Origin of the sequence: Rhodopirellula baltica SH 1 (assembly GCF_000196115.1) — a bacterium.
GTDB classification, from domain to species: Bacteria; Planctomycetota; Planctomycetia; order Pirellulales; family Pirellulaceae; genus Rhodopirellula; species Rhodopirellula baltica.
In genome coordinates this window covers 230,687-346,029 of sequence record NC_005027.1, presented here as the reverse complement: position 1 = coordinate 346,029, position 115,343 = coordinate 230,687, and the positions used below count along the sequence as shown (strand labels likewise).

The 115,343-nt window shown below is 55.2% G+C and carries 70 protein-coding genes, 1 tRNA gene and 1 pseudogene (2 of these 72 running past the window's edge); 23 read left to right on the top strand and 49 right to left on the bottom strand.

What is annotated here, in order from left to right; genetic code table 11:
* Positions 1-247, bottom strand: the 5' end (the start) of a protein-coding gene (locus tag RB_RS01310; RefSeq protein ID WP_164921328.1) for a sigma-70 family RNA polymerase sigma factor. 401 nt of this gene lie to the left of the window's left edge; 247 of the gene's 648 nt are visible here — the first part of the coding sequence; the start codon lies at positions 245-247; the stop codon falls past the left edge of the window.
* A 193-nt stretch (positions 248-440) separates the two neighbouring features.
* Here RB_RS01310 and RB_RS01300 point away from each other — a divergent pair, with 193 nt between their 5' ends.
* On the top strand, positions 441-2,873 hold the full coding sequence (locus RB_RS01300) for a peroxidase family protein (protein WP_164921326.1): 2,433 nt from the start codon (positions 441-443) through the stop codon (positions 2,871-2,873).
* A 10-nt stretch (positions 2,874-2,883) separates the two neighbouring features.
* Here the strand turns inward: RB_RS01300 and RB_RS01295 are convergent, their stop codons facing one another.
* From RB_RS01295 to RB_RS01280, 3 genes are all read right to left on the bottom strand, one after another.
* The gene (locus tag RB_RS01295) at positions 2,884-5,223 is read right to left on the bottom strand and encodes a serine/threonine protein kinase (protein WP_011118002.1); all 2,340 of its coding nucleotides are present in this window, start codon (positions 5,221-5,223) and stop codon (positions 2,884-2,886) included.
* A gap of 177 nt (positions 5,224-5,400) precedes the next feature.
* Positions 5,401-5,673, bottom strand: coding sequence for a hypothetical protein (locus RB_RS01285; RefSeq protein WP_164921324.1), 273 nt, complete (start codon positions 5,671-5,673; stop codon positions 5,401-5,403).
* Complete coding sequence (locus tag RB_RS01280; RefSeq protein ID WP_231846101.1) at positions 5,673-6,236, bottom strand: EF-hand domain-containing protein; 564 nt, start codon at positions 6,234-6,236, stop codon at positions 5,673-5,675. Before RB_RS01280 ends, RB_RS01285 begins: the two co-directional genes overlap by 1 nt.
* Before the next feature lie 400 nt (positions 6,237-6,636).
* Here RB_RS01280 and RB_RS01275 point away from each other — a divergent pair, with 400 nt between their 5' ends.
* Positions 6,637-7,251 carry a hypothetical protein gene (locus RB_RS01275; protein ID WP_164921323.1) on the top strand — a complete coding sequence of 205 codons (615 nt, stop codon included), beginning with the start codon at positions 6,637-6,639 and terminating at the stop codon, positions 7,249-7,251.
* A gap of 61 nt (positions 7,252-7,312) precedes the next feature.
* The gene (locus RB_RS01270) at positions 7,313-7,876 is read left to right on the top strand and encodes an ECF-type sigma factor (protein WP_007336412.1); all 564 of its coding nucleotides are present in this window, start codon (positions 7,313-7,315) and stop codon (positions 7,874-7,876) included.
* Positions 7,877-7,888: 12 nt separating this feature from the next.
* On the opposite strand, the gene RB_RS01265 is transcribed toward RB_RS01270, so the two are convergent.
* On the bottom strand, positions 7,889-10,834 hold the full coding sequence (locus RB_RS01265) for an SHD1 domain-containing protein (RefSeq protein WP_011117996.1): 2,946 nt from the start codon (positions 10,832-10,834) through the stop codon (positions 7,889-7,891).
* A gap of 321 nt (positions 10,835-11,155) precedes the next feature.
* Positions 11,156-12,487 (bottom strand): PQQ-binding-like beta-propeller repeat protein, encoded by a 1,332-nt coding sequence (locus RB_RS01260; protein ID WP_164922655.1) that lies wholly within the window; start codon positions 12,485-12,487, stop codon positions 11,156-11,158.
* Between the two features lie 160 nt (positions 12,488-12,647).
* Between RB_RS01260 and RB_RS01255 the strand changes: the two genes are divergently transcribed.
* Entirely contained in the window at positions 12,648-14,798 is a 2,151-nt protein-coding gene (locus RB_RS01255) for an alpha/beta hydrolase family protein (RefSeq protein WP_164921322.1), read from the top strand.
* 38 nt (positions 14,799-14,836) lie between these two features.
* Here the strand turns inward: RB_RS01255 and RB_RS01250 are convergent, their stop codons facing one another.
* The 6 genes from RB_RS01250 to RB_RS01225 all read right to left on the bottom strand — a co-directional run bounded on the left by RB_RS01250 (position 14,837) and on the right by RB_RS01225 (position 25,464).
* Positions 14,837-16,633: an arylsulfatase gene (locus RB_RS01250; protein WP_011117992.1), complete on the bottom strand. Its 1,797-nt coding sequence runs from the start codon at positions 16,631-16,633 to the stop codon at positions 14,837-14,839.
* A 55-nt stretch (positions 16,634-16,688) separates the two neighbouring features.
* Positions 16,689-18,128, bottom strand: coding sequence for a sulfatase-like hydrolase/transferase (locus RB_RS01245; protein ID WP_011117991.1), 1,440 nt, complete (start codon positions 18,126-18,128; stop codon positions 16,689-16,691).
* Between the two features lie 124 nt (positions 18,129-18,252).
* Positions 18,253-19,731 carry an ankyrin repeat domain-containing protein gene (locus tag RB_RS01240; RefSeq protein ID WP_164921321.1) on the bottom strand — a complete coding sequence of 493 codons (1,479 nt, stop codon included), beginning with the start codon at positions 19,729-19,731 and terminating at the stop codon, positions 18,253-18,255.
* Between the two features lie 8 nt (positions 19,732-19,739).
* On the bottom strand, positions 19,740-21,080 hold the full coding sequence (locus RB_RS01235) for a DUF1552 domain-containing protein (protein ID WP_011117989.1): 1,341 nt from the start codon (positions 21,078-21,080) through the stop codon (positions 19,740-19,742).
* Between the two features lie 35 nt (positions 21,081-21,115).
* Positions 21,116-24,823 (bottom strand): DUF1592 domain-containing protein, encoded by a 3,708-nt coding sequence (locus tag RB_RS01230; RefSeq protein WP_164921320.1) that lies wholly within the window; start codon positions 24,821-24,823, stop codon positions 21,116-21,118.
* Between the two features lie 419 nt (positions 24,824-25,242).
* A complete protein-coding gene (locus tag RB_RS01225) occupies positions 25,243-25,464 on the bottom strand; it encodes a hypothetical protein (protein WP_011117987.1) in 222 nt (73 codons plus the stop codon).
* A gap of 571 nt (positions 25,465-26,035) precedes the next feature.
* Between RB_RS01225 and RB_RS01220 the strand changes: the two genes are divergently transcribed.
* Positions 26,036-28,069 (top strand): right-handed parallel beta-helix repeat-containing protein, encoded by a 2,034-nt coding sequence (locus RB_RS01220; RefSeq protein WP_231846098.1) that lies wholly within the window; start codon positions 26,036-26,038, stop codon positions 28,067-28,069.
* A 440-nt stretch (positions 28,070-28,509) separates the two neighbouring features.
* On the opposite strand, the gene RB_RS01210 is transcribed toward RB_RS01220, so the two are convergent.
* The 3 genes from RB_RS01210 to RB_RS01200 form a co-directional block, all read right to left on the bottom strand.
* On the bottom strand, positions 28,510-32,664 hold the full coding sequence (locus RB_RS01210; protein ID WP_231846097.1) for a DUF3857 domain-containing protein: 4,155 nt from the start codon (positions 32,662-32,664) through the stop codon (positions 28,510-28,512).
* A 262-nt stretch (positions 32,665-32,926) separates the two neighbouring features.
* Positions 32,927-33,637, bottom strand: a complete 711-nt coding sequence (locus RB_RS01205) for a 3-keto-disaccharide hydrolase (protein ID WP_164921317.1) — start codon at positions 33,635-33,637, stop codon at positions 32,927-32,929.
* 255 nt (positions 33,638-33,892) lie between these two features.
* Positions 33,893-34,060, bottom strand: coding sequence for a hypothetical protein (locus tag RB_RS01200; protein ID WP_164921246.1), 168 nt, complete (start codon positions 34,058-34,060; stop codon positions 33,893-33,895).
* Positions 34,061-34,313: 253 nt separating this feature from the next.
* Between RB_RS01200 and RB_RS01195 the strand changes: the two genes are divergently transcribed.
* The 4 genes from RB_RS01195 (at position 34,314) to RB_RS01180 (ending at position 37,488) form a co-directional block, all read left to right on the top strand.
* On the top strand, positions 34,314-34,907 hold the full coding sequence (locus RB_RS01195; protein WP_164921316.1) for an exopolysaccharide biosynthesis protein: 594 nt from the start codon (positions 34,314-34,316) through the stop codon (positions 34,905-34,907).
* 256 nt (positions 34,908-35,163) lie between these two features.
* A complete protein-coding gene (locus tag RB_RS01190) occupies positions 35,164-36,042 on the top strand; it encodes a YciI family protein (RefSeq protein WP_011117977.1) in 879 nt (292 codons plus the stop codon).
* 119 nt (positions 36,043-36,161) lie between these two features.
* Entirely contained in the window at positions 36,162-36,635 is a 474-nt protein-coding gene (locus RB_RS01185) for a DUF1579 domain-containing protein (protein WP_007328990.1), read from the top strand.
* A gap of 91 nt (positions 36,636-36,726) precedes the next feature.
* Positions 36,727-37,488 carry a YciI family protein gene (locus RB_RS01180; protein WP_173401895.1) on the top strand — a complete coding sequence of 254 codons (762 nt, stop codon included), beginning with the start codon at positions 36,727-36,729 and terminating at the stop codon, positions 37,486-37,488.
* Positions 37,489-37,803: 315 nt separating this feature from the next.
* Here RB_RS01180 and RB_RS01175 read toward each other — a convergent pair whose 3' ends face one another.
* Together RB_RS01175 and RB_RS01165 are read right to left on the bottom strand one after the other, a co-directional pair.
* On the bottom strand, positions 37,804-39,063 hold the full coding sequence (locus RB_RS01175) for an RNA polymerase sigma factor (protein WP_011117973.1): 1,260 nt from the start codon (positions 39,061-39,063) through the stop codon (positions 37,804-37,806).
* A 250-nt stretch (positions 39,064-39,313) separates the two neighbouring features.
* Entirely contained in the window at positions 39,314-39,556 is a 243-nt protein-coding gene (locus RB_RS01165) for a hypothetical protein (RefSeq protein WP_164921314.1), read from the bottom strand.
* Positions 39,557-39,811: 255 nt separating this feature from the next.
* Here RB_RS01165 and RB_RS01155 point away from each other — a divergent pair, with 255 nt between their 5' ends.
* Positions 39,812-41,701: an alpha-amylase family glycosyl hydrolase gene (locus tag RB_RS01155; protein ID WP_164921313.1), complete on the top strand. Its 1,890-nt coding sequence runs from the start codon at positions 39,812-39,814 to the stop codon at positions 41,699-41,701.
* Positions 41,702-41,738: 37 nt separating this feature from the next.
* Here the strand turns inward: RB_RS01155 and RB_RS01150 are convergent, their stop codons facing one another.
* The 4 genes from RB_RS01150 to RB_RS01135 all read right to left on the bottom strand — a co-directional run bounded on the left by RB_RS01150 (position 41,739) and on the right by RB_RS01135 (position 47,914).
* Positions 41,739-43,196, bottom strand: a complete 1,458-nt coding sequence (locus RB_RS01150; RefSeq protein WP_007334705.1) for a DUF1501 domain-containing protein — start codon at positions 43,194-43,196, stop codon at positions 41,739-41,741.
* Positions 43,197-43,223: 27 nt separating this feature from the next.
* The gene (locus tag RB_RS01145; protein WP_011117969.1) at positions 43,224-45,971 is read right to left on the bottom strand and encodes a PSD1 and planctomycete cytochrome C domain-containing protein; all 2,748 of its coding nucleotides are present in this window, start codon (positions 45,969-45,971) and stop codon (positions 43,224-43,226) included.
* A gap of 187 nt (positions 45,972-46,158) precedes the next feature.
* A complete protein-coding gene (locus tag RB_RS01140) occupies positions 46,159-46,635 on the bottom strand; it encodes a hypothetical protein (protein ID WP_007334707.1) in 477 nt (158 codons plus the stop codon).
* A 4-nt stretch (positions 46,636-46,639) separates the two neighbouring features.
* Positions 46,640-47,914 (bottom strand): competence/damage-inducible protein A, encoded by a 1,275-nt coding sequence (locus RB_RS01135; protein ID WP_164921312.1) that lies wholly within the window; start codon positions 47,912-47,914, stop codon positions 46,640-46,642.
* A gap of 194 nt (positions 47,915-48,108) precedes the next feature.
* Here RB_RS01135 and eboE point away from each other — a divergent pair, with 194 nt between their 5' ends.
* Together eboE and RB_RS01125 are read left to right on the top strand one after the other, a co-directional pair.
* Complete coding sequence (eboE, locus tag RB_RS01130; protein ID WP_007328980.1) at positions 48,109-49,521, top strand: metabolite traffic protein EboE; 1,413 nt, start codon at positions 48,109-48,111, stop codon at positions 49,519-49,521.
* Positions 49,522-49,789: 268 nt separating this feature from the next.
* The gene (locus RB_RS01125) at positions 49,790-50,530 is read left to right on the top strand and encodes a pyridoxine 5'-phosphate synthase (RefSeq protein ID WP_164922652.1); all 741 of its coding nucleotides are present in this window, start codon (positions 49,790-49,792) and stop codon (positions 50,528-50,530) included.
* A 258-nt stretch (positions 50,531-50,788) separates the two neighbouring features.
* Here RB_RS01125 and RB_RS01120 read toward each other — a convergent pair whose 3' ends face one another.
* A complete protein-coding gene (locus RB_RS01120) occupies positions 50,789-52,279 on the bottom strand; it encodes a hypothetical protein (protein WP_011117961.1) in 1,491 nt (496 codons plus the stop codon).
* On the opposite strand from RB_RS01120, the gene RB_RS01115 reads away from it, so the two are divergent.
* Both RB_RS01115 and RB_RS01110 read left to right on the top strand, forming a co-directional pair.
* Positions 52,273-53,331 (top strand): extracellular solute-binding protein, encoded by a 1,059-nt coding sequence (locus RB_RS01115; RefSeq protein WP_011117960.1) that lies wholly within the window; start codon positions 52,273-52,275, stop codon positions 53,329-53,331. The genes RB_RS01120 and RB_RS01115 overlap by 7 nt on opposite strands.
* A gap of 389 nt (positions 53,332-53,720) precedes the next feature.
* The gene (locus tag RB_RS01110) at positions 53,721-58,217 is read left to right on the top strand and encodes a PVC-type heme-binding CxxCH protein (RefSeq protein ID WP_164921311.1); all 4,497 of its coding nucleotides are present in this window, start codon (positions 53,721-53,723) and stop codon (positions 58,215-58,217) included.
* Between the two features lie 262 nt (positions 58,218-58,479).
* Here the strand turns inward: RB_RS01110 and RB_RS01105 are convergent, their stop codons facing one another.
* The gene (locus RB_RS01105; protein WP_007324978.1) at positions 58,480-59,637 is read right to left on the bottom strand and encodes an AraC family transcriptional regulator; all 1,158 of its coding nucleotides are present in this window, start codon (positions 59,635-59,637) and stop codon (positions 58,480-58,482) included.
* Between the two features lie 276 nt (positions 59,638-59,913).
* Positions 59,914-61,014: a baeRF3 domain-containing protein gene (locus RB_RS01100; RefSeq protein ID WP_231846095.1), complete on the bottom strand. Its 1,101-nt coding sequence runs from the start codon at positions 61,012-61,014 to the stop codon at positions 59,914-59,916.
* Positions 61,015-61,592: 578 nt separating this feature from the next.
* Here RB_RS01100 and RB_RS01095 point away from each other — a divergent pair.
* A complete protein-coding gene (locus RB_RS01095) occupies positions 61,593-62,969 on the top strand; it encodes a hypothetical protein (protein ID WP_231846094.1) in 1,377 nt (458 codons plus the stop codon).
* Positions 62,970-63,033: 64 nt separating this feature from the next.
* Here the strand turns inward: RB_RS01095 and RB_RS01090 are convergent, their stop codons facing one another.
* The 10 genes from RB_RS01090 to RB_RS01045 form a co-directional block, all read right to left on the bottom strand.
* Positions 63,034-64,284: a prenyltransferase/squalene oxidase repeat-containing protein gene (locus RB_RS01090; RefSeq protein WP_011117950.1), complete on the bottom strand. Its 1,251-nt coding sequence runs from the start codon at positions 64,282-64,284 to the stop codon at positions 63,034-63,036.
* 8 nt (positions 64,285-64,292) lie between these two features.
* Positions 64,293-68,972, bottom strand: coding sequence for a hypothetical protein (locus tag RB_RS01085; RefSeq protein ID WP_164922651.1), 4,680 nt, complete (start codon positions 68,970-68,972; stop codon positions 64,293-64,295).
* A 92-nt stretch (positions 68,973-69,064) separates the two neighbouring features.
* Positions 69,065-71,923 (bottom strand): hypothetical protein, encoded by a 2,859-nt coding sequence (locus RB_RS01080; protein WP_011117948.1) that lies wholly within the window; start codon positions 71,921-71,923, stop codon positions 69,065-69,067.
* Entirely contained in the window at positions 71,920-74,316 is a 2,397-nt protein-coding gene (locus RB_RS01075) for a BatA domain-containing protein (protein WP_011117947.1), read from the bottom strand. The genes RB_RS01080 and RB_RS01075 overlap by 4 nt, the downstream gene beginning before the upstream one ends.
* Complete coding sequence (locus tag RB_RS01070; protein WP_164921310.1) at positions 74,313-75,302, bottom strand: DUF58 domain-containing protein; 990 nt, start codon at positions 75,300-75,302, stop codon at positions 74,313-74,315. Before RB_RS01070 ends, RB_RS01075 begins: the two co-directional genes overlap by 4 nt.
* A 178-nt stretch (positions 75,303-75,480) precedes the next feature.
* Complete coding sequence (locus RB_RS01065) at positions 75,481-76,587, bottom strand: AAA family ATPase (RefSeq protein WP_011117945.1); 1,107 nt, start codon at positions 76,585-76,587, stop codon at positions 75,481-75,483.
* A gap of 58 nt (positions 76,588-76,645) precedes the next feature.
* Positions 76,646-78,397 (bottom strand): EF-hand domain-containing protein, encoded by a 1,752-nt coding sequence (locus RB_RS01060; protein WP_011117944.1) that lies wholly within the window; start codon positions 78,395-78,397, stop codon positions 76,646-76,648.
* Positions 78,394-79,737: a DUF1501 domain-containing protein gene (locus RB_RS01055; RefSeq protein ID WP_011117943.1), complete on the bottom strand. Its 1,344-nt coding sequence runs from the start codon at positions 79,735-79,737 to the stop codon at positions 78,394-78,396. Before RB_RS01055 ends, RB_RS01060 begins: the two co-directional genes overlap by 4 nt.
* Positions 79,738-79,749: 12 nt before the next feature.
* Positions 79,750-82,365: a DUF1549 and DUF1553 domain-containing protein gene (locus tag RB_RS01050; protein ID WP_164921309.1), complete on the bottom strand. Its 2,616-nt coding sequence runs from the start codon at positions 82,363-82,365 to the stop codon at positions 79,750-79,752.
* A gap of 31 nt (positions 82,366-82,396) precedes the next feature.
* Complete coding sequence (locus tag RB_RS01045; RefSeq protein WP_007335091.1) at positions 82,397-83,065, bottom strand: RNA polymerase sigma factor; 669 nt, start codon at positions 83,063-83,065, stop codon at positions 82,397-82,399.
* Between the two features lie 414 nt (positions 83,066-83,479).
* Here RB_RS01045 and RB_RS01040 point away from each other — a divergent pair, with 414 nt between their 5' ends.
* The 4 genes from RB_RS01040 to RB_RS28455 all read left to right on the top strand — a co-directional run bounded on the left by RB_RS01040 (position 83,480) and on the right by RB_RS28455 (position 93,574).
* Positions 83,480-86,848 (top strand): DUF1583 domain-containing protein, encoded by a 3,369-nt coding sequence (locus RB_RS01040; protein ID WP_231846091.1) that lies wholly within the window; start codon positions 83,480-83,482, stop codon positions 86,846-86,848.
* Between the two features lie 7 nt (positions 86,849-86,855).
* Positions 86,856-90,161 (top strand): DUF1583 domain-containing protein, encoded by a 3,306-nt coding sequence (locus tag RB_RS01035; protein ID WP_011117936.1) that lies wholly within the window; start codon positions 86,856-86,858, stop codon positions 90,159-90,161.
* Between the two features lie 52 nt (positions 90,162-90,213).
* On the top strand, positions 90,214-92,355 hold the full coding sequence (locus tag RB_RS01030) for a DUF1583 domain-containing protein (protein WP_231846090.1): 2,142 nt from the start codon (positions 90,214-90,216) through the stop codon (positions 92,353-92,355).
* A gap of 964 nt (positions 92,356-93,319) precedes the next feature.
* A complete protein-coding gene (locus tag RB_RS28455) occupies positions 93,320-93,574 on the top strand; it encodes a DDE-type integrase/transposase/recombinase (protein WP_164921308.1) in 255 nt (84 codons plus the stop codon).
* A gap of 1,113 nt (positions 93,575-94,687) precedes the next feature.
* Here RB_RS28455 and RB_RS01020 read toward each other — a convergent pair.
* The 9 genes from RB_RS01020 to RB_RS00980 form a co-directional block, all read right to left on the bottom strand.
* Positions 94,688-95,227, bottom strand: a complete 540-nt coding sequence (locus tag RB_RS01020) for a hypothetical protein (protein ID WP_011117926.1) — start codon at positions 95,225-95,227, stop codon at positions 94,688-94,690.
* A 51-nt stretch (positions 95,228-95,278) separates the two neighbouring features.
* Positions 95,279-96,229 carry an ATP-binding protein gene (locus tag RB_RS01015; protein ID WP_011117925.1) on the bottom strand — a complete coding sequence of 317 codons (951 nt, stop codon included), beginning with the start codon at positions 96,227-96,229 and terminating at the stop codon, positions 95,279-95,281.
* A gap of 12 nt (positions 96,230-96,241) precedes the next feature.
* Positions 96,242-98,947 carry a phospholipase D-like domain-containing anti-phage protein gene (locus RB_RS01010; RefSeq protein WP_011117924.1) on the bottom strand — a complete coding sequence of 902 codons (2,706 nt, stop codon included), beginning with the start codon at positions 98,945-98,947 and terminating at the stop codon, positions 96,242-96,244.
* Between the two features lie 5 nt (positions 98,948-98,952).
* On the bottom strand, positions 98,953-99,627 hold the full coding sequence (locus tag RB_RS01005) for a DUF4276 family protein (protein WP_011117923.1): 675 nt from the start codon (positions 99,625-99,627) through the stop codon (positions 98,953-98,955).
* Positions 99,624-100,802 carry an AAA family ATPase gene (locus tag RB_RS01000; protein ID WP_011117922.1) on the bottom strand — a complete coding sequence of 393 codons (1,179 nt, stop codon included), beginning with the start codon at positions 100,800-100,802 and terminating at the stop codon, positions 99,624-99,626. The genes RB_RS01005 and RB_RS01000 overlap by 4 nt, the downstream gene beginning before the upstream one ends.
* Before the next feature lie 107 nt (positions 100,803-100,909).
* Positions 100,910-103,921, bottom strand: coding sequence for an anti-phage-associated DUF1156 domain-containing protein (locus RB_RS28375; protein WP_011117921.1), 3,012 nt, complete (start codon positions 103,919-103,921; stop codon positions 100,910-100,912).
* Positions 103,918-104,487, bottom strand: coding sequence for an anti-phage-associated DUF3780 domain-containing protein (locus tag RB_RS00990; RefSeq protein ID WP_011117920.1), 570 nt, complete (start codon positions 104,485-104,487; stop codon positions 103,918-103,920). Before RB_RS00990 ends, RB_RS28375 begins: the two co-directional genes overlap by 4 nt.
* On the bottom strand, positions 104,484-107,579 hold the full coding sequence (locus RB_RS00985) for an anti-phage-associated DUF499 domain-containing protein (protein WP_011117919.1): 3,096 nt from the start codon (positions 107,577-107,579) through the stop codon (positions 104,484-104,486). Before RB_RS00985 ends, RB_RS00990 begins: the two co-directional genes overlap by 4 nt.
* Before the next feature lie 60 nt (positions 107,580-107,639).
* Positions 107,640-107,810 (bottom strand): MerR family transcriptional regulator, encoded by a 171-nt coding sequence (locus RB_RS00980; protein ID WP_231846528.1) that lies wholly within the window; start codon positions 107,808-107,810, stop codon positions 107,640-107,642.
* 228 nt (positions 107,811-108,038) lie between these two features.
* Between RB_RS00980 and RB_RS28450 the strand changes: the two are divergent.
* From RB_RS28450 to RB_RS00970, 3 genes and pseudogenes are all read left to right on the top strand, one after another.
* Positions 108,039-108,254, top strand: a pseudogene (locus RB_RS28450) (hypothetical protein); the annotation flags it as partial.
* Positions 108,255-108,442: 188 nt separating this feature from the next.
* Positions 108,443-108,655 (top strand): metallophosphoesterase, encoded by a 213-nt coding sequence (locus RB_RS00975; RefSeq protein ID WP_011117915.1) that lies wholly within the window; start codon positions 108,443-108,445, stop codon positions 108,653-108,655.
* 54 nt (positions 108,656-108,709) lie between these two features.
* Complete coding sequence (locus RB_RS00970; protein WP_011117914.1) at positions 108,710-109,102, top strand: metallophosphoesterase family protein; 393 nt, start codon at positions 108,710-108,712, stop codon at positions 109,100-109,102.
* 122 nt (positions 109,103-109,224) lie between these two features.
* Here the strand turns inward: RB_RS00970 and RB_RS00965 are convergent, their stop codons facing one another.
* The 5 genes from RB_RS00965 to RB_RS00945 all read right to left on the bottom strand — a co-directional run bounded on the left by RB_RS00965 (position 109,225) and on the right by RB_RS00945 (position 114,051).
* A complete protein-coding gene (locus tag RB_RS00965; protein ID WP_164921306.1) occupies positions 109,225-110,769 on the bottom strand; it encodes an ATP-binding protein in 1,545 nt (514 codons plus the stop codon).
* Positions 110,769-111,140 carry a DUF1580 domain-containing protein gene (locus RB_RS00960; RefSeq protein WP_164921305.1) on the bottom strand — a complete coding sequence of 124 codons (372 nt, stop codon included), beginning with the start codon at positions 111,138-111,140 and terminating at the stop codon, positions 110,769-110,771. The genes RB_RS00965 and RB_RS00960 overlap by 1 nt, the downstream gene beginning before the upstream one ends.
* Before the next feature lie 133 nt (positions 111,141-111,273).
* Positions 111,274-112,296, bottom strand: a complete 1,023-nt coding sequence (locus tag RB_RS00955; protein ID WP_164921304.1) for a hypothetical protein — start codon at positions 112,294-112,296, stop codon at positions 111,274-111,276.
* Positions 112,297-112,621: 325 nt separating this feature from the next.
* Positions 112,622-113,860 carry a tyrosine-type recombinase/integrase gene (locus RB_RS00950; protein WP_164921303.1) on the bottom strand — a complete coding sequence of 413 codons (1,239 nt, stop codon included), beginning with the start codon at positions 113,858-113,860 and terminating at the stop codon, positions 112,622-112,624.
* Positions 113,861-113,977: 117 nt separating this feature from the next.
* Positions 113,978-114,051: transfer RNA gene (locus tag RB_RS00945), tRNA-Asp, on the bottom strand.
* A gap of 332 nt (positions 114,052-114,383) precedes the next feature.
* On the opposite strand from RB_RS00945, the gene RB_RS27660 reads away from it, so the two are divergent.
* Positions 114,384-114,551 (top strand): hypothetical protein, encoded by a 168-nt coding sequence (locus RB_RS27660; RefSeq protein WP_007324958.1) that lies wholly within the window; start codon positions 114,384-114,386, stop codon positions 114,549-114,551.
* Between the two features lie 101 nt (positions 114,552-114,652).
* Here the strand turns inward: RB_RS27660 and RB_RS00935 are convergent, their stop codons facing one another.
* A protein-coding gene (locus tag RB_RS00935; protein ID WP_164921302.1) for a DUF1501 domain-containing protein crosses the window boundary here: on the bottom strand, positions 114,653-115,343 show its 3' end. 827 nt of this gene lie beyond the right edge of the window; the window shows 691 of its 1,518 coding nt (coding positions 828-1,518); the start codon falls outside the window, past its right edge; the stop codon is at positions 114,653-114,655.

The window sequence follows — 115,343 nt, the reverse complement described above, 5'->3', positions numbered from 1 at the left end:
CTTCGGTTTTGCCTCGGAATTGATCGAAGTCGCGGTGTGCGGCCAACATCGCTTCTTGCACCAAATCGGAACTGCTCATTCGTCGACGAAGTCGGCCGTCAATTTGTGCCTGCGACAGAAGGCTGAGATAGCTCTGGTACATCTGCAGCAAGTCCCCCAGCGACTGACGATTTCCTTGTCGAACTTCGTCAATGCGCCGCTCGACGGAGCCATCCGTGGAAGACGGATCAAGTGTATGAATGGACATGGGGCGGCTCGGGGGTGGATCGACTTCAGATTGTTCTGAAACCCAATGCGTCGTCGGTGGGGCGACCGGGCCAAGGAATGGAGGACGATTTTGAAAAGTTTTTGCAACAAAAAAATGTCCATCGACATTTGTGGGGATTTTCTCGTCCGAAGTGTTGCGCATTGTGTCGCGAATCGTACCTGTAAGCAGAGGCGTGTCGCTTTCGGCTGACGCGGCTTGCCCTTCTCTCTTCTCTTCTGAAAACCGCACGGGTATCGCGATGACAAAGTTCTGGAATCGTTGGATCGGAGGCCACCAATCATCTCGTTCAAAGAATCGGCGGCGAAGTTCGCAGCGGCGTCGATTGCGGACCGAGACGCTGGAAACGAGGAAATTGCTGGCCGCCAATTTGTTCCACAATGAAGCTTTTCCAGAAGACGTCAACGAAGACGGTCAGGTGTCTGCGATCGACGCGTTGGCGATCATTAACCAGATGAACAGTGACGGGGTGAGCGGATTCAGTTCCCAATTGCAGGGAGCCGATGGCGCGGGTTCGGAAGGTCAACGCGTCAATCAATCACGTCCTTCCCGTGGCCGGATGACGGATGTCAACAACGATGGTCGTGATACGGCGCTCGATGCATTGATGGTGATCAATCGACTCAACCGCGATCGCGACTTCCACGGTGGTCATGATCAGCCGCAGGATCGTCCTGACAATCCTGATGAAACGGATACCGTTGCCGACGAAGTCCGATCGATCGATGGAACAGGCAACAACGTGGAGAATCCTGAGCTTGGATCGACTGATACGGAGCTACTGCGGGTCGCTGAGAATGACTATGCCGACGGTATCTCAGAACCCAGTGGTGAAGACCGACCAAGTGCACGTGAGATCAGCAACGCGTTGGCCGCGGCGGACCCCGATGGAACCACAAACAATCGCGATCTGAGCTCATTCGTTTTCGCGTGGGGCCAATTCATCGATCATGACATCGACTTGTCTTTGTCACCTGACGTCGATGGGGAATCGTTTGACATTGATGTACCCGCAGGTGACGCCTACTTCGACCCATTCAACACGGGCGAAGCCACGATTGGTTTGACACGCTCCGATTTCGCGGAAGGAACAGGAACTTCCGTCGACAATCCGGCTGAACAAGTCAACGCGATCACGGCTTGGATTGATGGTTCGCAAGTTTATGGCAGCGATCAAGAAACCGCCGATGCACTGCGTGAGTTCGTCGGTGGGCGTTTGCTGATTACGGACGACGGATTGTTGCCAACGGATGAAAACGACGGACTGCTGGCGGGTGACATTCGTGCGGCCGAGAACGTTGTGCTGACATCCATGCACGCGTTGTTCTTGCGAGAACACAACCGATTGGCGGATGAAATCTCTGCGGAAGATCCTTCGCTCAGTGATGAGGAGATCTACCAACAAGCTCGGGCAACCGTCATCGCGCAGATGCAGTCGATCACGTTGAACGAATATTTGCCCGCATTGTTGGGTGAAAACGCGATCGCGGAATACACCGGGTACGACTCAACCGTCGACCCATCGATTGCTAATGAATTCTCGACTGCCGCGTTCCGGTTTGGTCACACGACGCTCAATGAAGAATTCCGATTCGTTGACGACGATGGCAACGAGACGGCCGAGTCGATTGCCCTCGCCAATGCCTTTTTTCAACCGGGTTTATTAGAAGACACCGGAATCGACCCACTGTTGAAATATGCCGCGTCGACCTTGTCACAAGAAGTGGATTTGGAGGTGGTCGATAGCCTGCGGAACTTCTTGTTCGGGCCTCCCGGAGCCGGCGGATTTGATCTGGTATCGCTCAACATTCAGCGTGGTCGCGATCACGGATTGGCTGATTTCAACTCGACGCGAGAAGCGTATGGATTGGAAGCAGTCGATTCATTCGATCAAATCACCAGTGATGCCGACGTAGCTGCCAATTTGGAAGCCTTGTACGGAGATGTGAACAACATCGATCTGTGGGTTGGCTTGTTGGCGGAAGACCATACCGAGGATGGATCGTTGGGCGAAACCGCGACAGCCATCATCGCGGATCAATTCGAAAGGCTTCGTGATGGCGATCGGTTCTGGTACGAAAACACCATGACTGATCGCGAAGTCCGCGACATTGAAAACACTTCGTTGGGTGACATCATCGCTCGAAACACCAACGTTGATTCATTGCAGGAAAACGTGTTTTTCTTCTCACCAACGATTACCGGTTCGGTGGTTGCTCAGCAGCCGTTGACGCCACAAAACAACAACCGTGGGCAGCTTCTTCGAGACGGGGACGCCGGGATCGTGCCGGATTCGGATGTGGATCTGTTGGCTCGCGATCAGTCCAGCAACCGGCCTGGCCAGCGCGATCGTCGGGATGACAGCAGCGCCGAACCGATGGTTGGCGTGATGGTGGAACTGCTTGACAGCAACGGCGAAGTGGTCGATACCGCGATCACTGACGAACGTGGGAACTACCGCTTCAATGACTTTGCTGAGTCCGGATCGTACACCATCCAGATGGCGACATCAGAAGAGTACACCGTGCTTGGTAGTGGTTCGCTCAGCGTGCAAGTCAGCAACGGTGAAGAGTCTCTTCGCGGGATGGACTTTGCCGTGTTGGTGTAAGCGGGAACGTTCAGCCTTGCTCGATCAGCTTCAACGATGCTTGCCGAAGTTGATCGAGTTGGGGACGTAGCGTCGACTGCGTGCCGGTAATGGTCCGGCACGCCTCTTCATGTAGCAACAGTGCTTCGATCAGATCAAACCAAGGTGATGAACGTGCCATTTGACTTGGGCGTTGTAGTTTCTCGAGTTGCTTTTTCAAGTTTTGCGAGGCACGATCCAGGGTTTGTCGGGCCAGTTCAGAGTTGCCCTGGTGGTGATAGGCAAGGGCCAGTGGCGAATCGACAATGTAGTTTGCCGGCCAACGATGATCGGACGCAGCATCTAGAAGCAGTTCAGCGGCGGATTCGTACTCGCCAGTTCGAAGTTCAGCCAAGCCGGTGCTGTATTGACAAACGCTCAATGGAGAATCCTCGGTCGGTGGGAGTCGTCCGAGGTAATCTCTCTTTCGAGGATCATCCGATGACCGAGATCGATTCTCACGCCGGGGCGGTTCAAATTCGCGTTGCCATAACCAAACGTGGGCCAAATCCGAAATCGCTTTGCGATCGATCGACGATTCAGTCGTGTCGCTGGCCGCCAACCCACGGATGAGCAACCAATGAGGCCGCTCCGGTTCGTTCAGCAGTTGCGTTTGATATTGCTCTGCCAATTGACGGTATTCCTGGGTGTATCCCTGATAAAGAAACAACGCCGGGACGCCCCACCATTGTGGCTGGAAGGTTCTCGCTCCGGTGTCGAGTGCGATCGCGTAGTCTTGAGCGGCTTCTGGCCAAAGACGCAATCGAGAAAACAGCTGAGCTCGTTGGACCCGTGGCAAGTCGTAGCTGGGTTGGATTTCAACCGCGGCGTCAAAATCTCGAGCGGCTTCTTTCCATTGTCCTGAGTTGGCGTGCGTTTGGCCGCTGGCGACCAATTCGTTGGCAACCGTCAAACCTTCCGCGAATCTTTCGACCTTCTGTTTCGCGGCGATCGCCTCTGTTTTCGCGATCATCGCATCACGGAGTGCTTCGTCTTTCGCGTTGCGTTCGTGAATGGCCTCCGACATTTGCCAAAGACTCGCAGCAGTGCCCAGTACCAACGTGCAGCCGACCAAGGTGGCGGTACCGATGACCACGCGATTGCGGCGAGCGAACTTTTGAAACTGATAGAATTTGCTGGGCGGTCTGGCGGTGACCGGTTCACCGTTGAGGTAGTGGCGAATGTCATTGGCCAACGACGCAGCGGAATCGTATCGACGCGTCCGGTCTTTTTCCAATGCCTTCATCACGATCCAATCCAGGTCACCCCGCAGATCGGAACTCAGACTTCGTGATTGCGAGGCGCCCGCACCGTGGTTCTGAAGACCCAAGCTGCGAATGCGTTCTGCGGTCAAAGTCGACAACCGGGTGCTTGGACGCGGCGGCTCTTCTTCGCGAATGATTCGCCGCATTTCGTCTAAGCCGGCCGAATCCAAACGGCCGCGATCAAACGGCGTGGCGCCGACCAGCAACTCATACATCAAAACGCCGAGCGAGTAGATGTCGCTTCGGGTGTCGACGTCCAGGCTGCTCATCTCGGCTTGTTCGGGACTCATGTAAAGCGGTGTCCCGATCATTGAAAAGAACCGCGTGTAAACCGTCTTGTCCGTCAGTTTTTGATCCAGCGCTTTTGCCACACCGAAGTCGATCACCTTCGCGACCGCCCGATCGTCATGCAGTGTCACCATGACGTTGGATGGTTTGATGTCTCGGTGGATAACGCCTTTTTGATGAGCATGATGGACGGCGGAACACACATCGATCATCAGATTCAAACGTTCGCGAACGTCCATCTGTTTTTCGTCACAGAATTCGGTGATGGGGAGTCCCCGCACTAATTCCATGACGAAGTAAGGCCGATAATCGGCGGTCACTCCCGCGTCGAAAACTTGGGCAATATTGGGATGATTCATCAAAGCGACCGCTTGTCGTTCAGCCTCGAACCTCGCGATCACTTCTTTGGATCCCACACCCGGTTTGACAATCTTCAACGCGACGCGTCTGCGGACCGGACTTTCTTGTTCCGCGACAAAGACCAGCCCAAACCCACCTTCGCCAATTTGTTCACGGAGTGTGTAAGTGCCGATTTGCATGCCGATGTGATCGACGAGTTCCGCCGGGGCGGGGGCCGCGAATGATGGGAGGCTGCGGTTGGCTCCGATTGGATGATCCAGCAAAGCAGCAGGCTGATCATGAGCGGCGATCAATTCCTCCATTGTCTTCCGGAGCGCAGCGTCACTTCCGCAGGCTGAGTCCAAGTAAGCCTGCCGCTCGTCAGGGTTATCTTCCTCGATCGCTTGCAGGAAAATCGCTCGTTCAGTCGGATTGGTCATGGAACAATCGTAGCCGCAAATCGTTTCCTAGCGGGCTGTTAATTTAATGAGCCGCACCGCGCTAGCGCCGGTTAGTCAGGCGCCAACCGGGGCTAACGCCCATCGGCTAATTGTTGTCACTCGGTATACGACTAAATCAACAGGCTGCTAGGAACGGTAAGAAACCAACTCGTCGGCTCACGGTTCAAACGGCACACTCTCGGTTGCCACGCATGGCCCGCCACGCATTGGGGCGATGTCGTGCAATCGCGTTGGTGAAGGTGGTTGAGCCATCACCAGTGCGACAAAACCGAGCAAGAACAAGATGGGAGTCGCCAGCAACAGCCGGTTCTTTACGACGGCGAGTTCGAGCAGCGATATAGGAGCGGTCGGCGAGGGCGGGTTGCCAGCCATCAACGCAAACGTCGCTCGAATGCTATCGCTCGAGCGTCCGATGTTGTCGCAGTTCATCACTGAGGGCGTTGTGGTCGTTGATTGGGACGAGCATCGTCGCCTGCTTCCATTGGGGCGTGGCCTTGGGGCGGACGTGCCGTGCGAAGTTGGGTCAGTTGCTCGTCCGTCAGAATCGCGGCAAGTCGTCGATCGACATCGGCTTGCAACGCGGCAAGCTGACGAGATTGACGGTCGTTCAAGTTCAATGATAGCGCGACCGGTTCGGGCAATATCTGACCGGGTTCGGGTGGCGGTCCATGCTGGCCACCGCGTCCGCCTTGCGGTGGTTGATCCCCACCGGGATTACCCGGTCGAAGGTCACCGTTCATTGGTGGAGGTCCACCGCGACCAAGTTGATTGCCGCGACTTTGGTTTTGCATCACCGCCATCAATTCCGCCTTGGTGACGCTGCCGTCGTTGTTGGCATCCGCGGTGGTGAATAGTTGATAGATCATTTCAGGTGGTGGGCCACCCCGTCCATTCATTCCACCTTGTCCCCCGCGTCCAGGAGGCTGAGCAGCAAGAAGATTGGGAATGAAGATCATTCCCGCCACGACGAAGCATTGCAGTGTTCGATTCACGATTGGACCTTGGAAGAGAAGAGAGAGAAGGGCACGAGCGAATGAGGACGCAACGCAAGAAAACGGCCGCTGCACGATCGACAAGCCCCATTGGGAGAAGGGAACTTTGACCTCCTCATTCGCACGGAAAAGAGCAGATCAGGCATCGAAATAACATTTGCCGAAGACCTAATAACATTTGCCGAAGACCTAATGCGTCATCGGACGCTGCAAGGGGACACGCTTTCAAACCTTTTTTGGGGAATTGTGGCAATGCCGGAAAACATCGGGAAATCGTTGGCCTTTCGGCAAAAATAGGCCAAGAGTTCACTGCTGCCGCACCGACATCGGTGTTGCCGACCTGATGAAAACGCGAAGTGTTTGCGTGATATCAAGGCTCTCCATTGAAGGATCCCATCCGATGAATCTTTCCGGTCTCACCTCCTCCGTTAGCACTCAAGCCCTCTCAGCTCAGAGCTCCTCCACTCAGGCTCGCCGGCAAGGTCCACCGCCGCCGAGCGAAGAACAGTTGGCGAGTGCGTTGCAGAGCGTCGGGGTGGACGACACAACCGCCAATAAAGTGTTGGCCCAAATTGACGATGCCATTTCCGAGTTGCAATCGGAGTCGTCCGATGGCAACCAAAGCCAAGCGTTTCGGTCGGCGGTGGAAGAAGTCTTGGATGCCAATGGAATCGACTCGGCCGAAGTCGAACAAGCACTCCGGGCCAACGGACCATCCGGTCGCGGACGCCCTCAAGGACCACCGCCACCCAAAGACGACAGTTCAGCAAGCTCCATCGAATCAGCGTTGCTCTCGGCGGGTGTCGAGGAAGCGTCGGCCGATGAGTTGGTGAGTCAAATCATTGACTCGTTGGAACAGCTTGCCGCGGATTCAGATGGCAACGTGACCTCCGAAGAGATTCGATCGGCGTTGAACAGTGTGTTGGAAGAAAATAGCGTCGACACCGAAGCCTTCGCGCAGTCGTTGGCTGGTGACATCGATGAAGGTGGTTTTGTCATTGATCGCTATGTTTGATCGTTCGAAGTGCGAATCGGGCAAGGATTGCAAACCGGATTGATCGGCTATGATGAGGCCGATGAATCGAGATATCACGCGAATATTGACGGCCATCGACGAAGGCGATCCCAATGCGGCGGGGGATCTGCTGCCGTTGGTCTATGATGAATTGCGACGACTGGCCTCGAGCCGGATGAACCATGAGAAGCCGGGGCACACGTTGCAACCGACTGCACTGGTTCATGAAGCATTCCTGCGATTGGTCGGCGGGAATGATTCGCAACACTGGGACGGACGAGGCCACTTCTTCGCCGCCGCGGCGGAGGCGATGCGTCGGATTTTGATCGAGAATGCTCGCAGCAAGAAACGCACGAAACGTGGTGGAGACCTGGTCCGTCGCGAATTGAACAACGACGTTGCTTCGGTGGATTCCCATGACGTCGACGAACTGTTGACCCTGGACGAAGCGTTGAACAAGTTGGGCGGCGAAGACCCGGCATTGGCCAAGCTGGTCGAACTTCGCTATTTCACAGGCCTGACCATCGAAGAGACCGCTGAGATTCTCGGTGTCTCCGCACGAACGACCAAACGCAACTGGGCCTACGCGAGAGCTTGGCTGCAACGCGAGATGAACCATCCGTGAGGCCTGCTTGAATCATTTGTCGCGAGAGAAGACTTCGAGTGAACCGCCGATGCTTCCGACTGCGGCGAAGTGACGGCCGTCTGCAGACACGGCGAGCGACTGAATGTAACCTCGCTCAATGGATTGGCGCTGAAGCCTCGCGTTGCGTTGAAATTCCCAAACATCAACCTTCCCGCGTGCGCCAGCGAACAAGTGCTGATTGTCGGGAGCAAAACACATGGTCCACAACGTTTCGTTGCCGATCAAAGGCTCCAGTTCGCGGAATGTGTTCAGGTCCCAAACCCGGATGTTGTAAGTGTCCGCCACGGCCAGCCAGGCACCATCGGGCGAGAACGCAGCCGACTGCCCCGAAGCCCAAGATCGGTTCAGTGGACGCTTGCTGATCGGACTGCCGGTGTGCATGTCGGCTTCGACGAGCGTGGCTCCATCGGTTGCGAACATCGTTCTTTCGTCGGCTGAAAGGTGCACGGCCTTCACCGGTCCCTCGAAGTTCCCAATCATCGAGATTTCCTTTCCAGTTGCGATCTCCCAGCACCGAGCGACCTTTTTGCCATCGCCGGTCAATGCGTATCGTCCCGACGACGAGATGTCGATGCATTGGATCTCGCCATTGTGCCCAGGGAATTGTCCTGACGGGCGAAGCAGCCCCTTCTGGGTGACCGAGTAAATCACGATGTGCCCCGAGCTGCCACCGGCAATCAAGTGGTTCCCATCGGGAGTGAACGCGCACGCCGTCACCGCTTGGAGCATGTCCAGTCCGGTTAGCTCGCCTAGAACGCTTTCATGATCGATGTTGAATAAAGTGATCTTTCGATCCGGTCGCCCTGCCGCAACAACATTCTGATTGGGATGAATTGCGAGCGACTTCACTCCCCAACTGAGGTCGGAGAACTTTGCAACCGGCACCAATTTCGATCCCACCTTCATCGGCTCGGTGATTCCATTCGGAGGACGTGCGGCGGGCGTGTTCGATTTTGCGTCCCCTGCGGCGTGCATCGGATTTCCCGAGACAGTCGATGAAGCGGAACGAGGTTTGGAGATCGAAGCGACGGAGGGATTGGACCGGTTCGGGCGACTCACCACGTTCGCTTCAATCAACTGCAAGTCCACGCACGCGTCGGCAAACATTTCTTTGAAAACATCTCGCTTGATCGTGCCACCGCTGATCTGTAGCGAACTGAAAATCCTCGCCACTCGAGAAGCGTCTTGCAATCGTTCTAAAAACTCCTCAACCTGCAAACCAAATTCGCTGGCGACCTGTTCCAAATCGATGTCTTGAATGAATCGAGATGACATCGCGGAGATTGACTCGCCGCTGCGACTCAGCGTGGTGATCCCAAGATCGTCCAAAGCGTCAGCGAACCGCTTCGCATCTTGATCCATGATGCGATCCAATTCGCTGGCGTCGCGGTAAAGGGCCAAAATGTCATCGGCATCATCGAACGCGGACCGATTGGCTTGAACCGCCGGTCCAACTTCGTCTCGTTTGGGAATCATGCCGGCGTAGTGACACGACATGCAAGACACACCATTGGTCACCGTGCGATCCGGTTGTTTCGGGTCGCTGACGATTTGCGTTGGCCCTTGGTCAATGCGAAGCCCTTGCTCGTCAGTCAGCAAATAGCCTTGCAAACCGTTTGGAAGTGTGAAAATGATTTCGCCACCATCGTGCTTGAACGAATCGCGACGATGGCTCGGGCCGAGCGGGTACTCAAACAAATTTTGACGGCCTGTGTTGCTGGCGAAGTCGTAGCTCTTCCAATACGAACCGTAGGGAGACTTGTGCCACTCGATCAAACGGTTGTTCTGCGAGACGCCGGATCGGTTGAAGGCGGCACGAATGGCCATCTCTTGATTGATGTTGGCTTGCACGTTGACGCGAAGCATGTTTTCCAGATCCGCGTCTGTTTCAGGCAGGTTCAGCACGCTGTGATACAGCGGCGGCTTGGACGCAGCGAACACGAACCAATCCACTCGGACGAACGGCATGGTGGTTTCGGTCCGGTCAAAGCATGACTCCGCGTGGGGCGTCCGCGGCATCAGGAAGTACGGATTGGCTTCTTCGATCGATCGCCAAATGGTTTGAGTCCAATGAACTTGCCGCATGTCCAACCGGAAAACGGTGCGGGCGGAATCAATCGCTTCGGGAATGATCAGGTCCGCATTCCACGACAGACTATTGAGCAACTTCGCGAACGCGTTGCGATACGTTTGCAATTCGTCTTCGCTGACGCCCGAGTTGTACAAGTGCGTGAGAGTGAAGTACCGCATGAACCGTTGCGATCGCTCGGGTTGTTTTTGCAGGTCTTCATCGATCCACTGAACGAGCTGTTCATTGGACACGAAAGGACGAGTGGGTTCGTCATCGAATATTGGGGCTCCTGCAGCAATCCACTGCTCGATCACCTGAATGTCACGCTCGCTCAAACGAGGCTCTTCGCCGGACGGTGGCATGACGCTGTCATCGTCCGCTTGAATGCGTTCGAGTAACTGCGAGTCTTCCCCGGGGACTGCGATTGTTTTGACAAGCTTTCCTAGATTCACGACGAAGTTGAAGCCACCTTCGCTGGTCCCATCTTCGCCGTGGCAACGATGGCAGGCATCGCGAAGAAGCAATTCGGTTTGCACGGCCAAGTCCTTCGGAGAGACGTTCAGCGTCGACGCCGAATTCGGGGACGCTGCGGACGGCTTCCTGTCGGCAGGGCGATTGGTCGTGCGATTTGGCCCAGCACTTTTCGCGGCCAATTCTTTCAGGAAGGTTTGGTCCGCGTCGCTCAATTTCGCGATGGGAATGCTGATGATCTTTCCATCGGGACGTTCCAAGACAGCCTTGTCACCGTGAACGACCACCAACTTCGCCTCAATGCGATACTTCCCCGTCGCATCGGTCCATTCTCGTGCTTGCAAAGAAGAGAGGGCCGTGATCGCAAGCAGCAGCAAAAAGAACGTGAATCGCATGACTTCCGATCAGTCAAAAGAAAAGAGAGGCAAGACCTCCAGGCAACTCACAACGCCTGGCTGCCGTCGGGGAGTCCAGTATATCGAAGCCGCCACGACCGAGCGCAAGTCTCCAGGCGAAAACTCCCTTCAAGAGAAGTCATTCGTGGCCGCCACCTTCCCAGAATCACGTAGCCGACTGAGGCCCTCAGTCGGCCTGAGCGAACCAGTCGCAACAAGCGATTGATCTTCCCGGCATGCAGGACGCAACGACGTTGCAGACGTCTGTTGTTTGGCAGGGTGCTTATGCCGACAGAGGGCCTCTGTCGGCGACGTGGATGTTCAACGTTTCTGGATCTTGAACAGGTACTCTTTTCCACGAACGTAGATCGCGCCGTTGGAGACGGCTGGACAGGCGGAGGTTGCCATCTCTGGAACGTCGTTGGTGGCGATGATCTCAGGTTCTCGCTGAGCCTTCACGACTGTCCCGAGCCCGCTTTGATTGAAGAAGTACAGACGATCGCCGGCCAGAATCGGTGACGCCAAGTAGTCGCCCGAGATACGTTTCTTCCAAAGTTCCTCGCCGGTGTTCACATCAATGCATGACAGCACACCGTTGTCGGTGACCTGAAAGATCAATCCATCGTGCTCAATCGGTTTAGCGAAACGAGGGTTGCCGCGTTCACGAACCCATTCGACGTGCGAGTCGGTGACGTCTCCCCTTGTGGACTCATCCAAACGGACCGCGACAAGCTGAGCACCGCGTGATCCAGTGTTGATGATGGCGAGCTTCTTCTCCGGCACCCACAGCGGTCGAATGCCAGCGTTGTAGCTGTTGTGTCGCAGCGTCCAAAGTTCTTTGCCGGTTTCAAGATCGTAGCTCTGCATCGCTCGAGCACCGACGGAAAGGATTTGCGTTTGATCACCAACTTGGACGATCGCGGGCGTGCAATAGGCTTTCCGCAGGTCCCCGTCACGCAGTGGTTTTCCGTCGTCACCAAGATCTTCGTAGTCGGTGCTGCGGTCGGTTCGCCAAATCGTTTCGCCCGTTTCGGCATCGAGAGCTGTGGTGTATTGCTGATCGACGCCGTCAAACGTCAGCACCAACTTGTTGTCATGCAGGACGGGGGAGGAACCAGGTCCTCGAAAATGCTGACACGGCAGATCGCGTCGCTCCCAGATCACCTCAGCGGTCTCCGCATCCAGCTTCGCGGTTCCATAGCTGCCGAAGTGGACGTAAACGGCTCCCGGTCCTAGCACACAGCTCGGTGCTGCGTAGTTGTTGAATCCGACGGCGCCGCCAAGCTCCTCCACTTCCTCATTTTCAAACAGCAATTTGTCGTGAAGGATCTTGCCAGTTTGCTCATCGATCGCGATGACAAATTGCTGCTTCCCGTCACTCGTCGCTGTGGTCAGCCAAATCTTTCCGTCACGGATCACCGGCGACGAGTGACCTTTATCGTGCAAAGGAGCCTTCCAGGCAACGTTCTCGGTGTCCGTCCAGTGAATCGGCAGTCGCTCGGCATCGGCGTCAGCAACCACTCCGTCCAGATTCGGCCCGTGACGATCAGGCCACTGCGAAAATCCATTCGGTGCAGAAACGGTCAACGACGCGAAACAGACGGCGACGTAAAGAGAGTTCAAAATCAATCGAGTCATAACGATCGCTTGCACGAAACACGGTGGGCGTTGGGGAGGGAGCATCAGCGACAGCATTGTAATTGACGTGCGACATGGATTGGTCGTCAAGCGGCAGCGATTCGTTTCGAACGTGTTCGGTTCTGATAAAATTTATTTCCAACGCGATTTGATATGCCAACTGCGAGCCACCTCGATGATAAACACTCTCCTTTTATTACTGACGTTCAATGTTGTCGGTCCACCCGTCGTGGAGGACTTGAACGTTCTGGACGGCGGGAACCCCAACGGTCCAACTTGGATCGATTGGAACGACCCGGGTTTGATGCTGGTGCAACACCTCAATGGCTTGACGCGAGAATGTTTGGCAGCACGTGAAGACGAAGTCAGCTCACTGAAAACGGCCGAGGATTGGAAGACTCGTCAAACCAAAGTACGGCAGACACTCGATCAAATTCTCGGACCCTGGCCGGATCGCACACCACTGAATCCGCAAGTCACCGGCACATTGCAAAAGGATGGCTATCGAGTTGAAAAGATCGTCTTTGAGTCGATGCCCGATTTCTACGGGACGGGAGCACTCTTCATTCCGGATGGACTCGAAGAGCCGCGTCCCGCCATTTTGAAAGTCATCGGGCACTCTGCGCAAGCTTTCCGGCGAGACCTGTATCAAAACGTGATCTTGAATTTAGTTCACAAGGGCTTTGTGGTCTTTGCCATCGACCCGTTGGGACAAGGCGAACGGTTGCAATACTTTGATCCCAAAACAGGAAAGTCGACCGTCGGTTCCTCCACCAAGGAACATTCCCACGCCGGCGTGCAGTGTTTTTTGACGGGGCGTTCGATTGCTCGTTACTTCACTTGGGATGGCATCCGCGCGATCGACTACCTGCTGACTCGGCCCGAAGTCGATCCCAACCGCATCGGTGTCACGGGACTGTCGGGAGGAGGCACGCAAAGCAGCTACATCGGCGCGGTGGATCAACGAGTTCGTGCCGTCGCACCGACTGGATATATCACCAGCATCAGTCGTTTGCTCGGATCGATTGGACCGCAAGATGCCGAGCAAGTTTTCTACCATGGGCCGTTGCTGGGAATCGATCACGCCGACTTGCTTGAGGTCCGAGCACCGAAGCCGACATTGCAAGTCACCACGACGCGAGATTTCTTCAGTATCCAGGGGGCTCGCGAAACGGCCGCTGAAGTGCGTCACGCCTTTCGGATCCTTGGTCACCCCGAGCGATTTGATCAAGTGGAAGATGACTTTGGACACGGCTTCACGAAACAGAACAACGAATCAACGTACGAATTCTTTCAAACGTTTTTAGATCTGCCCGGCAATCCGGAGGAACAGACCTACCCGTTTTTGACCGAAGCGGAATTGACGGTCACTCAAACCGGTCAGGTTTCCACGGCATTGGAAAGTGAAAACGTTTTCAGCATCAACCGTCGGGAGGCACAACCGATGCTGGAGAGACTGATCGAGAGCAGGCGTGATATGGGCCAGCATCTTCCGCAGGCGTTGAGCGAAGCGGCAAAGTTGTCCGGCTATCGCAAACCCGATGCAACCGTGGCTCCGGTGTTTCGCGGCCAGTACCAACGGGAAGGTTACCGGGTTCAAAAGTGGGGTGTGCCGGGTGAAGACGAAACCATCATTCCAACGTTGGTGTTTGCTCCCGATGAACCCGGAGCTCGGCCGGCCGTCATTTACGTGCACAGCGACGGCAAGACAACGGATGCCGCTGCGGGTGGAAAGATCGAGGAACTGGTGCGTCGCGGGTACGTTGTCGCGGCACCGGACCTGCTCGGATACGGCGAGACAGCCTACAAATTCCGGCAAGGTCACGCATCAGTGCAACCGTTTTTCAATGCGTTGATGTCAGGCCGAAGCGTGGCGGGAATCAACGCGGGAGATGCCGTTCGAGTCATGGAGTTCCTGCAGGACCGAGACGACGTGAAACCAAACCAGATCGGAGCGATCGCGATTGGTGATGTGGGGCCAGCGTTGTTGCACGCGGCTGCTCTCGAGCAGCAGATTCAGTGGCTGGTGCTCGTGGATTCTCTGCTGGACTACCAAAGCATCGTTGATCATGAACTGTATGACGTGAACGCCAACTCGCTGGTCGCCGGAGCTTTGACCGCCTACGACTTGCCAGATTTGTTGGCGAGCATCACACCTCGACGCGTCGCGGTTAAGCAACCGAGAACTCATCTGCGAACGGCGGCGACCAACGATGAGATCACATCGTCATTGGGCTTTGTCCAGCAACATGCGAAAGATCGGTTGCGTGTCGAAACGGTGGCAGCCGATCTGGTGAAGTTGGTCGAGTGGTGTGTCGCTCGCTGATGTTCAGATGAGCGAACGACAACAGTCCCCTCTGGTTCTCAATCCTGCTTCGTCAGGAAGATTTGGTGAACACCGGCACTGACAGAGTCGGACAAGGTCACCGAGAGAGTATGAGGGCCGGCCGGTAACGATGCTTCCATGAAATGACCGCGTCGTTCGCCCGGTGCAACCTCGAAAGTGTGCGTTTCATCGTTCAAGTGAAGCGTCGCGGTTCCGCCACGGTGATCTTTGTCGGTCAGAATCAGCTCGATCTCGTATCGCTTTTCTTCCGGAGCGTCCAACAACCAATAGCCAGTGGAGTTCTTCGCCCAAGGACGACCGCTGGAGTGTCGCCAATCTTGCCGTGTCAAAACCGTTTGCGGTTCATGCTCGGTGCCGATGACGATCCGGGGCGGCGCGTAGTTGTCAGGGCGAGTCGAGGAAACATCGTCGAACCACTTGGAGTAGGCCTGTTTGAGCCGCTGAACGATCTCAGGATGTTTGTCAGCGAGATCGTTTTGTTGTTTGGGATCGTCTTCCAAGTTGTACAGTTCCAGTTTGGGCTCGCCTTCAAAACGTTCTTTGCCAAAGCCGCTGGGGTGAACCAGTTTCCACGGATGTTCGTGCATCGCGAAGTGATGGAATTTCTGCGGCACGTTGCCTCGGTGAGTTTGAAAGGCGATCAATCTCGTTTCCCACTGCGAGTAGTCCATTTCTCCGGTGAGCAATGGCAGAAAACTCTTGCCATCGAGTGCGGGCGATTCCGAAGCGGCGACGCCGCACGCATCGAGCAGGGTCGGCATCAAATCGATGTGAGCCAGCATGACGTCCGTGGTGTCGCTTGCATCCACTTTCGCGGGCCAGTGAAACAGCAAGGGGGAACGAATGCCGCCGTCATCCACCTGCGTTTTGTTGCCTCGCATGTTGCCTACATAGCGTCGCGAATTGGGACCGTTGTCATTGAGGTACAGCACAATCGTGTTTTCGCGAATCTTGAGTTCGTCGAGTGACGCGAAAAGTTTGCCGACGTTTTGATCGATGTTGGTGATCATGGCGGAGATCCTTGCCAGTTTGTCAAACTCGGCGTCGCGTCTCTTGGCGGGGAGATCGCTCACCAGAATCGGCGTGAAGTCGACTTGTTTGTATTCTTCGTAGAGTTCGTTTGGCACATCATCGAACGGTCCGTGCGGGGCATTGGTTGCGATGTAAGTGAAGAACGGTTTTCCCGATTCGGTTTGCTTGCGCGCAAAATCAATCGCCGCGTCGAAAAAGATGTCGGTGCAGTAACCTTCCATGGCCACTTCGTCACCATTGTGAAAAAGGGTCGGGTCGGTGTATTTGCCCTCCGCTCCAATCGGATCGGACGGCTGGCCGATACCGCCGCCACGGTGAATCAAGCTCTCGTCGAAGCCTTGGTCCATTGGCCGCATGGGGTAGTTGTCGCCCAGGTGCCACTTGCCAAAGATGCCGGTTTGGTAGCCCGCTTCGCTGAGCCGTTCTGCCAGCGTGACTTCGTCCGGATCCATCATCGCTCGACCAACGTACGTGTCGATGCAACGCGTTCGGTAGTTGTACCGCCCCGTCATCAGGCTAGCTCGCGTCGGGGCGCACACGTTGCTGACATAGAACCGGCTCAAGTAGCCGCTCTGGGTTCGCATCTTGTCCAGCGAAGGCGTCCGAATGATTGGATTGCCCATGAACCCGTAGTCGCCGACGCCTTGATCGTCGCTCATGATCACGATCACGTTGGGACGCTCGGCCGCGTTGGTTTCGGCCGCAGAAACCGATGTAGAAGACAGTGCCGAATAGGCCAACAACAGAACGCTTGCGGAGGCCAAGAGAGAGAAGGTTTTCATGCGGGAACCTGGTGGGAATCAAAGGTGGGAGGCGTTGTTCAGAAGTGCGTCGAGTTCAGCGACTGCGGCCATCGTCGACGATTTGTTTCATGCGTTTCTGCAACCGCTGAACGATGTCAGGATGGTCTTGGTAAACGTTGTTGGCTTCGGCGGGATCGCTTTTTAAGTTGTAAAGCTGACCGGTCGGGCCGCCGGGTTTTGGCGGGATTCGTGATGGTTTTGAGAAGCCACCCGAGCCGAGGCCGGTGATCAATTTCCAATCGCCTGCTCGGATCGTCATCGTTGATTTGCTTCCGGCTCGCATCACGAATTCGGTTCTCTTCGTACCTTCTTCGAATGGCTGCTGAAGCAACGCCGGCAGAAAACTGTGGCTGTCCGGCCCAGCGTCTTGGGGAAGCTCTGTCTCCCAAATGTCGGCGAAAGTGGCCATCAAATCGGTGAAGCAAACCAGATGATCCGTGCTGCTAGATGCGCTGGCGTGGCCTGGCCAGCGAACGATGAACGGCATCCGGTGGCCAGCCTCCCAGGCGTCGGCTTTCATGCCGCGAAAACCGCCGGCTGAGTCATGCTGGAATCGCTCTGTGTCATTTTCGTACCAGACCGGTCCATTGTCCGAAGTGAAGATAACGATCGTGTCACGTTCCATGTCATGAACCTTCAGAGTATCCAGCACACGTCCGACTTCATGATCTACCATCATCACAAAATCGCCGTAAGAGTCGACTTTGCTTTTGCCCGTGAACTCAGGACTTGGTAGCCAAGGCGTGTGGGGTGCGGGATAAGCCAGATACAACATCATTGGAGATGCGTCCTCAGCGTTTGGATGAGCTTGGATGCTGCTGATCGCCACGTCCGTGAAGTGCGGCAAAACATCGGCGAGTTCCAAATCCGGAGCGATGCCGCCGGCTCTCCAAAAGGCACCTTGGATCGGCGACCAACCCTCGCTGGCGTTGGCCTCGATGCGATCCGTAGGCGGATGCACTGCGTTGCGATCGTTGATGTAGAAGTAGGGCGGAATATCAGTGGAGGCTCGGATGCCAAAGAAGTGGTCGAAGCCACGATCCACGGGACCACCCAACAACGGACGGTCATAGGATTCGTTGGCACGTTCTTCAAACCCCAAGTGCCACTTGCCAACCATGGTGGTTCGGTAACCCTGTGATTTCGCCAGCGAAGCCAGCGTGGCTTGATCGGGATCGATTAGAGGTTCGCGTGGCCAAACGCTGACATCGGTTCGAAACGGATAACGTCCCGTCATCAACCCATACCGCGACATGTGACACAGAGGTCCCGGTGCATGCGCGTTGGTGAATCGCATCCCATCGCGAGCGAGTGAATCGATGTTCGGTGTTTCGATCTTGGAATCGGGATTGAAACACCCCGGGTCTCCATACCCCATGTCGTCGACCAAGATCACAACAACATGAGGACGTTCGGCAGCAAAGAGCGCCGACGAAACGAATGCAAACAAATGTGCGAGGAAGGAGCGATGCACGGGATTGGTAGGCGAGAGGCGAGAGGCGAGAGGCGAGAGGCGAGAGGCGAGAGGCGAGAGGCGAGAGGCGAGAGGCGAGAAGCTAGAAGCTAGAAGCTAGAAGCTAGAAGCTAGAAGCTAGAAGCTAGAAGCTAGAAGCTTCAATCGCTTCTTTCAAAGCTTCGATTGTCGGCGGTGATGGTTTGACGCTGCCGGGACGTTTGCCACCGGCGATGTCCAGCGGTGTCCAACCACGTTTGTTCTTGTGGTTCCAAATTTCTGGACGTGCACCGACCGAGGTCAGCTTTCGCACCGCGGTAGGAAACGTTCGCAACGCGGCACCGTGCATCGCTGTTTCTCGGTTGCGATCCACGACGTTGGGGTCGATTTCTAGATCAACCAACATCTCAATCGCGCGGTCCACTTCTTCGGGCGTGCCCGGTTCTTCACCAACCGCGATCACCCCGACGCCTGCTGCAGCCATCAACGCGGTGGTCCCGTCGTCATTGGGGATGGTGGGGTCGGATCCGAGTTCCAGCAACAGAGTCATCAGTTCAATGTCAGCACCGCGAGAGGCCAAGAAGAACGGCGTGGCGCCTTTGGGGTTGAGGCGTTGGCCGCGTGACTTACCGTTGTTCAGTTGCAGATTCACGTCGGCCCCCATTTCCACCATTTGGCGGACAAAGTCCAAACTGTGAATGGATCCCGTGATGCGCGGTGCCGGGTCGCCTTCCGGGTTGTCACCCAATTCCGTTTTGCGAACCCAGGTGATCGCGTGCAAAGGAGCGTAGCCGCTGCGTTGGTCGTTTGGATCGGCACCGCGACGGACCAAATCGCAAGCCAACTGAAGGTGTCCGCTTTCAATCGCGAACATCATCGCCGACATTCCAGACCGCGGGTTTCGGCCGCCGCTGCGTTTGGGTTTCGCCACCGTGTTGACGTCCAGCCCCGCATCGAGCAAACGCATCACCACCGCCGATTGGCCGTGTCGAGCCGCGAACATGAGCGCTGACAGCCCGGACTGTTGCAGTGTCGTGTCAACGTTGCATCCCGCTTCGATCAAGGCATCGACGGCATCCAGGTTGCCGGCCGCGGATGCCCACATCAGTGCGGTTTGCCCGCGGGCTTCTTTGTCTTCCATGTCGGCGCCGGCTTTGATAAGCGAACCGACAACGTTCGCGTTGCCTTGTCGCGCGGCCAACATCAACGGAGATTCGCCGCCGCGTCGGGCCGCGTTCGCATCGGCGCCGGCGTCCAACAAGGCTCGGACCGCTCTGAGGTTGCCATACTCGCACGCCAGGCTGAGCGGTGTGACCTGATACAGTGTTTCGGCATCCACCTCCGCCCCGGCAGCGACCAAGGCCGTGATCGTGCGGGAATGATTGTGGTAGGCCGCCCAGTGCAAAGCGGTCATTCCGTCGGGCTGAGACGCGTCAACGTTCACCCGATCGCCAGCCAGCGATTCGCGAACCAAATCCCAACGTTGCTGTTCCGCTGCGGAAACCCACGCGTGATCGGATGCCGATGGAGCGACGCCACGCTCATTGGTCGAATTCCGATCGGATGGCTCAGCCGCGACAACGCAAAGACAAACCAGTAGCGATCCAACAACCGCCATGAACATTCTCAACCTCACAGTGTCACCGGATCAAAGAGGTCCTCGACCGTTCCGGTGCTGTCCGCGAACGATTCCAACGGCACACCGACTTTGTTGAGCAACGTCAGGTGAAGGTTCGACAATGGCTCAGGGTCTTTGAACCGAAGGTGACGATTGCCACGCATGTTTTCGGCTGCACCACCAGCCACCAAGATTGGCAGATTGCTGTGGTCGTGAGCATCCGGATCGCCCATGCCGCTGCCGTACATGTAGAGCGAATGATCGAGCAATGTCCCGTCGCCTTCGGGGACTTCATTCATCCGTTTCAGGAAGTCCGCAAACAGCGAAACATGGAACTGGTTGATCTTGGCGACCTTGGCCAGTTTTTCCGGATCGCGACCGTGGTGCGTCACAGGGTGGTGAGGATCAGGAACACCGATCTCCGGATACGTTCGAGTGCTGGCTTCGCGAGCCAACTGGAACGAAACGACTCGCGTGATATCGCCTTGGAAGGCGAGCAACTGCAGATCGAACATCAGCTTCGCGTGATCGGCGTACGCGGTGGGGACACCAACGGGACGATCCAGGTCGGGCAGCGGATTTTCGTGACTGTTTTGTTCCGCCAATTGGATCCGGCGTTCGACTTCGCGAATGCTTTCCAGGTAACCATCGATCTTGTTGCGATCCGAGGCACCCACACGATTCTTGATCCGCTTGATTTCCAAGTTGATCGAATCCAGCAAGCTGGCTCGTTTCTGCATCGCGGCTCGCCGTTGCTCGGGCGTCCCGCCTTCCCCGAACAAGCTTTCAAACACAATTCGCGGATGGGCTTCGGATGGCAACGGCTGCGTCGGAGAAGCCCAGGACAAACTGTTCTGGTACACACACGCGTAACCGTTGTCGCACTGCCCGACCGTGGACAACAGGTCCATCGACAGTTCCAGCGAAGGCAACTGAGTGGTCGCACCGATCTTACGAGCCGCGACTTGATCGACCGTCGTTCCGTTGTAGTAATCGCTGCTCTCGGTTCGCTTGGCTCGAGCGGCACTCAAAAACGCAGAGTTCGATGTCGCATGTGAACCGGGGTAAGCGTTTTGCAAATCGGTGTTGGAGATCACGGTCAAGTGATCCTTCACCTCTTCCAACGGTGACAAGCTGGACGGCAATTCGTCGAGCGTTTCGCCCTCGGGTGTCCACTCAGCCGGGTTGTAACCCATTGGAATGTAGATGTATCCAATGCGTTTCAACCGGCTCGGCGCGGCCGCGGTCGCCGCGGATGCGGTCATGGCCGGAATCATCGCGTCGAGCAATGGCAACGCGACGGCGGCACCGGTGCCGCGAAGCAAGGTTCGGCGAGAGAGATGGGATCGTTTCATCGTGCTTCCAGTTTAGATGTGGGCAGCGTGACGGATCATCGGGATGATTGAGTGTTGTTCGATTCAGACGAGGTTTCTCGGTACCGAAACGGCTCGCTCAGAACGATGCCATTGATCAGAGAAGCCAGCGTGTAGTTGGACTGCGACGCACCGCGAACGATGCGGCGAATTGCCGGTCCGTCGTGTGGCTCGACGGCTCGCCCAAGTGCGTAGGTCATCAGTTTTTCGGCAACGGTTTGAGCGAAGATGTCCGGTCGCGCCACGATGCCGGCTTCCAGTTCATCGACCGACTGCAACTCGGTGCCATCGGGGAGTTGCCCCGACGAATCGACATCCAGCGTGCCTTCAAATTGTCGCCAACGCCCGACCGCGTCAAAGTTTTCGAGAGCGAAGCCAAGCGGATCGATCAAGTCATGGCAACTCGCACAAGTCGGATTGGCTCGGTGCATCGCCAGGCGTTCGCGAACCGTCATCGCCGCGAGCGTGTCTTTTTCTTTCAAATTGGGGACGTTCGGCGGTGGTGGAGGGGCCGGTGTTCCGAAGATGTTTTCCATCACCCAGTTGCCGCGAATGGTCGGCGACGTTCGAGTGGCGTACGAGGTGACCATTAAAATGCTGCCGTGCCGCAAGATGCCACCGCGGTGCGACTCGGGTGAAACTTTGACGCGGCGGAAATGGCTGCCGGTGACGCCTCGGATCCCGTAGTGCGTGGCCAAACGTTCGTTCAAAAAAGTGTCTTGCGAGGCGATCAAATCCGTAACGCTTCGATCGTTCGTCAGAACATCCTGAAACAACAACTGAGTTTCGCGTTGAAAGGATTGGCGAAGGTTGTCGTCGAAGTCCGGGAACAATCGCAGGTCGGGCGTGATCGAATCCAGGTTGCGTAATTGCAACCACTGCGAGGCGAAGTTTGTGACGAGTGAATTTGCACGTGGGTCGACTAACATTCGTGCGACTTGCCCGGCCAGCACATCATCGTTTCGCAATTGCTTGGCGTCGGCGAGGTCCAATAATTCGTCGTCGGGCAAACTGCTCCACAAGAACGATGCCAATCGAGACGCCAGTTCATGGTCATTGACCGCAACGACATTTGTTTCTGGTGACGCAACGGCATTTGGATCGACGGATTCAATCCGGAATAGGAAATTTGGATTGACGAGCAACGCGGTGAGAGCGGACTCGATGCCCTCGTCGAAGTTGCCGGATGAGAAACCTTCATCAAAGAAATTCATCAGCAAATCGAGTTCGTCGTCAGTGACTGAGCGGCGATACGCTCGTCGAGCCAAACGCTCAAGGATCGTCTGGGCGTCGTCCCGGTTCGCGTTTTCGCCCGACCAGTGCTCGCCGAAGATTGCTTGGCGACTGGTTGTGTTGCCGGGACCTTCCGGAACGAATGGTCCCACGATCGACACTTGATAGATCGCCGGCGTCAATCGTGGATGCCGGTGCCGATTGAAGTTGGCATCGAATGGCTGTCGTTTGCCCTCGGTCAGCGACGAGAAAGTTTTCGGGAAGGTGACGCCAATCGAATGGCGACCGGCATCGAAGTGCAAACGCTGTTTCAAATGGGAATCCGAATGCGTGTAGTCGGGACCGCCGTACTTGCCAGTCTTTTTTGGTGGAAACACCTTGAACTGGTGCACTCGAGCACGATCGACCAGCACGTCAATTTCGTGTTCGCGGTGCAAACCCTCGACTTGTTCGTCTCGGTCGCGAGTCAATTTCAATTCGATTTCGTACTCACCCGTTTGCGGGAAGTGCTGATCGAACAACACGCCGCCGCGGGTTCCAAATGGCAAGCCTTCCACATGTTTTTCTTGCGAACGGTCGGCTGGTAGGCGAATCGTCACTCCCGCGGGACCGTTTCCTAAACCTCCGATGGCCACGCGAGCGATCTTTTGTGCGGCCGACACGTAACGGTTCAGGTGAGTCGGTGAGAGTTCCTCGACGGTGATGTTGTCAAACCCGTGACTGGACTCATCCTTGGGAAGGTAGTCTGATGCATCGATGGTCACCGCCAACAAATCACGGATCGCGTATTGATATTCCACGCGAGTCATCCGCCGCATCGCACCCACTCGGCCGGGGCGTGGGAACTGCTGGGCGTGATGATCGAGGACCGAAACCAACGCGGCTGTGACTCGAGAGTAGGTCGCTTCATCGGGCTGGCCGTAATCGGGCGGCGGCATCTGACGTGTGTTGACTCGTCGCAGAATCTTTTCCCACTCGGCTGTCGCGAAGTCAGGTTGTGCAAACTGATCGGCGTTGAAATCAAACGCCTGCAAATCCAATCCCGCTTCGGCGTCGCTTCCGGTGTGACAATCGAGACATTGACCGGAAACAAATTTGCGAATCGCGGGAAGATCGTCTGAAATGACTTGGTTCGCTGGCGGCGGGGGTGGTTGAACAGGATCGTTCTCAGCCTCGGCAGTTCCAGATGTGCTGACCTGAGTCGTCAGCCACTCGCTGGGCAATGTCTCGGTGGATGCGACTTCGCCGCGCAACAACTGAGCCGCTCGGCCGACGATCTTGAGATAGTGATCGCTGGGCAAGCCTTCGTAGGTCACGAATTTTGCGTCGCGTCCTCGCGGTGGATTGTTGGTGCACTTGAAGATGGCGGTGGCTTCATCAACTTCGTCAAACATTGCAACGTACAGCATTTCTGCACCGGCCTTCTTCGCCGCGATGATTTGCGACCAAAGGAATTGGCCTTTCAGTCGCGGGATGTCATCCAGGGGTGCGTCTCCGTTGCGAAGATTGAACCAGCTGAAACCGGGGAAGACGACGGGCAAGTAACCTTGTCCGTTGGCACCGCACTCTTGTTGATCAGGTTGCCAAGTCTGCTCGCCGTGTCGCTGGGCTTGCTCTGGATTGCGATAGCGTCCAGGCGTCCATGGGCTGATCACATCCGCCATTTCAAAGATTGATCGGACCGCCGGATCGGTCACGCAGTCTCGGTTGAGTTCTCGCCAGCCGGTCGGGATACCCAGCATGATGCTGCAACCGGCTCGTTTCAGTTGAGCGATCAATGCTTTGCAATCATCCAGCGTGTATGCACCGGGCTGGTGCCGTTCGGCGAACCCGACACCCCAAATCGCGACGAGGGGCATGCCGTTGTGATGCAGGTATGCGTCGCTGCTGGTGATTGCTTCTTCGTTGACCAGACGAGTCCAGTCTTGTTGAACGACGTCGAGTTCTCCTTCTCGAAGCCCCGACAAGTCATACATCACCGCGAAGGCTCGCCCGTTCTCTTCGGAGCCGCGACGACAGTGATTCAAAATCGCGGTTCGATTCGCGAGACTGGCAGGAGATCTCAGCGAAGTCGCAAAGCGTTGGACAAAGGCACCATCGATTCCGTACTCACGCATCCATTGAAAGTGACGGCGAACGGTTTGTTCGTTGGCGCTGCTGAACACTTCAGCGACGCTGCCGTCGGAATGCTGGAACTCGGTGGCAAAGCGTTCTCCCGGTGAGTACTCCGACATGTCCGGCCAAAGGTCGACCGTGACATTGCCTGGACCAAGTGGCTTTTTCGAGTCGCGTCCCCAATGTCGCCAACCAAGTCCGGCGCCGTCTCCCTCGCAGTTGAACCAGCCTTGGTAGCCGCACATCACCTTGCCGGTCAGCGTGCTGCAATCGACCGCTTCGATCCGTTCGGATTGGTCCGGAGAATCGTCCCCCAACACGGGATCGACGAACCCGAATATCAACGCGGCGGCAACGACAATGGCGGGACGAAGCAAAGGAGTTCTCTTGGGAAGGATCCAAAAGGATGGGACGAGAACGGGAATGGCCGGGGAGTCGCCGGATGCATTCTGCTCGCCGGTTTTCGGGCAAGCGAGTGACCGCTGGCACGACCAAAAGTTCGCGGTCCATCGTACTCGATCAGCGAGCCGAACGCACCCGGAAAGGGGCGGCGTCACCCCTTGTCCTCGCCTCGCGGGAATCCGTTTTCCTTTGCGTGCGACTGCTTCGATCGCCCCACGCCTGGTTTTCTCGGATGCAAAACAGGTTGGCAGCAGTCTTTCGGCATCGGAACCGTTTTGGGCAAACCTCACGCTTCCGTCGGAAAACCGGGACGAAGCCGTAACCCAGGGCTTTCGTACGGCTGCGCCATTGGAGCGAATGTTCAGCGAAAGCTGTCGATTCCAAACGCATCCGACTAGGAGTTCATTGAACCTGCGACATGCAGATCGACTCCCGATTCGGTGACCTCGACCGCGCCAAAGACAACGACGGTTTGACCGGCGATCTCGGTTTGTCCTTCCAGTTCGACGTGCAGACTGATCCGGTTGTCTGAATCAAACGGAGGCACCGCATTTAGATCATTCGGGGCCAAGTCAAAACATTCGACCCCGAGTGCATCTTCCCAAATACTTTCCATTCGTGAATCGCAGATCCAATCCAGACATTCGCCACCATCGATCCGCGAGATTGCAGCGTCTCCATCGAGAGCACGCGTTCGCGACGTCGGTTCTTCTTGCCGCGGCGATTCTTTTTGTTTGTTGGCGTGCTACGCAGCTTTGTTTCGATGCAGTTCGTCATGGGATCGTCTTTTCACAGCCAGGGGCTGATGCGATGTAGCGCCCAATTCGCAATCAGCGAAAGGCCGGAACAGACGAACCTGCGAGAAGACCACGTGGATCCTCTCACGGTTTTTCAGAAGAAATCTGAAAGGCCGACGGGCAAGCGATTGGACGATGCGAAGCGAGACTCGCTTTGTTGAAATCGCCGCATTCGATTCGTCATTCGGTGGAATCTAGGCATCGACAACCGGTTTGTTACTTCTTCGAGCATTGGTTTGCTCACTTCAAACAGGTTCGTCAGGTGTCTGTTGCTGACCTAGAACGACCTGTGTTCATAACGAACAGATTTGTTTGACTTGTGAAACTGAGCCCGGTAGGTTCGTCCGGATGGTTGTCCCCACACCCCTCTTTGCACAAGATCGGATTCACATGCAGATTTCAGAGATGATCAAGCGACGTTTCAGCGCTCGAAGCAAAAAGCAGATCAGCAAGCGACGTCGCAAACTGCAGCTAGAGACGATGGAAGACAGAAGGCTGCTTGCTGTTGTGGTCGATACTTTCAACGACAGCATTGATCCAAATGATGGACTCACCAGCATTCGCGAGGCAATCGTTGTCGCCGCGAACACCGCAGGCGATGACACTATCAGTGTTCCTTCAGGTCGATACTTGCTGAATTCTCCGTTGCGTATCAACGATACTAGCGGTCATCTCCTGATCCAAAGCCTCAATGGCACGGCCACTCTCGATGCCAGTCAAGCAGTCGGTCTAGACAAGCGTGCAATCGATGTGTCTGCGGACTCGCACGCTTCCGTCCAAGGATTCAAGCTGACCGGCGGATCTGCTGAAATCGGTGGTGCGGTGTTCAACCAAGGCAACTTGGAGATTCTGGATTCAATCTTGACTGACAACTCCGCTGTCTATGCCGGCGGTGCAATATTCAACACTGGTACTCTCACAGTCAGAGATTCGGTCCTAAAAGACAATGAGGTGACACAGGGGGATGGCGGGGCAATCCGAACGATTCCTCAATCATCAGTCAACGTGGTTGATTCAACGTTGAAAAATAATTCCGCAGGATCCAATGCAGGGGCAATCTTCGTCGAGGATGCCCTGCTGTCGATCGACAACTCTCTGATCAAAGACAACGTTGCCGGCAGTGGTGGCGGAGGAGTCTATGCTGAACGAGCTTCGGATGTGTCAATCGTTGATTCAAGAATCATTGACAATACAGCCAGGTATGCGGGCGGCGGAGTCTTCGTGTTTGAAAGCGATCTCTCGGTCGTCGAATCAGCCCTGACCGGAAACGAATCTATCGAAGGCGATGGTGGAGCGATCTCATTGCTCGGTCAAAGCGCCGGATCGATTGTCGACAGCAACCTGTCCAACAACACTTCAGCGGTTGATGGCGGTGCGGTCTACGTGAAAAGTAGCAGCCTGGCAATCAATGACAGCCGAGTCAATGAGAACGAGTCCGGCAGTGCCGGCGGAGGCATCTACGCAGATGATCTGGCGACGATCGATATTCAAGACACTGTCATTAAATCCAATCGGACGCGATACATCGGTGGCGCGATCTTCGTCTACGCTGTCGGTATCAGCATCGATGACAGCCGAATCCTGGACAACTCCGTTTGGGAATCTAATGGAGGCGGACTAGCTATCCTTGGGGACTCGGCTCTCCAGATGACCGATAGCAGAGTTGCCAACAATGAAGCTCCCAACAATGCCGGCGGAATCATAATCAACAACAGTTTTGCCATAATCGACGATTCCAGTATTGCAAACAACACTTCGCAAAGCGGAGGAGGTGGTTTCTACATCGAAAATTATTCTATTGTCGAAATCACTGACAGTGTGATCGCTGAAAACTCAACGTTTTACGCCGGTGGCGGACTCTTCAGCTACGACAGTTCGCTAAGAATTGAAGACAGTCGCTTTGTCCGAAACACCGTGGTGTATGGCGATGGAGGCGGAGCCAGTATTCTGGGTGGATCGATCGCCGAAATCACCGACACAAAATTCACCGACAACGACACCGCCTCAAGGGGAGGCGGGATTTTCTTTGACGGCAACTCCTTGAGCCTGTTAGGCAGTCGCATCGACGGCAACAATGCGGGGGGAAACGGCGGAGGTTTGGCGGTCCTTGGCGGGCAAGCCACGATTGTCGACTCAGTCATCAACAACAACGTCAGTCTTTCCAGAGGTGGAGCCATCTACAACGAAGGGTCGACCGACATCGTTGACACGAACTTGATGTTCAATCAAGCGAACGTTTACGGCGGCGCGATATTCAATGCCAGTATCGGCCTGATCGATATCTCCGAATCGTTCTTCAAGGCAAACGAGACCATTTACACTCGGCAAGGAACGGCGATCTACAACGACGAAGGCGGCGTCTTGCTACTAGACGCTGCGACCACGTTTAAAGATCACATCTCATTCGTCGTCTACAACGCGTAGCCCAACGTCAAAGGACACTGGCTACGGCAAAATGACGCGTGGACGAATTGCCGTGGCCAGGCTTGCAAATGATCTGCAGATCAGAGTTGAACCGAGATTGCGAGCAACCTATGAAACACGACTCGAACAACACCGCACTGGCTGTTGCATGTTCGGCAAGTGTCTTGCTAATACGATTTTGTTGATCCCGTAGTTGGTTCTATCACACCGAAGGAAAGAAGGCGATTTCTTAGATGTCGGAACAGGCTGCGCTAGCAGCCTGTTGATTTAGTCGTATACCGAATAACAACAATGAGCCAATGGGCGGGAGCCCCGGTTGGCGTCTGACTAACCGCCGCTAACGCGGTACGGCTCATTCTTTCAACAGCCCGCTAGGCCCAGTGTTTGCTTGACTTACGGCCGGATGCTTTGCTTGATCCGTTGTGATGGCGACGATTGACCTATTCTTCAGGCGTTTCTATCGATTGGATCCATCGGTTGGCTAATTCGACGCAGCTGGCACCGGCTGGTTCGTTGAACATTGCTGGCTGGACTTCGCGGTAATATCTTTCCGCCGCTTCGGGCAGACCACATCGCTGCGCAATACGGCCTCTCACGAGTTGGTCAAATGACTCTTCCACGCCATTGCGGGCATCGATTGCTTCTGTGAGCGTCAAAAACGCTTTGGTTAGCTGTCCGTCATCTGCGTAGACACATGCAAGTGTGTGTCGATTTGCTGACAGCTCACGCATCGTGAAGGAATGGATCGTTGCCTCCTCGGCTTCATCGACGAACTGCGAAGACTTTCCGGTAAACAAACTGCGCCATCCAATTGTGCTCAGCAAAGAAGTCATCTCGGGCTTTTTCTTGTGTAGCTGAAGGGCGTATTCCAACGCTCGGTCGTGTCCATCGGTTTGGGTTAGATAAGCCAAATGCGAGGTGATGCCAATTTGCGTGTCCTGCCCATCGAGCAGCTTCAACGTCGACTCCGCTTTTGCATGTTGGTTGAGTCCGAGTTCCGCTGTGAGACGTGCATTCAACAACTCGGGAGTGCGAGGGTAATTCTCTAGCATCTGATTGGAGAGCTTGAGCAATTCTTCGAAGTGTTGTTGTTCGGCGAGGTGAGTGAGTCGCGAACGGTCAATTTGCAATTGCAAGAGAGCAGGATATTGATCGCGTACTTTGACGAGCTTATCGGCAATGTTTTGATCCGCCGTGTTTCGCGATGCGAGAAGCAACGCCGCGAGTCGCAGGGCTTGAACGTCAGATTCAGAAGATGCGAACCAGCTTTGCGCAAACGGAGACGCGGCAAACTGGTTGAACATGCCGACCCGATCACGCTCGACTTGGTAGTGCGGATTGATCCAGGTCTTGGCCTCTTCCACATGCCCATTGTCGATCAACTCAAGTGCCTTGATCCCATGGTTGTGCATGAATCTGCCGGGATGAAGGAGCCGATAGGTTTCGCCGTCGCGAACCACCTTCCTCGCAATGAACGAATCTTGGATGTCGACATCGTCGATGATTGACGCGGTTACGGTGTAGCCGCCGATGTCGTCACCTTCCATTTCAAATTCATACAGACTCACAATGTCCTCACCGAGGTCAGGTTGTCCAAACGTGGTTCGAATGACCTCGGGGATTTGATAAAGAGAAGGTGGCAATTTCTCGAGGTCAGCAACAATGAATTTGTCGTTGTCGGATGAAGTGTAGAGTTCACGTAGTTTTTCGACGTCGGGACCAAACTTCAGGACCCGAGCCAAAAAACTCTGCATGGCGGATGCCGGATCCGACGGTTCGAGCTTCACGTCTTCGTAACGCTCAAGATGACGAAGCGAGGACGACACGCCCTTCAGGTCCGGGCGGTTCTCCAGGAACTCTTGCAGCAAATCATATCGGCGAAACGTTCGCAGCCGAGCAGCGACGTTGGCTTGAATGAAGTCGCCGTCCAACGTGTTGGTGGCTTGATCGAGGACTCGATTTCCTGCTGCGATTCCGTTTCGATTGATCTCGGCCACCGCCAGGAAGATCCAGGGCTCATTGAGCGTCGGATAAGTTCGAACCAAACGTCGCAAGGCCTGGGTGTCTTCGAGATGGGCCAGCAGAATGCCATAGTTGACGACCACCGACTCGAACGCCTGCTCATCGAGAAGTGAACGATAGATTTTCGCGGCTTCCAGCATCGACTCGCGGTCGCTGTAGCGTGTGAGTTCGTTGTCATGTTCGAGGATGACTGCGAGGTTGTACCGACCATTGACGCTGGACGGATTCAGTTCCAGCATGCGGCGTAAACGCGTCAGCACCTTCTCGCGATCGATTCCGGGATACATGTTGCGACCACGTCGGTCGTGCATCGAAGCCCACGCCGAGGTCCAATGTGCGAGTTCGGACTCGGGAGCGTCAGCAACCAATTGGTCCGCGACCTCCTGCGACTCGCGAACCAGACCAACGTTGAGCAGTGCACTGGATAACTCGCTGCGGTTGAAGACGTCCTCCGGTGTTTCCTCAGCGATTTGAAGCATCTGTCGAATCGCGCCCGCCTCGTCACCATTTTCAAATCTCAGTGTTGGCTGATAGGCAAATTCGATGGGTACAAGCCATTCCGAGGGAGCAGCGTTGCTTGACAATGTCAGGAACTTGTCGCGAAATTCCGGCAACTGATCTGGACTCAATTTGCCATCACCCGTGTTCAGTTGAAGCTCGAAGTGGACCGAGCCGTCTGGGTTCGTTTTGCAGGTCATTGCAACTTGAAATTTGCCGACCTGAATCGTTTTGGGTTCGGGTAGGGAAACCGCTTCGAATCCGCTGGGCGGATGCAGTTCCATTTCGGTACGATAGATGAACCGACTGATCTCATACGGGAGCGTTCGTTCGATCGCATCCGGGTCATCGGGAAGCTGGTTGTATTCCGGTCCCACGAATTCGTACGGCAAATAGTTGAATGCGGCACCGGGGGCCAATTCGATGACTAGCCTGCCCAGATCGTTTGTGCAGATGCCAGTTGAGTCAAATTGATATTGGACGGTGAATTCGGGTGAGGTGGGTTGGTTTGGATTGTCGTACTGGATCTCCGATAGTTCCGCGTCACCATAAACCTCTGCGTATTGTTCTTTCAGCGACTCTCTAACTTGCTGACGTGTTTGACTTGCATAAGCCGATCGCAAGTAGCTAGCGAAAATACCGGTCGAGCTTGAAGTAACCGTCGCGGTCGAAGGGCCATTGGTTTTTAACTGATAAACGGTTTTATGTCGCCGGATGTTGTCGCTGGAGCGACTTGGACTGGTTCGCCGCAAATTGTCGGTGGTGGGAGCCGCCACCAAAGTCAGCCTGTCTTGGTCGTCGGCGGGCAATTCGCCGAAAGACGTGTACGACGCAGTCATGTCGATCCACATTTCTTTCAGATCGTCTTGGCGAGGAACGTAGACGATCGCATGGTCAAATGCGTTCAAAGCCGGCGCATCGGCAGCCGCGTCCGCCAAAGATTGGGTGTTTTGCAAGGCGACGTATGCTTCGATATCTAGTTGCCTTAGCATCGCAACCATCAAGCAAGCTTGATCTTTGCAGTCACCATAGCGTCTTCGCAACGTATCGATTGGGCGAGCGGGCTGGATCGCGGAAACACCAAACTCGATTCCGGTGTAGCGGATGGAGTTCATGATCTGAGCCCACGCAATCGTGACCAACGCTCGACGATCATCTTCGTCATGGTTTGCTCGCCAATTTTGCTTGACTTGATCGGGCAGATTGCCCAATTCACTATCAGCGATTTGGCGATTGACCATGTCGTCGTAGTAAGCAGCGATGTCGGCCCACGAGGTCCCTGTGCAATAAGTGACGAAGGACATCGGCGTATGATCAGACGGCGTGTAGTCCCAGAGAACCTTGATCGGATCAGGCTGGTATTGCTTCAAACTCCAGACCTTTTCGTTCCCAACTTGTTGAATCTGCAAGGGGACACTCTTGCCAACACCGTGCAATGAAAGGTCGATAGACGCATCCGCTCGCACCTCGGTATAGAGGTGATGGCACTTCGAGAAGCGTTCCCAGACGACCCTGCCAACGATGCCGGATGGGCAAAACGCGGTGTGTTCTTTGGTGATGACTTCGGTCTCTACGATGGAACCGATTGCGATCGCGGGAAGTGGTGCGGTCAGAATTCGCGTGTCTGTGTAAACCTGATTCTGCACATTGGAAGCGGACGATTCCGTGATCGTGCTTGAATCCAATTCGTGGACGAGCCCGTCCTGTGTGATGACCCGAGCTCGCATCAACGGACGCTCCTCCAGCCACGGAGTCCAGGCGGCAGCCAGACTCCCCCGCGTCTCGATGTCGTCTCTCGATAGAATTCGATACACCTGCCTCTCGGTTCTGGTCACACGATGATCGGCAGAAATCTGAGTTCTTTCGTCCCAAACCAGGTACTCGCTTTCGTCCGCTTCGGGTTGAGGGATCTTTGCTGCTCCCTCCAATACCGCGTCCGCTGGTGCTTCAAACAGTTTGCCTTTCCATGGCAAATCGACGTCGGTTTCAGCGGCGTTGGCGAATCCTGTCGCGAACACTGTCAGTGCGAACGACAGACTCCAAAGCAGAGAAAGAGAGTAAGTCTGAGAGCGCATTGGCAAAGATCTCCGTTGTGCAAATTGGCAGCGAGGTACAGAGTTTAATTCATTCCGATCGCAGGGTTGGGGGGAAGCGGCTAGTCAAACGGCGGAAACGGAAAGTTGAATGCGGATCGGTGGGTTTGTGAGTGCTGCCGTGTAAAACTTTGTGGAATTCCTGTCGACCTTCACACAAAAAAACACCGCGTCATGAAATGACACGGTGTTCGAAGGTTGGTGTTTCTGAAAATCGCTATGGCGAGCCGGCGTGGTTGGGCGACTAGTCGTCCAGTGGCATGACTTCCGATTTTCGGATGTGCACGATGCTGCCTGGGTCGTGCTGCTGGAATGCGAAGTGGCCGGGGCCGTAGGTCTTTTCGAAATCCATGTATTCGTACAACTCGTTGCCATCGACAGTGATCTTGATGCGAGTCATGTCGCGACCACGCCAGTTGTCGTCTTTGACTTCGATCTCGTAGGTGAACCAGGTGTCTGGTTTGACCAACTGCGGGTAGACATGGCAGAAACCGTACAGCGAACCGGTGCGAATCGGGTCGGTGTGGGTGCTGTCGACTTGGGCTTCGTAGCCGTCCATGAAACCGGGTTTGCGTGTCGTGCGAAAGTAAACGCCCGAGTTGCCACCGTCGTTGATTTTGACTTCCGCGCGATAGCGGAAATTCTTGTAGGGACCGGATGTGTTGACCAACATGGAAACGCCGCCGGTGCCTTTGATCACGCCATCGACCACTTCCCACTTGCTGTCGTCTCGTCCAACCTTCTCCCAACCTTCCAGCGATTCACCGTCGAACAAAGTCGTCCACTTGGCCGACTCGTCGGCTTTCGCGTTGTCTTCAGCGGAGACGCTGGTGCCTGCAGCAGACAAGCACAGTACGAGGGCGAGCCCCATTGGATAGCGGAGCGACTGAACAAAATTCTTCATGTTGTTTCTCTGAAGTGACTGAATTGGATTGGCAGCTCGATTGAGACGCATTGTCAATGCGACTCGATGTCGAATGATTAAAACTGCCGCCGTTCCATTTGTCCATAGATAGATGCACGGGTGAGAAGTCAGCACGCGGAATTCATGCCAAAAGCGAATTGCTTAGTGATTTCAAAGGATCCTTTGCAGAACCCGGGCGAAGGCTCGAACGGTTGACGCGATTGGTCGCGAACTTCGTGGCATTTCGTTGGATTTTTTGTCAGTCGCATCCGGCTGCTGACTTCAGGGCATATGCGCGCGGCGACTTCAGCTGTTGGCCGGCGGTTCCGTGACTTTTTCTAAAGGTTTGCCGCAGCAACGGAATTCAGGTTCGCAACCCTCGCGGTCACAACCCTTGGTCACGTGAATTTCCATTTGGCAGTTCACGCATCGATACATGTCGCCCACTTGGGGTGCGTCTTTCGAAACTGGCATGGGAGGTCTCCTTGGTGAGAAAGTTTCGGCCCTGATCATCTCGCGACCAGGTTTCGAAAAGCAACACCAGCGATCTGCGCGCCAAACAGATGTTCAAGAGGACCGCATCGTGAACAATCGGCGTCGACATCTCATCCAAATCGAAAGGGGCAGAAAGCGTGTGCACGGCAAAAGGAGTCTTGGTTCACCGTTTGCACGGCATGAATGTTTTCAAACGCCCTTTCACAATTCGATTGCTTTCAAAGGATTGGAGATGAGTACCGACCACAACGCCCCCATCGAACAGATCATCCATCAGATCGATGAGGTCGCCGAGAACAACGAGCGAGTGAAGTTTGGCCAGGTGATGGACGCTGTTGGACGAAAATCGTTCGCGTCGTTGCTGCTGATCGTGGGCGCGATCATGGTGTTGCCTGGTCCTGCTGATATTCCGGGCGTCCCGGTGTTGTTGGGTTTGCTGGTGGTCATCTTGTGCGGCCAAATGCTAGCCAACTCGGACCATGTTTGGATCCCGAGTTGGATGGAACGATGGGAGATCGGTCAAAGCAAAGTTCAGAAGATGTTGGACTGGTTGCGGAAGCCTGCCGCTTGGATTGATAGCATGACGGCTCAGCGATGGACTTGGATGATGAAACATGCAACGATCAGCACGCTGGCGGTGGCGGCGATTTTGGTGGCGATGAGCACGCCTGTTTTGGAATTCATCCCGTTCAGCGCTAACTTAGCCGGAGGAGCCATCTTTGCGTTCGCGTTGTCGATCCTGGCCCGCGATGGCTTGCTGGCGGGAGTCGCCGTTTGCATCGCTGTGGCCACGTTTGGTTTGGTCGGATACCAGCTTCTCGGGTAGACCACGCATGCCGGATTGTCATGTGAAGGCGTTTCAACGCCAGGCCCGCTGATTCTCTTGTTCGCCGGCTCGGAACTCGATTTGTAGAAAAAGTTTGCTTTCTTTTTGCGGCTGATGTCGATCGTTGACGAACGCGATCGACTAACTAACAAATCGGCAGGATTGTTGGGTGAAATGGTGTGAGCTGTTTGGACTTTCGCCCGGTTCTGCGTGAACATTTTTCGAGTGAAGCAAACTTCCAGAGAGAGGAACAGCGATGCGTGTCATGGTGATGGTGAAGGCGTCAGAAAGTTCAGAAGCGGGTAAAATGCCCGACGAAAAACTGCTGACCGACATGGGGAACTTCAACGAGAAGTTGGTCGAGGCCGGGATCATGAAAGCCGGTGAAGGTTTGAAGCCAACCAGCCAAGGGGTTCGCGTTCACTTTCATGGAACGGAACGGACGGTGACTGACGGACCGTTCGCTGAAACAAAAGAATTGATTGCTGGCTATTGGATCTGGGAAGTTCGTTCGATGAGCGAAGCGATCGATTGGGTGCGTCGCTGCCCCAATCCGATGATGGAAGACTCGGACATCGAGATTCGCCCGATTTTTGAGCTGGAAGATTTCGGTGACGAGATGACGCCGGAATTGCGAGAACAAGAGGCCACCATTCAACAGAAATTGCAGTGCGACGGAGAAGCCGAACTACGCCGGTTGATTCATCAATGGTCCACGGCTTTGGAGGCTCGCGACTACGACGGTTTGGTTGCAAACTACACCGAGGACTCTGTGCTGTACGGCGGCATTCCACCGTACAAGACCGTTGGTCCACAGAATATTCGCAAGCTTTGGGAAGGTTGCTTGCCACACTTTCCTGAATTCAAATCGGTTCATCACGACCTGACATTCGAGGTCGGCGATGATGTCGCTTTCGTGCACGGACTGCATCAATTTCAAACCGAGGTGGCGGATCACCCCGCTGGCCAATCTTGGATGAGGGTGACGATTTGCTTTCGCAAGAAAGAAGGGCAGTGGAAGGTGTTGCACGAACACGTCTCGCTGCCTTTCAATCCGATGACCAACGAAGCGTGGAAGATCAAAGATCCCGCTATGTTGGATGAGCCGTCCTATGGCGCAGAGTCTTGCGTTTGAAGATTCATGCCTGCGTTCAAAAATCCATGAACGGGTGATCGTGACGCACCAAACTCGCGTTGCGATTGTCTGATCTACTCCTTTGCTTGCCCCGACTTCTTTCAGGATAGAGTCTGTTTATGTTTGCCAAACCACAATCCGAGCACCAATGGCTCGAGCAAATTCTCGGCGAATGGAAATTCGACCACGACTGCAAAATGCCCGATGGGTCCAATTCGACCACCCACGGAAAAATGTCCTGCCGATCGTTGGGAGGCATGTGGGTGATCTGCGAGAGCGGCGGTGAATCGGCCGAAGGCGAACCGTGGTCTTCAATCATGACGCTGGGGTTTGATACGGCGGAGGGTCGCTACGTCGGAACTTTCGTCGGATCCATGATGTCGAACATATGGCCCTACGAAGGATGCTTGGATGAGTCCGGCAAGAAATTGCTGCTGAGTTCACGTGGCCCTGCATTTGACGGGTCTGGGAAAGCAAACTATCGAGACACGATCCACATCATGGATGCGGACACGTGGATGATGACCAGTGAACTGCAAGACGAAAACGGTCAGTGGATCGAATTCATGAGTGGGAAACACACTCGTTGCTAGCGGGTGACTGATGGTTGGACCACCGAATCGCGTTGAAATCACAGCCAGTCAGGCTCTTTACGCACACACATTCAAGCGACGTGAGAATGACATGAAATACATGTTGATGATTTATGGGGCGGAGGAAGGCTGGACGGAGGAGGAGCGAGAACGCTGCATGCTGGATTCGATGGCGATCTGTGAAGAGTTGGCGGTGGACGGCAAATGGCTCGACTCTTCGCCGCTTCATTCGGTCGCCACCGCAACCAGCGTTCGCGTTCGAGACGGCAAGTCCGAAGTGACTGACGGTCCGTTTGCCGAGACCACCGAGCAGTTGGGCGGATACTACATCATCGACGTGCCCACGCGCGACGAAGCGGTCGCCATCGCAAGTCGTCTGCCACCAGCGAAGAAAGGAACCGTCGAGATTCGTCCCTTGCTGCCAGTGCCGATCCCGATGCCATCGTTGAGCGAGGATCTGAGTTCGCTGCGAACGAAGGAGACCAATGCCGGCAAAGACTACATCGTCCTGCTTTATGCTGCCGAAGGAGCCTGGCCACCGGAAGAACACGCCGCCGCGTTGGAAGAGTCAATTCGCTTGTGCCACGAATTGCACGAGCAAGGCAGCTATCGCGCGGCGTCACCGCTGCAGTCGCCGACGACCGCAACCTGTGTGCGGGTGCGTGGTGGCAACCAAGAAATCGTTGACGGCCCGTTTCCAGAAACCAAGGAACAACTCGGCGGTTACTTCTTGATTCACGTCGCGGACCTTGATCAAGCGATCTCGGTCGCGGCGAAGATCCCCGGAGCAAGACGGGGCACGGCCGAGATTCGTCCCTTGTTTCCGCTGCCGGTAGTGCACCGCGCGAGTTGATTTGAGCCGCGTTGACTCGGTGCGATTGATGCGAAAGCAAGCAAAGCGGGGTGGGAGGGGGGCTAGCGCAACGATGTAAGTTGTGCTCGGGGACCGGGGCTGATGGCCGACGGCTGATGTCGTCGTTGGCTCTGGCATTTTTGCTTGGAACCCGAAGTCAGGATTTCACGGCGGTGACCGCCGTGCTACAGGTTGTTGAGTGTCTGAACCTGTAGCTCGGTGGTCCCCCACCGAGACGAACCTTTTTGAATTGTGCGAGGGAACCGTGGCGATCTCCCAAACGGCCAATGCAATCGTAAGCTTCTGCATGCGCGATCAATGACCGGCATTGTCTTTCAATGCGGTCAGTTTCTGGTGCAGGAATCTTTGTTCCGGAGCGTTCATCGCCAACGAGAGTGCTTGTTCAAACGCTCTGATTGCCTCGTCATCCTCGCCCATCCGTCGCAGCAATTCGCCTCGTGCGGAGTGGGCCAAGTAGTGGTCACGAAGATGGCCTGAATCGAGGATCGCTTCAATATGCTTCAGGCCCTCCGCCGGCGTGTCTCGCATGGCGATAGCGACTGCACGATTGAGTTCCACCACCGGGGACGGTTGGATCCGCAACAGCACATCGTACAAAGCAACGATCTGCGACCAGTCGGTTGCACTGGCTCGTTCGGCTTCGGCGTGCACGGCAGAGATCGCTGCCTGAATGGTGTAGGTCCCAATCCGCCGAGTACGAAGCGAACGCTGCAGCAACTGGCTGCCTTCCTCGATCAATTCCTGATCCCACAACGAACGATCCTGATCTTCGAGCAAAACGATGTCGCCGTCTTCGTTGACTCGTGCGGTGCGACGTGACTCGTGTAGCAACATCAATGCAAGCAGTCCCGCGACTTCGGGATCGGGCAGGAGTTCCAACAGCAGCCGAGCCAATCGAATGGCTTCCGCTGACAGGTCGGTTCGCAAAAGAGTGTCGCCGCTCGTTGCCGAATACCCTTCGTTGAAAACGAGGTAGATGACCGAAAGCACGGCGTCTAAACGCGAGGGCAATTCGGACAGACTCGGGATCGAAAATGGAATGCCCGCATCGCGAATTTTGGCTTTGCCTCGGACGATCCGTTGAGCCAAAGTGGACGGGGCCACCAGGAATGCTCGGGCGATTTCGTCCGTTGTCATCCCGCAGACTTCTCGCAGTGTCAGCGGGACTTGAACTTTCTGGTCGATCGCAGGGTGGCAACACGTGAAGATCAGTCTCAGTCGATCGTCCTGGATGTCTTGCTCGGCGAGCGAATTATTGGCAAGCTCAATTTGGTCGATTCGCTGCACCAGTTCAGGTTGCAAGTCATCGAAACGTCGCCGTCGGCGAATCCGATCGACCGCTTTGAAACGGCCGGTCGAGATCAACCAGGCGGTTGGATTGTCCGGGATCCCATCGCGGGCCCAATTCTCCATGGCAGCGGCAAAGGCATCGTGCATGGCTTCTTCGGCCACATCAAAATCACCCAAGACCCGAACCAGCGTCGCGAAAACTTTTCGCGACTCGGTTCGGTAGATGCGATCAATCTGGTTGGAGACTGCTTGGGCGGAGCTCATCGGCGACGGGACTTGCCATGCTTTCCGGTGTCAGTGGGACAAAGCGAAGAGCTTAGCAGCCTGTTGATTTAGTCGTATACCGAGTGACAACAATTAGCCGATGGGCGTTAGCCCCGGTTGGCATCTGTTTAACCGCCGCCAACGCGGTGCGGCTCATTAAATCAACAGGCCGTTAGTCGAAACGCGTGTCGGAACGCGAGATCGTCCGGCGGTTCGCTCCCTTCGGAGCAGGCTGATTAGGAAGCTCCGACTACGGGTTGGTCTCCACCGGTTCGCGATCAATGCTGGCGTCGATGTTTCCTGCCGCACGGTCGATCGCATTGGCGGCGCCGTCAGCGGCTTCTTTGGTTGTCTCGACGAGGGACGACGTGTCTTGCTTCATTTTGTCCGTGTCGACTCGAACAGATGGATCCCCATCGTCCGATGTGAATCGCAACCAACCAACAACTGCCATCAGCAGAACGATCGCGACGACGAAGATGAGGGCACGCATAAGACATCTCTGGTGTGAGTGGTTTGTCGGCCAGCGGAGGCTATCTCGATGGCCGATTTGGAATCAGTTTTGTTTGCAAAGTGACAACGAACGGTCACTCCCGATGTCTCGAAGCATTGCACGTGCCATACCCGCATCGAAAATGACCAATGCGATCCGCCTCATTTCAGGGAAGTGAACAGCTTCCAACGCCGTGGCACGAGAATTGCCTTCTTCGGTCCGGCTTGAGAAATTTGGCTCCGGTTGAGTTTTGCGATGGTTGATTCGCTGCGCCGGACAGTTGCTCAGCGTTTGATCGTCATTGAAGGGCGTGAGATGGAACAGACTGCGTTATTGGATGGAATGGAAGAGAATGCGACTGAACAGTCGTCAGTCACCAAGTCAGGAATGGGGGCCATCGTTCATGACGACGGAGTTGCGTTCCGAGTCTGGGCACCCAACGCAGACAGCGTGAGTGTGCTGGGCACGTTCAACCAATGGAAAGAAGACGCCACGCCGCTGAAGCGAGAAGAGCACGGCACGTGGTATGTCGACGTTGCCGATGCCAAAGCGGGTGACGAATACAAGTATCGAATCATCCGAGGCGACAAGTCCTATGATCGCATCGACCCGTACGCCCGCGAGGTTACCAATTCGATCGGCAATGCAGTCGTCTACGCAGACACATTTGACTGGAAGCACCCGACCTTTGATCGACCGGCTCAGAACGAGTTGGTGATCTACGAGATGCACATCGGAACGTTTCATCGAGACGATCCCGATCAACCGGGAACGTTCTCCGATGCGGTTGCGAAGTTCAAGCACCTGAAAGAGCTCGGTGTCAATGCGATTCAAATCATGCCGGTCGCCGAGTTCGCCGGGGATTTATCGTGGGGCTACAACCCGGCGCACATCTTTGCAGTCGAACAAGCCTATGGCGGGCCGGACGCGTTGAAAGCGTTCGTCGACGCGGCACATGAAGCTGGCTTTGCGGTGATCATCGACGTGGTTTACAACCACTTTGGTCCCAGCGATTTGGATTTGTGGCAGTTCGATGGTTGGAGCGAGAACGACAAGGGTGGCATCTACTTCTATCAAGACCACCGGTCCAACACGCCTTGGGGCGACACGCGACCCGACTATGGTCGCGGTGAAGTGCGTCAGTTCATCCACGACAACGCGATGATGTGGATGCGGGAATACCATGCCGATGGCTTGCGTTATGACATGACCGCCTACATTCGCACGATCTCCGGTATCGGGGACGACGACATCGCGGAAGGTTGGGGATTGATGCAGTGGATCAATCGTGATTTGCGGAACGAGTTCCCGGGCTGCTACTTGATCGCGGAAGACCTGCAAACCAACAACTGGTTGACCAAGACGGAAGATCAAGGCGGTGCCGGTTTTACAACCCAGTGGGACGCGGCGTTTGTCCATCCGATCCGATCGGCGGTGCAAGAAATTGATGATGCGCATCGAGACATGTGGGCGGTGCGAGACGCGTTGTGTCACCGATACAACGGAGACGCTTTCCAGCGAGTGATCTACAGCGAATCACATGATGAAGTTGCCAACGGCAAGTCTCGCGTTCCCAGCGAGATTGATGCGGAGGATCCTGAAAGTCGGTTTGCGAAAAAACGGACGATCCTGGCAGCGGCTCTGGCACTGACAGCACCGGGAGTTCCGATGCTGTTTCAAGGCCAAGAGATGTTGGAAGACGATTGGTTTGAAGACACTGATCCGCTCGAGTGGGAACGAACTCGCCGACTCAAAGGCATCAAGCGTCTGTTCCGCGACCTCATTCACCTGCGTTTGAACAATGACGGTTTGTCCAAGGGATTGACGGGGCAGCACATCGTGATGCATCACGTCAATGAAAATGACAAGGTCGTCGCGTTCGTGCGGCGTGCGGAGGATCCGCAGGACGACGTCGTTGTGCTGGCCAACTTCGCCAATCGTTCATGGGACCAATACGAAATCGGTTTTCCCGATTCGGGCGATTGGCAATTGAAGCTCAACACCGATTGGTCCGGCTACGATCAAGACTTCGACGATCATCCGGTCGAACATGTTGATGCAACGGAACAACCGTACGACGGTTTGGCAGCGAGAGCCGAAGTGTCGTTCGGTGCTTACGCGGTTCTGGTGTACACGCGGAAGTGAGGCTTGGACAAGCGACTTCTAAGACCGATCGCGAACCTCAATTTAGGACTTCTTTGAGGACGTGGCCATGGACATCTGTCAGGCGACGTTCAAAGCCGTTGTGATAGTAGGTGAGCCGCTCGTGGTTCAAACCCAACAGATGCAAAATTGTGGCGTGGAAGTCGTAAACGGTGCTGACATTCTCAACGGCTTTGTAACCGAATTCGTCGGTTGCTCCGTATGTGAAGGGGGCTTTGACGCCGGCTCCCATCATCCATGCGGTGAAGCCTTCCGGATTGTGGTCACGTCCGCTTGCTCCTTTTTGGAACGTTGGCATGCGTCCGAACTCGGTCATCCATACGACCAAAGTGTCTTTCAACAGCCCACGCCGCTTCATGTCTCTCAGCAGAGCGGCGCAGGGTTGATCGAGCACCGGACCGTGCTTGCTGTATTGTTCGTGAAGCGATTTATGTCCGTCCCAATTGCTCACACCTTCACCGCCGGTTTGATAGGCGCCGTTGAACAGCTGCACAAAGCGGACACCGCTCTCAATCAGCCGCCGCGCGAGGATGCAGTTCTTCGCGAATTGTGCCTTCAGAATGTTCTGCGAATCGTCGGCTCCGTATTCCCTCAGGGTGCTCTTCGATTCGCTCGATAAGTCGGTGACTTCGGGAACACTCAACTGCATTCTCGCCGCGAGTTGATAGCTGGAAATCCTGGCTGCCAATTCGGTGTCACCCGGAAACTGTTTGAGATGCCGTTGGTTCATCCGTTCTAGAAAACCACGAGTTGCTCGATCGGTTTCGGGACTGACACCCGCCGGGATGTCTAGGTTATCCAGCGGTTTGAGGGCACTGAATTCGGTGCCTTGAAAGGCGGCCGGCAGAAATCCAGGTCCCCAGTTGTTGACGCTTGACTGCGGAGTGCCACGGGGATCGGCGATCGCGACGTAGGCGGGTAGGTTTTTATTTTCGGTTCCGAGGGCCCATGTCGCCCACGCTCCCATGCTGGGGAAACCGTCGAGCGTTTGACCAGTCGACATGAAGTTTTCGCCGGGCCCGTGCGTGTTGGTTTTCCCCGTCAACGAATGGAGGAAGCACATGTCGTCGGCCAGTTCCCCGAGTTGAGGCACCAGCTCCGAGATCATCTTGCCCGACTGGCCACGTGGTTTGAACGCCCACGGACTCTTGGTCAGCATCCCTTGTTCGCCTTGAAACGTGACCAAGGACTCCGCACCCGGCATCGGCTGACCGTGGCGTTTGATCAGCTCCGGTTTGTAGTCAAAGGTATCGAGTTGACTGCAAGCGCCAGCGCAAAAGATCACCAGCACGTTCTTCGCAGCGGCAGGATGGTGCGGAGGTCGGCTGGCAAACGGTTTCGCCGGATCGATGTTCGGGCGAATTGGTGTTGAATCAGCGAGCAATCGTTGCTGATCAAGCAAACTCGCCAGAGCGATGCTGCCCAGCCCAGACGTCGCTTGAGTGAGAAAGTGTCTGCGGTTTAGGAATGGAGTCATGATTTACTCTCTTCGCCTCGCCCCCAATTACGGAATGAACACAAACTCGTTTGCATTCAGCATCGCACGGGTGAACTGTTGAACGCCTTCTTGCTCGATGAAACTGACGCTATCAGCTAGTTCTTCATCGGTTGGCTTTCGTTGAAAACACAACCGCCAAGCTCGCGTGATTTGATGTGACAGTGTGTCTGATTCATTTTCCAAACGTTTCGCGAATAGGTCGGCTTGTTGCATGACAAATCGACTGTTCAGAAGATTCAACGCTTGCAGTGGCGTGGTGGAGCGACTGCGTTTCGCCACGACCATGCTTGCGTCGGGACAATCAAAAGCACCGAACACCTGCTCGCGTTCTTGACGAACCTTGGTCATGTAGATCATCCGTCGCCAATCTGCTGGGCCAAACGCCTGCTTTGCGTGATAGTGCCGCACGTTCTCCAGTTCCACTTCAAACGGGCTGAAGCCTGGCCCACCGGCGGCCTCAAGATCAAGGGCATCGGTGACGGCAAGAATGGAATCGCGAATGGCTTCCGCCTCCAATCGTCGCGGAGGGAAACGCCATAGCAATCGCGAAGTCGCATCGACTCGGATGGCATCTTCGTTGGGCCGATTGCTTTGTCGCCATGTGTCTGAATTCAGAATGAGCCGATGGATATGTTTGAGAGACCAATTGTGGTCCATCAGTTCGCTGGCCAGCCAATCGAGTAGCTCCGGGTGACTGGGCGAAGATCCGTTGAGTCCAAAGTCACTGGGCGTATCGACGATTCCCGTGCCAAAGTGGAATTGCCACAAGCGGTTGACGATCACGCGAGCGGTCAGCGGGTTGTCCTTGCTGGCGATCCAGTTTGCCAATGCGAGACGACGGTCCCGCTCGGGTGCATTGGTTGCCAAATTCAATGACGTGAAGACTTCGATCGCGTTGGGAGCAACTTGCTCACGCTTCGCGTCCGGCTCGCCGCGATAAAGACGATGAGTTGGCCCGGGCTGTACGAAGGTCCCCGCATAAACGAGCGTTGACTTCTCGAGTTGTCGCTTTTCTTCGAGAGCCGCCTGCAAACGGTTTTGCCAAACTCGTCCTTGCTGTGCTTCTGCAGAGGGAAACTTTTCGAACTGATACTTTGGACTCGCTGATTCTTTGCCGGTGAACGTTTGTCGATCAGCCGATGAAGTTAGCAATTCCCAGTTGTCGGCTTCCATGGCGGAGTCGATGCGATATTCGATCGGCAATCGGTCGGTGTACTTTCCGCTGCGATCGCGACTCCACACGATGCGGTCGATGACGGTTGGTTCGGCGAGTTCAATTTGTACCCAGTCGCCACTGGATGAATCGACAATCCAGCTGTGGTCATTGCCGTGACGTCCGTCATTGATGTGCATCAATTTGTGTTTTGGATGCACGAAGTCGCCAGACGATATCGCCTTGGATCCACTGCTCGCCAAAGCGACATTGAGTCCGTTGGAATAGATTTCCAGTTCATCCAAGCACCCTTCCCCGCCGGTGGTTTTCCGAATGGTGAAGCGAATGAACCGAGCGTCTCGTTCTTCGAAGACCTCTTCGTTTCGCTTTGCGTTGACTGCCGGACGGGGCTTCGACTCATCACCGATGATGAACTTCTTCAATCGGTTGGTTAGTTCTGAGATCTCCTCATCAAGCGATGCGATCCGTTTCGCGGTTTCCGGCGTGGGTGGCAGTGCGCGATCGCCATGCTGGACGCCAGCGAACACGGCTTGCATGGAGTAGTAATCACGTTGGCTGATCGGATCGAACTTGTGGTTGTGGCATCGTGCGCATCCAGTCGTCAGGCCCAAGAACGCGGTGCCGGTGGTGTTGATCATGTCGTCCAACTCGTTCATCCGCTGAATCTGTCGCAGCTTCGGATCGGACCCTTTGACTTGATCGACCGGACCAGCAACCAAGAACCCGGTTGCAACATTCGCTCCCAGTGCATCGCCAGCGATCTGCTGCCTGACAAACTCGTCATAGGGCTTGTCGTCATTGAGCGACTCGATGACCCAATCGCGATACTGCCAGGCTGTCGGACGTTCACGGTTCATTTCATAGCCGTGAGTCTCACCAAACCGCACCAGGTCCAACCAGTACGTCGCCCATCGCTCGCCGCAATGCGGACTGGCGAGCACACGCTCGACAAGGTTCTGCCAGGCGTCGTCACTTTCATCGGTCGCAAACGCTTCGACTTGCTCCGGTGTTGGCGGGATACCGAGCATGACAAGATACAATCGCCGAACCAAAACCCTTCGTTCCGCGGTCGGTGACAAGGTCAAACCGTTGGCCACCAGTTTGTCTCGAATGAAACGATCGATGGTACTTCCTTGCGAACGTTTCACCGGCTGAAACGACCAGTGTGATAGCTCGATGTCCGTCTTCTCAGGTCCGTAGCTTTCGGGAGTCTTGGCACCGCCGGCGATCCACGCTTTGATCGACGCGATTTCAGAATCTGAGAGCGAATCATCGGGCGGCATTTCCATACCGGATTCTTCGTGCAGAATGAGTTTCAGTAGAAAACTCTCGCCGGGTTTTCCCGGCACAACGGCGGGTTCGCCGGAGTTGCCACCGGAAATTAGAGCGGCCAGGCGGTCGAGGCGAAACTGGCTTTCCTGTTCATCCGGTCCATGGCAATCGATGCAATGAGCCTGAAAGATCGGTTCAATGTCTTTGATGAAGTCAACGGCTTTCGCTTCACAACCCAAGATGATTGTGAAGAAAAAGACAGAAAGACGGACTCGAAAGAAAGATCGGCCTTGTCGATTGAGCGTCATAAGCCTGACATTCCATCATGGAGGAAGATCGTCTGGTCAGCCGATTGTGCATTTGCCGCTATGGAATATACACGTCGGCGAGCCCGGTGGTGGCGTGATGGCTCTTGAAGACTGGCTTATGAAACGCTTGGCTGCTCCGGATTTCTGTTGGATCTTTCTCGTTTGGACAAGTGTCAGACGGTGACTATTACTCTTTCGCTGGCGTGATTTTGCCGAACAGATGGCCGCCTTTTGCATCGTGTTGCCAAGTGCCGGCGTAACGTCCGTCGTGAATGAGGACTCGCGAAGAGAATGTTCCCAGACCGGGAATCCAAACCGAATCCATCGTGATGACCGGCGTGCGATCGGACCAAAGAATTTTCAGTTGCATCGGGAACTCGCCATCGGTGTCGCCGTATTTGATTGCGACCTTCATCGAGTACATATCGGCTTCGGGGAGTTTCTCGCACGACTTGATGGTGTACGACTCGGGTTTCAACGCTCGATCTTCTTTGCCATCAACGGTGAAGTGACCTGTGAACGTCGCGCCGCTGAGGTACTTGGCCAAACGCAGCTCGCGAGCTGCGTTCTCAGTCGATTCCGTGGGAGCTTGCGCGGTCGCCACACCAACGTTGCTGGCAAACATGGCAGTACAAGCGAACGCCAAAACGATCGATCGAATCATGGTTTCAAACTCCTGATGAGGCGGTGACAAAACACTTTCGTAACCAGAACAAACCCGCTTTTGCGACGCGAGCGTGCAAGATGCTCGGGTGAGCTCCGAGGTGTTGAGTGATGGACGGGAACGAGCCATCGGGGGCTGCAACGAGGAACGTGACATCGCTTCCCGGCAGCGGATGATCGTTGGTTTGATGCAGGCTGGGGTATTCGTCGACGAGCAACACCCAGTCGGCCGACAACCGTTGGCGAAGAGCGGTCAAGCATGTCTCCGCGGAAGCGTCGTCGGGCATCCCGGTCCATTGTCGCAGATCGTCGAGGTTGGCGAGGGAAATTCCTCCAACGAATGCTGGAACATCCGCGGTGAACCCAGGCTCATCAGAAACCGCGGCGAACCAGTCACCCAGCGGTGCGGCGCGGCCGAGTTCGACCAGCAACAAGCGTTGCCCCACTTCGTTGAGATGTCGGATGACGGCGTGATGTTGTTCGAACGTTTCTCCGTCGCCAAAATAGTATTCGCCCGCTTTTTCGAGAATCTCTTCGCGGGTGTTGGCAATCGCGGCTTGGCAAGCGTCCGGTGTGTCCCCCGTGGCGACGATCCGCAGCGAAATGGTCGCGGCACTGACGGTGATGCCGACTCGCGGCTGACGGTCTCGAGCGATCATGTCGCCAAGTTTGGCTTCCATGTCACTTTCGCCGATGCCAAAAAATTTCATGATGTGGTGGGCGATGTGCTGACGTTGCCCGTTGGCCGCCAGAACGGCGGGAGCCACCGATTCGTCGAACATCGTTTTCATTTCCGCCGGGACACCAGGCAGGGCGAAGATGCGAGATTGTGTTCCGTCTTCTCGAGTCGCTCGCACGTCGATGCCGGGCGCGGTCCCTTGCGGATTGTGAATGGGGGTGGATCCAAGCGGGAACATGGCTTGGCAATGATTGCGTTCAGGCATTTCGCGACCGCGACGCTTGAACATGCCGCGAATGAACTCTAGCGAAGGTTCGTGCAATTGCAGCGGCAGGCCGAGTGATTCGGCGATGGCTTCACGAGTCAGGTCATCTCGTGTGGGCCCCAGTCCACCCGTTGCGACGACCACGTCCGCTCGTCGTGCGGCAATACGAAAAACGTCGGTGTTGTGCGACAGGGTGTCAGCGACGGTGGTGTGAAATTGAACGTCAACACCCAATTCGCCCAATCGCTGACTGAGCCACTGGGTGTTCGTATCCAATCGGGCTCCGGTGATCATTTCGTCGCCGATGGAAATGATTTCGGCCGTGATGTGTGGCATTCGGTTGGCGTGACAAAATGGTAGCAAAAGGAAGGGTGAAAAGACCCGCTCGCCGCGTTGACCTGGGGCGACAAATCTTGTCACGCAGCTTAACCTTTGCAGGACAGTTCGTCATTGGAGTTGGATGACCCTTCCCGCCAGCGAACCGCACAGTCTGACGCAAAATCTCGACGCAAACTGGACACTCACCAAGCATGACATCAACGCCCACCGGTTTTCCCGACGTCACAGCGGTCATCGAAAAGTCACATGACAAAGCGGTGGACGGCGCCAAAGGAGCGGAACGTTCCAACGATTCCGACTCGTCGATCCGATGGACGGTGGGGTATTGCACCAACATTCACGCGGGAGCTGATGTCGAGGGCGTGACGAATAATCTGCTGAACATTTCCGCAGAAGTTCGGCGTCGTATCTTGAATTCGCAGTACTCCGACGAGAACGGTTCGCCAAAGGTTCAAACGGGAAAGAATTTCGCGACCATCGTCAGTACCGCACCGCCATTGGGGATTGGTTTGTGGTTGTCCGCCGAAGCGACCGCGGACCTGCGACGCAACGGACTGAAACCGTTGACGTCAGCGATGAAACAAGCACGCTTGCTCGCCTACACGTTCAACGGATTCCCGCACGACAATTTTCATCAAGACGTGGTCAAGCACGCGGTGTACTCACCGACTTGGTGGGAAGACGAACGAATTATCTACACCCGAGATTTGGCGAAGATCTTGGCTGAGATTCTGCCGGCCGATACGAATTTGGGCACCATCAGCACGCTGCCGATCGGTTGGCCTCAAAGGACCGACGAAGACGGTAACCGAGTCAGCGTGACCGATGACCAGTTGCATCATGCGGGAACCAACCTGCGACGCATGGCCGAAGATCTACGACGATTGGAAGATCGCACGGGCAAACGAATCGTGTTGGCGATTGAACCCGAACCAGGATGCATTCTGGACACCGCGGCCAAGGTGATCGATTGGTTTGACAAACAATTGCCTGATGCGACTCACCGTCGTTACATCGGTGTTTGTCACGACGTTTGCCATTCCGCTGTGATGGGTGAATCGCAGCACGATGTGTTGGCAGCGTATGCCAAAGCCGGGATCGTTGTGGGCAAAATTCAAATCAGCAGTGCGATCGTGGTCGATTGGAGCCGAATCGCGGACACCGATCGCGAAGCAACCCTGACACAATTGCGATCGTTCGCGGAAGATCGTTACCTTCATCAAACCGGCCGAGTGACGGCATCAGGGAAGTTTGTCTTGGAGGAAGACTTGCCCGCTGTGCTGGCGGATTTGGATGCCAATCCAAGTCGTTATGCGGCTGACAAACGTTGGATGATTCATTTTCACGTGCCAATTTTTGCCGAACAATTTGGGCACCTGCAAACCACACGAAGCGATGTGCTGGACACGCTGAAGAGCATCATGGAACTGACGGATGCATCGAAGCGTCGGCAACCGCTTCAATTCACCGGGCACTTGGAAGTCGAAACCTACGCTTGGTCGGTGATGCCTGAATCAGCCGGACGAAGTGACTTGGCCGGTGACATTGCGTCCGAACTTATTTGGTTGCACGATGTCTTAAGCGAGATGTCTTCGAACAACTAGATCGTATTCGGTGACCGTGGGCTAACGCCCAATGGCACTTACTTTACCAATTCACCCTCCCCCTGGGAGGGCCGAGCGAAGCGAGGGGAGGGCTACACACCGGGTTTTAGGTTCGCCCTCCCCGGCCCTAAGCGGGCCGACCCTCCCTGAGGGAGGGTGAAGTAAGTGCCATTCGGCTAACACCATTCGGCTAGCGCCCATCGGCTGAACGTTCGATGTCCGATTGATGGCGACAACCCTTTCCTCCACTTCATTTTTTCTGCCGCACATGCCGCACTTCATTGATCTCGGCGTCAACGTCGATCACGTCGCCACCCTTCGACAAGCTCGTCGAGGGCAGGAACCGGATCCAATCACCGCGGCGTCGCTGGCGGAACAGGGGGGAGCGGATGGCATTACGTTTCACCTTCGCGAAGATCGACGACATATCTCCGATCGTGACGTGGAGCTGTTCGTGCAGACGGTTCAAGTGCGAACGAATTTTGAGTTGGCTTGCGCCGCGGATGTCTTGGCGATCTGTTGCCGCGTGCAACCGGATTGGGCACTGTTGGTTCCCGAGAGTCGCGAAGAAGTGACAACCGAAGGTGGCTTGGACGTCGCCGGCGACTCAGGCCGCATCGCCGATGCGATTCAAATGCTGAAGGACGCCGGAATTGCGACCAGTCTGTTCCTGGACCCGGAACCCAATCAAATCGAAGCGGCGGCGAAGTTGCAAGTCGATGCGGTGGAGTTGCACACGGGGCCATATGCGTTGGCAAGAGGTGCCGCGGTACAGCACGAACTGCGTCGATTGGCGGATACCGGCAAGATGATCCGTGATGCCGGCATGCGTTTGCACGCTGGGCACGGATTGAATTACGTCAATGTCCGACCTGTTGCGGCGATCGATGGGATGGCGGAGCTGAACATCGGACACAGCATCGTCAGTCGATCGGTAATGGTTGGGATGCGCGAAGCGGTCGCGGAGATGCGACGGTTGCTCGATAGCGTGACGATCGCGGCTCAGTGAGCGACGGGGGAATTGCAAATTGGACGTTGCAAATTGCGAATTGGGTGGTGAGACGAGTCGGGGCGATGACGCCTCGCTTTGTTCCAAAGCATCGGCTGGGGTGCCATGTGAGACATGGCCTACCGACACATCGTGGCTGGATTCGCAAGAATTCAGATGTGCACATCGTAGCTGGATTCGCCAGAATTCAGATGTACGAGATGGTGATCGTCCGAATTCTTGGCGAATCCGGCTACGGCTCATGAGCAAGAAGCTCTGTCACCGACTTGGGATGATTTGGACTTGGTAGGCTTCTTGGGCGTTGGCGGTCGTCTCGATCGGAGAGTGACCGGCGGGCAGGTTGATTCTTAATAAGACCCACGAAGGTTCGGTGAGCGAAATCACATTCGCTCCCGTCATCGGCGCCGAGTCATTGGTGGAATCATCCGACGTGTTGGATTTGAATCTTGCCACATCAGCTCGCGTGATGACCGGCTGAATGTCCAAACCAGGGATCGTTGCTCCGGCCGGTGTTGCGATTGGAAGCACGCAGACTTGCAGTTGTCCAAGTGGATTGCCGCGGTTGTATTCCAGCGTGATGCCCGCGGGTTCACTGATCCAATCAGACGTGACGTGGACTCGTCCTTCGGCCGCGAAACGCAGGCGGGCTCCTTTGGGAAACCACACGCCAACCGATTGCCAGGACTGATCTGGCGTCACATTCATTTGGATCGAAGCACCACTGGCACGGGGATCGGACGTGGATAGCTCCACTCGATGCCGCGACCAATCAAATCCATAGTCGAGGTCGTTCATCATCAATCGCCAACGCGCCGACAAAACGGGCCACTGTTCCGCGACATCACGATAGAACTCAGACGTGAACGCTTCGCTTTGATCTGAACCTTTGCGAGCCGCTTTTAAAAACGCAGCGTTGGATTCCGGTGATTGTGTGAACAGCGACGATGCGGCCCAGCACCACGTGTATGCTTCGACTTCTCCGTTCAGTTCGGTCGGCAGTTTGAGAACGGATTTGAGAGTGGGCAATGTGCCCGCCTCTCGGTGTTGGGCAATAATTTTGTAACGGCCCCATCCCGGAGTGTCCAAACGGTTGCGTGGCAGCTGATTGATGGTGAATGGATCCATCGATTGTGCCAGCACGGATGTGTTCAGTGACAATTCCGATCGTGGTTGCTTGGATGGCGTGGGAACGCGATCGCGGTGCAGTGCCAGCAATTCGGCGGTGCCTTCCATGTACCAGCTTGGGCCACCGGCACCGAACAATTCGAACGCGAGCGAATGAATGCCTTCATGCAAAATCAAGTGTCGGTTGTAGTACGTCGTGTCTTGGTGGCGGATCCAGATCGTGTGTGGGGAAGAGTAGCCGTGGTCAAATCGTGGCACAAAGTCGGGAAGTGCTCCTGATTTGCGAAACGTGTCGACGTTCCTCATCAGGTAACCTTGTATCTTCCAATTCGCGGTCCGAGATTCAGGCACACCCCAAAAAGCCAACCACTGCGGCACCGAATCGTCGAAGGACTGAACCAAATCGTTCAGCAGCAAGGCATCGTTGACGTCGCTGGTCAGTCGCAGGTGCTGACCTTCTCGCGTCAGCAACCCGGTTTCGTCGAAGTTGTTTTCATCCGCCGAGACCGAGTCGGTCGTCAACGAAACGATCCCACCGATCGCCATCGCGAGCAGCACACGCCATAATTGAGATTGCAAACGCTTGTCCATCATTCCTCCAGCGTACTCGGCTTCACGTGTCATTGAAAACTGTCTGCGTTCCCGTCGCTTCGTTTTCCGCCCTGCAACTCGTTTTCGTCGCCGTCTGGCTATCGTTTTGTTCCGGTTGTGTGTCTCGTAGCGAATCGGACGTCGTCGTGTATTCGGCTCTCGACGAGGACTTCGCGGCTCCAATTTTGGCGGCGTTTGAGCGATCGACCGAGAATGAAGTGGGCGTGATCGGAAAGTTCGACATCGAATCCACCAAGACAGTGGGTTTGGCGAACCAATTGATCGCCGAAGCGGACGCACCAAGATGCGATCTGTTTTGGAACAACGAAATCATGCACACCGTGCGTTTGCAGAAGCTTGGCATTCTCGAGCCTCATGATTGGCAGGTGCCTTCGACTTGGCCGCAAGACATGGTCGCCAGCGATGGGACTTGGTGCGGGTTTGCGGCACGGGCTCGCGTGTTGCTGGTCAACACAGACATGCTGCCCGATGCGGACGCTCGTCCAAATCGCGTGAACGAATTGGCGGATCCTAAGTGGGCCCAGAACTGCGCCATGGCTCGACCGTTGTTCGGAACCACGGCGACCCACTTCGCGGTCCTCCGAGACATCATGGGTAGAGAGAAGACGTTGGAGTTATTGCAAAGCATCCACAGCAACGCGGTGGTGTTGTCAGGCAACAAACAAGTGGCGCAGGCCGTTTCGGCTGGCAAGGTGGCTTGGGGACTGACCGACACCGATGACGCGATTATCGAAGAGGAGTTGGGGTATCCAGTCGAGATCATTTATCCCGATCAACAACCGGAGCAACCCGGAACGCTTCGAATCCCAAACACGTTGGCAATCCTCAAGGACGCTCCACATCCAGTCGCGGCCGGAAAGCTCGCTGACTTTTTGATGACTCCTGAAATTGAAGATCGACTGGCGATGGGGCGAAGCAGTCAGTTGCCGATTAGCAAAGAGAGCAAGTTCCCTCCAGCGGTTTTGCCGAGCGAACCGGTACGTTGGATGCGAGTTGATTTTGAAGCTGCCGCGGAGGATTGGGACGCTTGGGCGAAAACCTTGGCGGATCTGTTCGCCAACTGATCCAAAGCGTTTGCAAAACCGTCGAGGCCGAATGAGGATTGCTTTGGTGACCCATTCCGGTGTTCTAACAAGCCAATCCTCCGGAAGGTTGCGGCTTCGCCGCGAAGCTCTGGTGTTATGCTGACCCAGTGACAGCGGTCTTCTATGGGTCGCCTCGTTTGGCCGTCTTTGCATTGGACGATCGCACGGCCGGGTGAAATTTCACATGCGGCGTGCGTGATTTCTCATTGTTGCTCGCGTGGCTATGTTTAGCATCAAGTCGTTGTTTGCATCACAATGGCTCACTCCGCCGCTTTGACCGCTCTGTTCCGCGCGGTCGTCATGGAAGATTCGGCGTCGATCTCCTTCCGAACACTTCGTATCACGGCATTTGTTGTCGTCCCAACCTTATGAAGAACACCTTGCTTATCGCGTTCGCTTTCCTCGCGACTTGGACGTCTACCTCGGCGTGGCATGCCGTGAACGCATCCGCCGCTGACCAGCAACGACTCAACGTGCTGTTCTTGGGTGACAACGGGCACCATCAACCCAAGCCTCGGTTTGATGAGCTACAGCCTGTGATGCAGCGCAACGGCATCGATCTGACTTACACCGATGACATGTCGATGCTGAGTTTGGAGAAGCTGAACCAATATGACGCATTGGTGTTGTACGCCAACATCGATGAGATCGCGAAACCGCAAGCCGACGCGTTGTTGCAGTATGTCGAAGAAGGCGGCGGGTTTGTGCCGCTGCACTGCGCAACGTATTGCTTCCGCAACAATTCAGAAATCGTTGCTTTGATGGGAGCGCAATTCCAGCGTCACGGAACGGGCGTTTTCCGAACGACACCTGACAAGCCCAATCACGAAGTGATGAAGGGTTACAGCGGATTCGAAAGTTGGGATGAAACCTACGTTCATCATCTGCACAACGAAGCGAACCGAACGGTCTTGGAATACCGCGTCGATTCCAACGGACGAGAACCATGGACTTGGGTTCGTGACCAAGGCAAAGGGCGCGTCTTCTACACCGCTTGGGGACATGACAGCCGAACGTGGACCAATCCCGGATTTCTAAACTTGGTCGAACGTGGCATTCGCTGGGTGGCGAAGAAAGATCCACAACAAGCCGGCGAGTTCGCCGATGCGGCCGCGTTCCCGGTGCCCGAAATGACATCGCTGCCCGAGGGTGACAAGCCATTCACGTTCACGGATGTCGGGGCCAAAATTCCGAACTACACCGCGGGCAAAAAGTGGGGCGAACAAGGCGAACTGAAAACGCTGATGCAGGATCCGCTGCCACCGGAAGAATCGATCAAACGCTATGTCAATCCGAAGGGATTGCACATGGAATTGTGGGCTTCCGAAGGCGGCCCCGAAAGCAACTCGCAAGGTGGCATCGGTGGCAAGCCCATCGCGATGACCTGGGACGAACGCGGGCGTTTGTGGATCTGCGAAACGATGGATTACCCCAACGAATTGCAACCCAAGGGTAAAGGCCGAGACCGCATTCGAATTTGCGAAGACACCGACCAAGACGGCGTGGCTGACAAGTTCACTGTGTTCGCCGAGGAACTCAGTATTCCCACGACGTTGGTTTGCTACCGCGGTGGCGTCCTCGTTCAGGACGGTCAAGAGACGGTTTATCTGAAGGACATCGATGGCGACGACAAAGCGGACTTCCGCCAAACCCTGATCACCGGTTGGGCGTTGGGTGACACTCACGGTGGCGTCAGCAATTTCCGTTACGGATTGGACAATTGGATTTGGGGGATGCAGGGTTACAACGCATCTCGCCCGGTCATCAACGGTGAACGCCAACAAGGGTTCCGTCAGGGATTCTGGCGTTTCAAAGTCGACGCCGATCCAAACGGGGAAGCGAACGCAATCGACGGATCAACCGCCGGAAACGAGTTCTCCGATCACACTTTGCGGGTCGAGAAAGTCGAGTTCATGCGAGCGACCGACAACAATACATGGGGATTGGGCTTCACCGAAGAAGGCCTGGTGTTCGGATCGACCGCCAACCGAAACCCCAGCAACTTTTTGCCGATTCCAAACCGCTACTACGAACAAGTTCGCGGTTGGTCACCGCAAACGTTGCGCATGATCTCGGACACTCACTTGTTCGATCCGATCACGCCGAACATTCGTCAGGTGGACCAGCATGGTGGATACACCGCCGCGGCCGGCCATGGCATCTACACCGCTCGCCAGTACCCACAAGCGTGGTGGAACCGAACCGCTTTCGTTTGCGGACCCACAGGGCACTTGGTCGGCACATTTGTGTTGACACCCGACGGAGCCGGATTCAAATCGACCAGCCCATTCAACTTGGTCGCCAGCGACGATGAGTGGGCGGCGCCGATCATGGCGGAGACCGGTCCGGATGGGTTTGTGTGGGTGCTGGATTGGTACAACTACATCATCCAACACAACCCAACGCCTCACGGTTTTGAAACCGGCAAGGGCAATGCTTACGAAACTGACCTGCGAGACAAAAAGTACGGTCGCGTTTATCGCTTGGTCACCGATGGAGATGCGTCCAAGACAGTATCCGTTCCGAGTTTGAGCTCGGACGATGTGCCAGGTTTGTTGGCTGTTTTGAAACATTCCGCCATGCCGGTTCGCTCGCAAGCTCAACGCTTGTTGGTGGAGTTGGGCCAGATCGACGATGCGACCGTTTCGTCTTTGTTGGAATTGATCGCCGACCAGGAACAGGACGCGATTGGTTTGACTCCCGGTGCCATTCATGCACTTTGGACGCTGGACGGCTTGGGGATGGTTGGTAACGGCAACGCGACCATCGATGCCGCTGTACGCGAAGCGTTGCAGCATCCCAGTGCCGGGGTTCGTCGGTCAGCAGTGAAGGTGCTTGGAAGCTCCGAAGAAGACATTCAGCATCTGATTGAATCGGGTGTCCTGAGCGACAGCAATGCTCAAGTCCAGTTGGCGGCGCTGCTGAAGTTGGCAGAGCCCACGACGCCGACAACCGACATGGTTGTCAGTGCATTGGTCCAGTCGATGAAGAGCCTGGGTGACGATCGATGGTTGCTCGATGCATGGACAAGTGCCACAGCGATGCACGCCGGCGGAACGCTTCCGGCCGTGTTGGCATCCGCGCCCGAACGCGATCTTTCGCGATCCATTCGTGGTCGACTCAACGTGATCAGCGAACACTTCGCTCGGTCGCAACCCGAAGCGGAATCCTTGCAAGGATTGATCCAATCCGTTGCCAAAACTGCCACAGGCAATGCCTCAGGTGTTTTGGAAGGACTTGCGAAAGGTTGGCCAAAGGATCACAGCGTTGAGCTTCCCGAAGCCGCAGAGTCACAACTGGTTGCCTTGTTCGATCACGTCTCCGTCGATCAACAAAGTCAACTGGTTCAGTTGTCCGAGAAGTGGGGAACCGATGCGTTGACCGAAAAGGTTGCTGAATTGGCCGAGCAATTGCTCGAATTGGTCCAAGACGATTCGCTCAGCGACCGCGATCGAATCAGCTCGGCTCGTCAATTGGTGGCGATGCAGCCGACCGACGACGATGTGGTTTTCGATCTGCTGGAAAGCATCGGTCCGCAAACGTCGCCCGCCGCAACGGCTGGGATTCTGGATGCACTCAAATCCAGTCGCAGTGAAGAACTGGGGGGTGCTTTGATCGAACAGACAGCAGCATCAACCCCTTCTGTTCGAGGGTCCATCATTCGCGTGTTGCTTTCGCGTCCCAATACGACGTTGGAATTGATCGACAGCATCGAAGCGGGGGAACTGCGTATGTCGGATCTTTCGCTCGATCAACGTCAAGCTCTGAGCAATCACCCTGACAAGGCGATCAAGCAGCGAGCTGAAAAGCTTCTGAAGTCGTCCGGTGGTGTTCCGACGGCGAACCGTGTGGCGTTGCTGCACGAATGGTTGCCGGTTGCTCACGCGAAAGGCAATGCGACGTTGGGGGCCCAAGTGTTCAAGAAGCATTGTGCTAACTGCCATCGTCACAGCGGCGAAGGAGCCGATGTTGGTCCCGACCTGACCGGCATGGCGGTTCATCCGAAGGAAGAACTGTTGACGCACATCTTGGATCCCAATCAAAGCGTGGAAGGCAACTTCCGAACGTTTGCCGTGTTGACGACCGAAGGCCAAGTCTTCACGGGCATGCTCGGTGGCGAGTCGCGAACATCGATCGAATTGATCGACGCTCAAGCCAAGCGGCACACGATCTTGCGGGAAGAAATCGAGCAATTGAATGCTTCCAGCCAATCGTTGATGCCGGAAGGTTTTGAAAGCCAAATCAAGAAGGAAGAGATGACGAACTTGCTCGAGTTCCTGACCGCTCGGGGCAAGTACACTCCATTGTCGTTCTCGGGGATCGCCACGGCGGTCAGCACCAAAGGCATGTTCAGCAACGGAGACAACGGCCCGGACCAAATCATCTTCTCGGATTGGGGACCCAAAAAGCACAACGGCGTGCCGTTTACCCTGGTCGATCCGCAAGATGGACGCGTGCCCAACGTGATTCTGTTGCACGGGCCACAAGGCAGCAAGCCACCGTCGATGCCAAAGCAGGTGCCGATCGTTTGCAACGCGAGTGCGTCCGCGATTCACATTCTCGGTGCGGTCAGCGGATGGGGATTCCCCTTCGGGTCGGAAGGGTCACACACCGCAACGATCCGTCTGAATTATGCCGATGGGCAAGTGGAAGATCACAAGTTGCTCAATGGTGTGCACTTCGCCGACTACATCCGCCGTGTCGATGTTCCGGAATCGGAGTTCGCGTTTGATGTTCGCGGCCAACAGGTTCGTTACCTGAAGCTGACGCCGAAACGCCAGGAACCGCTCGAGACGATCGAGCTGATCAAAGGCGACGACAGCAGTTCGCCCATCTTTGTGGCAATCACGGTTGAATCGCCCTGACCCGGTCTTCGCAAGTGGTCTCGCGATCACCTCGCTGTTGCGAGATGGTCGCTTGGATGGGTTTGCAGGTTCCGAGGGTTGAAACGCGGAGTGAACGGAGGAGCGGAGGTCGCGGAGTCATGCGGCCGACTGATATCCTCCGCGATCACCGCTCCTCCGCCTCTCCGCGTTTTCATCGTGCGCGTAATAGTGAAGTTGAAGATCCGGGCTGGCAATTTGCTCGCTTCAGTGATCTTCGAATATCCGAGACCTTCGCAGCCGATTAGATCTTCCGGAATTTGCGACGGTAGGTCGCCGGCGGATGGCCCATGGCTCGCCGGAATGCGACGCTCATGTATTCATGATTTTGAAACCCGGTTCGACGAGAAATCTGAACCAGCGTGAGGTCGGTTTCAATCAAGAGATACCGCACACGTTCGATGCGGCGGCGGGTGATTTCTTGGTGAGGTGTGCGGCCCATCAACGCCAGGAAACGGCTTTCGAAAACTCGCCGTGACAGCGGGACTTTTTTAACCACATCTTGAACGTTGATACCGTCGCAGCAATGATCGCGGATGAAACGAACTGCCGCGGCAATCTCAGGATCCTTGATGGCCAGCACATCGGTCGATTGACGAGTCGCCACGCCGAGCGGTTCGATCAAATGGGGTTCCGCGTGAACTTCTTCACCCCGCATCATCGCATCCAGCAATGAGGCTGCTTCGCGGCCCGTTTGATGAGCGGCCGGGACGACACTGGAAAGTGGCGGCGTGCACAAATCACAGAGAAGTTCATCATTGTCGACACCTAGCAGCGCGAGTTCGCTGGGGACCTTGATGCCATGCAGACGGCAAACATCCAAGATCTTCTGTGCCATGATGTCGTAACACGCCAACACTCCAATCGGATGTTGGAGCGACAGCACCCATTCGGCCAAGCGATCGCGTTCACGCTTGAGTGACTGTGGGCGTCGGTCATCGACGTTGAAATTGAAGGACTGGCATTGGAACCCGTCTTCTTTCACTCGGGCCTCGAAGGCTTGGCGACGCAGGATCGACCAATTGAACCGAGACTCACCGCAGAATGCAAAATTCTCAAACCCGCGTTCGCGGAAGTGTTGGTAAGCCAACTCGCCGATCGCGACATCGTTGGTTTCAACCCAAGGGATATTGGGGATGCGACGAGCGGCACTGACATCGACGACTGGTATCTTCAAGTTGCGAACCGAACTTGCGATTTCCTCGTTCTCAATTCGCGCGATCAATCCATCGCCATCCCAATCGTTCAACCAACTCGGAGGTGCCGCTCCGCGTTCTTGTTCGACCAAGTAGATCGACCAGAGATCGTGCTCATGGATGTATGAGGCGATTCCGCCGAGCAATCCACGCGCATAAGCATTGGATGTTTCGATGAGGAGAGCGACCGCTTTCTGCTTTGGCATCTTCGTCCAACAAATCAAACCTTGGGAGCGAGGGTTTGCCCTCGCGATCCGACGCTGAAACCGGTTGGCGATGCCTTCGGTCCCACGAAGACGTCAATCATAGACAATCAAGATTGACGCCTTGCGGGAAAAAAAGCATGTTGAGTGTGCTATTTTACTCGCGTGGGATGCCGTTTTTGCGGTGATACCACAGACGTGGCCATTGGGAGCTGGTCATTTAAAGTTGTACTCAACGCCTCGCCCTGCAGCAGAATGGAAGGCCGCCCGCTCGCGGACTCAATAGCGGAAAATGGCGGCCATGGGTTGAGCGGTGGAATTGCCTTGCAGCCGACGGACCGTGCCGCCCGATTTCAGGGTCAGTCGGACGGCGGTGTTGACCAAGTCGGTTCCTTCGTCGTCGAGTGAAACCTGGTGATTGGATTGATCGCAACGACCAACGATGGGTTGGTCCTGTCCGAGTAAAAGGGTGTCCACTCGACCTTCGACGGCCGCGAGAACGACTTGTTTCCAATCGTCGGACCCCTGATTGTCCGCGATGGCGGAACCCAACCGCTCTGCGATCACATCATCGTTGTGTTGGTTGTGTTCTTTCGCGAATGCGGTGATACGAGCTCGAAGTTGGGAATCGCTCAGTCCATCGGGACTGACGTGGATGCACTGAGTCAATTCGACGGACTCAGCGGCGGCATCGAAATGTCCCGCTACCTCTTCGGTCGCGACGGCAACGAGTTGCTGGTCGGTATTGTAGAGACGCTTTGCGACGTACTCGCCAACTCGCGAAAGATAGGCTCTACGATCCGCCTTGATCTTGTCCTCGCCATTTCCGTGCCCGTGGTACATGACAGTTTCTGATCCTCCGCCACCGAGTGTTTCGTGTGACGAATACTGCAACTGCTTCTCCGGGTCTCGTGCGGTGACGAGTTCGTCCATTGTCAGTGGGAAGATGTCGTCTTCGATCTCCATCGTGGAATGACCATCCGAGCGGAACAAACGGGCTCGTTCCCAGGAGAGAGCCAACGTCATCAGATTCGTTTCACCACATGCAACACTGGCGATTGGCCGTAGGTTGAACTCCGAGGCGATCGAGACTGTCTCGCCGGGATCGTGGCTCAGCAAGACACGTTCTTCGAATCCTTCGCTGATGTAAATCGCCAAGCCCGCGGTCTGATTTTGCCAGAAAGTTGAATCGTGCTCGAGCTTGGCAAGTTCCTTCACTTGTGGAAGCAGCGGGCTTTCCTTCTTCTTCAGTTCTCCAATCGCTTGTTGCACCAAATTCTTGAATCGGATGGGATTCTGATTGGTGTCACGACCGGCTTGGTAGGTGCCCATCAATATGGAAACGCAGTCGCCTTTCTCATGAGTCAACAGTTCAGTCAATTGTGTTTTGGTTGGAAACGCGATCACGGTCGATGTCCTCTCTTAATTGGCAATGAAATGGCTCAATCGTCTGATGGTGAAGACCGCAAATCGGGTGCCGATGAGCGACGCGGTGCTTCCATGCGAAGAAAGGCCCGACAATGAAATTTAACTGTGTGTCATTTTCCGCCAGTGGCAAGCTGAACTGATGCCCTATCGAACTGATGGTGGAGCAAATTGCCCTGTTCAGCAACTTTGCTCATGCATACGGAACGACATCCAATTCGGGGCTGTGTTCATAGCAGGCAGCATGGTTGATTCGCGGTCGGCGCGAGTGGACTCGTCAAATGACGAACTGATTGAGCGATCTCGCGATCGATGACTTCTGCGACAACTGCCGGTTCCTGGCACGCTTCGTGCATGTGAGTTGCAAGCTCGTTTTGAGCTTCCTCACCAAACCACTCTCCGTTTGGCTTACGATGCAAGAATGCTAGAGCAAAATGCGTTGCATCGATCGCCGTGGCAGTTTGGGTCGATTGGTGAAAGCCGGACTTCAGTCACTTCTCAATGCTCGCTCCAATCAAACAGAGGACTCTTCCATGTCACGCTCGTATTCATTGCAACACAATCAAGTCGGTAGCCAGCCAGCTCATTCCGATGATGAACGCCAAGCCACTTCATCCACAATGAGTCGCCGTCGTTGGCGACGGTCGGTGTTGGCGGCCATGCTATTGGCTGGTGTGACCACCACTGCGACCAATGTGTCGGCACAAGACTCACGAACTGCCGAGCCTGCCAATGCTCAACGTCAAGTTGTAGGGAGCGAGCAGGATGATCCCAATCGAATCAGTGACTGGGGATTGGCGGGAGTGATCTGGAGCGATGCCAGTTTGGTCCGCAAGCTTGCCGCCGAATCGGCTCAACGTGCGACCGATCCAAAACAGATCGCTAAGTATGAGCGATTGGTGCGGCAGTCAACGGAAGTGAAGCAGTCGCTTGAATCATTTGGATGGAAGCTGCGAAGCCAACAAGCTGAACAATCCGGCAACCCGGTGACGGAATCTTCCCAAGCCAATTCCGAACGTCAGGCCGAAGAGCGATTGCCCGATCCAAAAGAAGTCGGGCAAAAGCTCGCTGAAGAATTGCGACGGACACGTCCACCGAAGGCGACGAAGACAGAAAGCGACGATCGCTCCAATGACCGCCCGACAGGTGAACTTGCCGTGGAAGCGAATGGATTAGAACGATTCGATACCGAGACTCCCGCCGGCGTGGATGATCCTGGTAGTGATGATGAATGGACTGCCGCCCGCACTCCGATAGACGTCGACAACTACCGTGTCGACGATTACGTCGATGAGACTCCTGCGGAAGAGGCCAACATGGCGGATGCAGTGGAAGACGGCGTGGAGGGTGCCATTGCTTCGGCTGCGGGCCGGCTCGGCACCGGACGCGATTTGGGTGCTCGAATCAGTGAACGTGAGATCCAGACGCTGTCGGCAACGCTGCCTTATTCGGATGACTCCATTTATGACGCGGACGATTACGACCCGGACCGAGACTACCGGGTCGACAATCCATTGGCTGCTGAGCCAGACGCCGAAACCGGTGCTGACCTGGGCGATCGCGACGATGACATCAGTCGACGTGCTGATCCGAAGGTGATCGACGGAGAAGACGAAATGATCGCCGAGTTGGCGACTTCGGAAGTGCAGCGAAAGACACCTGCGATGCAGCGTCGTTCGAACTACCAAAGGTTCACGACAGAGGAAGCCGTTCAGGAACGTGATGCACAGTGGGTCCAATTTCAACTGGATTCGAATGAGCTCGTGCTAACGCGTCACACGACGCTAGAAAATCTTCAGCAACGAACCAACGATGCGGTGATGAAATTGAAATCGGACGCCAGCGTCGCATGGGACACCACCGAAAATGAGCAGCTCAAAGCAGTGCTGAAGGCAATCAGCAAGTTCTAGGATTCGTTCGATGGTGGGACAAAGCGTTGCTGAGTCAATGCGGACCGCGACGCGAGCCGGTTTGCTACCGTTGATAGATCGGTAGCAAGCCGTAAGCGGGGGTCAGAGCCAGAATGGCGAGCGAGCTGCTGTACGTCGAACCAAAGTGTTGTTCGTTCGACCCGCCCGGTGGCCACGCACCGTTTTCGGTCTGCTCCTTCAGCAATCCTGCGGCGATCTGCGGAAACATTTCTTCCCAGGTTTCTCCGCCGACCTGTGCCATCGCTTGGCTGCTGTAGTAAGTCGCAAGGTAGTAGTAGTTGTTCTGCCACGGGCTGGGATAGCTTCTCGTTCGGAACCATCGCACTGAGACCGGAATGCTCGCGTGGTTTTGCCGTCCACCCAGGATCAACGTGAGCGTCGCGGACGCGGTGTTCGCGAGAGTGATTTGAGGATTGTCTTGCGAGGCATGAGGTCGATAGCGGAAGACGCCTTTCTCATGTTCACCCGGATCGGGTTCGTAGCACAACTCGACGAAGTCCAGGCCTTCGTCAAAGTACTGTTTCGGTACGTTGAATTCAGCGTTGCGGGCAGACCGTAAAAACATCAACGCCCAACCGGTCACGGACATATCGGACGCCGCATCGGGGCTCTCGGGATATCCGTATCGCCAACCGCCCCGGTCGGATTCTTTTCCCTTGGTGCGTGATTGAACTTCGCGATGAAATACCAGTGCACGGTGCAGGGCTTCTTCGATCCGTTCCGACCGTTCCCCGGAACCCATTCCATAAACCTCACCCAGCATCAATCCAGCGATGGAATGGTTGTAGATCACCGTCTGAGACGGTTTCAGGTGTCCGACCGGAGGTAGCACCGGTTGCAGCGAAAAATAACCACGACGACGTTGGGTGCTGAGGACAAAGTCAATCGCTCGAGAGATTTGCGCGCCGTAGGGACCTTTGTCGGGCAAGTGCCCGCGAGACAGGAAAGCCATGATTGCCAGGGAAGTGACGGCAGGCTGGGCGACTTCTTCACTCGGGAATCGGCCGTCTTCGGCTTGCTGACTGGCCAGCCATTTCAATCCTTCATCAACGGATGATTCCACGCGAGCCCATTCGCTCGCCGGCAGCGCCGAACTCAGGTTTGCCGAGGTGGCAATCACCGGCGGAGAGTCTTGTGCGGCAGCGGGCATCGCGACGCACATGAGCAACGCAGCAAGTGTCGTTTGCGTTGCGATGAGCTTGCATCGTTTCAAGCGTTTGATCAGCAAGGTCAGTCGGCCTTCTTCGTGTGTGGTTGTGTCCGCGTCAGGGGCAGGTGTGTTTGGGATTTGCATGCTCAGACCTAATCGATCGTTGACATCAACACGCGGAGTTGATCTTGGTACTGTTCAATCGCTTTGCGGTAGGCTTCCGGCGGGCGGTTGCCCTGAACTTGCCAAAGTCCATCGTCGAGTGTCGACAGCAGACGGTTCCATTGCTGATCCGCGATGAATTCACCGTTGGCGATCGCTTGCATCAGTTCCTTGGCCTCGTCGGCTTGCACGATTTGTTGCCAAGCTCGCTCGGCCGACGCGTTGTCGCCATCTTGGTTCATCAGTCCCTTGATCTTTTCCGCCATTTCATCAAGCCGTTGTCGCTCGGCGTCTGACGGGTCACCGTTCTCTTTTTGCTTTTCAATTTCCAGCAACGTTTTGGCGAGCATGTCTTGCGCTTGCTTTGCCTGTTCGCGTTGTTCCTTCGACAATTCTTCCGATGATTTGTCACCGGGTTTGCGATTTTTTCGCTTCGGCTTCTCCATCTTCATCGCCTGCTTTGCCCGCTGGTCCGCGGCCACTTGAGAAGCCGCCAGCGCTGCGCCGCTTGCAGATTCTTGCCACAACAACGTATCGGCCCGGACCCGAAGGTTCGTTCGACGATTTGGAATGCCCAATTGAGAAGCAATGTTGGGTTCGCGTTCGAGTCTCGCCAAGAATTCATCGAGCGTTGGATCTCGCAAATCACCAATGTTCGGATCGCGAGGGTCGTACTCGTCCAAATGCGTCACGACGGTACGTCGGATTTTGTCGAACAATTCTTCCGCTTCGGTGAGTCGGTCGGTTGCCAATTGTTGTTGTTCGTTGCCCGATTCCAAATTGCGATGGCCGGATCGGATGGACGCTGCGATTTGGTTGTACGTGATGGTTTCCATCAATCGATGCAACGTGCGAATCATGTCTTTGATTTCGCCTGGCAAGTCAGTGTTGACCGTCCGTAGAAATTCTGCGGTCAAGTTCGGTTCCATATCCAGCATCTCGACTCGCAGCAATTGAGTGGAGACCGCGAGTCGGTATTGTTCGGTCTGAACCAACCCGCCGTAGTCATTGTTTTGAATGTTCCGATGAAGGTCGGCCCACACATCCGTTTGGTCAGCGACGACACGAGTTTCTTGAATGCGAGATTCGACATAGAGTGCCAACGCATCATTGCCTTCGTTTTCAAATTGCAATCGGTCCAATTGCGAGAACAATCGTTCGCATTGGTCGATCAATGAACGGGCGCCGGTGGTCGAATCTTGGTTCTTCGCTTCGCCATTGGAATTTGCGAATAGCTCGTCGGCTTCAAACTGGATGTTTCTCGCGGTCGCGGAAATTTGATTGGCCGTTCGAATCAGATTCGCTGCCGTTCCTGATTCAGCATTGACCTCCAATGGCAGTTGTTTCTGAATTCGCTCAGCCAGCTGAGCGGCGTCCTTGGCGAGATCTTCGGCGGCACTCAATCGCAATTCGATGATGATGGTCCAAAGGTCAGGACGCTGGGTTGTATCGATTTGCAGCCAATTCATCACTTCTTCGGTCAGGTCGTATTGCCGTTGCGAGAGATCCGAAAGTTCGTTCCGAAGAGATTTCTGACGGCGCTGCACCAATTCCATGTATCGCGAGAGCAATCGTGGGTCGTCGCCGAGCATGGCCGCAAACTCGTCCATCATGGCCCGCCGTAGTTCGAGGACTTCTGCCAGTCGATCCAAGTAGGCCTGGTCGACTTCGACGATCGCCATCTTTCGATCCAGTGGATTGCGGTTTTGTCGAGCTTCCCGCATCAACTGGCGTCGTTTCTCCAAATAGACCTCATAGATGGTGATCGCTTCGTCCATCTCTTTCTTAAGTTTCTTCTCTCGCTTGACTCGGTCAAACCGTTTCAGCAGTGCACCCAGCAATTCACGAGCTCGGACGACATGCTGCAGTCCCATCGTGGCGTCGGCGTTGTCTGAACCGGCACGTTGTGATCCCGCGAACGCTCGGTCGCGGGCTGGCGTGACGTGCGATCGCGTGATGTCGACCATCTGCAAACCAACAAATGCATATTGGCTCTCCCGAGTCTGTTCTCTCAACTTGGCGACGAAATCTTCGACGTTGCCCAGACCCGTGTCGAGGCGACGAAACTGTTCACTGCGATCGGAGTCGGCGATCTTTCGCTCAACGAGTTTTCTCAATCCAGTCTCAATTTCGGCGAGCATCTGATCAATCTCGACGACCGATTCTCGCATCTTGAGTTCGTCGCCCGGACGTTCTTCGGCCTCCGCGATCGCGGATAATTTGTCGGTGATTTTGAGCCGACGCCGGCCGGTCGTCGCATTTTGGCCCTTTTGCTTTCGTTGGCGGTTGGACGAGGTCACATGACTGACAGTCGAATTTTGTGACTCCATCTGTTTTGCAGGAGCCTTGGGCTGAGGTTTCGACTCTTTGGCGACTTTGGTTGCAGGTACTTTGGGTTGAGGTTTGGATTTGGACGAATCGGACTGAGCCATTTTGTTGGCATCAGGATTCTTTGGGTTGGACTTCTTGGCGTCGGACGAATTCCTTGGTTGATCGCCTGATGGATTGGTGGGTTTGCCTGGAGGTTTTGGTTTTGTGGCACCCGCTTGCGCTGGAGAGTCCGCCGCCGCGATCGCATTCGGGGCGGGTTTGGAGGAGCGATCAGCACCCGATGGTTCTGTCTTGCTGTTCTGCGAGTTGTTGTCCGATTCCGGTGGCATGGACTGATTGGCGGTGTCCATGAGGGCTGGTTTTGTTTTGGCATCGGATTGCTGATCGCCAGCGTTCTTGGCTGCATCGTCTCGGTCGGCCGGACCTGTATCAGCCAACTTCAGGTCGGCGTTGGTTGAGTCAGTCGGATCGGCTTCTGAAGGTTCATCGCCTGCAGGATTGTTTTCGTTGGGTTGGGTTTCGCCAGACTTGCGGTTTGCCGGATCCGAGTCATCCATTTCCGAATCAGCCTGCTTCGCTTCAGCTTGCTTCGCTTCAGCTTGCTTCGCTTCAGCTTTTTCCGAGTCGGCTTGCATGGAGTCAGCTGGATTCGAGTCAGCTAGTTTTGAGTCACTGTTCTTTGAGTCACTGTTCTTTGAGTCGGCGGATTGAGGAGAGTCGCCTTTGCGAGTGGCATCAGGATTCTGTGTATTCTCCGATTTCGCCAGCGATTCGTTCTTGGGTGAACCGCTCTTCGATGATTCACTCTTAGCTGATTCACTTTCGGCTTGCCGGCCATTGGGTTTGGTTGCCAATGAATCTGTTTCGGGTTTGTTGTCCGTCACGCGGATGGAGTAGCTGATCTCTTGGCCTTCGGTGAGCCCCAGTTCTTTCAGGTCCAGCTTGGTTTTTGCGATCAAATGCTTTTGGTTGGCTTGGTCGCCGAGCGGAATGGGTTGGACATGCAGCACCTTTGCGTTGCCGTCGGCATCCCGTTGCGATTCGTCATAGATCACCAATTCGGCTTTCTCGATTCCGTGATCATCATGGGCTTCGAACTTGATCTCGATGATTTCATCTTCCGCCACTGCGGTTTCGTCATTTGGCGTGATCACTCGGGCAACCGGTGCTTTGTCTTCAATGACATCGATTCGTGAGAACAGACGTCGTTGGTTGGTCAGGTCGTGGGGACTGAGCAAGGTAGGTCGCAGCAACACGTCATCGATCAATGGCAACTGCAGCCGATACCATCCGTCTGCCTCGGGTGATAGCTCTCGGATGTCCATGTCAGTGAGCGATGTTTTGCCGTCGTCAGACACGGTCGTGTCGGGTGTTGGGATTTCAGGATCCGTCAGCGAGATTGAAAGCTTTTTCAGCGAATCGAGTGGCTTGATCGCGAGCCGCAACACGCTGTCCTGCGGAACTTTGACCCGCCGAGGCAATCGGTCGAGCAGGATCGGGGCACGTTTGGTGTAGGCCGGGAATTCGACGCCAAATTCGATCTGATCGATTTCTGGGAAATCAATCGTTTGAAGACGCAGCCATTCCGTTTGTGCGTCACCCGCACGAACTCGGTACGACACATCCTCGTCCACCCGCATTTTGTGGGACCACGTGTCCGGTGAGGTCTCGTCCGCGGTCAGGCGATGCTCTTCGATCTGACCGTCCGGCTGCATCACACTGATGGTGGCAGAGGATGGAACCACACCGCTGGCACGAGTGACCAATTCGATCGAGTCGCCGCGGGGGACAAACGGTTCTCCGGTTACGCTGGCGAGCTGCGTTGCGGTGATGTTCTGCGTGGGAAACCAAAACCGCTTCAGCAGAACCGAAACGCGGCTGGGGCTGATCGCGAACACGATCGCGAAGAGCACGATGCCGGACGCCGCGAGCAGAAGGCCCGGACGGATTTTGATTGGCGGGGCGATGCGACGGGGCTGGACCATTCGCTCCATCGCGACAGCTTCGCTGGTCACCTGGTTCGCCATTGCACGCTGCGTGGCGGACATCGTCGAACGGTCTTGCGTGGAAAGACTGGCGACGGTGGACCAGCGTTCTTCCAACTCCGGAACATTGTCATCGACCGCGTTGGCCGCTCGCAGCCATTGCCAAGATTGCCGCAGCGGACCAATCAACCAATAGGCCGCGGTGGTCAACGTTGCAACAATCGTGATGCCAGTCAGTGTGATGCGAAGCAACGGCGATGCAAATGGAAACATCCAATCGATCAACATCGACGGGATCATCAACAGCAGCAACACACCGATTGAAAATGCCATCGCCGACGCGATGATCAGCATTGCATGCCGCAGTCGTATCCGCCGCAGTTTGCTTTCGATTGCCGAAGGAATTCGGTGCGAAAATGGCCGAGATGTGATGGTGGTAGACATGATCAGGATAGCCCTCTGGACTTGCGGATGATCCATTCGACTTGCAAACACCCCAGCACCAGCCAGAGATATCGCCATCGTTGCCATAGCGGTTGACGTTGAACGCTGTGCGTCACGACAGGTTCTAAGTCAGTGAGTTCCAAAACTTCTTCGACCGCGGTGGGCGGCAGAACTTGCCCGCCGGTCACGGTCGCAATTTGGTCTGCCAACACGAGATTGGATCGCGTGTCGACCAGCTCGGTCGGAAGGTCGGCCTGGACTGTGAACGTCGTGATCACTTCTTCGTTGAGCGATTGGTCATCGTCGGATCCCATCGCGGTCAGCTCATCGATCAAAGAGCCTTCCGGTTTGGCTTGGTACACGCCCGGGGCCAATTCGCGGACGTCGGCTCGGTAGTGTCCGGGACGTTCATCGTCCATGACGAGCGGGATCGTGCGTACGTCCTCACCAACGGACAAACGGACACTGAGGGTGTCCGTGTCGGTGACGTCGCGAATCACTGGTTGCCCATCGGCATCCAATAACTCGACATCAATGTCAACCGATTGGTCCGTTTCATAAAGCGTTTTCGCGGTGCGAAGTCGAACCGATTGATTCCCGGATGACAGATCCGAAGCGATCGCCCATCGCATCAATTGACCCCAGAACCGATAGTGCAGCGTGTCACCCCGAAGGAATCTCAGACGATAGGTGTCCGGTCCAGACAGGTAGATGATTCGTCCACGCCCAACAGGTTGCCAACAAAGAAAGCTGGATTGTTTGAGGGCGGGATCATTCATCGCGAGAGGTTCACCTCGTGGGACAACCGCGATCAAGCTTTGAGCCGTCGGGACGGGAGCACGCCAATTCGAAACGCTGTGCAGAGGCGAAAACTGGTTCACAAACGCCCACGCGTTGTTGGTCGCCAGTTCGGTTTCAGCAATCATCAATGCCGCATGGGAGCGACCTTGTTCGGTGACCTGGAAGGAGTATTGCTGGCCGGCGTCGTCTGGCTGGTCGATCGGTCGAACCGGAATGGCTTCTTCAAGCGGATGGTCGACGTATGCCTGAGGCATCGCGTGGTCGCCGGCGATGGTGATGACCGTTCCGCCTCGCGTTCGCATGTATTGCAGCAAAGAAGTCTGCGAGGCAACCGGCAGATGTTCAACGGGAAGATCACCCAAGATGACGACGTCGTATCGGTTCCATTCTTCGACCGTGACGGGAAAGCCGCCCGCTTCTTGGCGATGCCCGGTTGCGATCAGTCGAGGTCGGAATAGCAGTTCGTCGAGTTCAATCTTTGGATCACGTCGGAAAAGTTGAGCCAAGTATCGGTATTCCCAACGAGGCATCTCATCGGCCAACAAGACTTTGATGTCGCTTCGTGTGACGTTGATCTCGATCTCGTCAAAATTGTTGTCCGTCGTCATTTCGCCATCGAGTGGTTGAATGGCGATCTGAAAGGATGCCGATCCAATCTCCGCGACACGCTGTTGGAATTGCACGGATCGTGTTTCCGCATCGGAATCGATCAAGACATTTCGGAAATCTATGACCTCACCGGATTGCAACAACTGGACGGAGCATCGTTCGCCTTTGCATTGGTAGATCCCCAGGTGAGCTTCGATGACAACATCGTCGTTTCGCATGGCAACGGCGGGGGCCGACACGGAGATCAGGTCGATGTCTCGCAAACGCGAATCGTTGCCGATTGGAATGACGTAGACGGGAGTCGAATCCATTTGGGCGGCAACTTCAGTGGGCTCTCGTTCATGAGCGTGGTTGTGCGCGACGTCAGACAAAACGAACGCCGCGGCGATGGGTTGATCGCGATGCAGTTGGTCAACGAACTGCAACGCGGCACCGACATCGGTCGTTTTGGCTGAATTCTCTTGATCGGTGAGAGACGCCAGACGTTCGTTGGTGTCCGCGACGCTCGTCATCGCCGTCGCGGCGTCATCAAACGAGATCCAGCGAATGTCGGCGACCTCGGAGATCGCATTCAATTTCGATTGTTCCAACCCGGTGAGGAATTTCGCGACCCGATCACCACGAGTTCGGTCGGTGAAAGCGGTCGATTGCGAAGGTGCGTTTTGTGATTGATCGCCGATGGCACGTTCAAATTGGCCTGCCAATTCATGGAGGACTCGGCGAGCCGTGACGAGTCGTTCGGCCAAGTCTGGAAGGCTTTCACGCCATCCGGCTTGGTTGGGCGTGCGATTCCGCTCCAGCATTTTGGTGAGTTCTGAGAACGCATCAAACTCCGGGCTGTCGATCATCAGGACCAAACGACGAAGCGAAGAGTCGACTTCGCTGTCAACGGACGCGGGCAGCGAGCCGCGAATGTTCTCGAGGTGAGTTCGAACCCGAACGATCGACTGGTTCGCCAATTTCAGACGCTCGGCGACGGAGGTTTCGGCGCCGTGTTGATCGAGTTCTGTGACCGCCAAGGTCATCTGTTGTGTTGCGAAACCGATCGCCGCGAGAGACCGATCGGTGAGTTTGAGTGGTTCAGCGTACGGTTGTTGCGTGTCGTCGTCAGAGCCTGACATCGCCCAACGCCAATCGTCAGACAATCCGGGTGGATCGACCGTTTTCATGCTCGCACTGGAGTCAGTCACGAACACGATGGCTTTTCGAGTGGAGGTCGATTGTTCGACGACGCTGGTGGGAGCGAGCAGCATCCAAAATGCAACGCAGAGGGCTCCTAAACGTAGAACCGAAAACAGTCCGGTCGTTGCCCGGCCCAGAATGTTTCGCTCTCGATAGAGTGTCCAAAGTAGAATGCCCAAGCAACCCACACCCAGCAGCAACAGCAGTCCAGAGTTGAACGGATGTTCGTACGAGAGGTATTCGTTGGCGGAGGTTTCGGTGAGGTTCATCGGTTGGTCGCCTCCAACGTTTCCGCCTCTGCGGATGACCTTGGTTGCACAGACGTTGGCGTCAGGTCCAATCCCCTCGGCCCAAACGAACTCAGGTGCGATGCATCCAATTCCGATGACTCAGGAATTCCCGCCGACCCAAATCGCTCGCGAGCCATGATGCCTGAGAGAACCAACTCGCCGGTGATCAGTCCAATCAATGCCAGCAGCAAGTACGGCCAAACTGGATCGGTGTGTGCACTCGTGACCGGCGTGCGATCTTCGGTCCACGCCTTGGGCGTCGTTGAGTTGGCGATTTGTTGCCATGCGGCACGGCTGAGTGAGATCAGATTGGACTCGTCCGATGAACGCTGGACTTGAAAAGGAACGCCGGCTTCGTCCAGACCAATTTGCAATCTGTATGGACCCGGTCGACGAGTTTGGCTGGACCGAAATTCGAAACCCTCGTCGGCATACTGAGCGGTCAGCTCGATTGATTCATCGCCCGGCGTTTGCAGGAATCCCGTTGGTGTGTTGAGATCGCCCGCTAAGTCTGAATTCATCGTGTCCTTCGAGACTCGAACCACGATGGGTTGGCCAGGAAGCAAATTGTATTGCGTCGCACGGGGCTGAGCCAAGTAATCGATCCAGTCGCGAACCATCACGACAAATGACTGCGTTCGAGCCAGGTCACTCCATTGCAACCGCAGCGGAATGGATTGCACGATCACGCGGCCTTGCCCCACAAAGTTTTCCACGGCGAGTGGTGCGTCGTTGCTCAATCGCAAGAGCGTCGCCCGGTCATCGTCGTCGTCATTGACGGAACTGAATTGGTAATAACGCTGAATGGATGCGTCACCCAAATCCAGTTGCGCGTTGTCCGCCAGATGTCGCGTCGCAGGATGATCGCTGCGAAACGGATCAATCCGAACGGGTTGATCCGTCGAAGAATCTTCCTCAATGTCCAACGGTTGCTCCGCGTCGGTGCCAGTTCCTGCCGGCGACGCATCGACGATTTGGTCAAGCCTTCGCGGAGCCAATCCGCTGGCGTCGGCGAACAGTTGATGGTTGAAGAAATCAACGTTGGTACGCGGTCCCAATCCAATCCATAGTCCACCACCATCGGACACAAATTCGGTCAATCGCGAGACAGCATCGGAAGGCAACTCCGTGAGATTGGGGATGATGACAACCCGCTGCTCGCTGAGATCGACCGTTGGAAGTTCGTTGGGCGTGATCAATGTCGGAACATAGACCGACGTGTCGTTAAGCGGTTGTCCATCGATCCATCCAAGAGCCGCTTGCACAAAGAACGAGTCTTGTTGCATTTCTGCGTAGTCAGTTGCAGATTCGACCACGACAACGGGCAAACGGTCGACCACTTCGACAATCAAACTGGCAACGTTGTCGGCTGGTAAATCGTCGTCTCGATCCAAACGACAACTCAATCGATAGATCCCGGGATCGTCAAACTTGTGATTCCAATTGGCCTCAGCGGACTGCTCGCCTTCGATCGAAGCGATCGTTTGCTGATGAACGGGAACGTCGTTGACGCTCCAAGTCAGTTCGGCGGCATCCACCGTCGCGATGTCATAGTTTCGTAGAGTCGCGATGGCCGTGATCGGTGTTTCAGAACCAACCACCGTTCGATCCAGAGTGATCGAATCAACCGCAATGTTGCCTTTGTTCGTTCTCTGAGACTGGTCGTCCAAACGAACCGTTTCGATTTCCGTGCGAATGGACGTTTCATTGAGGACGGATTGAAGTCGTTGCCAGCCGACTTCGTCTTCGGTTCTCCAATCAGTGGCCTGGCCATCGGTCAGCACCACAATTCGTCTGGTGTTTTGTGTGGGTTGATGTTCGAGTTGGACCGCGGTGAACAGAGCGGCAAGCAGATCACTGCGTCCCTCGGTGGCATCAATACTCCGCAATTGTTCGGTGATCCATTCGCGATTGCGTTGGTCCCCGCGCGTCGTTCCTGAATGGAGCCACGTCGGATACGGGGCGGTTGTCAGAATTCGAATGTCATCGCGGGCCGAGATCTTTTCGAGTTGGTCCACCGCATGTTGGGTTGCTGACGCGATCATCGTTCCGGAGTCCGTTTTGCGGGACATGGACATCGAATTGTCGATCACGAAAATCGTCTCGCCCTGCTCACTTCCACCGAGATATCCGGTCGGCAGCAGCGGTCGAGCCAATGCAAAAATCAATGCGGCAATGGCTAAGCAACGCAGCAACAGCAGCAACCACTGCTTTAGCTTTCGTGAACTGGTTTTGCGAGCAGACGCCTCCATCAAAAACTGCATCGCACCCCACTGAACCGTTTCGTTGCGGCGGCGATCAAACAGATGCAGCAGCAACGGCGCGGCGACCAATGGCAATGCAAACAAGAACGCGACACTGAGAAAACTCATCGTCCCACTGCCCCCCGATTCGTCGCGAGTCCTCGGCGTGCCATTCGATTTCGCAGGAACCACCCCAGCGTGTCGGCCAGGTCCGTGGCGGTCGTCATCCGCACGTAGTCACCACCTAAACCGACGACCATTTCTTCCAAGTCGGCAAGGAATGTTCGCATGCGTTGCAGGTATTGATCACGCACCGCGGGCGGGTCCAAATGGAGACGCTGCGAAGCGATTTCGAGAGATTGAAAGGCGGACCATCGACGAAAATTGAATGTCAGTTCTTCCGGTGCGAGGATGTGCATCACCACCACATCGTGGCCCCGTGCGCGAGCGATCCGCAGGGCCGTGGCCAATTCGTCGAGATCGCCGAAGCAGTCCGATAGCAACACCAGCAAACCGCGACGTCGTTGTCTTGCGACGCAGTGCTGGACTTGATGACTTAGATTCCCCTCGCCGCTTGCATCAGCGGACTGCAGAGCCGCCATCAGGGTTCGCAGGTGTGCGGCGTGCTGCTTGGCAGGAATGAATCGCGAATTGCTTTCGTGGAGGACGGTCAAACCAACCGAGTCACGCTGATGCAGCAACAATCTCGCCAGGCACGCTGCGGCGCGGCGTGCATAATCGAGTTTGCTGATCGTCGAGAGCCCAAAGTTCATCGAGCCACTCGAATCCACCGCCAACATCGCATGCAAGTTGGTTTCTTCCTCGAACTGTCGAACGAAGTAGCGATCATTTCGGGCGTACACCTGCCAATCAATTTGTCGGATCTCATCTCCCGGCGCGTACTGGCGGTGCTGAGCGAACTCGCAACACCCGCCCTTCGTGGTCGAACGATGTTTGCCAGCCAACAATCCGTCGACCACCGTTCGTGACAGCAGTTCCAAGTGCCCGATTTGGTCCATCACGACCGGATCAACCAAATCACTTGCTCCAGCCCCGGACTTCTTCGTCGGGGCGTGAGCGTCGAATTTGGATTGACGTCGAAACAGTCCAAGCATGAATCGGTGACGATCGTTGGTAGGAAAGACGGATGGGGACGCAAACAGGTACGCGGGAGTGATCGGGCAGAACCAAGCAAGCTGTTTGAGCGTTCGTCCCGGTTGTACGTGGGAACAGTGGCGTTTTGCCAAAACAGTTCCGATGCCGAAAGACTTCTGCCGGCTTGCCGAGAGGTCGTTAGCTGACGACGGGCGAGTTGTTCTTTAGCGATGGAGTTTGTGCGATGTTCTTCTCCAGGACTGAGTCGGCGTCGACTCCGGCGGCTTCGGCGTTGAACGTCAGGATGACGCGGTGCCGCAGAACCGGCTTCGCGACAGCGACCAAGTCAGCAACCGTTGCGTGACAACGACGATTGACCAAAGCTCTCGCTTTCGCCGCCATCAACAGGGCGATGGTGGCTCGCGGGCCCGCTCCGAACTGAACCATGTTCTTTAGTTCGGCCGACATGCTCCCCTCGTCCGGACGCGTGCCTCGCACGAGATCCAATGCGGCGTTGTAGACGTGGTCCGAGACGACGACGCTGCGGACGAGCGATTGCATCTGTGAAATCTGTTCGACGTCCAGAACCGTTTTCGTTTCGAACGAGTAATCGGTGGTTTGACGTCTTGCGATTTCACGTTCTTCATCCCGAGTGGGATAGCGAACATGGATTTTCAGCAGGAAACGATCCAGTTGGGCTTCCGGCAAAGGATACGTGCCTTCCGTTTCGACTGGATTTTGGGTGGCCAAAACAAAGAACGGATCCGGAAGCTTGTAGGTTTTTCCGCAAACCGTTAGTTGGTGTTCCTGCATCGCTTCGAGCAACGCACTTTGGGTCTTTGGCGGCGTGCGGTTGATTTCGTCGGCCAGAATCACATTGCCAAACAATGGCCCTTCGACAAAGCGGAAGATGCGCTTGCCGGTCGTGTGATCTTCTTCCAACACTTCTGTGCCGGTGATATCGCCGGGCATGAGGTCCGGTGTGAACTGCACGCGGCGAAAACTCAGGTCGGTTAGTGATGCAAGCGTCGACACCATCATCGTTTTGGCGAGTCCCGGCATGCCCTGCAGGATGCAGTGACCGCGGCAAAGAATCCCGATCAGCAATTGTTCCGCGACTTCTTCTTGGCCGACGATCACGCCCGCCAGTTGTTCACGCAACTCGGATAATTTCTCGTGCATTTGATCAACCACCAAAGCAACATCCATTTCCGGTTGTTTTACATGGTTGTTCGTGTGGTTCGAATTGACAGCGTTGATGGTCTCAAGACGGCTGGGCATGGTCTTCTCCGATGGATCTTCCAATGGATGTCAGTTTTTTGTTGGCCAGTTCAATGGCCAAAAGAATGTTCGTGGGGGGCTGTTATTCGGCTGATTGTTCGAAAGTTTGTGCTTCGCTGGCGTCAATCAGTTCGTCACCATCAGCGTCGAGTGAACGGAACTGTTCGTCGGTGCCCGGAAACTCTCGGCGGGATAGGTCGTTGTCGAGGTTTCGGTCCATTCTTTGGAACCATTCGGGTGCCGTCACGCTGGGCGAAGTCTCTGGTTGACTTGTGTCTCGGACGTTCGCCAGTTCACGGTGTGCGGTTGGCCCGAGTCCGATGCAAACACGAATCGGCGACGCGGCTTCCGAGCGGGTGATGGATTGATCGCCATCGCGGTCGAACGTTCGCAGAAGCTGTTCCAATTTCCGCAATTCGCGAATGGTGAATCGACCATCATCGTTCGGGTCCAAATTCGGAAGCAGCGGATAACCATCCACGATCGCTCCGAGAGAAACCTGTCCCGACATCGCTTTCGCGAATTCTGGCGATGGACTTTCTTGGACCCCGCACAAACGAATCGTGACCGCTTCAAATGCGACGTCGATTCCATTGGCATTCGTGGTGGGCACGATATTGGCCGAAACCTCTTTGCCAACTCTGACGACGTCCACACGAGCCGACTCGGGCGATGCGGTGGAGAAGTTGATCGACACTTCGATGTCGGCTGGTTGGACCGACCATTCATTCACTTCGGATTCAGAAACGGTTCCGTCTTGGTCTTCGTCGAGTGATCGAACCAGTTCATACAGCAGCGGATCGGTTTCTTGGACGCCAATTAAATCATCGGGCAACCAGAGCAGCGGACCGTTTGAAAGTGGAATGTGTGCCGGGTCCTTGAGGTTGTCGGCAGCGTTTGCCAGTTCCATTGCGTCGACGACTTCGTCACGATTCGCGTCGCATTTGTTGAATGATTCCACCGATTGCAACATCTCTGGCTGTGACACGGTGCCGTCACGATCTCGGTCCAGGATATCAAAGGCGGGACGTTGATCAGATCGAAAACTTTGGAAATAGGGATGGACCACCAGCAACGGCGGGCCGATCGTCCAATGACTCAGCAACCAATTCGATTCGATATCAGTTAGGTCCTCACCGATCGCCTCTGCGAATCGACGCATCGTTTCGTCTGGGGCGGTGGTCATGCGGTAGGGATCCAACGTAGCTGGACTGATGGGCGGCGTCGCGTCTTCATCCTCTGTGTCGTCCGCATCGTCGTCTTCATCTGCATCCTCGTCATTCCCGTTCTCTTCTTTCCCCTCCTCGGATGCAGCTTCTATTTCGTCCGCAACGGACTCGGACGCTGATGCAACCGCTTCGACTAGATCCGACAATTGCTCCATCAACGGTGGCTGCTCAGCGGTTTGAGCGGACGTTGCGTAGGCGGACCGAACTTCACTGAATGGTTTGCCATCCACTTGGACCTTTGCTTTGACACGCAAGGGACGACCGATTTGCGTCAGTAAGTCTGGATGCGTGATGGCGAACTGGATTTGACCGTCTGCGAAGGACTCATCCGCTTCGTTGTGGCGTGGCAGTTCGATCCGGTACTGAGGCAGCTTTTCGGCTGGCAAACTGGCCGGAGGAGCGATGGGAACTCCAATGATCATGCTCGGCTGCCGAGTCTCTGACGTGCTGCTGCTTAGCATCTTGACCGGCGAGCTTGCCAGTGGCTCAGCGTCGAGCGATTGCGATGTGTCATCACAAACGGCAACGCCAATGCAGCATGGAACGAACGCACTCAGAACGGCAAATGCGATCAACGCAACGTTTCGATTACCGAGACGACTCATGCCAACACTTCCTCAATGGCTCGACCTTCGGCGATGGGGATGGGGCGGCCGCCAGGCGACATGTTGCTAGGTGCACTGCCCAAACCCAACGCTTTGCAGAGCGTGCTGATTAAGTCTTGGACACTAATCTTGCCATCGATCACCTCCGTGCCATCTTCGCTCGTCTTGCCATACGCTTGCCCACCGGCGATTCCGCCGCCGGCAAGCACGCTGGACCAAGCATTCGGGAAGTGGTCGCGTCCCGCGTTTGGATTGATCGCTGGTGTGCGACCGAATTCTCCCATCCACACGATTGTGGTTGACTCGAGCAAGCCCCGGTCTTCTAAGTCTTGCATCAACGTCCCCCAGCCATTGTCGAGGATGGTCGAAAGATTTTGCACGGCGTTGAAATTGTCTGTGTGCGTGTCCCATCCGACCGACGTGCTGTCCGTTCCGAGCGAAACCTCGACAAAGGGAACGCCTCGTTCGATCAAGCGTCTGGCCATCAAGCAACCTTGGCCGAACACGTTGTTGCCATAAGCCTCACGCAGCTTTTCAGGTTCGTCCGATAGGTCAAACGCTTTCGCGTCATCGCTGTTCATCAGCCGAACGGCACCCTCATAAACTTCGTTGTGCATTCCCGCCGCACCGGCTTGGCGTGAGGTCACGAAGTGCGATTGCAAACGACGCCAAATTTTCAATCGCTTGTCCATCCGTTCGGCATCGATGCCTTCGGCTCGATCCAAGTACTGAACCTTGAGGTTGGGATAGCCATCTTCTCCGTTTGACATTCCACCCGGCACATCGGTCGCTCCGACGAACAGCGGTCCAAAACGCGGCCCGAGAAAACCGGGACCAAACGCGTCTTGATTGAATGCCCGATAGGTTCCGATGCTGACGTTGCTGGGAAGACTCATCGTGTCCTCGGCAAGCTGTTTGCCGATCGCGGAACCGATGCACGGGTACTGAACCGGGCCCATCGGTTTTTGACCGGTTCGCATCAGGTAGGACCCACGACCGTGGTCCCCTTCCTTGGTTGACAAACCACGCAGGACGGCGAGTTTGTCGGCCATCGAGCCGAGCTTGGGAAGGTGCTCGCTGAAACGCAATCCAGGAGCCGATGTTTGCACCTCTTTGAACTCACCGCCATTTTCATGGTTGGGTTTCATGTCAAAGGTATCGGTTTGCGTTGGGCCACCACTCATCCACAATAAAATGCAGTGACGACGACGCTTAGGATCATTCGCGGCCGCTTCCGCGAGTGCTGGGAACCAACCGCTCGCACTGACTCCGCCGATACCTGCGGCCATCGACTGCATGAAGCGGCGTCGTGATGGTGAATTCATGTTTGGAAATGACATGGAAACGCTCCGTCAATGGTTGAGGGTGAATTCGGAACTGTTGATCAAGGCCCACAACAAGTCAGCCATCCCGGTGTAACGTTGCTCTCGGTTGGAATCGGCAGGGATGAACTCCGCTACTAATTCGAGTTCGGAGGGACGAGGTGGTCGGGACAGTGTCGCCATGAACAGCACTTCGATTCTTTGTTCATCGGTGAAGAACGGTGCGTTGAGCGATCGAATCAAACCGCTGCTCTGTTCGTGAGTGGCTTGCCCGATCAACGAACCGTTCATCAGCATCAATGCTTGCGGGATTCCCGCCAAATACTCCGAACGGCTCGTCGCCGGAGCAGCGAATTGCTGAAGGAACGTGTCTCGTTGGTTGTTTCCAAATCGGGCGAGGGTGTAGTCCGAGGCCTCGTTCCGTTGGTCCAATAAGGTTGCCACCGCGATGCAGTCATAAACCTGTTCGGGCGTCAGTGTTTTGACATTCATTTGAGCGAACGTTGTCAGACGCTCTTCGATCGCATCGGGTGAATCGTCGTCGCGGTTAGAGCTGCTGGCGAGCTGATAGGCGCGAGTGAGAGCGATGGTTCGAACCAGTTGCTTCAGATCAAAATCACTGTCGATGAATTGGCTGGCGAGCGTGTCGATCAAGTCAGCCGAGACGGGCAGGTTGTTCTCACCAAAGTCATCGACGGGATCCACGATTCCTCGGCCAAACATGTGGCTCCAAACCCGATTGACGGTTGCTCGAGCAAAGTACGGGTTGTTCGGTCCTGTCAACCAATTCGCCAGCCGTTGGCGACGTGGGGCTTGCGGTTGCGAGTCGTCTTGGTCTTCCCATTCCTGGCCCAGGAACCGCGGCGAAATGACCTCTTCCGATTCGGGCAGCATGACTTCACCGCGATCGACATCACGAACTTGCATGACCGTCGAAACGTTCTCAAGCATCGCTTTGGGACGTGAAATCTGGGCGAAGAATGCCGCGTAACTCCAGAAATCTTCTTGCGACCATGGTTCAAATGGATGGTCGTGGCACTGGGCACACTCCAACCGCATGCCCAGAAAAACACGTGAGGTGCGAGCGGCCAATTGGTCGGCGTCCAGCTTCAACGCACTGTAGAACAGCAAAGGTCCGGATTGAGCCAAGCGACCTTCGGCCAAAAGCAATCGGCGGACGATTTTGTCGTAAGGTTCATCATTGGTAAACTGTTCAGCGAGCCATTTCTCAAACGCTTCGCGACCTCCAAAGGCGTCCAAGTCGACTCCTTCCGGAATCAAGAACGATCGCCATACCGCTGCCATTTGCGAGGTGTAGTCGGGCGAGTCGAGCAGATGATCGACCAGTTCTCGATAGCGATTCTCGGAATCGTTCTCGAGAAAACGCCGGACTTCCGTGACCGTTGGTGTGCGTCCGGCCAAGTCCAAGTAGACGCGGCGAAGCAGTTGCAGGTCAGTCGCCCGGTCGACCGGACGGATCTGTCGCTCGGCCCAAAGTTCATCCAAAATCAAATCCGCACGTGCGATGACTTGTTCGTCGTTTCGCGAAATCACCGACACGGGCTGCCACTTGTTGGCAGGACCAACCGGCAACGACACGATCGAATCACGAGCGTCAACGGTTGGTTTAACTTCGTTGCTCGCTGGATCATCGTCCGTTCTGGCCTTGGCAGGTGAGTCATCCAGCATCCCGGGAAGCTTCGTTTCAGGCGAGCTTGCACGGTTGTTTGCCGCAATCCGATCGAGCGATCGAACGTCGGCCGGCGTATCCAGATCCGCGGACGCAAGTTGCAATCTTGTTTGAAGTTCCGTTGTTGATTCTTTGAGGTAAGTCAGGGAAGACGTGTTCAACCGATCCTGTGGCGGATCGCTGACGTTGATGGCCAGCGGCAGTTTTGATTTTGGATCCAATTCCAACGACAACTCATATCGTTGGTCGTCTTGGGTTGCGAATTCGACCTGCAATTCGACAATTTCGCGTCCACGATCCGGTCGTTGCTCCCACTCTTGGTGAGTGATTCGAACGCCACGGAATTGCTCGATCGATTCCGCCGTCAACGGACGGTCCAGCAGCACCATTGCCAACAACTCTTCCTTGGTCGGTGAAGCGTTGCCGGGAAGTGCTAGTGTCGAACTCTTGGTTTCCACATCATGAGAGCGGACCATTACCGTCCGTCGGCGCACATCGACCCAGCGAGTTTCTTCAGGCGTTTGCTGACACGCGACTTGATTTGAAAGATCGAGCCAGCGGTTTCCATCCTCGTCGGCGATCTGGATCAACCCATGCTGCTGCATGGCTTCCATGACCGTGGCCCAAGCGTAGGTGTTGGTGCCGCCGGTCAAGAAAACGATCAACATCACGGAAGCGGCGACGCTGCCGGCCAACCACCAAGAAGTTTTGATCACTCGTTTGGCACTGGCGAGGGTGACCGTTCCGGTGGCGTGAGAACGAGTCAGCTGCGGCGAATGTCCCCATTGTTCGGTGATCTCAGCATCCAAACGCTTGACCAAAGAACGGGGCACGGGAGGCGCATCGAGTGCGTCAGCCAGAAGCATTGCCACCGACGATTCATCGTCTTCGTTGCGATGCAACTCGGACGGATCGTTGTCGATCGACGACGGATGTTGTGGACGTTCGGATGTCATGGAAGCGAACCTGTGCAACCTGGCTTCGTCTTTACAGGAAGAACCAAGCCGATACCTGTTTCGGAGGTGTCGGCGATGTCAGGGATGGAGAATCGTCTGATTGAGTTGGGCGTGAAGTCTCTTTGTCCGGCCCCGAACACTTGGTTTGAGGCGGGACGATTTGCTCGGTTTTCAATTGATCACGCAGAGCTTGGCGGGCTCGGAACAAAGTTCCTTGCACACTTTTTTCGGTCGTGTCCAAACGCTCGGCGATGACCTTGACGCTGATTTGGTCCACGTATTTCCATTCGAGCGTTTGCCGGTAATGTTCTGGCAAAGTGTCAATTGCTTCACGAACACTTTCGCGTCGCATCTTTTGATCGTGCTGAGTGGCGGGATCGTTGTCGTCAGTCGGCTCACCTTGATGTTGAGCGTCTTCCATCAAATGCCGAACACGAGCGGCGGCTCGGTAATGATCTTGAATGCGTCGGTGAGCGACGGTTCTCAACCATCCGCCCGGATTTTCGATGTCGGTGTCCGAGACCGCTGCTGACATCAACGCCAACACAGCCTCCGCGACGATGTCTTCTGCCAAGTGCGCGTCACGATCCACGCGGCAATAAACAAACCGCCAGATCGATGGCACAAAGCAATCGTTCAGATACTGTGCAGCACTTGGCTCACGATTTCGCAGTCCTTCGATAAGTTCAGCATTATTCAAAATCGGTCTCGCCAATCGGCAGGATCACGGACCCGCGGTCCACCAGCATTCAGAGGTAAGTCGAACCTGGTCGAGAATTCACGCGCAGAAACAATCAAAAAACTTGAAAACTGCTTCCGAGGAGGATCCATCATAGCGGAGGCAAGTGCGCCGGATCATTTGCGATGCCCAATCAAGTTCGAAGAAGAACGACACAAACCGGTTGAAAATGCCCTCGGCTCTTTCGTTCCGCTATAAATCAATTGGATGAATTTGTCGCTTCCGGAGCTTCGCGAACCAAGAGGGCATTTTTTGAGAATTTCTGCGTGTGATCCATTCGCGTGCGGCGACATTCTGTAAGTGGGGGACTATCGATGAAGCCTGGCCGCGCGAGACCCAATGCAATTTGAAACACATTCTGTTGATTCGAAAAGCTTGCTTCAGACCGCTTGTCGTCTGTCCGCGTGCGTTGTTGGTCTAATGGTGAGCCTCAACGTTTGCATCGCGGACACGCCACTGGCTGAAGAATTGGTGAAGGATGATTCGGTGGCTCTGAATCACTTGTTTGGTGAAAACGCGATTCAAGACAACGCGGTCCAGTTTCTGGCACGAATGGATGATCTGGATCCGCCTCAGCGGTACGAAGAACTGTCGAAATGGGTCTTGCCGGGCAATGGCCACGGACTACGTCTTGGAGGCTCGATTGCTCGGCCCGCAGGAGCTACCGCTGACGTCGCGGCGAGAGACTGGATTCCGTTGTCGGAATATCCGGAAACCGAATGGATCCACTGTCCCGCTCGTGAATTGGTCCATTTGTCGGTGGAGTTGGGGCGGGAACCGGAACTGAAAAAACGAATTGCGGAATGGAATCCAGCTGGCAATGACCAGGTCCGGGCGAAGGAAGCGATGGTGACATTGCTAACAATCGCTGAGTCGGACCTGAACGGTGTGCGGCATCATTTGATCGAGCGATTCGCTAAGAACCGACATTGGCAAGATCCCAACGCTGCCGATTTGTGGTGGGAAGATTTGATCATTCTTTGGGCGGCGGCTGAGAATCCATCGACGACCGATTTAGTGATCGAAGATCTCTTTGGTGCGTTCTCTGGTCTTCGGGACTACATCCCCGATGCAAATCTGGACCTGACCGCGGACTACCTGTGTTTGTTGTTGGGATATTGTTCCGCACGGTCGCATGAATCGATGACGAGTGTTCCCGAGTCGTTTGATGTTTTTAGCCGAGTGGATGCTTCGTCTCACGGACGCGGAAACGTTTTGCCACGCTTTGCCATGCATGATCAAGGTGTGGAGAAGGTCTCTGGGCACGAACTGGACTACCTCGTCTATCGCAGTCCTTTGCTGGGGGATTTTGAAGCTGTCGCGAAAGTCGCCACCCATAACGGCGCCTTCAGTGAGCTTATGGTTGGTGGAGTTGCCGTGAGCCCATCCGATTCGCGTGCCGTTTCTTCTGTGGGCAGCTTTGCCAAGGGGAATTGGGAGGTGCCGGTTTCGAAACCGATCGAACCGCTGGGCGGCGAAAGCCTGTTGCGGGCGAGCAGTTCAGACGGACAAGTCGAACACTTCTTCAATGGCTATCTGACCCATACCGAATCGACGCACATTGCATCGGCACCGTGGGTGGGCATCCGCGGTTGGCGTCGTTCAAAGGGGCACATCGCCGATCTGCGAATCGCGGGAAGTCCGGAGACGCCTCCAACGATCGATTTACTGAGCGACGTCTCGTTGAGAGGTTGGGCCAGTTACTACAACGCGGATACGAACAACGGGCTGGGGAATTGGAGCATCCAAGCCGAGGACGGTGTGTTCACTTTAGTGAGCGACCGGACCGGCGAATGGTTTGGTTCCAATGAAGAGGAACTGTTGTACTATGTCCGGCCCATCGTTTGGGATGCACGTATTGAATACGAGTTCTTGCACGACGCAATGTCGGCTGACGTGTTCCCTTGTGTCGGCAGGAAAGCGTTTTTGATCGATTCCACCGGTGTATCGTTTCATCAAACCACCGATGGGATGCATCAACAGACGCCGCTTCGTCCCGACAACAGAATGAGGTTGGAAAGCGGTGGGAAGCCCGACATGGTGGAAGGTTGGAATCGGGTCGAGCTGTGGTTCAAGGGCGACCGCGTCGTCGTATTGCTCAATGGGAAAGTCATTGCGAAAGAACAGGTCAGTGGCAATGAGTCACGGACGTTCGGTTTGTTCCACTATCGCGATCAAACTCGCGCGGTGGTTCGCAATCTTCGTCTGAGCGGCGATTGGCATGACTCATTGTCGGAGGTGTCGGAACAGAAACTCGCGTCCAGCTTGGTAAAGGAATTGGAAGCGGCCGCCGAAAAGCTGCCCGAACACTTCGAACATGATTTTGCAAATGGTGTCCCAGCAGAATTGTTCGATGTCGATGGGCGGGCGGATCGATTGTTCTCATTGCCCGATGGCATTCATATGGTGCGAGCAACGCCTTCCGACAAAGTCGCGGTCCGGTTGAACGGTACCATCGATGGCGATTTCGAGATCACGTATGGATTCAAAGACCTGCAGATTGGCGATGAGGAACCAACTTGGCACTGCGGACTCGGGATGACCGTCCAGCTGGACAACGGGCATCGCGATTGTTTGGATGTCTGCATTCGTCGAGACCGAATCAATGGTCTGCATGACATTGCCTTCGCGCACAACAAGAAAAACCTGGGTGGAGGCTACAAGTGGGTTCGTGGTTGGACGCGGCGTGAGCTTTCGACTTCCGGGCGATTGCGTCTGGTCCGGCGAGGCGGAACGATCTACGGCTTGTTCGCTCAAGGTGACTCGTCACAGTTTCACCTGATTGGTTCGACGGGAATTCCGCTGGGCCCGGTTCCACCATTTGGTTTTTATAACTACAGCGTGGGCGGCAATGGAATGAGTGTCAGCGGGACCTGGACGGACCTTCGCATTCGAGCAGAGACGGTGGATCTGCAATTGACGGATACTCCCGAAATGCTTGAAGAAATCAACCAAGCTCGGCGTGGCATGCGTGCTTTGGATCTCAATCTGTCGAAGCAGGGAATGGACGACGGTGATTGGATCGTTGTGGATGGTCCTGTTGAAAGCATTGCCGAAACGAGCGATGGGCTTTTGTTCACAGCATTGGGCGGCATCGAGACGGCCGAAAGAATCGCGATTCTTAAACCGTTGTGGCAAACGTTGACGGCTGATTTTCAATCGGAGTTCTCGATCGTCAAAGCAGTTGGCAATCGTGAACGCGGCATGACCACCGAGGCGGTGATTGGTTTGCATTTATTGGACATTGGGACCGAAGAAATTGCTCCCACGCAAACGACCATCACCGAAGCGACTCTCCTCGTACGCTATAAACCCGATGGAAGAATCGAATTGCGACCACGAATTGTGGGACGCAATCGGGATGGGGAAACGGTCTATCAGCCACTACGAGATCTAACCATCCAGATGCCCGATCAGTTGAGGATCGCGCTGAAGGATCAGACTCTGTACTATCTGTATCGAGCTGACGGTACAGAAGAAGAAAATTTGGTCGCGACTTACAAACTGAAACGCAAGACCGTCGCCACCAGGGCGGAGACTTGGTTCATCGGCGGTTTGAATAACGGTGAGATGCGAGCTCTGCTAAAGCGTATGACGATCCACACCGATCCAACCACGCCGGCAACGAATCCGATAGCCGCTCCAATCATGGTGATGCCTGTGAAAGACGAGACAGCGGAAAGCCCGACTCAGGACGGCGTGCCTTCGCGAATTTACAACTCCATTCGCAACTTGTTTCGCTGAAGCTGGCATGATGAACGATCTAAAGAATCAACGTGTTTTGAAAAGCGTCTCCGTGCTGGTCGCGTTTTGGATGCTCGCGAATGCGAACCAACCGTCGCAAGCTGATGATGCCGCTCGGTCGGATGCGGGAGCATTCGCTTGGATTTTTGATGACCATCATGTCTCGGAATCAGGAACGATGGTTTGCGAGCACGCGGAAGGTCTCGAACCGACCGAACGTCTGCAATATTTGAAGTCATGGGTGATTCCTGGGCCAAACTCGCCGCGTCTTCGCATCACCGCTGATTTCGGACACGTCGATGATGACCAACCAGAGCATCCCGCGGTCATCTCACCCGCATTGCAACTGATTCGCTTGGCGGGGCAATCGAATCAGCTTGATTCGCTTTCAAAAGACATCAATCAGTTCGCCGCGACGACGCCAGAGGATCGATGCGATCAGTTGGTGATGAGTGTTCTGATCGCGTTGGAAAAGAACGACGTGGCGGCGGTGGAGAAAGGCGTGGATGAACTGCTCAATCTCGTCCGCCCGGTCAGCGCGTTGCTAGATCGTTCGCGGGATGGGATCGTGTTGTTGGCTGAGAAAGCGGTTCAATCGAAGCCGTCAACAACCGCCATTCGTGAGCTGGTTTTGTTCACAACGCTTGCTTACCGAAAAGAATACGATCGCCCCGCTTGGATTCGTCACCTCGTTGCCGCTCAGGTTCGCTTGAGTGAGCCCGAAGAGGTGGGAAGCGCGATGGAAGGATCGCCGCAATGGTTCATGGGAAGTCTTGAACGTGCCTTTGATCACGGCAACGCATTCCCTTATCCCAATCCATCCGTTGTCCAAGGCCAGTATCGAAATCAGTCCAACTACGGCGACGATTTTCTGTTCTTTCAGTCGCCACTGCACGGCGAATACACCGTCGACGCGATGGCAACCGGATTCGGATATCGCGAGGCTCATTTGTTGGTCGGTGGCTACTACGCAGGGTTGGTTTACAACCACACTCAGAACATGGTGGGCAACGTTCGTCAGGAGCTAGGGCGGACAAGCATTGGCGAGGAACTCACCGACACGCATCGCTACGGAATTTTGCGGACGCGGGCCCAGGTGCGAGATGGCGAGGTCGTGACATCCATCAATGGACGCGAAATCCACCGTCAACCATTGGGCGATTCTGCCTACCCGTGGATTGCGGTACGGACAAACTATCGCGTCCAAGGTGGCGTCGACAATCTTCGGATCACGGGCGATCCGATCATTCCAGACCGCATTGAAATGGTCGAGTCCGCCGAACTGTTGGGTTGGTACGATTACTACCAAGATCCAGGCAATCGTTCCAATCAACTCGCAAATTGGTCGGCCTATCGAGTTCAAGATTTATCAGCAGGATTGATCACCGAGATCACTGACCCGCAAATTGCGTATCTGCCTCGAGGCAGTCATGTCGAGCATCTTCTGCGGTACATCCGTCCGATGGTGGAAGACGGTGTGATCGAATACGAGTTTTGGTACGACGGTGATCAATCGGCGGCTCACCCTGCCTTGGGACGGACGTGTTACCTCATTCGTGAAAACGGGGTGAGTGAGCATCAGTTGACCGATGGACGCTACGACAAAAGTGGCTTGCGTCCGGACAATGAGCGACGTGTCAGTGCCAAGGACTCGCCGCCGGTTCCGTTGCAAGTCAAAGCTTGGAACCAAATGCAACTTCAACGTCGTGGCGACGAAGTTGTTTTGCGTCTAAATGGTCAAACGATTCACGAGTCGAAGATCGAAAGCAATTCTCTGTCCCCCTGCTTTGGACTGTTTCACTTCGCCGATCAGTCCGCTTTGCGAGTTCGGAACGCGCGTTGGAGTGGCGATTGGCCCAAGGAACTGCCCGAGATAGACGAGCAGCAGTTGGCGGGTGATTTCGAAGGGAAACTGGATTGGACGGCGAGCGAACCTGGTCAGGAATTGAGTTATCGCATCGATCGAGATGCGATGGTGGGAGGCCGTTTCTTACAGATCGAAGGTGATCCCGCAAAAACGCTGATGGCGACCGACGAAGGAGTGGTGCTCAATCAAACCAGTGATGCCGGTTACCGGGGGACCTTGATGGCTCCTGACGTTCGAGTCGGTGGCGACTTTGACATCACCGTCACCTACGATCAACTTCAATGTGAATCACAGAAGGAAAAGATCGGCAGCATCCGAATGCACGTGGTCGCAGACACGCCCGCGGAAGACACCGCGTTGATTCAGTGGGTCAACGACCGCGGCAACGACCAAATGATGCAGTGTCTGAGAATGGCGACGGTCAACGGGGAGCAACGCCGTCACTATTTTGGCAAGATTCCGTGCGATGGCGACGCTGGACGTCTGCGTTTGTCACGACGTGGTGACAAAGTGTTCTACTTGGCCGCCGATGGCGACTCCGATTACTTCTATCTGATTGGCGAAGAAGAGTTTGTCAAAGAAGATTTGAAGCCGATGAGCATTCAGTTCGGAGTTCAAATTCAAGGTCCCGATGGGCGAGTCAACGCGAGGTTCACCGAGTTTCAGGTCCGTGCCGAACGCTTGGAAGGAGTGAGTGAAATTGACCACGAAGCGTCTTTGGCTTCGTTAGATCAGCAACGGGATCGTCTGCCTTTCACGTTGGAGCATGACTTCACCAAGGCGGCTGAGGATCCGAACGCAATTTATCACTGGGGTGCATGGCACCGGTCACCATCCGGGGTGAAGGTCATCGCCCCGGGGACGGATGAATGGACAAGTGCGGGAGTCTCGCTGCAACATCTGATCGAAGGTGATTTCGACATCGCTTTCTATTTTGATGCTGTCCATTTGGAGACGCCTGTTCAAGGGCAGCAGACGCAGTTGTATCTGCAAATCGAATGGAGTGACGACGACAGCACCCAAGTCAATGCGATGATGAATAAATCGGATTCTGGAACGGTCGCCAGCCGAGCGATGTCCCGGGTTCTCAGCGACGGCAAATCGATCTATCGCATCATCGGAAGCCAACCACTTGATAACCCGGACTACCTTCGCATCGTTCGACGCGGTGATCGATGCTTCTGCATCGCGGGACGGGAAGATGATCAGCAGTCGTTGCTGCTGGGGACGGTTCGTGTCTCCGAGCAACCCATCGATCCAAGACGAGTTCGCGTTGTTTTGCATACCGGTGGGGCCGGACGCTCATCCGAAGTCTTGCTGAAATCAATCCACGTGAGAGCGGCCGGTATCACTCTCGCCGCTCCAGTGATGGGGCAGCCGGTTCCTGCAAAGCCGGAATCGCGAGCCCCCAGTATTTTCGATTCGCTTCGCAATTTTTTCCGCTGATAGACACTCCATGATTCTCATCCCGCCCCGTCACTTTCAAATGAACTCGACAATGTGTTCACGGCAAATCAAATTCGCATCGCAATGGATCTCGCTCGCATGTGTTGGCGTAACAGCTTTCCTTTGCGTGATCCCATGCCCCTCTCACTGTGCGGCACAAGATGGACTGACGCGATTGACGGATTTGTTTGGGCAGGCATCCGTCGCGAAATCAAAGCCCTCTTACTCTGAACTCGTGTTGCCGGCATTACGAGACCGCAATCCAGAGGCGGCATTGCAAAAGCTCGATGAGTCCGCGAGTTCGCTGACGATTTCCGACATGCTTTACAGCGACTTGCCCTCGGCAGCGGCAGCCTTGAATCGGGCGCTGGTGCAATCAAGCAGCGATCAGCAATATGAATGGCTGGAGGAGTGGACGTTGCCGACCGAGCAACGCAAGCGAGTGCGAGTGCTCTCGACGCCTGTCCCAACCGACGCCCCGCCCAAGGTCTTCGCTCGCTCGATCGGTGAACGTCCTCGAGACAACACGTTTGCCGTCGCTTCGGTCGGACCGGTGGAAGGTTTTTTTTGCAGCGGATGGACGTTGGTTCAGGCCGCAAATGAATTGGGGCGACTGCCTCGCCTGCGAATCACGCTGGAGGAATTGCACGAACAGAACGTGTCGGGAGCAGAAGAGTTGTTGGTGTTGGCCCAATTGTTGGGCAGTCGCGGCGATCTCGACATGGCAAAGTCCTTTCTCGAAGCTCAGGCAGCATTGCCCGTTGAATCCACGCCGCTGACATCGCGAGACATGACCGTCGCGGCAATCGCGGCGGCGGCGATGCTGCACGACAGTACCCAAGCGGCCGCGGAAGCTCACTTGGCCTCGTTGGTGGACCGTGCCGTGGATGAACGCTCGATCGGGATGCGTCCTTTCCTGCGGATCGCACACGCGGTCGCCGTTCAAAGTCATCGCGGTGAATCGCCACCGGCGACGTTGTTCGAGAACCCGATGAAGTTTTGGGTTCCCGCGACCGTCCAAACCTCCAAAGACATTCAACGCGGACAGAGGGATGGCATGTGGCTGACTCACGAGCGACATGTCTTGCACGTGGCAGGAGGAACCGCCGATGTGCTGTTCTGTCGATTCCCGTTGACCGGTGAATTTGACTTCATCTGCGAAACGCAATCTGGCGGTTCCATTGGCACCGACGGTGGGCTGGTCTATGGCGGGCTTCACTTTCAAGCGACCGGTCGCAACACAACGCTTTCGGTTTGGGATGCCGACTCGCAACAACGCGTCAATCGGCATTCCCCGTTCGCTCGTACTGGATCGCAGCCTGTCTTCAACCGAGTCTCCATTCGATCGACGAAACAAACCAGTCAGTTCGAATCCAACCTCCATCCGATTTGGTTCGACGACGAGATCGCACAAACGAGTCCCTGGATCGGTCTGCGAAGTTCGGGCACCAAGCGACCAGTGTTTCGCAATGTGATGCTGACCGGCGAGCCCATCATTCCTCGACAAGTCAGCTTGATTGCCGGTGATGAGCTTCGAGGTTGGCAATCCAGTTTTTATGACGAAGTTCAACCTCCGTTTCGAAACCAAATCGCTGGCGCAGTGTTTGAGCCCTCGCCAGAGGATACCGCACCAAACGCGAGAGAGCTGGATTGGCAAGTGCAGTCGGGCGTGCTGCTTGGCACGGCAAAGGAAAACGCGGACGAAGCGGAGCAACCCGGGCTGTTGCAATACCAGCGACCTCTGTTGGATGGCGAATCAATTGCCTATCAATTTTTCTTTGGCGAAGACGCTTCCATCGTTCATCCGGCCGTTGGGCGAATGGCGTTCTTGCTCGAACCGACTGGTATGCGAGTCCGGTGGCTGACGACAGGCGGAAACGACTGGACGACGTTGCCAATGGACAACACCGCACTGGAACCACTCAGCCGTCGCGGTCCGCGATCTTTGCCGCTCAAATCGAATGCGTACAACGATGTTCGCGTCGAGCTTTCTGACGGGAAGGCGTTGGTCCATCTGAATGAAGAGCTCGTGTATCAACGCGATCTCGAACCCGGCGCCAGCACTCAATTCGGGCTGTATCGATCTAGCCGCGGCGCACCGGCGAAGATTCAAAACGTCGTGATGAAGGGTGAATGGCCAGAAGCCGTTCCCGAAGAATTTCTCGCCAACCCCGTCGCAACCATCGATCGCTGATCCGGCTGCCACCGTCGAAAGCTGGCTCAATCATCGTGGACGCGATCGATGTGGGCTCGATCGTGTCTTGGGTCAAATCCGGGGAGGCTGGAGCCGAATTCTTGGCGAATCCGGCTACGGGTGACGCCGGAGGGCGTTGCGGCCGCGCATAAAAAAAGCCCGGCTGAAACAGCAGGGCTTTTTAAAAGCGACGCGGACGGGACTCGAACCCGCAACCTCCGGATCGACAGGCTTCTCTCGTGATAGCCAAGAATCACGCTTTTGCTTATAGGCTAAACGGCAGTTTACACGCGAGATTGACCAATGCAAATACCCGCAGACGGACGCAATGAAACGCAGTCATTTCGGGTATTCTCGGAATCACTTTGGGTAAATACCCAGAAGCGTAGAACCGACGAGCATGCCCCAACGTGGTATCAGAGCTCGGTCCCAGGATCTGTCCGTTTCAATGTGTCAAACTTTGCGCATGCCAGCCGGGTTGGCTTCTTCAACTCAACGGAACACGTCGTGTGACGATAGCTCACCTTCCGCGGCGAGTTGCGGTGTGCGACTTATGCGGCGTCGTTTCCGCTTGTGTCACGCTTATTCAGGAACGAACGTTGCTCAATTTGCAGGGAATCAGACGTTTCGATCGGTTCGCACGCTTCCAGAGTCTTGATTGGAATGCATCGGGAACTGCATTCGGGATTGAGAATCGTTTCCCCAAAACAAATTCGGGATTCACTTCCTATCTGAAGGACGAGGTTGCGTGCTGGAAAGGTTTTTTAAGGCATCTCTCCGGTGCGCCAATGGTTGCGATAGCCCACGACTGGCGGACATCTGGAAAGTTTTCCAAACTGTTTTCAGTACCCCTCTATGTCAGAGAAACACACTCGCCAAACGTTCAGCAATTAATTCAAGCAGGAGGCAGTCAGTCTCGTGACGCATCAAGACTATTCCTTCGAGGCGGCCGCTGAAGCCGTTGGTGTCGAGACTCGATCGCTTCGTGATTGGTACCTACCTGCCGACAGACTCGGGTTGGGGCTACCTAGCCGTCGTAACGGACCTGTTCAGTCGCAAGATCGTTGGCTGGTCTGTGTCAAAGAGCCTGGCCACTCCGCTGGTCACTAGTGCCCTGCGTCGAGCGATTGGAAACCGAAGGCCTTCGACTGGCGAACTTCCCCACCACAGTGTTCGAGGCTGGCGATGCACGAGTTCGGAGTTCCGGAAGATGCTCTAGACAATGACATCATTTGTCTGATGAGCCGCATTGGATTTTGCATTCGACAATGCAGTGGAGGAACGCTTCTTCCGATCACTCAAACATGAATGGACCAAGTTTGAATTCTTTGCCGATATTCAAGAAGCCTGGATGAGTGTGTTTCGCGACGTCGAAATGTTCTAAAACTCAAGAAAGATTCATCAGACGCTCGGGTGTAGATCACTCAGCCAATTCAAGGCAGAACACACGGTTAACCTTGCCGTCTAAAATCAAAATCGAGGTGTCCGTCATTCGTGGGCTATCGCAGGTATTGACGAAAGAAGTCCCCGACGAAACTTCGTTCGCCGGGGACAAGTCACGCCATTGGCGCACCGTCGGCCAGGCTATCCCTTGTCGAGTTGCACCTCTGCAGAGCTTGACTCCGTTTCGCCTGACAAATGCAACTTAGCAGTAAGTACCATTGCTCGCAAACGACTTTGGCGCACCGGAGTCATGCCTTGAAAACCTTCCGCGAATCCGTCCGTAGGATGAACCATTTCGCCATCCACGGATGCATCTTAGCGAACCTCGTTACCACGCCGCAGACCCAGCGACCCCGCAGCACACCTCTGTCTCTAACGCGATATATATCGTGTCAGTGTTTGGACTTCGTAGGTGACATCGCCGATATTTGGTCTCGTTGAAGAGTGGCGCCCAATGCCGTTTGCGACGAGATTCTGGCAGCAATCGCGAGTCAATTGACGGATCAGTCAATTTTGTCGACGTGTCTTAAATCTTTCAAAGCATCAATGATCGTTACGTAGTCGCCGACCAAAGTGCCGTGACAGGCAAGTAGGCGAGGCGCGGGGCAAGGCTCTAGTAACAATCGAGCGCCAGGGCGTAGCCACGCTTCGCCACCCACCGCTTGCAAGTTTCAGCACCTTTGCGGTGGCGGGTTCGTTAGGCACCACGATTGCCGCCAACAACTCGCCACCTGAGTTCAATCCTCCCCACTCGTCTCGAGCCAAAGCGTGAATCGTTTTCTCCGCCGTCTCGACAAACTCCTGACCACGCGAGATCGTGAACCGATGAACACATCGTTCGGCTTTGTTCAGACCATTCAGGTAGTCGGCATTCAATTGCACATCTCGATCACCAAGCATCTTTTCCGAATTGGCATCGAGTCGACCGAGCACGCATCGTTTGGTTCGGATACCCAAGCCAACAGCACCTCATAGCCGGCATCACCAAGTCGCCCCGACGTTTCGATCCCGATTTCCTTGGCCAGCGCTCGGTAGATACCGTGAAAATCGAAAGTTCTTGCTCCCTTGAGATAACGTCGCTCCGACAGTCGCCTGCGGCTTTCGCTTTGTCTGCCTTGTCACGCCCCGGCAAGCCACGCAGCAACTTCGGATCGCTCGTCGCCCGAGCCAAACCTTCGACGACATACCATTCAAACACCTGCCAAGGTTCGCTCACCCCATCATCGGCGACCGTGTCCTCATCAAAAACACTGCACAACGAAAGCGACACCGCAATCGTGGTTAGGAATCGCGGAAGCGTTTGCCGCTCCCGCACCCCCGGCACCATCCGCGAGGCCAACGCATCGGCAATCGGATACATCCCCAAAGGATCAATCGAACCCTCCGCCGATTCCGCTGGGTCCGCTTCGCTCAGTCGCGGCATCAGCATGGGCGTAACTCCGAGTATTGAAATTCGTATGACAGTGTTGTTTCCTGGAAGTCAATCTCGCGGTAAGACGGCGCTCAATTGTTCGTCAAGCTCTCTCATCGCAACCGCAGTCTTGATTCGATCCGGCCAGTCGCCGAAGGCGATCGGTTGACCGACGTGGTTTTGCGTCACCGGTCGAAACGAAAAACCAACGCTTTTCCACAATTTCTGTACTGCCGCCAATGCTCCCGCTTGATCGTACGCACGTCCACGAAGTGGAATGCAAAGTCGGGTGGAAGCTTGCGGCAACAAAGGTGTGGGAGAACCCATGAAACATCTCGCCTCGTCGAGTTTCTCTCCAGTAGGACGGATTTCCCACGAATCGTCTTGTCTTGTGTGTTCGATGAGCACACCCCAACTCGTTGCCGATTGAAACGAGACATTGCGAATAGGAAGCACCATCAAAACTTCAACGATACCGGTTTCGGTTCCGAGGAACTTTTCCACGTGATATTCCACGCATTGAATTTCCAAGACCGCACGAGTCTCTCGTTGCCGTAACAATTCAACGTAAAAATGAGGGGCTGGCTTTGTGTGCCCGTCAATTCGGTAGTAGTAGACCCTATCCGACTTCGCTTGGTCTGGCGCTGCCAAACTGTCATCGACCTCAACGACAAACACGCTGTTGGAATCGTCGCCTGTGAACGGGATTCGGTGGACTTTGAATTGCCGCAGCGGATACTCTACAGACTGCTCGACAAGCGTTGCGAGGTAATCCTTCATCGGCTGACGACCAACACGTTGTTCGCACGGCTCAAGAACTCTACTGTCGCTCAATCCAAAGACGAGATTACCGCCACCTGAATTTGCAAGAGCTGACACTTGTTTTGACAATTCTTTCTGAAACTCGCCTTTATTAGATCGTTCGAGAAACATCGCGCTTTTAAACTCCCAGCGATCATCTTCGGCTAGCGGAACGCTTTGCAGAAAATCATCGGTCGTGGTATTGGCCCAATCAATCATGGTGCTACTCCTTTACCAGGGCTCGGACAAACGATCAACGACATCGTGGCGTGATAAGACTCGGGAACAAGTCTCCCAGCGATTCGCGTCGGCGTCGACAGTGTCTTGGTATCGCATCTCGAAAACATCACGTGCTTTTTTGCGAAGGTGGATGTACTCGTCCATTTTGCCTTCGAGCTGTTCAATATCTTCAATCCAGCCGTCGTCGATTGTGTCAGGCAAACCGCCGAAGATGTCATAGCGGTCCTTCATCCGCCGTGAAAGCACCTGGTAAACTCGCTCGTCTTGTGTGTCGTGATAGACCAAGTTCAGCATGTCGACCGTCCGCCTTGCTTGGTTGAAGCGTTTAATGCGACCAAGACGCTGTTCCAAACGTGACGGGTTCCAGGGCAAGTCGACATTGATCAACGTGCCAAGCGTTTGCAGATTCAGCCCCTCACAGGCGGCGTCAGTTGCGACGAGTAAGCGAAGTTCCCGTTTCTTCACAGCATGCTTAAGCTCTTCACGCTCGACGTTGGCAAAATCCCCGTTGCGAAACAATCCACTTTTTCCGGCTCCCGCGTAGACACCAACCGGTTCATCACGCAGTACCAACGCCAGTTCTCGCGCGACCGAGAACGCCGTGTCGTAGTACTGGCTAAAGACGATGCAACCATGTTCCAACCAAGTTTTCCCCTCCGTGCGATGCTGAGTCAGGAAATACCGAATCGCGGTCAACTTCGGATCGCGAGCCTCTTCACGCGAAAGCTCTTCGATGATCGTGTTCAGATACTCGGCTTCCTTATCAGTTGTGTTTTGAAGCGTCTGTTCGATCAACATCGGTTGCTCTTCTTCATCCGCGACTTCCTGGCGGAGCATCTTGCGTGCAGTTGATTCGCCTGACGCAAAGCTCGAGCATATCCGTTGCAGCAACAACGATTTCATGAAACCAGCCGCTTTGGTGCGTTTTTTCAGTTCGACCGTGTAGGCATCCGCCGCTTCGTAGGCCAAATCAAACGGATGGTTCGTCATCAATCCCAAACCGTTGAAACCAACGCCGGCGTAGGACGTTGCGGGTGCGTCTGGATCGGGATGAACGTCCACACCGACTCTTTCCATCAGTCCAGCTTCCTCAAGCGTTTGCCGGCGACGAAGAACCGTGTGACGAACGATCGGATTGTGTTGCTGCAAGAACCCCGGTTCTAGCGACTGGCTGACTGCTTGCTGTTCCAAATACTCAAGCGATCCGAACCCACGGTCTGTGAAGAATTTGTTATCGGGTAAACTCAAGCCCATCCGCAGCGTTGCGAACAACGCATCTTCTTTCGCTGGTGGCAACGGATTGCGAAGCCACTCCCACGCATCCTGTTCGGTTTCCGGCACCTCATCGCCCTTCACGACCGGAAGCGATCGCTGAAAATCAGCCCAGCATCCGTAAAGCTCACGCCCCAGAACAAAGTCGGCACCCTTGTTCAAGATGCTCATTAGATCCCAGACTTCTTGAACCTCGGTCTGAATCGGTGTCGCAGTTCCCAAAATCATGTTGCGAACCTTCGGCCCGATCTTCAGCATGAAGTCCAGCAGGTTGTTCGGCTGCCCGCTCTTCGGCCCGACGCCACCACCCCGTCGAGCCTTGTGAGCCTCGTCAAGGATCAGCGTCCCGTATTTACGCTCCAGCAATAACTCTCGCTCCCGTGTCTGGTGAACGAGCAAGCCTGTCGACACGATGGCGATGTGGAACGGGCATCGCACGACGTCTTCCGGACCTCGTGTTTTGATCACATGCCCCTTGGGATCACTCCAGCACTTCTTGTTCGACAACCAAACCGCGCTTGGAACTCCGAGCTTGTCCTGCAACTCAACTTGCCATTGCTGCGTCAACGTCGACGGACACAATATCAGCACCGGCCCATCGCCCAGCAATGCCGCGACCATCGCACTAGCCGCCATCGATAGCGTCTTGCCCACACCGACTTCATCGGCCAATAGCAATCTCGCCTTCCCGTAGATCTCGCGATGCTCCAAGAACATCGTCACGAACGATCGCTGCCATGGTTGCAGTTGTTCGCCGCCGCGATAGATCGGACTCTCCGCAAGCGCCGCACCCGGCAACTCTTGAGTCTTCACATCCTCGAAACGGATTTCGATACGATCGGCAACCCGTTTCACCTCCTCGATGATCGCGTCAGGCAGCGGGTACGCGTCCGACCAAAGCGCATCGAACTCTTCCTCAACCCACGCCACGCCCTCTGCCGACCGATCCTCCCACAGGATCTCGTAATTGTGTGCAAACGCACTCTTCGTTTCATTGATCGAGCCAAGAAAGCAAGTCTTTGATCCGTCTCCCGCCTCGATCACGCCCGCCTTGCCGTGAATGAACACATGGTGCTTGGGAACGACCCGGATCTCCACTTGTCCTGAAGTCAATAAAGAATGCAATTGCCGGTACCGGTCTCGGTGCAACAGGGCCTCGACTTCCGATGGAGCTTCATTCCATCGTTCCTTCAATGCCGTATCTCGTACGTGTTTCGAGATCACCACATCGGCGGCATCCAGTTCACTATTGCAAATGATCTGAACCTTCGGAATCGACGAAATTTGTTCGCCAACCAATTCAAAAATTGAACTCCGGAAATATCCTGCGATTCGTTTGTACGACTTGGCACTCTGCAATCGCTTAGCGAGAAACGCATGGTCTAATCGCTCGCGACGCGATGAAAAACGATAAATATCAGACATGGAGTTCAGTCGCCGATCATGGGGCTAGCGACATGGTTCCCGGTTCGCACCGCTGCCACCAGTTCAGCGAGAGCATTCTCCAAGCGTCGAAAGGAACGCAGGTTCGCGGCGCGCAACACCTCCAAGTCAATCGCTTTGGTCAAGACTGATTGGTCCGTCGTTGCCCGATAGCCGCCAGGAAGCACCGTGTTGAGCCACGCCTTGGCGGCCCGTGGCGCTTCTTCCGGGTTTGGCGGTAACGAATCCGGTAGCCTCAATTCGCGTCCATCGGGCAAAGTCCCCATCCCCGGCGCCGCCGCAATCAACCAAGACTCGAATTCCAGACACGCGAATACACATGCCACCGAAAAGGTCGCGCCAGCACCGACCTTAAGAGCCTCCGCGGCAAGCTCCCTCGCAACCGTCATCGCGCAAAACGGTTGCTTGTTCTTCAGGTCGACGTCTCCATCGAGTAGCAACAGAATTCCGCCCACATTCGGTTGCTTCATCGCAGCACGAATTTTGTTGTGCCAGTCTCGGAAGCCGTTCTTACGTAGCTTGTTGACTTGCCCGATGCGAAATGGCGATGGATCAATCGAAACGGCGTCAAAAGCTTGTTGGCTGCTCAGGATCTTGCGCAGCAGAAACGGGACGGCCTCCGCGTCGCCCTCACCTTCAACGAATGAAACGATCTTCTTCATTCGCCAACCACCTCAACAGCAGACGTTCCCTGCCGTCGTGCCGGATCAACGGTCAGTAATTCTCCCGGATCGGTCAATCTCTCTTCCAAAGCCGCCCGTTGCTCCTCGGAGAGAGGTCCGATCTGCGTATAAAATCCTTCCTTTTCAACGACCCGAATTTGCGACGCCGTGAATCGGTCCAGCAATCCAGGACTGTGAGTTGTCAAAATCACTTGGCCACGTCCTTCCATCGGTGCCGCTAAGAACTCTTCGGCCAGCAGTGAGAAGGCACCGGGGTGGACTGCATCCTCAGGGTGCTCAAACAGCATCGCCAACTTGGGCGGCTGTTGGTACAGCGCCAACAGGTGGGCGTAGAAGCGACGGAAGCCCTCGGATTCCTGAGACAACTTCAGTTCAAGTGTTTTGTCGTTGAACAGATGTCCGACGATCGCATATTGAGGTTGCCGAAGATCATTCAATTCGACCGATGAGACACCTTCGTTGACGCGTTGCAGCGACTTCACGATTCGTTGGCGAGCCGAAGCGTCTTGAAAATTGCTGACTATCTTCTTCATCGTATCCAGGTAATTGGCACCTGAATCCTGAAACCCCGATTGCCCCGCTTCCGCCGGTGCACCGATGAGCATCACGCTATTGGGAAACGTGTAGCAGCCGATGCCTTCAGTCAACGCAGCGTACGCAACAACCACATCAGATAACGATGGCATTCGGCCTAATGCGATGCCGCCCGGCTTCGGAATATCCACCAGACGCGGTTCCTGGATCCAGGCCATGGCGTTCTTGTCGCTAGATTGGTGATACAGGATCGTGTCACCAAGCAGCAGCTTCTCTTCTCCAAACCGCCCCTGTTCTGGCGACTTTCCGAGGTCTAAAAGGTAACGGTATCTCTCTTTCGAGCTGCGAACAGAGAAACATATTTCGAATCTGGTTGGTGCTTCCGTCATGGGAAGAGGTCGCATCAGAGCAAATGGATTCTGGCCACCCCCAAAGACGCCGCCCATACCACCGCCGGAACCACCGGGTTGCCCCCTCAGCAAATCACGCAGAAACCGCACCGCTTCGACGAAGTTCGATTTGCCCGTTCCGCTACGCCCGACCAGGACGGTCACGTCCGAAAACTCGACCGTCACATCTTGAATGCTTTTGAAGTTCTGAATGCGTATTTCATGGATCATGGTTTGGTACCGTTTCGGTTGATGATCTTCTCATCATTTCGCTTACATTGAATTATTCTACTCCACCACCATCCCTTAGCTGATCCCATCAGCTACACGACAATCCCCTATCCGATCCGTTGGTTCCGGATCAAATCACGCAGCACCCGAGCCGAGGCCGCTTCCTCGGGACGAAGTTCTTCGAGCCGTTTGGCCAGGTAGTCGGCGAATTCCTTGGCCATCTCGCGTCCGTTCATGTCACCAAACCAGTTCGGCACGTTCATGGTCAGATGGCTCAGCACGTCGTCGGTCTCGACGTCACCGGTCAACTCCATGACGCCGTACAAAACCGCCCGCAACACCGATTGATGCAACTCCGATCCTTCGCCCATTTCGGCTCGAGCGAATTCGACGGCACTCTTCAGTCGAGCTGACTTCGCGCGTTGGCTCGCCATCAAAGCTTGGAAGTTTTTCACCTTAAACGCTTTGGCGAAGTTCTGGTAATTGTCGATTGAGTTGAAACCACGTGCCTCCATGTCGATCATCTTCAAGTAAAACCGCTCCGCACCGGACAGCTTGTCCCAGTGCGATTTCGAGACGCCTTGCGGTACCAAGCATTGATTGGCCGTGTTGACCGCGTAGCCGATCAAATCATCCACGAACGTGACTTCCCCTTTGACACGCGGGCGGATGGATTCGCTGGCCATGTCGCGTCCGTCGATCGTCGAGTATCGAGTTAGCACTCGCAGGGCGGCGGCGTAGCCGGCCATTTGAATGTCGGCATCTTCAAAAACATTCTCGTCGCGGTACAAGCCCTTGGCCTGTTGGTTCAATCCCGTCAGCGATTCGACCTGCGACTGAACCTCTTCTTCGATTTCCCACGCCAACTCATCACGAGTCGTCTTGTGTTTGCCCAGTCGTTTGCGACACACCAGCAACACCGTGCCTTTGACGTTATTGCCATCCCGCAAAGCGCTTTCAGTTTCGGTGACGACGTACCAAGCGGCGGTGACCTGCAACCCAGAGGCCCAGACGATGTTGGCCATGTCGGCCCATATCGAACCGGATTGGTGCGTGAACATGATGACTTGAATGCCGTAATCGGGCATGCACTCAGTCATCCGTTTGTAAGCAGCGACCATCCCGCGACGAAAGTCCTCATCCTCGCCCTTGATCGCCATCGACCGCCGACTGTCCCAGACCCAATCGGCGAATTCGGCGGGTGGATTCTTGCGAAGCCAGGCAATGAAGAATTCAAGGATTTCCTCGTACTTGACGGCGTCACCATAAGGCGGGTCAGTTACGAAAATGTCATGATCGGTTGACAGCTGATCCGCGCTTTCAGCTTTGACAATGTGCCCCAATTCAGTTGGAAAAGTTTTGTAGTCCGAGGAAAAGAACTCTTTCGACCAACCAAACGATCGGCAAGCGTATGTGTAAAGCGTGTTCAACGCCTGATTGTCAAATACGCCTTGTGACTTGCCTACTCGACCCGGTCCAGGATTCGAATCCCAGCGACAAAGCTTGCTGTTGTAGTTCAAGAAATTCGCGACACTTGGGATCTGGCTCCCGACAGCGTGCTCCTTGATTAACGCGCAAACCAGAAGCTGCCTTGGGTTGAAGAGGTGATGCCAATGGGTCCACCCACGAGTTCGGATTGGTTCGTCCGTTTTCTCACCAGGCTCAATCCTGCTGTCAGGCACCCTCCCTTCGCCCTGCCACTTGCTAATTCGACTACGGACATATTCAACTACGGTCTGCTCGCGTTGAATGTCGTCGTTTCCAATTCCACGAAACTCAAAGTCATATCGCTTGCCAGATGACTTACGTTTCATCCAAAAAATTGCATATAAGCGTTCTTGAAATATGTCATCACTGCGCGGCTGAAAGTCTTCCTTTGCCCATTGCCGCAGCTTGTTTCCCTTCTCGCCATCTGTAGTCCGGTAATCGCCGCGAATGGTGGGTATTTTCGTGCGATACTCCAAGTTTTCGGGGCAATGAACCATAAATGATTCTTGTCCACGTCCCCCGGAATGGACGGTCCCGATCGCAGCTGCGTTCAGTTCATCATCTTCTACATTCGAAACAATCTCTATGTCGTATCGCTTGCTAGCAAAGTCAGGGACTAATCGTGCGACTGCTTTTTTTCCTCGGCTTACCACGCGCGATGGAAGAAGCGGGACCAACCAACCACTTTGAGGGCATCTCACTTCAAGACAGTAAAGAAATGCTTTTGCTGTCCATCCATCTCCGTCAATTTCGATGCCCAGGTCGTCGATTATCCGCTGCACTTCTCTAATAAGTTTTTGCTGGTTGTGCACGAGCCTATCGCGACTTTCCAGGTTGCCTCCAACTACGTTAAGTGCAGCCCATGATAGGATGCACGCAATCGGGTTCAAGTCGGAAGCATGTACATCACAACCGAGCCTCAATGCCTCAAAAGGTATTTGTCCTGAGCCACTAAACGTGTCTGCAAAGCGGGGACGATTGCCAAATCGCATTACTCCGAGCTGCTCGGTCAGTTCTGGGAATGACGCGGCTGTTGTCCCTAAATGAGAGTTAACAAAAGACCAGATGTGTTCGTGCACTTCTTCGCCGACCTCTTCTGGGCGGAGCGCGACATGCACCCGTTCTCTATAGACCGTCGCTGGAAGAAGCCGCTTTTCAATTCTACGGCGTGATAGTTCAGAAACTTCATCACGCCATTGCACGCGGACACCCTCGTATTCATCCTCAGACCAGTTGATCGGCGAGGACTCTGGTAAAACGCCTTCAGGTTCACTCGTGAAGAGATCTCTGACATTGTCGAGTGGGAGTTTTTCAAGAATCTCTTTCGGACGATAGCGTCGCTTCCATCTCGCAACAAACGATTCGTCATCCATGGCCATCAACATCTCAAAAATCTCCAAGTCACGCTTGGGATCGTCCGTCGCTGGCAGCAAGCAACCGAGTATGCAGGCCTTGTTGAGAATGAGCGGTTTGCGACCTTTCCAGTAGCTTCCCAAAGCGGTGAGCGTTTTTCCGCTCCCGGCCATTTGCTCCTTGTACGATTCCGCCGACAGCTTTTGCACGGGAAGCAGTTTCTCGATCAGCGACGGCGCATCTTTGAGTGAAAAGGGGACGATCTTATTGGTGCTCATTCAGCTTCCTTGAACAATGGCATCAGGGTGCGTTCGGTCGGGCGACGACGCCTCTTGGCCGGGTTGGGTTTCTCGCCGTCGGAAAGTGCGTGATAGAGCGCCCGCCGCCATCCTCGTTGCGTGTCGTCCGGAAGTCCCGCTTCGGCAACGGTCATCGCGAACAACCACCATCTTTCTTCTGGTCGTAAGGCGGCCCATTTGACACAGACCACCGGCAATTGATCCACGTTGGCCGTTTCGGCGGCCCAGGCTAACACGCAAAGCTCTTTACCGAGCAAGCGATCTACTAGGTTCGTGCCCGAATGCCAACGGCCCGTGGTGACCTTGGCGGTTTTGAGCCGGGTGTTGAACTCGGTACGCGCCGCAGCCGAGATCGCGGACCAGGCCGCTCGTTTCAAAATCACCCGCTCTTCGTCTTGCGGTGATCCGTTCTCCATGCCACCGTAGCCATAATCCTCGACAATCAAAATCGACTCGCTGCGTGAAGACGGAATCTCGACACGAAACAAGTGTGCCCCGAACGTGTCGGGGGCTCCAAAATCAACGGTCTTGGCTTTTTTGCTCATCCTTGCTCGATGTCTTCGGTTTTAAGTTCAATACCTAACTTGGCTGCAAAGTCTTTTAAGTCATGGCCGGATGAAAACCGTCCTTTGCGGAACGACATGGTTACCGGTGTGTCGTCTGGGAATTTGGTCAGTACTTGAGTTAGTAGCTTTTCGATGAAGTCGGCTTCGGTGGATACTTCGCCGATCGTGACTGCGATGACTTGGCTGCCTTGACCAATCGTCAGTTGAACACCTTCAAAGGTGACTTTCTTTTCGGCCGCGTGGCTCAAGCCGTCGAACACCTTGCCTCGTGAGTCAAGCTTGCGACCGGTGCGGGAGATCATGATGCCTGGTTTGACATCATCAATCTGAACGCCCGTTTTCCCGACGGCAGGGAACGGGAAATCTCTCTTGGCAAAAATGTCTGGATAGTCGTCAACTTCCGCAAACGCGCGCACCAGTACATCGCCGTCCTCGATGTCAAAGGGTTCCGTGTAGGGCGTGCCATCACGGGGTTCGCTGCCGTTGGTTGTGTAGCGAATCGTCCCCCGCGGCGCAACGTATAAGGCAACCTTGCGGCCATCGCCGGTCCCGATCTCTTCGGTTCGCAACACCAGCTTGTTTGGCCAAATGACAGGATCACCGGTCTCGTACATCCCCGATGGATCGGCGACCAGAAGATTCACCTTCATCGCCTTGGTGTCGAAGTAGGTGTCCTGCAGCACGGGACTCTTTTCACTGACCGGACCATCTTCGGCATAGTGAATCCGGGCGGCGGCTCCGGCGTTGAGTGCTGAAATCCGCAAGCGCACCATGCCTTCGTCGTTGGGCTCGCTCTCGGGCGTCACTTGCGCGGACGTTTGTTTCTTTTTTGGGGATTTGGTGATGTAGCCATTGCCCAGGTCTTCCCAGAGTCCACGATTGCAGGCGAGTGACTTCAGGCTTTCGAGTCCCCTCGGCACGAGCCAGCACATGCCGGACTTCTCTGCTGATCGTTCCACAACGTCTGCCCAACGAGCTTCGTCTTGTCCCTCGTTCCACAACAAGTCTTGAGCCTTGTCGCGGATCGCGTCGAAATCAGCTTCGATGTCGAGAAACAATTTGATGGGATTCGACGTGAGCGTCTTTTCGATCTGCTCTTCGCCGTCGAAAGGCTGGCTGGTATCGCGAGCTGTTTCGAGTGCCTTGTGAACGAGCTTGGGTGGTTGACCGCTGCGCTGGATCGGGAACAGGACTTTGTCGAACAGGTTCAAGATCGTGCTGTTGAAATCCTGCTCATATGACTGTTGTTTGTCCTCAAGGTCTTTTCGCTGTGGATGGCCTTCGGGAATACGTGTGTCGGCAACGCCGGCTGCGTAAAACTGACGGGCGGCTTTGTCGATGCTGCCCATCGCGGACTTGTCGCCAGTCAGAATGCAAAGGTTATTCTTCCGCGTTAGTCCGTCAAAAAATTTCTGGACATCTTCGGGCGGAATTTTCGAGTCGGGACTGACAATTAACAGCACACGTCCTTTGCGAACACGATCGGCAACGTCTTCGAGCTTCGGTAGCGGAAAAACCTCTTCGTAGACGGTCTTTCGGGTCGGCTTGAACATCTCCTTGAGCCGTTTGTCGATCAGCGCGTCGATTTGATTTTGCGGTGCTTTCTCGGCCAGGCTTTGCAACAGCTTGGTCAGGTTCTCCTGACGGTCGAAGTAGTAGCGACCTTCACCGGTATGGTGCAAATACCAAGCGACCTTTTCGAGTTCCTCAAACGCGGTGCGGAATTCGGCCGGCTCGCCCAATGGCGACACGAGGCACTCGACCATTTCTTCGAGGGTCAGTCCTTTGACCGAGTTGACTGCCGTGGAAAGGCTGGCGGTCAGCAGCAACGATCCGACTTGTGACGCGGATTCTTGGCCGCTTTGCAGGTCAATGACTTGAGCGTGCGCGGACTTTTGTTTGTCCCACAGGTCTTTGGCGATGACGTCGCGGAAGCCGGAAATCTCGGTCAATTTTTCGCGGACTTCTTTGATCGACAAATCGAAGTGCTGAGGGCCGATCAAGAACACGTCGTTGGCGTCCCGGTCCCACACTGATCGCAAGAGACGCGAGACGAGTTCAATCAGACCGCGTGTTTGTCGGAAGTTCTCGTTCTCCTTGAACAGTGCGATGACATTCTTGAGTTGCGGATGGAAGGGATAGGTCGCGGAGATTTCGTCGGCCATCGCTTCGGCACCACGATTGACGCTTTTGCTCTTTGCGGCCTCTTCGAGTTTCCGTCCGAACGCGTCAGCAATGTTGTCGACCTCGGCACTATCGGGCAGCGACGAAAACAGTCGTTTGCGGAGGATTTCGTAGATTTCGTTGTTCGATAGGTCGACCGGCGTGATGCTGCGTTCTTGTCGGCCCAACTCGTTGCGTGCATCGGTCAACGCTTTTTGAATCAGATTGCCACCGGTGTCGTAGGCGGCATCGAGATCGGAAACGACGATGCAAACATTTTTCTTTTTTCCGGCCGCGGTCAGTAGGTTGGCGAATGCGCGGGTGACGATATCGGCGACGGTACCATTGCCAACGCTTTGCGTGTCGTAGTACTGGAAATAGGGCGGCATCTCGTCGAGCAAGATCAAGACTGGATCGTCACCGTCGAGGAGCTCTAGCCATGCCTTCTCATCGGGAGCCTTGGGGCCGTTGGCCCAATACTTGTTGAAAGTCTCGGCTTTACCGAGTTGTTGTGCGATTTCACCCCAAAAGAAATGGTCGGGGTTGTTGCGTCCGTTGAACGCGGCGACGTTGGCGCAGGCGAAAGCGTCGGCGGCCGATGACCCATTGCAGTGGGTCTTGCGAAGTGCCGGGTTGGTCGCCAACAATCCAAAGCCGACTAAGAGGTGCGTTTTACCGCCGCCCATCGCTTGCTTGAGGTGGAAGATCGCTTCACCGGACTGGCCTGCCAGCCGAGACATGCCGACGTCAATCAGATCCCGCATTCCGTCGGTGATGAATGTCTTGGAGAAGAATGCGGTGCCGTCACCTTCGGTCTGGATCAGTTCATCGAGCTGCTCGACCTGATCGCTAAGTTGAATTTTCAGGGCGTTAGGCTGCAACTCGCAGGCGTCGCGGACAGTCTTCATTGAGGTGTCGTCTCCAGGGTGCCCTACGGCGGACTAATCAAATTGCTAGGGAATTGCGTGCTATCTAGGTTTGAGCGGCTTTGCGACTTCCTCCAAGAACCGTTCGAGGTCAGCCCGTCGAAAGAGGCGGTAGCCGTTGGCCGGGTTTCGGTGCATCGGGATTTTGCCGTCTTCCGCCCAAATTCTTAAAGTCGCCTGCGCAACCCCCAGAATCTCAGCAGCCTCGGCCACCTTGACGTAATCGCTCAACTTTTCCACTCGCAATCACCCGACTGGGAAGACAACTGCACAAACCTTGTCAGAGTCTATCGAAACCTATCGAGGGGAAATAGCAGGGCACGTCGACCAGAAACGACAGCGAAGAAACCCGCGACGGCATTCAGTTGATCAATCGCTCGTGCGTCGACTTGCAGGGCAAGCCAGCGGACTAGGGGATCGTGGTTGGCGAACCTGCTGGCGATGCGATCGGTGCTTGAGACTCGGCCGATTGATGGCGCGGACATGATTGAATTGACTGTTGTTGATGGCTGGAAGTGTGTGACCAAGGAGGATGAGTACGCTGCCGGCGACGCGGTGATCTATTGCGAGATCGACTCGTTCTTGCCAGTGCGGGAGGAGTCCGAGTTTCTGCGCAAGTCGTCGCTGAAGACGATGGACGAGCGTGAAGGCTTTCGACTGCGAAAGGTGGCAACTTCCCTGTACTTGAGAGTATCGACGAGATGCTTGCGTCCGCCGAAGGAAAGAGCGTGCTCAATCCCAAAACCGAACGCCAGGGGCTGGTCTGGGTTTACGGTAGTGGCGACGATCGTATCTCGTTCAAAACGATCTCAAACCGATTCCTCGCCAAAGGTGGCGACTAGCGAATGAAGATTTGGTTCATTTCTGACACTCACAATCGACATCGGGAGCTAACCGTTCCCAATGTCGATTTAGTGATCCATTGCGGCGACGAGTCGACGCATGGGAATGCTTGGATGAATGAACCGGAAGCGAGGCCATTCTTTGAGTGGTATTCGGAGTTGGACGTTGCGACCAAGGTGTTCGTGCCAGGCAATCACTCTACCGCGATGGAATAGGGGCTCATCCGCCCTGATGACTATCCCGGCATTCGTTTTCTGATCCATGATTCCATGGAGTTGAACGGGCTCAAACTGTTTGGCTCGCCCTACACGCCTCGATTTCACGATTGGGCATACATGAAGAAGCGTGGGCAGCTTGATCTCGTTTGGCAATCAGTTCCCGACAATGTGGACATTCTGATCACTCATGGTCCGCCGAAAGGCGTCTTGGATCTAACGCACGACATCGAATCGAAAGCACTCGTTCAAGTCGGTTGTGCTGCCTTGCGTCGACACGTCGAAGAACGAATCCAACCCAAGATTCACGCCTTCGGACACCTGCACGACGAAAAAGGCATCAGCAACTACGGCAAGTTTACTCGGGGTGAGACGCAGTTCATCAATTGTTCGTGCTGCAACCTCGCCGCGAAACTGACCAACAACGGATTCGTTGTTGAGGTCTAAAAACGAAAAACGCCCGCAGGGGATTGCTCCGCTGTGGGCGTTTTGGATTTGAACATCGTGTGGAAACTGCAATAGGTTCACGACGCAGTCGGCTACCTGCTAGTTCCCTACGGTTGGTACCATCAGAATCCTAGGTCATCGACCCCGTCGACGTCGCGACCCCGCGGCTCCTGCGATTCGGGCTCTTCTTCCAGGTGCATTGAAATCTTGGTTCGGCCCTGTGTTGAAAAGGTCTCGAAGTCAATTTCGATGCCGGCACGGCGCATCACCGGTGCCAAGCGTCGCAGTTCTCCGCTAAGCTGGCGAGCGGACTTTGGCCATTTCTTTTGACGCTTCACTTCGTCCGACGCGGAATCGTTCAGGGTTTCCAGCCACTCGGTTGGCGTTTTAACCAAAACGTCAGTACTAAGCTCTGGCAGGAGGGTTTGGATGATCAAGCTGTCGTCGACCAGTCCTTGGTTAACACTGTCGATGTTCGCCAAGTAAAGCTTCATCCATTCGCCTTTCTGCAGTCCCATTTGCTGCTCTGCCGCAACTGCAAACTCAGCAAAGTCTGCCATTCGCGGGCGACTGGTCAGTTTGACGTTGGGCAGTCCGCGAATCGCAGCGGAGACCAAATCGAGTAGGCCGCCAAAAATGGCGGGAGCATCTCGATTGAAGTTCTCCCAGATTTCTTTCTCACTTCGACGCTCGTCACTGGAAATCGTTGGCAGTGTCACGACGATAGCACGATCAGCGAGGTCCGCACGGGAAGCGACGTCTTCAATTCCAGTCAGGATGATAGGACGTTGAGCTTCGAAGATGGTCTCTTCGTCGTTGGCATAGAGCGTTCTCGTCGCAAAGCCACCTCCCGTCGAGATCCGACAGAGCCCATCTGAACACCAAGGGGAAATGTGGCTGAGGTTATCGAATGCAAGAACGTGTGCGTTGTTTGCAGCAATGGCGAGATCTTGCAAACCCTTCGGGGCAGCCCGGATCGGAGATTTGTTCGGGTCAACAAGAGCACGAAGCATTTTTGCCGTCGTCGACTTCGCAGACCCCTGTTCGCCAGTAAGAATTAGGACTGGGTAGGGGCCCTTGGGACGCATGCAGGCGAGCAGCCACGCCAGGATTAGCGGCCAAACCTCGTTCGGAACATTGATGTATTTACGCAACAGTTGAATGTCACATCCGCGGGGCACAGGGAGGGGCATCATTCCCGATCGACGGACGAATTTAACCGGCGTTTGGGAGGTGATGGCATAGCCGTTCGCATCAACGGAAATTGATTGCCAGATGTCATCGCCCTGGTCGATGTGAATCGAGTGATCATCGCCAGCGACTCGCAGGCGAGGGGTATGCTCTTTTCCTTCGAACAGAGCTTTTGCTTTGAGCGTGGCAATCGCGTTCGTGACGCTGTTGGCCGGAGCGGCTTTTTGATGCTCAAAGTAGAAGCGGCTTTCCAGGTAGCGTTGAAACGATTGACTGTCGAGGCAGTAGTTCTCAGCGTGGGAGTCAATTTGAATAGTGGCGAAAGTTCGCCCACTGCTCTTGTCGTGCCACAGTTCAACGCCCTGCATCCCTAGTTGCACGATTTCGTCGGTGTCACTTTTTTTACCTTGGCTACCGTTTGCCTTGGCCTTGCTGGGTTCGTGCGCAGCTCCATTTTTTTCAGTTTGATTTGACATCACAGGCCCTCGCTTTCGAGGTCTTGCATGGCTTTCGAGTGCGTCTTGGAGTTAGCAATCGAAGATGCTGCGGCAGTAGAATCTGACGCCATGGACTGCTGGTTGTTTGCAGCGTTGTACTCTTTGACGGCGGCAATGGACGTCATTCGGCGCCCGCCGATTAGCCACGACTTGAGCACGTTTCCATGGCGATTGGGTTCTAAGCACCAACGTGTTGCTGTGCTCGGGTGCGGGCGGAGTCCGTTTTCTAGTTCAATTGCACTGAGTAATGGACGGGACTTGTTTTCTTCTTCGTCTGCATCGAGCGATGAAACAGGCTCGTCTCCCTTTTCTATTGCACGGAGCAATGAAGCGAACTTGGTTTTTTGCATTTGTCGCAATTCCGAGTAGGTAGTGAGAAATCACTTGAGTAGTGAAGTAACACTCGGAACAGAGCAAACGTCGCAAGCTGGAAGCGAGCTCACGGCGAGCTTGGGCAAGCTCGGCTGCAAAATCTGAAAAAAATCAGTCGCAGTCCAGGAAAACGTCCTCTCCCTCCGTGCCGATTGCCCAGGGAATGTGCATCATGTCAAAGAACTGGTTGCCCTTCGTCCGCAATGACGGGATCTGTGTACCGCTCGTATCGTGGTTGGGGTCTCCGTAGATTGCTCCAGCTAGCTCGCTCCGTTCGGCCCTTTTGTTTCTTCGAGGAAGCAAGGCATTTGCCAGTTTCAAGGCGAGATGGTATTTAGTCGCAAAACTCTCTACGGGAATTCGCTTCGCTGCTTTCCATTCGCGAGCCAGTCGCCGTCCTTCGCGTCGTTTTTTTGCGTCTTCATCAGGGTTCAGGATGTCAGCTATTCCAAGTCCCGATTGCGAGTTGGTTGAGTCGGACTCACTGAGTACAAAGTCAACCTCTTGCGTCAGGAGCTCGCCTCCCGATTCATGGTGCAGTGCGGTTGCCGGGCCAGTGAACGCATCCATCCATTCGAACCAGACATCTTGAGCATCTTTGCTGACAGCAGGTAGAGTCGCTCTCTGGCAGATCTTCTTCGCTATCATTTCGTAGTCGTTGTGGAACTGTCTTCGAAGCTCTCGTTCGGTTTTCGCGAGCTCTCTTGGTTTGAGACCGGCCTTCCGTGCTGTCTGAATATCTTTGTTCAATGCGTTTTCCAGTTTGCGGTACGCTGCCGCAAACTCTGATGAGTACCAGATGACAGGGTCCTGGCTTGAAAATTCGAACGGCTTCGTCATGTCAAGGGATCCTGTGCTCACCTGACCTTCGGTCTGGGACTTTAAGCTAGCTAGCATGACTAGATGCTCGATCGGCTTCAAAGACTGAGCGCAGCGGAGTCGAACTGGAATGTACTCCTGCAGGCCCTGGCGAGTTGCTTCTTGCTCCAAGAATTCAGCAACGAGGTCTCTCCAGATGAAGCGTTCCAGTGACTCGCGGTCGTCCTTATCTAGATGCATTGAAAACGCTTGGGTGTTGAATGAAGTTTTGGGTTTGTTGATGCAACAGCGACGCTGATGAAGGCAGGCGTTCAATCGCTCGACGCATGAGCGTCTTGGTGCGTTTCGCTAGCTGCGAGAACGCTGCACCACCTGTTTGTCTCTGTGGTGGAAGGACGCGGGCACGGGGCAATAATTTTTAAGGGCTCTCTGGTTCCCGCCATCTTCTGTTCAGTGACTGGTTGGTGGAAGCAGTAAATTAGAGGCCAGGATGTGCCTTGCCGCCTTCGTTCGCTAATGAAGCCACTATGTCGCCAGGTAAGCCGCGTCACTTGCGGACAAGGGCAATTTGTTGAAGCAGCCTGTATCGCAAAGCATAGTTGCAGCGATACAAGCTGCATGGATTTTCCATCTAGCAGTGCTAGCCAATCTGGCGGGCGACTTCGATACCTTTGGCGATGTCACGTTCGGCGTAGACTTGCGTTACATCTGCGTTCTTGTGGCCGAGCATGACTTGGGCGGCCTCCAGTCCGAACTGCTTGCGGATGTCGGTGCCGCGTGTGTGACGAAGGCGGTTCGGGCTCCAGCGGTGTTCGGATTTCCACTTCTTTGCTTCTTCTTCGGAGAGATCGGCAGGAGGTGGGAATGCTTTGTCGCACGCATTGTGAATTGCTCGGCGATAGCTTTCTGTCGTGTAGCATTCGCCCGGCGACTTCACTGCTTTCTTGCCCTTCAACCCACCGCGATCGTTCTTGCGGCCTCGGCGGTTCCCGCATGAAGGTGGCGTAGCTCGCTTCGCAGCACGCTCGGCACGCAACTGCTCCACAACCTCGATTGGGCGGAACAGATAAACGTCGGGTTCGCGATCGAGGTAGCGAAGAAGGATCGGCTGAGCTTTCGGGCCAATGAAGAGCGTGCGATCGTGGCCGTGCCAGTCCGTTTTGTGTTCGGCAACGTTCGCGATCCACACATCACCCGACCGATCGAGGCAGCCCGGTGTCAGTTGGCAGACTTCGCCGGGACGGCAACCAGTGAGTAATTGAACTCGTGCCATGTCCGCGAGGATTGGCGGAAGTTCTTTGAGGGTGGCGTCAACAATCGATTGCTCAATTGGCAGGATCGGATCCGTTTCCGGCGCCTCAGTTCGCCCTTTCTTCAATGGTGCAATCAGTCGCAAAGCCTCATGAATTGACGGCGGCAGTTTTCCTTCGGCAGCGGCCCACTTGAACATGCGGACAATTCGTTTCATCCGGCTGTTGATACCAGGCCGCGTGAGGCCGCTTGCGATCATCGATTGGCGGACTGCTTTGAACTGCTCGGGGCCAAACGAGGTAGCGGGTGAATTGGCGTAGAGTTCCTTCAGTGGCTTCAGAGCAGGTTTGATCCGATGGAGTTCGGAGGTTTTCTCCGAGCCGTAGTAGCTGCGCGAATGCCGCAGGTAGTCCACCAAGATCATTGCGATGGAGAGCTCCTCGCAGGAGAGACCGAAGTTCGGGCTTCGGTTGCTTGCAAGGTACTCCGCGATAACGCGATCGTACTCAGCAATCGATGCTTTGCTTTTCCATGGACCGAGATAGTAATCTCGTCCGTTGATTGTCACGCGAGCTTGCCCGCTTTTGTGCTTTCGGTACTTGGGCACCGAGCCGGAAGAATGTGGCATGAGCCTCACCTTTGAATGCCTTGCGGGTATGTACCCACAAGAGGACTTGCAAAAGCGTGCTCTGCCAGAGGCGGCAGGTATTCGTTTGAGTCAACGAATCACGAGAGTTTTAAGAAGCGACGCGGACGGGACTCGAACCCGCAACCTCCGGATCGACAGTCCGGGGCTCTAACCAATTGAGCTACCGCGCCTTGAAGAGGCCAACCAAAGCGTTTGAAAACAACTTTTGATCTTCTTCAAAGGCTCGCAAGAAGATGAAGAAAGTCTCATCTCCGCTGCGATGGGGTGGAGTATATCTATGCTCGGATTGCTTGCAAGGCCGGTCTGAGGGGTCACCCAAAATTTTGTTTGTCGCCCCGCAAACCACGTCTGTTTGCACTGATTTTAGCGGTCAAACCTTGCGGGAAACTCGCATCTGCGTGTTTCTACTTCGCACCAAGGAGAACAGTGCGACGCCGCGAACCAATCGAACTACGGTTGATTGCACGTACCCCGTGAAACACCCGCAATCGAGAGTTCCAATATGGACGCTTTCCTGCTCGCCTTTTCAATCGTTGAATACTTCTGGGATTGTTGGTGGGAGTTGAAACTTTACTTCCTGCACCTGACAAAGTTCCAGTGGATGTTGCTGTCCATCGCTTCGGTCTTGAGCGGTTTCCTTTGCCTACGCGGTGATCGATTCCGAATTTGATCGGATCGGCTGGACCTCGCTTGGAACGCGACGACCAAACTTCCGCCTGACCAGCACCAGGCAGCCGATCCCTTTGGCGGCCCGGGCTCATTCTTTTTGCTTTAGGCGAGCAACTCGCGAACGACGCGAGCCTCTTCCACACCGGTCAGACGTTGATCAAGCCCTTGGAACGGGTAGGTGAATCGTTCGTGATCGATTCCCATCTGATTGAGAATCGTCGCGTTGAGATCGCGAATGTGGACTCCGTCACGGACGATGTTGTAGCTGAACTCATCCGTTTCGCCGTGCACGACGCCTTGCTTGATTCCGGCACCCGCCATCCAGATCGAGAAACACTTGGGATGGTGATCGCGACCGTAATTGGTTTTGCTGAGCGCGCCCTGGCAGTAGATCGTTCGACCGAACTCTCCACCCCAAACCACCAACGTGTCATCGAGTAGCCCACGCTGTTTCAAATCAGTGAGCAAGCCGGCCGATGGTTGGTCGGTGTCCCGGCACTGGTTCGGAAGATCTTTGGGCAACGCACCATGTTGGTCCCAACCGCGGTGGAAAATTTGCGTGAAGCGAACGCCACGCTCGGCCATCCGCCGTGCCATCAAACAACAGTTCGCGAACGTTCCCGGGTTGGTGACATCAGGCCCATACAGGTCAAGCACGTGTTGCGGTTCATCACTGAGGTCAGTGAGTTCCGGCACGCTGGTTTGCATCTTAAAAGCCATCTCATACTGAGCGATCCGGGCTTCGGTTTCGGGATCGTGCCAACGGTCGAGCGTGTTGCGATTCAGTTCGGCT

What these genes read in the sequence shown, in the direction of transcription:
- RB_RS01295 (WP_011118002.1), bottom strand. Translation starts at nt 5,223, where the DNA reads ATGACCAATCCGACTGAACGAGCGATTTTCCTGCAAGCGATCGAGGAA.
- RB_RS01285 (WP_164921324.1), bottom strand. Translation starts at nt 5,673, where the DNA reads ATGAACTGCGACAACATCGGACGCTCGAGCGATAGCATTCGAGCGACG.
- RB_RS01275 (WP_164921323.1), top strand. Translation starts at nt 6,637, where the DNA reads ATGAATCTTTCCGGTCTCACCTCCTCCGTTAGCACTCAAGCCCTCTCA.
- RB_RS01270 (WP_007336412.1), top strand. Translation starts at nt 7,313, where the DNA reads ATGAATCGAGATATCACGCGAATATTGACGGCCATCGACGAAGGCGAT.
- RB_RS01265 (WP_011117996.1), bottom strand. Translation starts at nt 10,834, where the DNA reads ATGCGATTCACGTTCTTTTTGCTGCTGCTTGCGATCACGGCCCTCTCT.
- RB_RS01255 (WP_164921322.1), top strand. Translation starts at nt 12,648, where the DNA reads ATGATAAACACTCTCCTTTTATTACTGACGTTCAATGTTGTCGGTCCA.
- RB_RS01250 (WP_011117992.1), bottom strand. Translation starts at nt 16,633, where the DNA reads ATGAAAACCTTCTCTCTCTTGGCCTCCGCAAGCGTTCTGTTGTTGGCC.
- RB_RS01240 (WP_164921321.1), bottom strand. Translation starts at nt 19,731, where the DNA reads ATGTTCATGGCGGTTGTTGGATCGCTACTGGTTTGTCTTTGCGTTGTC.
- RB_RS01235 (WP_011117989.1), bottom strand. Translation starts at nt 21,080, where the DNA reads ATGAAACGATCCCATCTCTCTCGCCGAACCTTGCTTCGCGGCACCGGT.
- RB_RS01225 (WP_011117987.1), bottom strand. Translation starts at nt 25,464, where the DNA reads ATGGAAAGTATTTGGGAAGATGCACTCGGGGTCGAATGTTTTGACTTG.
- RB_RS01220 (WP_231846098.1), top strand. Translation starts at nt 26,036, where the DNA reads ATGCAGATTTCAGAGATGATCAAGCGACGTTTCAGCGCTCGAAGCAAA.
- RB_RS01210 (WP_231846097.1), bottom strand. Translation starts at nt 32,664, where the DNA reads ATGCGCTCTCAGACTTACTCTCTTTCTCTGCTTTGGAGTCTGTCGTTC.
- RB_RS01205 (WP_164921317.1), bottom strand. Translation starts at nt 33,637, where the DNA reads ATGCGTCTCAATCGAGCTGCCAATCCAATTCAGTCACTTCAGAGAAAC.
- RB_RS01200 (WP_164921246.1), bottom strand. Translation starts at nt 34,060, where the DNA reads ATGCCAGTTTCGAAAGACGCACCCCAAGTGGGCGACATGTATCGATGC.
- RB_RS01195 (WP_164921316.1), top strand. Translation starts at nt 34,314, where the DNA reads ATGAGTACCGACCACAACGCCCCCATCGAACAGATCATCCATCAGATC.
- RB_RS01190 (WP_011117977.1), top strand. Translation starts at nt 35,164, where the DNA reads ATGCGTGTCATGGTGATGGTGAAGGCGTCAGAAAGTTCAGAAGCGGGT.
- RB_RS01185 (WP_007328990.1), top strand. Translation starts at nt 36,162, where the DNA reads ATGTTTGCCAAACCACAATCCGAGCACCAATGGCTCGAGCAAATTCTC.
- RB_RS01180 (WP_173401895.1), top strand. Translation starts at nt 36,727, where the DNA reads ATGAAATACATGTTGATGATTTATGGGGCGGAGGAAGGCTGGACGGAG.
- RB_RS01175 (WP_011117973.1), bottom strand. Translation starts at nt 39,063, where the DNA reads ATGAGCTCCGCCCAAGCAGTCTCCAACCAGATTGATCGCATCTACCGA.
- RB_RS01165 (WP_164921314.1), bottom strand. Translation starts at nt 39,556, where the DNA reads ATGCGTGCCCTCATCTTCGTCGTCGCGATCGTTCTGCTGATGGCAGTT.
- RB_RS01155 (WP_164921313.1), top strand. Translation starts at nt 39,812, where the DNA reads ATGGTTGATTCGCTGCGCCGGACAGTTGCTCAGCGTTTGATCGTCATT.
- RB_RS01150 (WP_007334705.1), bottom strand. Translation starts at nt 43,196, where the DNA reads ATGACTCCATTCCTAAACCGCAGACACTTTCTCACTCAAGCGACGTCT.
- RB_RS01145 (WP_011117969.1), bottom strand. Translation starts at nt 45,971, where the DNA reads ATGACGCTCAATCGACAAGGCCGATCTTTCTTTCGAGTCCGTCTTTCT.
- RB_RS01140 (WP_007334707.1), bottom strand. Translation starts at nt 46,635, where the DNA reads ATGATTCGATCGATCGTTTTGGCGTTCGCTTGTACTGCCATGTTTGCC.
- RB_RS01135 (WP_164921312.1), bottom strand. Translation starts at nt 47,914, where the DNA reads ATGCCACACATCACGGCCGAAATCATTTCCATCGGCGACGAAATGATC.
- eboE (WP_007328980.1), top strand. Translation starts at nt 48,109, where the DNA reads ATGACATCAACGCCCACCGGTTTTCCCGACGTCACAGCGGTCATCGAA.
- RB_RS01125 (WP_164922652.1), top strand. Translation starts at nt 49,790, where the DNA reads ATGCCGCACTTCATTGATCTCGGCGTCAACGTCGATCACGTCGCCACC.
- RB_RS01120 (WP_011117961.1), bottom strand. Translation starts at nt 52,279, where the DNA reads ATGACACGTGAAGCCGAGTACGCTGGAGGAATGATGGACAAGCGTTTG.
- RB_RS01110 (WP_164921311.1), top strand. Translation starts at nt 53,721, where the DNA reads ATGAAGAACACCTTGCTTATCGCGTTCGCTTTCCTCGCGACTTGGACG.
- RB_RS01105 (WP_007324978.1), bottom strand. Translation starts at nt 59,637, where the DNA reads ATGCCAAAGCAGAAAGCGGTCGCTCTCCTCATCGAAACATCCAATGCT.
- RB_RS01095 (WP_231846094.1), top strand. Translation starts at nt 61,593, where the DNA reads ATGTCACGCTCGTATTCATTGCAACACAATCAAGTCGGTAGCCAGCCA.
- RB_RS01090 (WP_011117950.1), bottom strand. Translation starts at nt 64,284, where the DNA reads ATGCAAATCCCAAACACACCTGCCCCTGACGCGGACACAACCACACAC.
- RB_RS01085 (WP_164922651.1), bottom strand. Translation starts at nt 68,972, where the DNA reads ATGCTGATCATCGCGTCGGCGATGGCATTTTCAATCGGTGTGTTGCTG.
- RB_RS01080 (WP_011117948.1), bottom strand. Translation starts at nt 71,923, where the DNA reads ATGAACCTCACCGAAACCTCCGCCAACGAATACCTCTCGTACGAACAT.
- RB_RS01075 (WP_011117947.1), bottom strand. Translation starts at nt 74,316, where the DNA reads ATGAGTTTTCTCAGTGTCGCGTTCTTGTTTGCATTGCCATTGGTCGCC.
- RB_RS01070 (WP_164921310.1), bottom strand. Translation starts at nt 75,302, where the DNA reads ATGCTTGGACTGTTTCGACGTCAATCCAAATTCGACGCTCACGCCCCG.
- RB_RS01060 (WP_011117944.1), bottom strand. Translation starts at nt 78,397, where the DNA reads ATGAGTCGTCTCGGTAATCGAAACGTTGCGTTGATCGCATTTGCCGTT.
- RB_RS01055 (WP_011117943.1), bottom strand. Translation starts at nt 79,737, where the DNA reads ATGTCATTTCCAAACATGAATTCACCATCACGACGCCGCTTCATGCAG.
- RB_RS01050 (WP_164921309.1), bottom strand. Translation starts at nt 82,365, where the DNA reads ATGACATCCGAACGTCCACAACATCCGTCGTCGATCGACAACGATCCG.
- RB_RS01035 (WP_011117936.1), top strand. Translation starts at nt 86,856, where the DNA reads ATGATGAACGATCTAAAGAATCAACGTGTTTTGAAAAGCGTCTCCGTG.
- RB_RS01030 (WP_231846090.1), top strand. Translation starts at nt 90,214, where the DNA reads ATGTGTTCACGGCAAATCAAATTCGCATCGCAATGGATCTCGCTCGCA.
- RB_RS01020 (WP_011117926.1), bottom strand. Translation starts at nt 95,227, where the DNA reads ATGCTGATGCCGCGACTGAGCGAAGCGGACCCAGCGGAATCGGCGGAG.
- RB_RS01015 (WP_011117925.1), bottom strand. Translation starts at nt 96,229, where the DNA reads ATGATTGATTGGGCCAATACCACGACCGATGATTTTCTGCAAAGCGTT.
- RB_RS01010 (WP_011117924.1), bottom strand. Translation starts at nt 98,947, where the DNA reads ATGTCTGATATTTATCGTTTTTCATCGCGTCGCGAGCGATTAGACCAT.
- RB_RS01005 (WP_011117923.1), bottom strand. Translation starts at nt 99,627, where the DNA reads ATGAAGAAGATCGTTTCATTCGTTGAAGGTGAGGGCGACGCGGAGGCC.
- RB_RS01000 (WP_011117922.1), bottom strand. Translation starts at nt 100,802, where the DNA reads ATGATCCATGAAATACGCATTCAGAACTTCAAAAGCATTCAAGATGTG.
- RB_RS28375 (WP_011117921.1), bottom strand. Translation starts at nt 103,921, where the DNA reads ATGAGCACCAATAAGATCGTCCCCTTTTCACTCAAAGATGCGCCGTCG.
- RB_RS00990 (WP_011117920.1), bottom strand. Translation starts at nt 104,487, where the DNA reads ATGAGCAAAAAAGCCAAGACCGTTGATTTTGGAGCCCCCGACACGTTC.
- RB_RS00985 (WP_011117919.1), bottom strand. Translation starts at nt 107,579, where the DNA reads ATGAAGACTGTCCGCGACGCCTGCGAGTTGCAGCCTAACGCCCTGAAA.
- RB_RS00975 (WP_011117915.1), top strand. Translation starts at nt 108,443, where the DNA reads ATGAAGATTTGGTTCATTTCTGACACTCACAATCGACATCGGGAGCTA.
- RB_RS00970 (WP_011117914.1), top strand. Translation starts at nt 108,710, where the DNA reads ATGGAGTTGAACGGGCTCAAACTGTTTGGCTCGCCCTACACGCCTCGA.
- RB_RS00965 (WP_164921306.1), bottom strand. Translation starts at nt 110,769, where the DNA reads ATGTCAAATCAAACTGAAAAAAATGGAGCTGCGCACGAACCCAGCAAG.
- RB_RS00960 (WP_164921305.1), bottom strand. Translation starts at nt 111,140, where the DNA reads ATGCAAAAAACCAAGTTCGCTTCATTGCTCCGTGCAATAGAAAAGGGA.
- RB_RS00950 (WP_164921303.1), bottom strand. Translation starts at nt 113,860, where the DNA reads ATGCCACATTCTTCCGGCTCGGTGCCCAAGTACCGAAAGCACAAAAGC.
- RB_RS27660 (WP_007324958.1), top strand. Translation starts at nt 114,384, where the DNA reads ATGGACGCTTTCCTGCTCGCCTTTTCAATCGTTGAATACTTCTGGGAT.